The sequence below is a fragment of the Pseudomonas tructae genome (assembly GCF_004214895.1).
In the GTDB taxonomy this organism is placed as follows: Bacteria; Pseudomonadota; Gammaproteobacteria; order Pseudomonadales; family Pseudomonadaceae; genus Aquipseudomonas; species Aquipseudomonas tructae.
In genome coordinates this window covers 797,225-912,567 of sequence record NZ_CP035952.1, presented here as the reverse complement: position 1 = coordinate 912,567, position 115,343 = coordinate 797,225, and the positions used below count along the sequence as shown (strand labels likewise).

Annotated in this window: 86 protein-coding genes, 2 tRNA genes, 2 pseudogenes and 1 riboswitch (2 of these 91 running past the window's edge); of the genes and pseudogenes, 30 read left to right on the top strand and 60 right to left on the bottom strand. The window is 60.5% G+C overall.

The genetic code is table 11. From position 1 onward, the window contains the following. Positions 1–2,965: the 3' portion of a hypothetical protein gene (locus EXN22_RS04140; protein WP_130262877.1), read on the top strand. 1,568 nt of this gene lie to the left of the window's left edge; only the last 2,965 of its 4,533 coding nucleotides appear in the window; its start codon lies off the left edge, out of view; its stop codon occupies positions 2,963–2,965. Between the two features lie 110 nt (positions 2,966–3,075). After that, positions 3,076–8,136 carry a dermonecrotic toxin domain-containing protein gene (locus tag EXN22_RS04135; protein WP_130262876.1) on the top strand — a complete coding sequence of 1,687 codons (5,061 nt, stop codon included), beginning with the start codon at positions 3,076–3,078 and terminating at the stop codon, positions 8,134–8,136. Positions 8,137–8,181: 45 nt separating this feature from the next. Here EXN22_RS04135 and dnaB read toward each other — a convergent pair whose 3' ends face one another. The 7 genes from dnaB to rnr all read right to left on the bottom strand — a co-directional run bounded on the left by dnaB (position 8,182) and on the right by rnr (position 15,371). After that, positions 8,182–9,579, bottom strand: coding sequence for a replicative DNA helicase (dnaB, locus tag EXN22_RS04130; protein ID WP_130262875.1), 1,398 nt, complete (start codon positions 9,577–9,579; stop codon positions 8,182–8,184). A gap of 110 nt (positions 9,580–9,689) precedes the next feature. Beyond that, positions 9,690–10,136, bottom strand: a complete 447-nt coding sequence (gene rplI / locus EXN22_RS04125; RefSeq protein WP_045196876.1) for a 50S ribosomal protein L9 — start codon at positions 10,134–10,136, stop codon at positions 9,690–9,692. Between the two features lie 21 nt (positions 10,137–10,157). Further along, positions 10,158–11,057: a hypothetical protein gene (locus tag EXN22_RS04120; protein WP_130262874.1), complete on the bottom strand. Its 900-nt coding sequence runs from the start codon at positions 11,055–11,057 to the stop codon at positions 10,158–10,160. 36 nt (positions 11,058–11,093) lie between these two features. After that, positions 11,094–11,324: a 30S ribosomal protein S18 gene (rpsR, locus tag EXN22_RS04115; RefSeq protein WP_003171373.1), complete on the bottom strand. Its 231-nt coding sequence runs from the start codon at positions 11,322–11,324 to the stop codon at positions 11,094–11,096. Positions 11,325–11,352: 28 nt separating this feature from the next. Beyond that, positions 11,353–11,778, bottom strand: a complete 426-nt coding sequence (gene rpsF, locus EXN22_RS04110) for a 30S ribosomal protein S6 (RefSeq protein ID WP_130262873.1) — start codon at positions 11,776–11,778, stop codon at positions 11,353–11,355. A 252-nt stretch (positions 11,779–12,030) separates the two neighbouring features. Next, on the bottom strand, positions 12,031–12,783 hold the full coding sequence (gene rlmB / locus EXN22_RS04105; RefSeq protein ID WP_130262872.1) for a 23S rRNA (guanosine(2251)-2'-O)-methyltransferase RlmB: 753 nt from the start codon (positions 12,781–12,783) through the stop codon (positions 12,031–12,033). Then, positions 12,780–15,371, bottom strand: coding sequence for a ribonuclease R (rnr, locus tag EXN22_RS04100; RefSeq protein WP_130262871.1), 2,592 nt, complete (start codon positions 15,369–15,371; stop codon positions 12,780–12,782). Before rnr ends, rlmB begins: the two co-directional genes overlap by 4 nt. 266 nt (positions 15,372–15,637) lie before the next feature. On the opposite strand from rnr, the gene EXN22_RS04095 reads away from it, so the two are divergent. Next, positions 15,638–15,724 (top strand) — tRNA-Leu (locus EXN22_RS04095). Positions 15,725–15,821: 97 nt separating this feature from the next. Further along, positions 15,822–15,908: transfer RNA gene (locus EXN22_RS04090), tRNA-Leu, on the top strand. Between the two features lie 90 nt (positions 15,909–15,998). On the opposite strand, the gene EXN22_RS04085 is transcribed toward EXN22_RS04090, so the two are convergent. From EXN22_RS04085 to EXN22_RS04045, 8 genes are all read right to left on the bottom strand, one after another. Beyond that, on the bottom strand, positions 15,999–16,898 hold the full coding sequence (locus EXN22_RS04085) for a DMT family transporter (protein WP_130262870.1): 900 nt from the start codon (positions 16,896–16,898) through the stop codon (positions 15,999–16,001). 282 nt (positions 16,899–17,180) lie between these two features. Continuing rightward, positions 17,181–18,422 (bottom strand): TolC family outer membrane protein, encoded by a 1,242-nt coding sequence (locus EXN22_RS04075; RefSeq protein ID WP_233281714.1) that lies wholly within the window; start codon positions 18,420–18,422, stop codon positions 17,181–17,183. Positions 18,423–18,493: 71 nt separating this feature from the next. Next, on the bottom strand, positions 18,494–20,560 hold the full coding sequence (locus tag EXN22_RS04070; RefSeq protein ID WP_233281678.1) for a peptidase domain-containing ABC transporter: 2,067 nt from the start codon (positions 20,558–20,560) through the stop codon (positions 18,494–18,496). Positions 20,561–20,604: 44 nt separating this feature from the next. Further along, positions 20,605–21,759, bottom strand: a complete 1,155-nt coding sequence (locus EXN22_RS04065) for a JmjC domain-containing protein (protein ID WP_130262867.1) — start codon at positions 21,757–21,759, stop codon at positions 20,605–20,607. Positions 21,760–21,869: 110 nt separating this feature from the next. Further along, positions 21,870–22,106, bottom strand: coding sequence for a hypothetical protein (locus tag EXN22_RS04060; RefSeq protein WP_130262866.1), 237 nt, complete (start codon positions 22,104–22,106; stop codon positions 21,870–21,872). Further along, complete coding sequence (locus EXN22_RS04055; RefSeq protein ID WP_130262865.1) at positions 22,103–22,678, bottom strand: hypothetical protein; 576 nt, start codon at positions 22,676–22,678, stop codon at positions 22,103–22,105. The genes EXN22_RS04060 and EXN22_RS04055 overlap by 4 nt, the downstream gene beginning before the upstream one ends. Before the next feature lie 964 nt (positions 22,679–23,642). Continuing rightward, entirely contained in the window at positions 23,643–24,920 is a 1,278-nt protein-coding gene (locus tag EXN22_RS04050) for an HlyD family secretion protein (protein ID WP_130262864.1), read from the bottom strand. 162 nt (positions 24,921–25,082) lie between these two features. Next, positions 25,083–25,370, bottom strand: coding sequence for a LuxR C-terminal-related transcriptional regulator (locus tag EXN22_RS04045; RefSeq protein WP_233281677.1), 288 nt, complete (start codon positions 25,368–25,370; stop codon positions 25,083–25,085). 267 nt (positions 25,371–25,637) lie between these two features. On the opposite strand from EXN22_RS04045, the gene EXN22_RS04040 reads away from it, so the two are divergent. Both EXN22_RS04040 and EXN22_RS04035 read left to right on the top strand, forming a co-directional pair. Then, on the top strand, positions 25,638–26,651 hold the full coding sequence (locus EXN22_RS04040) for an extracellular solute-binding protein (protein WP_130262863.1): 1,014 nt from the start codon (positions 25,638–25,640) through the stop codon (positions 26,649–26,651). After that, on the top strand, positions 26,651–28,219 hold the full coding sequence (locus tag EXN22_RS04035; RefSeq protein WP_130262862.1) for an ABC transporter permease: 1,569 nt from the start codon (positions 26,651–26,653) through the stop codon (positions 28,217–28,219). Before EXN22_RS04040 ends, EXN22_RS04035 begins: the two co-directional genes overlap by 1 nt. Before the next feature lie 69 nt (positions 28,220–28,288). Here the strand turns inward: EXN22_RS04035 and EXN22_RS26595 are convergent, their stop codons facing one another. The 13 genes and pseudogenes from EXN22_RS26595 to EXN22_RS03975 form a co-directional block, all read right to left on the bottom strand. Next, complete coding sequence (locus EXN22_RS26595) at positions 28,289–28,993, bottom strand: methyl-accepting chemotaxis protein (RefSeq protein ID WP_407691959.1); 705 nt, start codon at positions 28,991–28,993, stop codon at positions 28,289–28,291. Positions 28,994–29,194: 201 nt separating this feature from the next. Continuing rightward, positions 29,195–29,407: pseudogene (locus EXN22_RS26590) on the bottom strand (methyl-accepting chemotaxis protein); the annotation flags it as partial. Between the two features lie 954 nt (positions 29,408–30,361). Continuing rightward, positions 30,362–31,651 carry an adenylosuccinate synthase gene (locus EXN22_RS04025; protein WP_130262860.1) on the bottom strand — a complete coding sequence of 430 codons (1,290 nt, stop codon included), beginning with the start codon at positions 31,649–31,651 and terminating at the stop codon, positions 30,362–30,364. Positions 31,652–31,705: 54 nt separating this feature from the next. Continuing rightward, positions 31,706–32,893, bottom strand: a complete 1,188-nt coding sequence (locus EXN22_RS04020) for an ATP phosphoribosyltransferase regulatory subunit (RefSeq protein ID WP_130262859.1) — start codon at positions 32,891–32,893, stop codon at positions 31,706–31,708. A 275-nt stretch (positions 32,894–33,168) separates the two neighbouring features. Continuing rightward, the gene (hflC, locus tag EXN22_RS04015) at positions 33,169–34,038 is read right to left on the bottom strand and encodes a protease modulator HflC (protein WP_130262858.1); all 870 of its coding nucleotides are present in this window, start codon (positions 34,036–34,038) and stop codon (positions 33,169–33,171) included. Further along, entirely contained in the window at positions 34,038–35,204 is a 1,167-nt protein-coding gene (hflK, locus tag EXN22_RS04010; RefSeq protein WP_130262857.1) for an FtsH protease activity modulator HflK, read from the bottom strand. The genes hflC and hflK overlap by 1 nt, the downstream gene beginning before the upstream one ends. A 96-nt stretch (positions 35,205–35,300) precedes the next feature. After that, entirely contained in the window at positions 35,301–36,602 is a 1,302-nt protein-coding gene (hflX, locus tag EXN22_RS04005; protein ID WP_130262856.1) for a ribosome rescue GTPase HflX, read from the bottom strand. A 12-nt stretch (positions 36,603–36,614) separates the two neighbouring features. Further along, a complete protein-coding gene (gene hfq / locus EXN22_RS04000) occupies positions 36,615–36,875 on the bottom strand; it encodes an RNA chaperone Hfq (RefSeq protein ID WP_010221594.1) in 261 nt (86 codons plus the stop codon). 95 nt (positions 36,876–36,970) lie between these two features. Then, complete coding sequence (gene miaA, locus EXN22_RS03995) at positions 36,971–37,942, bottom strand: tRNA (adenosine(37)-N6)-dimethylallyltransferase MiaA (RefSeq protein WP_130262855.1); 972 nt, start codon at positions 37,940–37,942, stop codon at positions 36,971–36,973. Between the two features lies 1 nt (position 37,943). Continuing rightward, a complete protein-coding gene (gene mutL / locus EXN22_RS03990) occupies positions 37,944–39,845 on the bottom strand; it encodes a DNA mismatch repair endonuclease MutL (protein WP_130262854.1) in 1,902 nt (633 codons plus the stop codon). Next, positions 39,842–41,266: an N-acetylmuramoyl-L-alanine amidase gene (locus tag EXN22_RS03985; RefSeq protein WP_218567659.1), complete on the bottom strand. Its 1,425-nt coding sequence runs from the start codon at positions 41,264–41,266 to the stop codon at positions 39,842–39,844. Before EXN22_RS03985 ends, mutL begins: the two co-directional genes overlap by 4 nt. A 3-nt stretch (positions 41,267–41,269) precedes the next feature. Continuing rightward, positions 41,270–41,740, bottom strand: coding sequence for a tRNA (adenosine(37)-N6)-threonylcarbamoyltransferase complex ATPase subunit type 1 TsaE (tsaE, locus tag EXN22_RS03980; RefSeq protein WP_130262852.1), 471 nt, complete (start codon positions 41,738–41,740; stop codon positions 41,270–41,272). Beyond that, a complete protein-coding gene (locus tag EXN22_RS03975; protein ID WP_130262851.1) occupies positions 41,728–42,588 on the bottom strand; it encodes an NAD(P)H-hydrate dehydratase in 861 nt (286 codons plus the stop codon). Before EXN22_RS03975 ends, tsaE begins: the two co-directional genes overlap by 13 nt. A gap of 62 nt (positions 42,589–42,650) precedes the next feature. Here EXN22_RS03975 and queG point away from each other — a divergent pair, with 62 nt between their 5' ends. Beyond that, the gene (queG, locus tag EXN22_RS03970) at positions 42,651–43,751 is read left to right on the top strand and encodes a tRNA epoxyqueuosine(34) reductase QueG (protein WP_130262850.1); all 1,101 of its coding nucleotides are present in this window, start codon (positions 42,651–42,653) and stop codon (positions 43,749–43,751) included. Positions 43,752–43,783: 32 nt separating this feature from the next. Here queG and EXN22_RS03965 read toward each other — a convergent pair whose 3' ends face one another. Together EXN22_RS03965 and orn are read right to left on the bottom strand one after the other, a co-directional pair. Further along, the gene (locus EXN22_RS03965) at positions 43,784–44,395 is read right to left on the bottom strand and encodes a trimeric intracellular cation channel family protein (protein ID WP_038997454.1); all 612 of its coding nucleotides are present in this window, start codon (positions 44,393–44,395) and stop codon (positions 43,784–43,786) included. Positions 44,396–44,495: 100 nt separating this feature from the next. Then, on the bottom strand, positions 44,496–45,038 hold the full coding sequence (gene orn, locus EXN22_RS03960; RefSeq protein ID WP_130262849.1) for an oligoribonuclease: 543 nt from the start codon (positions 45,036–45,038) through the stop codon (positions 44,496–44,498). A 91-nt stretch (positions 45,039–45,129) separates the two neighbouring features. On the opposite strand from orn, the gene rsgA reads away from it, so the two are divergent. Both rsgA and EXN22_RS03950 read left to right on the top strand, forming a co-directional pair. Next, the gene (gene rsgA, locus EXN22_RS03955) at positions 45,130–46,161 is read left to right on the top strand and encodes a small ribosomal subunit biogenesis GTPase RsgA (RefSeq protein ID WP_130262847.1); all 1,032 of its coding nucleotides are present in this window, start codon (positions 45,130–45,132) and stop codon (positions 46,159–46,161) included. 258 nt (positions 46,162–46,419) lie between these two features. Further along, entirely contained in the window at positions 46,420–46,902 is a 483-nt protein-coding gene (locus tag EXN22_RS03950) for a TIR domain-containing protein (protein WP_130262845.1), read from the top strand. A gap of 64 nt (positions 46,903–46,966) precedes the next feature. Here the strand turns inward: EXN22_RS03950 and motB are convergent, their stop codons facing one another. Next, positions 46,967–47,989, bottom strand: a complete 1,023-nt coding sequence (motB, locus tag EXN22_RS03945) for a flagellar motor protein MotB (RefSeq protein WP_130262843.1) — start codon at positions 47,987–47,989, stop codon at positions 46,967–46,969. Positions 47,990–47,992: 3 nt separating this feature from the next. After that, positions 47,993–48,844, bottom strand: coding sequence for a flagellar motor stator protein MotA (motA, locus tag EXN22_RS03940; protein ID WP_130262841.1), 852 nt, complete (start codon positions 48,842–48,844; stop codon positions 47,993–47,995). A 131-nt stretch (positions 48,845–48,975) separates the two neighbouring features. On the opposite strand from motA, the gene EXN22_RS03935 reads away from it, so the two are divergent. Genes EXN22_RS03935 through asd form a run of 3 tightly spaced genes read left to right on the top strand, consistent with a single transcriptional unit; the run spans position 48,976 to position 52,239 of the window. Continuing rightward, on the top strand, positions 48,976–50,511 hold the full coding sequence (locus EXN22_RS03935) for an HDOD domain-containing protein (protein WP_130262839.1): 1,536 nt from the start codon (positions 48,976–48,978) through the stop codon (positions 50,509–50,511). Between the two features lie 46 nt (positions 50,512–50,557). Then, positions 50,558–51,376: a rhodanese-like domain-containing protein gene (locus tag EXN22_RS03930; RefSeq protein ID WP_130262837.1), complete on the top strand. Its 819-nt coding sequence runs from the start codon at positions 50,558–50,560 to the stop codon at positions 51,374–51,376. Continuing rightward, complete coding sequence (gene asd / locus EXN22_RS03925) at positions 51,376–52,239, top strand: archaetidylserine decarboxylase (protein WP_115089122.1); 864 nt, start codon at positions 51,376–51,378, stop codon at positions 52,237–52,239. The genes EXN22_RS03930 and asd overlap by 1 nt, the downstream gene beginning before the upstream one ends. A gap of 157 nt (positions 52,240–52,396) precedes the next feature. Here the strand turns inward: asd and serB are convergent, their stop codons facing one another. Continuing rightward, positions 52,397–53,611 carry a phosphoserine phosphatase SerB gene (gene serB / locus EXN22_RS03920; protein ID WP_130262835.1) on the bottom strand — a complete coding sequence of 405 codons (1,215 nt, stop codon included), beginning with the start codon at positions 53,609–53,611 and terminating at the stop codon, positions 52,397–52,399. Between the two features lie 135 nt (positions 53,612–53,746). Here serB and EXN22_RS03915 point away from each other — a divergent pair, with 135 nt between their 5' ends. Further along, positions 53,747–55,240, top strand: a complete 1,494-nt coding sequence (locus tag EXN22_RS03915) for a HAMP domain-containing protein (RefSeq protein ID WP_130262833.1) — start codon at positions 53,747–53,749, stop codon at positions 55,238–55,240. 191 nt (positions 55,241–55,431) lie between these two features. On the opposite strand, the gene EXN22_RS03910 is transcribed toward EXN22_RS03915, so the two are convergent. The 9 genes from EXN22_RS03910 to EXN22_RS03870 form a co-directional block, all read right to left on the bottom strand. Next, positions 55,432–56,136: a PqiC family protein gene (locus EXN22_RS03910; RefSeq protein ID WP_130262831.1), complete on the bottom strand. Its 705-nt coding sequence runs from the start codon at positions 56,134–56,136 to the stop codon at positions 55,432–55,434. 176 nt (positions 56,137–56,312) lie between these two features. Then, a complete protein-coding gene (gene parC, locus EXN22_RS03905) occupies positions 56,313–58,571 on the bottom strand; it encodes a DNA topoisomerase IV subunit A (protein WP_130262829.1) in 2,259 nt (752 codons plus the stop codon). 10 nt (positions 58,572–58,581) lie between these two features. Beyond that, complete coding sequence (locus EXN22_RS03900) at positions 58,582–59,100, bottom strand: retropepsin-like aspartic protease family protein (protein ID WP_130262827.1); 519 nt, start codon at positions 59,098–59,100, stop codon at positions 58,582–58,584. Then, the gene (locus EXN22_RS03895) at positions 59,097–60,083 is read right to left on the bottom strand and encodes an esterase-like activity of phytase family protein (RefSeq protein WP_130262825.1); all 987 of its coding nucleotides are present in this window, start codon (positions 60,081–60,083) and stop codon (positions 59,097–59,099) included. The genes EXN22_RS03900 and EXN22_RS03895 overlap by 4 nt, the downstream gene beginning before the upstream one ends. Then, on the bottom strand, positions 60,080–61,984 hold the full coding sequence (gene parE, locus EXN22_RS03890; RefSeq protein ID WP_130262823.1) for a DNA topoisomerase IV subunit B: 1,905 nt from the start codon (positions 61,982–61,984) through the stop codon (positions 60,080–60,082). Before parE ends, EXN22_RS03895 begins: the two co-directional genes overlap by 4 nt. 36 nt (positions 61,985–62,020) lie before the next feature. After that, positions 62,021–62,629, bottom strand: coding sequence for a YqiA/YcfP family alpha/beta fold hydrolase (locus EXN22_RS03885; protein WP_130262821.1), 609 nt, complete (start codon positions 62,627–62,629; stop codon positions 62,021–62,023). A gap of 102 nt (positions 62,630–62,731) precedes the next feature. Then, positions 62,732–63,547, bottom strand: a complete 816-nt coding sequence (cpdA, locus tag EXN22_RS03880) for a 3',5'-cyclic-AMP phosphodiesterase (protein WP_130262819.1) — start codon at positions 63,545–63,547, stop codon at positions 62,732–62,734. Positions 63,548–63,631: 84 nt separating this feature from the next. After that, positions 63,632–64,084: a DUF1249 domain-containing protein gene (locus EXN22_RS03875; protein WP_045193762.1), complete on the bottom strand. Its 453-nt coding sequence runs from the start codon at positions 64,082–64,084 to the stop codon at positions 63,632–63,634. Beyond that, positions 64,075–64,695 carry an NUDIX domain-containing protein gene (locus EXN22_RS03870; RefSeq protein ID WP_165392181.1) on the bottom strand — a complete coding sequence of 207 codons (621 nt, stop codon included), beginning with the start codon at positions 64,693–64,695 and terminating at the stop codon, positions 64,075–64,077. The genes EXN22_RS03875 and EXN22_RS03870 overlap by 10 nt, the downstream gene beginning before the upstream one ends. A gap of 185 nt (positions 64,696–64,880) precedes the next feature. Between EXN22_RS03870 and EXN22_RS03865 the strand changes: the two genes are divergently transcribed. After that, positions 64,881–65,627, top strand: a complete 747-nt coding sequence (locus EXN22_RS03865; protein ID WP_130262815.1) for an RsiV family protein — start codon at positions 64,881–64,883, stop codon at positions 65,625–65,627. Here EXN22_RS03865 and cytX read toward each other — a convergent pair. Both cytX and thiC read right to left on the bottom strand, forming a co-directional pair. Beyond that, the gene (gene cytX / locus EXN22_RS03860; protein WP_130262813.1) at positions 65,596–66,888 is read right to left on the bottom strand and encodes a putative hydroxymethylpyrimidine transporter CytX; all 1,293 of its coding nucleotides are present in this window, start codon (positions 66,886–66,888) and stop codon (positions 65,596–65,598) included. The genes EXN22_RS03865 and cytX overlap by 32 nt on opposite strands. Before the next feature lie 98 nt (positions 66,889–66,986). Next, positions 66,987–68,873 (bottom strand): phosphomethylpyrimidine synthase ThiC, encoded by a 1,887-nt coding sequence (gene thiC, locus EXN22_RS03855; RefSeq protein WP_130262811.1) that lies wholly within the window; start codon positions 68,871–68,873, stop codon positions 66,987–66,989. 157 nt (positions 68,874–69,030) lie between these two features. Then, a riboswitch (TPP riboswitch) is annotated at positions 69,031–69,135 on the bottom strand. 141 nt (positions 69,136–69,276) lie between these two features. Here thiC and EXN22_RS03850 point away from each other — a divergent pair. Further along, positions 69,277–70,710 carry a TolC family outer membrane protein gene (locus EXN22_RS03850; protein ID WP_130262809.1) on the top strand — a complete coding sequence of 478 codons (1,434 nt, stop codon included), beginning with the start codon at positions 69,277–69,279 and terminating at the stop codon, positions 70,708–70,710. Between the two features lie 73 nt (positions 70,711–70,783). On the opposite strand, the gene waaA is transcribed toward EXN22_RS03850, so the two are convergent. Together waaA and EXN22_RS03840 are read right to left on the bottom strand one after the other, a co-directional pair. After that, positions 70,784–72,052, bottom strand: coding sequence for a lipid IV(A) 3-deoxy-D-manno-octulosonic acid transferase (gene waaA, locus EXN22_RS03845; RefSeq protein ID WP_130262807.1), 1,269 nt, complete (start codon positions 72,050–72,052; stop codon positions 70,784–70,786). Between the two features lie 14 nt (positions 72,053–72,066). Then, positions 72,067–72,957, bottom strand: a complete 891-nt coding sequence (locus EXN22_RS03840) for a LysR family transcriptional regulator (RefSeq protein ID WP_130262805.1) — start codon at positions 72,955–72,957, stop codon at positions 72,067–72,069. A gap of 86 nt (positions 72,958–73,043) precedes the next feature. On the opposite strand from EXN22_RS03840, the gene EXN22_RS03835 reads away from it, so the two are divergent. From EXN22_RS03835 to EXN22_RS03820, 4 genes are all read left to right on the top strand, one after another. After that, entirely contained in the window at positions 73,044–73,376 is a 333-nt protein-coding gene (locus tag EXN22_RS03835) for a DMT family transporter (RefSeq protein ID WP_028945643.1), read from the top strand. 68 nt (positions 73,377–73,444) lie between these two features. Next, complete coding sequence (locus EXN22_RS03830; protein WP_130262803.1) at positions 73,445–74,620, top strand: NAD(P)/FAD-dependent oxidoreductase; 1,176 nt, start codon at positions 73,445–73,447, stop codon at positions 74,618–74,620. Next, positions 74,617–75,426 carry an aldo/keto reductase gene (locus EXN22_RS03825; RefSeq protein WP_130262801.1) on the top strand — a complete coding sequence of 270 codons (810 nt, stop codon included), beginning with the start codon at positions 74,617–74,619 and terminating at the stop codon, positions 75,424–75,426. The genes EXN22_RS03830 and EXN22_RS03825 overlap by 4 nt, the downstream gene beginning before the upstream one ends. 47 nt (positions 75,427–75,473) lie before the next feature. Beyond that, entirely contained in the window at positions 75,474–76,436 is a 963-nt protein-coding gene (locus EXN22_RS03820) for a metal ABC transporter ATPase (protein ID WP_130262799.1), read from the top strand. 290 nt (positions 76,437–76,726) lie between these two features. Here EXN22_RS03820 and EXN22_RS03815 read toward each other — a convergent pair. Next, positions 76,727–76,863: pseudogene (locus EXN22_RS03815) on the bottom strand (IS5/IS1182 family transposase); the annotation flags it as partial. A gap of 249 nt (positions 76,864–77,112) precedes the next feature. Between EXN22_RS03815 and EXN22_RS03810 the strand changes: the two are divergent. Continuing rightward, complete coding sequence (locus EXN22_RS03810) at positions 77,113–81,492, top strand: dermonecrotic toxin domain-containing protein (protein WP_130262797.1); 4,380 nt, start codon at positions 77,113–77,115, stop codon at positions 81,490–81,492. 127 nt (positions 81,493–81,619) lie between these two features. On the opposite strand, the gene hldE is transcribed toward EXN22_RS03810, so the two are convergent. The 4 genes from hldE to msbA all read right to left on the bottom strand — a co-directional run bounded on the left by hldE (position 81,620) and on the right by msbA (position 87,221). Next, positions 81,620–83,041, bottom strand: coding sequence for a bifunctional D-glycero-beta-D-manno-heptose-7-phosphate kinase/D-glycero-beta-D-manno-heptose 1-phosphate adenylyltransferase HldE (hldE, locus tag EXN22_RS03805; RefSeq protein WP_130262795.1), 1,422 nt, complete (start codon positions 83,039–83,041; stop codon positions 81,620–81,622). Between the two features lie 65 nt (positions 83,042–83,106). Then, entirely contained in the window at positions 83,107–84,507 is a 1,401-nt protein-coding gene (locus tag EXN22_RS03800) for a PIG-L deacetylase family protein (RefSeq protein ID WP_130262793.1), read from the bottom strand. 3 nt (positions 84,508–84,510) lie between these two features. Beyond that, the gene (locus EXN22_RS03795) at positions 84,511–85,407 is read right to left on the bottom strand and encodes a GNAT family N-acetyltransferase (RefSeq protein ID WP_130262791.1); all 897 of its coding nucleotides are present in this window, start codon (positions 85,405–85,407) and stop codon (positions 84,511–84,513) included. Beyond that, complete coding sequence (gene msbA / locus EXN22_RS03790) at positions 85,401–87,221, bottom strand: lipid A export permease/ATP-binding protein MsbA (protein WP_130262789.1); 1,821 nt, start codon at positions 87,219–87,221, stop codon at positions 85,401–85,403. Before msbA ends, EXN22_RS03795 begins: the two co-directional genes overlap by 7 nt. A 125-nt stretch (positions 87,222–87,346) precedes the next feature. Here msbA and EXN22_RS03785 point away from each other — a divergent pair, with 125 nt between their 5' ends. Next, a complete protein-coding gene (locus EXN22_RS03785; RefSeq protein ID WP_130262787.1) occupies positions 87,347–88,009 on the top strand; it encodes a lipopolysaccharide kinase InaA family protein in 663 nt (220 codons plus the stop codon). A 1-nt stretch (position 88,010) separates the two neighbouring features. On the opposite strand, the gene EXN22_RS03780 is transcribed toward EXN22_RS03785, so the two are convergent. The 5 genes from EXN22_RS03780 to putP all read right to left on the bottom strand — a co-directional run bounded on the left by EXN22_RS03780 (position 88,011) and on the right by putP (position 94,749). Beyond that, a complete protein-coding gene (locus tag EXN22_RS03780; RefSeq protein ID WP_233281676.1) occupies positions 88,011–89,459 on the bottom strand; it encodes an ArnT family glycosyltransferase in 1,449 nt (482 codons plus the stop codon). Between the two features lie 40 nt (positions 89,460–89,499). Beyond that, complete coding sequence (locus tag EXN22_RS03775; protein WP_130262785.1) at positions 89,500–90,402, bottom strand: glycosyltransferase family 2 protein; 903 nt, start codon at positions 90,400–90,402, stop codon at positions 89,500–89,502. Next, positions 90,389–92,143: a carbamoyltransferase family protein gene (locus EXN22_RS03770; protein WP_130262783.1), complete on the bottom strand. Its 1,755-nt coding sequence runs from the start codon at positions 92,141–92,143 to the stop codon at positions 90,389–90,391. Before EXN22_RS03770 ends, EXN22_RS03775 begins: the two co-directional genes overlap by 14 nt. 158 nt (positions 92,144–92,301) lie before the next feature. Continuing rightward, positions 92,302–93,138: a 23S rRNA (adenine(2030)-N(6))-methyltransferase RlmJ gene (locus tag EXN22_RS03765; RefSeq protein WP_130262781.1), complete on the bottom strand. Its 837-nt coding sequence runs from the start codon at positions 93,136–93,138 to the stop codon at positions 92,302–92,304. 126 nt (positions 93,139–93,264) lie between these two features. Continuing rightward, positions 93,265–94,749, bottom strand: coding sequence for a sodium/proline symporter PutP (putP, locus tag EXN22_RS03760; protein ID WP_130262779.1), 1,485 nt, complete (start codon positions 94,747–94,749; stop codon positions 93,265–93,267). Between the two features lie 353 nt (positions 94,750–95,102). Here putP and putA point away from each other — a divergent pair, with 353 nt between their 5' ends. Further along, positions 95,103–99,056: a trifunctional transcriptional regulator/proline dehydrogenase/L-glutamate gamma-semialdehyde dehydrogenase gene (gene putA, locus EXN22_RS03755; protein WP_130262777.1), complete on the top strand. Its 3,954-nt coding sequence runs from the start codon at positions 95,103–95,105 to the stop codon at positions 99,054–99,056. 168 nt (positions 99,057–99,224) lie between these two features. After that, complete coding sequence (locus tag EXN22_RS03750; protein ID WP_130262775.1) at positions 99,225–101,027, top strand: acyl-CoA dehydrogenase; 1,803 nt, start codon at positions 99,225–99,227, stop codon at positions 101,025–101,027. Between the two features lies 1 nt (position 101,028). On the opposite strand, the gene EXN22_RS03745 is transcribed toward EXN22_RS03750, so the two are convergent. After that, entirely contained in the window at positions 101,029–103,707 is a 2,679-nt protein-coding gene (locus EXN22_RS03745; protein WP_130262773.1) for a dermonecrotic toxin domain-containing protein, read from the bottom strand. 242 nt (positions 103,708–103,949) lie between these two features. On the opposite strand from EXN22_RS03745, the gene EXN22_RS03740 reads away from it, so the two are divergent. The 6 genes from EXN22_RS03740 (at position 103,950) to yccS (ending at position 113,262) form a co-directional block, all read left to right on the top strand. Next, positions 103,950–105,392 (top strand): TldD/PmbA family protein, encoded by a 1,443-nt coding sequence (locus EXN22_RS03740; RefSeq protein WP_130262771.1) that lies wholly within the window; start codon positions 103,950–103,952, stop codon positions 105,390–105,392. Next, a complete protein-coding gene (locus tag EXN22_RS03735) occupies positions 105,392–106,723 on the top strand; it encodes a TldD/PmbA family protein (RefSeq protein ID WP_130262769.1) in 1,332 nt (443 codons plus the stop codon). Before EXN22_RS03740 ends, EXN22_RS03735 begins: the two co-directional genes overlap by 1 nt. A gap of 91 nt (positions 106,724–106,814) precedes the next feature. Continuing rightward, complete coding sequence (gene mdtD / locus EXN22_RS03730; RefSeq protein WP_130262767.1) at positions 106,815–108,242, top strand: multidrug transporter subunit MdtD; 1,428 nt, start codon at positions 106,815–106,817, stop codon at positions 108,240–108,242. Positions 108,243–108,347: 105 nt separating this feature from the next. Further along, positions 108,348–109,685 (top strand): ATP-dependent RNA helicase DbpA, encoded by a 1,338-nt coding sequence (gene dbpA / locus EXN22_RS03725; protein ID WP_233281713.1) that lies wholly within the window; start codon positions 108,348–108,350, stop codon positions 109,683–109,685. Between the two features lie 94 nt (positions 109,686–109,779). Beyond that, positions 109,780–110,961 (top strand): BaiN/RdsA family NAD(P)/FAD-dependent oxidoreductase, encoded by a 1,182-nt coding sequence (locus EXN22_RS03720; RefSeq protein WP_130262763.1) that lies wholly within the window; start codon positions 109,780–109,782, stop codon positions 110,959–110,961. A 117-nt stretch (positions 110,962–111,078) separates the two neighbouring features. Further along, positions 111,079–113,262: a YccS family putative transporter gene (gene yccS / locus EXN22_RS03715; RefSeq protein WP_130262761.1), complete on the top strand. Its 2,184-nt coding sequence runs from the start codon at positions 111,079–111,081 to the stop codon at positions 113,260–113,262. On the opposite strand, the gene EXN22_RS03710 is transcribed toward yccS, so the two are convergent. Continuing rightward, entirely contained in the window at positions 113,263–114,003 is a 741-nt protein-coding gene (locus EXN22_RS03710) for a substrate-binding periplasmic protein (protein WP_130262759.1), read from the bottom strand. Positions 114,004–114,235: 232 nt separating this feature from the next. Here EXN22_RS03710 and EXN22_RS03705 point away from each other — a divergent pair, with 232 nt between their 5' ends. Beyond that, positions 114,236–114,688, top strand: a complete 453-nt coding sequence (locus EXN22_RS03705; protein WP_130262757.1) for a GNAT family N-acetyltransferase — start codon at positions 114,236–114,238, stop codon at positions 114,686–114,688. A 62-nt stretch (positions 114,689–114,750) separates the two neighbouring features. On the opposite strand, the gene EXN22_RS03700 is transcribed toward EXN22_RS03705, so the two are convergent. Both EXN22_RS03700 and EXN22_RS03695 read right to left on the bottom strand, forming a co-directional pair. Beyond that, positions 114,751–115,047, bottom strand: coding sequence for a winged helix-turn-helix domain-containing protein (locus EXN22_RS03700; RefSeq protein ID WP_115089207.1), 297 nt, complete (start codon positions 115,045–115,047; stop codon positions 114,751–114,753). A gap of 17 nt (positions 115,048–115,064) precedes the next feature. Continuing rightward, positions 115,065–115,343, bottom strand: partial view of a YgjP-like metallopeptidase domain-containing protein gene (locus EXN22_RS03695; RefSeq protein WP_130262755.1) — the 3' portion only. It continues 222 nt past the right edge of the window; the window shows 279 of its 501 coding nt (coding positions 223–501); its start codon lies off the right edge, out of view; the stop codon is at positions 115,065–115,067.

Sequence of the window (115,343 nt, the reverse complement as noted above, 5' to 3'; positions counted from 1 at the left end):
GCTTGTGGCAGCCCTTGGCCCCTCGCCGGCGATTAAGGCGCAAGTGGCCCGCCGCCTGGACCCCCGCGACTGGAGCGATGCCAGATTGCTGGAACACCTGCTGCCACAGCTCCCCCCACAGGAAATTGCCTCTGCCTTGCGCCTGAGCGGTGTACCACGCGAACAACTGGATGCAGCATGGAGCACTGGGGCTGAACTACCTTGGCAATTGCGCTGCGTAATGCAATGGCAACAGCCAACCACGGGTGAAAGCAACACCGCCACTGCCGCGCTTGCCATACGCTTCCCCGGATTGTCGCCCGCGGGCGCGCACGAAGCCCTGCGGCGCCATCCTGAACTCAAGCAGGCGGCAGCGGACAGCCTGATCGATCCAGGCCCCATTGCGACCTTGCTCGAGTTTGAGGAAGAAAGCCGCAGCCTGCTGGCGCTTTGCAAGCTTGACGATGACAAAGCCGCCCCCGACCGGGATACCGAAGCGTTGTGCTGCCAATTGCTCGCCACCCATCCCGATTGGCCAGGCACTCTGGGTATTCGCATTGAGGAGAATCTTCAGAGCCCGCCGGGCGCGGGCTTCACCCCTGCCTCGCCAGTTCAGTACTTCGGTGCACTCGGCGCCACTGACTACCTGCGCCTGACCCGCACCGGCAGCCTCTATCACCACCAGGACATGCCAGCCGTTCCTCTGCTGCAGGCCTTGCGCGAGCATCCGCATAGCCCGTTAGCCCAAGGCGATAGCGTGGCCGCGCTGCGCGAACACTTGCTCGACATCGCCTTGCGCAACCGCGAGCTGCTCCCGCAACTGCTGGCAGAGCCCGCGCTGCAGGCGCTTTCACCCCAGCGCTTGAGGGTCGGCCCCCGGCCGCTGCCCAGTGACACCACCGCGCCTGATACCGGGATTCATATCCACGAGGGCACAACCTACGCCATGATCGAGGGCGCGGCTTACCCGATAGTGCCTGACGCCCAGGCATCCACCCCAGAGTGGCCGGTATGGCGACTGGCCGACAGCCCGCGCTCCGATAGCCCTGCAATCGATCTGTACCGCCAGCACTGGTATTACGCCCGGCTGCCAGGCGCCGCCGGCATGCCCCGACGCGGGAGCCGCCTGGCGCAGCTGCAGGAGCAAAACCGTGCGGCGGCGACAGCCCAGCACGCAGCGCAACTTCAGCAGCGGCAAAATACTCGTCAACAACTGAGCGAGCTCAACCAGGCCCTGCTGGCGACCGCCGCCCAGATGACACAAGTCACTGCACAGGTCAACGATGCGATTGAAGGCTCTGACGCACAGCAGCAGGCCGTCGTGACGCTGGTCGTCACTTACTGGAAAGCCATTAAGCACATCTCTGCGAAAATCCAACTGCTTGAAGCGTTTGACGACTCACAGACGCTGCCCCAACAACGAGATATGCATGAATATCGGCTTCACTGCCTGCAAAAGATCATGCTCAGCCAGGACCTCGCCTTCACCAGTGAAACCGGGGAGTTTCTAACCAACCCCCATCAGGGCGAACATTACCGATATCGCCAACAACGCCGAAGGATTCTTCAGCATCTTGAAGAGAAGCGCCCCTTCCTCGACAGGCACGCCGACTATCTGCAGACGCTCGCTCACCGCTTCCCCGACGATCGGACCGAGACGTTCATCGCACAAGCCAAGGAGGACTTCCCCGCCACCCCGCTGATGCGGGAGGCAGCAATGATTCTGTTCAAGATGGACTTGCTCGTGATCGGCGACCCCCTGGATACCCAAGCCCCGGTACTGTTCAACGCGCAGGCTGCGGAACACCTGGTGCAACTGCACGACATACTCACTACTTATACCGAACTGGACAGCCTTCCGGACAACTACCATCTCTCACTGCTAGACGATCTACAACGCCAGCTCGAAAGCCAGCAGGGCGCGCTCAAATCCATGCAGGACACGGCTGCCACGCTGGATAAAACTCATCTACGCGATATCGACCAAGCGTTAGGGAAGCTCATTCAACAGATACAGCAGCGTCTTGAGTCGATGTATCGGGACCTGAAAAGCAACGCACTCCTGACGCTTGACCCACAGGCCCTGGACACCGACTTTCTGCCCGCCCAGTCGTCCCGGCAACCGGTTGCACGACCACGCAAGCGCGTGATCAAAGTCAGGCAACAGGGCACAACCGTGCTAAAAGTCGGGGAAACGCATACCAGCGATCAGGGCCTGGCCGTGGTCGAGATCATCAGCCCCGGCATCGTTTCCGGTCCCAGGGTGCAACGCTATGCCAACCCGGTGGACGGCTACTGGCAACTTCTGCCCACTGATCGCCAACCGGCCCGCCCCCCTGCATCACTGGCTCCCCAGGTCGCCGAGGCCAACAGACTAGTAGACCAAGTCGAGCAGCAACTGGGCGCGGCGCGCCAGGATGCACAGAAGAAACAAAACCCTACCAACATCGTCGAGTCTCTTGAGCGTCACGCCGGGGCACTGGACGTATTGGCGCATGGCATCAACTCTTCAAGCCCGAATGCAGAACAGCGTACGCTGCTCGAACGCCTGCGCGCAGCCGCACAGCGCTTGCGCCGGCACGGTGAAGAATTGCGCATAATGCTCTACAAATCGCCGGAGACGCTCGATATCAGTCGTCTACTGTACCTGATGGAGCATCAGCAAGTGAGTGTGCACAAGACACTGGCGCGCGCGCCGAGGGGTAAAGGCAGGAACAAGCACTTTCTCGATGTTTACGAAATCCGTGATGCCCAAGGCCATCGCCCGGTGCTTTGGGAAGCGCATTTTCACTACAGTACAAGCACAACGGCCATGGATCAGTTCCAACTCAAAGGCGCACACTTGAAAACCCTGGCGCAAGCACGCCTGGGTTCTGCATCGCAGGCTCAGGCAGAACGTGAAGGGCAAGCGCATGTCCCGATCTGGCGCGCAGCCTTCAGCCCCCAGGCAGCACGGCTGCTGTTCAGCGCCGCGACGGTTGGCTAAGTGTGGTGATACCGTGTCCGTGCAAACGGGCATGGCATAACTATCTAGCGCACAACCCGCTCACCAACCGGCTCGAATAGGTGCTCCATTCAACAACGGAGCGCTTTTACATGCCATCCCCACGAGCCTCAACCCTTGTCGGCCGCAGTGATGACTTCATCCAGTCGGCACAGGCCAGCAACGATAGCCAGACCCTGCATTGGATTATCCAACAGACACAAAGCGCCTTGGCGACCTTGACGCCCGACCTCAAGAAAATGTACGCGGACTTGTGTCTCGAGGCACCTGACCTCAAGGAGGCGCTGGGCCAGGCCATGCGTCAGTTCATTCAGCGAGTCGACACGCATGCCATATCGCACTTGTCACTGGCGTTGGAAAACCACCTGGGCAGACCTGTGGATCTTTTCAGCAGCAAACTGCTGACGCAAATCGAGACACCGAGTGAGAACACATTCAGCGTCCACTATCAAACCGTCGAAATGCGCCTGTGGGATGCCGCCCGGAAGAACTTCGGTTTCCACCAAGGAAGCCGCTGGTCACCTGGCTCCAGTGACAGATTCCACCAGAACTCAAGCATTCTTGAACCCGATATTCCCTCAGGCGCTAAGGCGCTAACCTCCCAGGACTTTGTTGACCTGGTTCGCGAAGTGGACCTGGGTGGAAAATTCCTTACGTTCTTCGAACAACACTTCAACAACGATATCAAACCGCAATTGATCGCCTACCAGACGGCAAGCCTGAAGCTGGCATTGCTTGAGGCCTTGCGCCAGGGTGAAATCAATCTGGCCGAATACAACCACCTGAACACCAACACCACGAACCCAGACACCCCCTGGTCCACCTATTCGTTAACCTTTGGTAGCGAACGCGCCGCCCTTGACTTGTTCATCCGCCAAATCACCCATCTGCCAGATACGCCAACCTTCAGCTATTTACCCGGGCGCCCGGAAGGAGAGATCAAGCGGCACGGTTCAATTGCCAGCGCGCTGGAGTCGGCTCGTATCAGCCTGCGGACAACGTCTACGAACTCGCATATTCCCTGGTTTCTCAGGAAACTGGCGGTCCGTGATCAGCTCAAACTCCAACGCTTTCTGAAAACGCCACAGGTCGACACCACACAACTGTCTTGGCTCTCCCATCAACTTTTCCAGCTATTGGGTGATGACAGCCCCCAAGGTTCGCGGCTGGATATCCAACTGAGCACCTCGTTCGACGCGCTGAGCACTGCCATTTACAAAAATGGAGCCCTGAGGTTCTACAGCGATGCCTTGAAAGACTATCAACCGGTCTCTGATCTTGACCATGACACCTGGGTCAAAGGTGCGAGTTCGATTATCAGCGAAGTCGTTGATCTGTTGCTGATTCCTGCACCAGGCGGAGTCACCGGCCTTAGCACACTGATGATGACAGCGTCACTCGGAGCTTTGGGCTATCAGACCTTCGTCGCCAGCGTGGCCCTGTCCCAAGGCGGGCGCAGCGAGTTCGTTCAGGCCATGGCCGACATCTTTGACCTGGCCATATCCGCAGCCCTTCAAGGGCTTGGCGGGAAAGTATCGGCACTGCGTACGCGCAACCTGATCAAGGCATTGCGCAATCCACGCTTGGCAACAGATAACGCCGGGACTACCACGTTGGCTTGGACCCGTTCCGCACCAGCATCGACAACGACCAGCAATGTTGACTCACTCAGTGATACACAGTTACTGAACAAGATGCGTTCCCCAGAGCTACCCGCTATGACAGACAGCCAATTGCAGCGGCTGTTAGTGATCACCGACACCACGCGTAAAACGCTCAATGCAATCTGGGCTGGCGAACAAGATGCTCCCTGGGCCTTGCGCGAAGCAATGGACGCACAGCAGCTACGCGTTCGCCTGGACGACCTTGACACTGCGCTTGATCAACACGCCAGCCCGCTGCCCACGTTGGCCGACAAGGTGTTGCCGCCGCTGTTGGCGATCAAGGCCGACGCTAACATCAGGATCTATGACAGCGACAGGAAAACCCTACAGGCCCAGTATCAGCCGGCCAATCCTTCTGTGCCTGATATCGTACTGGTCCGCAATGGAAACAACCGATACAACCCGTTCATAGCAGACCCCCGAGACACCAGCCTGCCCCTTATCGCGGCTGTGCTGCAAGAGCATGAACGACTCCAGCCGGACGGCACGCTAGGCAAACGGGGAGAGTTCGCGCTCGACGGGCATTTCCAGCATCGCGTCGATCATTTGCGCAGCCTGTTGAGCGCCGAGTTCAAGCGCCAACGACCGGCACTCTATCAGGCCTTGCTGGAAGATCGGCCACGATCCGAACTGGACCCGCAACAGCCCGCCTATCCCTTCTCTCGCACGGCGCCGCCAAGCAACGATTCACAAGCAACGCTGAACAACCTGCTGCAACACTTCCCCGACCTGACCCACAGCGCTGCCGTCCAGGTGGTGCGTGAATATCCGCAGAATACATTCGACCCTTCGACCGTGTTCCCCTCGGAGCAGCTTGACCGAATCACCGAGATCCGTACGCAAAGCCGCACGCGGCAAGCATTGACCAGCCTGGAAGATGCCAACGATCGTGGTATGGGCCATGACACTGAATCCGTCTTCGCCCATTGGCTCAGCGCGCTGCCGAACTGGGCTGAATCCCTTGGCATAAAGGTCTTTAACGGCATTCGCAGTGACAGTGGCATCAGAAAAGGTGAAAAGGTACTGGCGCAGTATGGCGATGAGTCGGCACAACGCTTTATCGAACTGGTCAAAACGGACAATAGCTACACCGCCTACGACCTGCGTAGCGAGGCGGTGGTGCAACCCTATCCAGACCAGAACAGCCTGGTGTCGGCCATGCTCCGGGCCCTGGACAATACCCAACGCAACAAGCTCGGCTATTCGATACAGGACAGTAAAGGGCTGGCCAAGGACCTGGTTGATGTCATCAGCAGGCATCCGCGGCTATGGCCTGGACTGCTGAGCCATGACACCACCTATACCCTGAGCAGCAAACGCCTTGCCGGGTTCAACAGCGTTGTGACTATCAGGGCCAACAGCATCAACAACGATGGGGTCTATCGACAGGACGGCAAGCGCTACATCCTGCATGACGGGCAGGCTTACCAGGTGCTCAAGGATGAGGGCGCCTCGACACCTCAGCGCGCTGTCTGGCGCATAGTCCGTCCCGCTGACGCGGTGGCGCAAGATGAATCGAACCGTTATGTAGCCAGCCGCCCGGGTCGCAGCGAAGCGGTCATTCGTAATTTCGACGACCAATGGGTCGGTCTCGTCGTTGCGGGCGCCGGAGGGATGAAGCGGGCTGACGCGAAGACCCAGGCCAAAATACTCAAGGCAATGATGGAGCTTGCAAGCAACGGTCGGCAGATCGTCGTCCTGGAAGACCTGATCACTAACTTGAATGCTCAGGTCGACTCACACACCAACCCGGTTCTTGGTCCTGAAATCCACAGCGTCCTGGAGCGCTTGATTGGCCTGAACGAGAGGAAGACCAACCTCTTGGAACAGAACTTACAACTCTACAAGAAACATGCGCCACTACTGGCAAAGAACATCACGACACGCGTGGACTTCTTCAGCGACCGCGCAACCACCTTGATGCTTCATGCCTCGGCACTTTACGCACAAACGACGATAGAACAAGTCAAGCTTAACGAAAGAGTCAGCGGTCTGGGTGACTTTGATCCGCTCTCAAACCCTTTAAACATTCGGCGTTTGAGTCGGGAAAACATCAGTACAATCAAGTACAAACTGCCCTATGCCGAAAAAGCCGAACAGTCGATCGCAGCATTCAAGGAAGAGCTTGCCAATCTCAAACAATACCAGCACGACGAGGGCGCACAAGCGGCGCTCGAGAAACAGCAAGAACACCTCGACGACTATGAGACTCACAAACCGCCCGTCAGCTACTATCTACGGTATGCCGGCATCTTCTTTCGCCTCAGTCTGCTGTACGTCAGTGACACTGTTGACCCTTCCGCCCCCTACTTTTTGCAGCCCATATTTCAAAAAATCGATCCTCAAATACGCCTCGCTGTAATTGCTCTTGATGAGGCCTCTAAGGTTCCACGCGAACACCGCCTGCCCCTGCTGGAGGACACCCAGTTGGCCCTGGAGGCCCAACTTGAGCAACTACAGAACCAGAGCGAAAGTCTCTCCCTTGAAAGCGACAAGTCTCATCTGAAAGAAGTCATCGAGCAGGTGCAATATTACCTGGGCCTTGCCGATGAGCGAATAGCCACGCTGTTTGACTCCATTTCGGAAGCCGATGCACTCAATCGCGGCAATGAAGACATCGACTTCGACTTTATTCCTGCGCAAACCGGCCCTGTGCCGCCTGCACGCTCTACCAGAAAGGTCATTCGCCTCAACCGCCCACAAGGTGGAGTCCGGGTGACTGCCGAAGTGAATCCCGATGCACAGGATCAGGTCAGGGTGAAGCAGCCGGACACCGGTGAGATCGTTCAGACGTACAGCAAGCACAATAATCAATGGACTGCATCATCCAAAACGGTTCCAGCGACCTCCGACTACTCAGCTGCCCGCCAACAGGCCAGCACGCTGTTGCAGCAATCTGCCAGTGCCCTTGTCCAGGCCAAAGAAATGATCAGAAAGAAACAACTGCCTATCAATGTGTATGAGTTCCTGGAACGCAAGGCAGCCCAGTTGCAAGAGCAGACGGACATCTTGAAACAGGACAGCCAAACTGACAACGGCTCCCTGGTCACTCAACTCGAAACCAAAAGCGTCGAACTGCTGACGCAAGCCAAAGTGCTGCTGATCAGCGGCTACAAGGACACGAACGTGCTCAGCGTACCGCGCCTGCGCTACCTGATCGATAACGACGAGGTCAGGGTAAAACGCGAAGTCGAACGCAAGCGCATAGGCAAAGGGGCGAGCAAGAGTTTTCTAGATGTCTATTACATCTACGACAAGGGCACGGATCAGAAACTCTGGACAGCGCACTTTCACTACCCCAAGAGCGACAGCCGCATCCTGGACTTTGGCTTGAAAGGGGGTCACCTCAAGCGCCTCGATCAGGACACCCAGGGGCAATCTCAGCAGACGGGCCAGGAGCAAGCGGGGACAACGATAACGCCGATCTGGCGTGAAACCATCGACCGCACCAGCGCTGGCGAGCTGTTTAGACTGGCCGGTACCGCTTGATAGTACCTGCGATGACAACGACCGTCGCCATGAGGCGGTCGTTACCTACTCGTCATCGTCAAAGTTATAGCTACCCGGCGCCAGGTTTTCGAAGCGCGTGTACTTGCCGATGAAGGCCAGGCGGATAAAGCCGATCGGGCCGTTCCGCTGTTTGCCGATGATGATCTCGGCAATGCCTTTGTGTTCGGTCTCCGGGTGGTACACCTCGTCGCGGTAGACAAACATGATCACGTCGGCGTCCTGCTCGATCGCACCGGATTCGCGCAAGTCGGAGTTCACCGGGCGCTTGTTCGGTCGCTGTTCGAGGGAGCGGTTGAGCTGTGACAGGGCCACGACCGGGCAGTTGAACTCTTTGGCCAGGGCCTTGAGCGAGCGGGAGATCTCGGAAATCTCGTTGGTCCGGTTATCACCGCTGGAGCCCGGGATCTGCATCAGCTGCAGGTAGTCGATCATGATCAGGCCGACCTCGCCGTGCTCGCGCACCAGGCGCCGGGTGCGCGCACGCATCTCCGAGGGGCTGATGCCGGCAGTATCGTCGATGAACAGCTTGCGGTCGTTGAGCAGGTTGACCGCCGAGGTCAGGCGTGGCCAGTCATCGTCTTCAAGCTGACCGGAACGCACCTTGGTCTGGTCGATGCGACCAAGCGAAGAGAGCATACGCATGATCAGCGATTCGCCTGGCATCTCCAGCGAGTACACCAGCACCGCCTTGTCGCTGCGCAGTACCGCGTTCTCCACCAGGTTCATGGCGAAGGTGGTCTTACCCATCGATGGACGACCGGCGACGATGATCAGGTCGGCAGGCTGCAGGCCGCTGGTCTTCTCGTCGAGGTCGGTGTAGCCGGTGGACAGGCCGGTGATCGCGCTGTCGGTATTGAACAGCGTGTCGATGCGGTCGATGGCTTTGGTCAGCAGGTCGTTGACGCCCACCGGCCCACCGGTTTTCGGCCGCGCTTCGGCGATCTGGAAGATCTGCCGCTCGGCCTCATCAAGGATCTCCGCAGCATTGCGCCCCTGGGGGTTGAAGGCACTGTCGGCGATCTCGCTGCTGATGCTGATCAGCTGACGCAAGGTCGCCCGCTCGCGGATGATCGCAGCATAAGCTTTGATGTTGGCCACCGATGGGGTGTTCTTGGCCAACTCGCCCAGGTAGCCCAAGCCGCCGATTTGCGAGCTCACGCCTTCCTTGTCCAGTTGCTCGTGCAGGGTCACCACGTCGAACGGGGCGTTCAGGTCGGCGAGCTTGTGAATGGCGCGGAAGATCAGGCGGTGGTCATGCCGATAGAAATCGCCGTCCGAAACTTGATCGAGCACGCGCTCCCAGGCGTTGTTGTCCAGCATCAAGCCACCGAGCACGGCCTGTTCGGCCTCGATGGAATGCGGCGGCACCTTCAGGGCAGCGGTTTGCAGATCATATTGCTCGGGGGCGGATATCTCGTTCATGGCCACGCAGGAATCAGGGTGATGAAAAAAACAAAGGGCACGACCTGCAAAGCAGGATCGTGCCCGATGTTAACCGGCTGGCACTCAAGGTGCCAGCCGATAGGTACAGCTTAGGCTGCGACAACAACCACGCGAACGGTGGCTTCAACGTCGCTGTGCAGGTGCACGGCAACGTCGTATTCGCCGACGTTACGGATGGTGCCGTTCGGCAGACGAACTTCAGCCTTGGCCACTTCAACGCCGGAGGCGGTCAGGGCATCAGCGATGTCGTGGGTGCCGATCGAACCGAACAGCTTGCCTTCGTCACCGGCGGTGGCAGTGATGGTCACTTCCAGCTCAGCCAGTTGGGCAGCGCGAGTTTCAGCCGACGCTTTTTTCTCTGCAGCCAGTTTTTCCAGCTCAGCACGACGCTCTTCGAACGCAGCCAGGTTGGCAGCGGTCGCAGCGGTGGCTTTGCCGAATGGCAGCAGGAAGTTACGACCGTAACCGGCCTTAACATTTACCTTATCGCCCAGGTTGCCCAGGTTGGCGACTTTTTCCAGCAGGATCAGTTCCATTTGGTATTAACCTCTTAACTTTTAACCTTCACCGTTCGCGGAATCGTTATCGGCACCCTTTGGAGGCGCCTTGCGACCGCGAAAATCAATCAGGCTGTCGACAATGGCCAGGACCACGAGCAACGGATAAGTCAGCTGCATGAACAGCAGCAGCGTCACATACAACCCGACCAGCCAGAACTTGGCCAATCGACCTTGCGCCACCAGCCCATGCATCAGGGCAAGCCCTGCAAACATCAGCGGTACGCTGCACAGCGGCGTCAACATCGCCAGTTCAGGACCAAAATTCGGCCCCACCAGCATGAGCACCACCAGCACCAGCGCCGGCGCCAGGGGGAGCCTGACCGCTTGAAACTCGCGACCAAAACCACCCGGGTTATACAACAACGCCTGCCAGTAACGACCCAACATCAGGGCCAACACACTGACGGCTTGCAACAACGCCGCTATCAGGCCTACAAGCACGGGTGCGATAAGGCTACCCAGGCGGGCCCGCTCCTCTACCGATAACTGTTGGTAGAGACCGTCGAGCATCTGCGGCAGGGCTTTTTCAAGCGCTCCAGCCAGAGCTTCAATCGGTTCGCGGAACACCGACCCCAGTACAACCCCATACACCAGGCCCATGCCGATGCTGAACAACAGCACCCGGTTCCAGGACTGCCCGGCGCGCAACAGCGCAGCCAGACCCAGCGTACCCAGCAACACCATCAAGGTGCGCGGCTCACCGAAGAACCACCAGGCCAACGCCGGCAACAACGCCCAGGCGAGGACACCGGAGGCATCCTTGAAACCGCGCCGCAGGAACACCAGGCTCCCGGCGGCGGCACTCAACCAGAACAACAGCGGCAATGCCGCACAACCCACCACCACGAGGGTGGCTTGCACGCGACCGCGCATGATGAAATCAGCCAAGGCGCGCATGCATTCTATCCTTTGCTACTTGTCGACGACCCGGTCTCAGCGGCCGTGGCTGTCGGTGTAGGCCAGCAGGGCCAGGAAGCGGGCGCGCTTGATAGCGGTAGCCAGCTGACGCTGATAACGAGCTTTGGTACCGGTGATACGGCTTGGAACGATTTTGCCGGTTTCGGATACGTAAGCTTTCAGGGTGTTGAGATCTTTGTAATCGATCTCTTTCACTTCTTCAGCAGTGAAGCGGCAGAATTTACGACGACGGAAGAAACGTGCCATGTAATAGGCTCCTCAAAAGGTCCGTGGATTACTCGTCAGCGTTATCGCTGTTGTCGCTGTCATTGCTGTCGTCGCCATCGGCGCCTTCAGCATGCTCAGGACGGTCGCGACGCTCACGGCGCTCACTGCGGTTCTCTTCAGCCTTGAGCATCTCGGACTGGCCGGTAACGGCTTCGTCGCGACGGATGACCAGGTTACGGATCACGGCATCGTTGTAGCGGAAGTTGTCTTCCAGCTCGGCCAGGGCCTTGCCGGTGCACTCAACGTTCAGCATCACGTAGTGAGCCTTGTGAACATTGTTGATTGCGTAGGCCAGTTGACGACGGCCCCAGTCTTCCAGACGGTGGATTTTGCCGCCGTCTTCTTCGATCAGCTTGGTGTAACGCTCAACCATGCCGCCGACTTGCTCGCTCTGGTCAGGGTGGACCAGAAAGATGATTTCGTAATGACGCATGAATGCTCCTTACGGGTTGTAGTCTGCCACCAGGGTGGTCAGACAAGGAGTGAATGACACTTGTATGTCTTGCCCCGGGAAAAGGCGCGTGAACGCCTGCCAACACGGCAAGGGGCGCAATTGTAGAGAAGCGCCGAAGGACAAGCAAGGTCATTGGTGAATTATTGAACAGTTACAAATGCATCGCGGGGCAATCCCGCTCCCACAGGGATCGTGTTGACCCTGTGGGAGCGGGATTGCCCCGCGAATGCATCAAGGCTTGGCTTTGGCCTGCCGCTGACGAACGGCCTCGAACAGGCACACGCCCGTTGCCACCGACACGTTCAGGCTGCTGACACTACCGGCCATCGGCAATTTGACCAGAAAATCACAGTGCTCGCGGGTCAAGCGGCGCATGCCCTTGCCTTCGGCGCCCATGATCAGGATGGTCGGCCCGGTCAGGTCCTGCTGGTACAACTCCTGCTCGGCCTCGCCAGCAGTGCCGACCACCCACAGGCCACGTTGCTGGAGTTTCTCCAGGGTCCGCGCCAGGTTGGTCACCGCCACCAGCGGGATGACTTCGGCTGCGCCGCAGGCCACTTTACGTACCGCCGGGGTCAGGGTCGCCGATTTGTCCTTGGGCACCACCACCGCCAGGGCACCGGCCGCATCGGCGGTGCGCAGACAAGCGCCGAGGTTGTGCGGGTCGGTGACGCCGTCGAGTACCAGGATCAGCGGTGCGCCTTCGGTGCGATCAAGCAGCTCTTCGAGCATCGCCTCACCCCAGACCTGGCTCGGGCTGACTTCAGCCACCACGCCCTGGTGCACGCCTTCAACCCAGGCATCCATCTCGCGGCGCTCGGCCTGACCGACCGCCACACGGTTCTGTGCGGCCAGCTCCAGCAGTGGCTGCAGGCGCGGCTCGCTGCGTCCTTCGGACAACCAGATCTGCTTGACCCGCTTGGGGTGATGACGCAACAGGGCTTCCACGGCATGCACGCCGTAGATCTTTTCCAACTGACTCATGACTTGGCCTTGGGTTTACGTGACGCAGAGCCGGCTTTGGGCGGCCCTTTACGGTGCTTGCTCGGTTTTTCCGACTTGCCCGACTTGGCCGCAGGTTTGCCGCCTGCGTGCTTGGCATCGGACATCAAGGCCTTCTTCATCTCCCGGCTCTTGCGCACTTCGGCGTTTTTCGCCGCGGCGTGGGAGGGGAAATAGGCTTCGGCGGTTTCGTTCTTCTTGCTGCGGCGCGCAGGCTCTGCAGCCTTGGTCACTTCAGCCTTGTCGAGCACCGGTACCGGCTTGCCGTCTTGTGGACGCACGCCTTCGCCACGCTGCTTGCGGCCAATCGGCGCCTTGAGGGTGTTCTCGGCCATCTCGAAATCGATTTTGCGCTGCTCCAGATCGACGCGCATCACCCGCACTTCGACGGTGTCGCCCAGGCGGAAGCTGCGCCCGGTACGCTCACCGGCCAGGCGGTGGTGCACAGGGTCGAAGTGATAGTAATCACCCGGCAAGGCACTGACATGCACCATGCCTTCGACGTAGATGTCGGTCAGTTCGACGAACAGGCCAAAACCGGTCACCGCAGTGATCACACCCGGGAAGCTCTCGCCGACGCGGTCTTTCATGTACTCGCACTTGAGCCAGTTGACCACGTCGCGGGTGGCCTCGTCGGCACGCCGCTCGCTCATCGAGCACTGCTCGCCGAGCTGCTCCAGGGTCGCCTCGTCGTACGGATAGATGCGCGCCTTGGGGATGCTCATCGCACCGGCACGCTTGACGTGCGGGGTTTCCTGGCGCGAACGGATCACGCTGCGGATGGCCCGGTGGGTCAGCAGGTCCGGGTAGCGACGGATCGGCGAAGTGAAGTGGGTATATGCCTCGTAGTTCAGGCCGAAGTGGCCGTTGTTGTCGGCGCTGTACACCGCCTGGCTCAGGGAACGCAGCATTACGGTCTGGATCAGGTGGAAATCCGGACGGTCGGCGATACTCGCCAACAGTGCCTGGTAATCCTTCGGCGACGGACCATCCTTGCCCTTGTGCAGGGACAGGCCCAGCTCACCGAGGAAGGCGCGCAGTTTTTCCAGGCGCTCCGGCGGCGGACCGTCGTGAACACGGTACAAGGCAGGGATTTCGTGCTTCTTGAGGAACTCGGCGGTTGCCACGTTGGCCGCCAGCATGCACTCCTCGATCAGCTTGTGGGCATCGTTGCGCACAGTCGGGCGGATTTCGGCGATCTTGCGCTCGGAACCGAAGATGATCCGGGTTTCCTGGGTCTCGAAGTCGATCGCGCCGCGGGTATGACGAGCCGCCAGCAGCACCTTGTACAGCGCATAAAGCTGCTTGAGGTCCGGCACCACTTCGCTGTACTGCTCACGCAGGGCCTTGCCCTCGCGGGTACGGGCGTGTTCGAGCATGCTGCTGACCTTGTTGTAGGTCAGGCGCGCATGGGAGTGGATCACCGCTTCGTAGAACTGGTAATCGACCATCTGTCCGGACTTGTTGATGGTCATTTCACAGACCATCGCCAAACGGTCGACGTGCGGGTTCAGCGAGCACAGGCCGTTGGACAGCTCTTCGGGAAGCATCGGTACCACGCGCTCGGGGAAATACACCGAGTTGCCGCGCACCTGGGCTTCGGCATCCAGGGCAGAGCCCAGACGCACGTAGCTGGAGACATCGGCAATGGCCACGTACAGGCGCCAGCCACCGGAGAACAGGCGCAATTTGCCCAGGCTCTCGCAATACACCGCATCGTCGAAGTCACGGGCATCTTCACCGTCGATGGTGACGAACGGCAGATGGCGCAGGTCGATGCGATGCTCTTTGTCTTTCTCTTCGACTTCCGGCTTGAGCTTGCGGGCTTCCTTGATCACGGCTTCTGGCCAGACATGCGGAATATCGTAGCTGCGCAGGGCAACGTCGATTTCCATGCCCGGAGCCATGTAGTTGCCGATCACTTCGGTGACATCGCCCTGAGGCTGGAAGCGCGGGGTCGGCCAGTGGGTGATCTTGACCTCGACGAACTGACCGACCCGGGCACCGCCATTACGGCCCGGGGTGATCAGCACTTCCTGCTGGACCTTGGGGTTGTCGGGGGTGACAAAGCCGATGCCGCCTTCTTCGAAGTAGCGACCGACGATGCTTTCGTGAGCCCGGGAGATCACTTCGACCACCACGCCTTCACGGCGGCCACGACGATCCAGGCCGGAAACCCGGGCCAGGGCGCGGTCGCCATCGAACACCAGGCGCATTTGCGCCGGGCTCAGGAACAGATCGTCGCTGCCGTCATCCGGGACCAGGAAGCCGAAACCGTCGCGGTGGCCGGAAATGCGGCCGAGGATCAGGTCGAGCTTGTCTACCGGGGCATAGGTGCCGCGCCGGGTATAAATCAGCTGGCCGTCACGCTCCATCGCGCGCAGGCGGCGGCGCAGGGCTTCGATCTGGTCTTCGGTGGTCAGGCCGAACTCTTCGACCAACTGCTCGCGAGCAGCCGGCGAGCCGCGCTCGTCCAGACGCTGGAGGATCAGCTCACGGCTAGGAATAGGGTTTTCGTATTTTTCCGCTTCACGAGCGGCCTCGGGATCGAGGGACTGCCAATCGGCCATTAGGAGGGGTTCACCTTGTCTATATAAGGGTTAGTTTGGCATAGGCGTATTGAAACCGGAAATTTCAGGCTTGGACAGCCCTGTCGCAGCCCCCTGGATGCTGCCAAAACCATCATAAGGAACAACGACTTGAATTTTTTAAGATTTTTTCTGAACGGGGGTTTACAGCCCCCAGGCGCATCCGTATAGTGCGCACCACAGCGACGGACACCGTCGTTATAGTTGAGAAGCAGCAGGATGTGAAGCATCATGTTCCTCAGCGAAATGCCCAGATGGTGAAATTGGTAGACACGCCAGCTTCAGGTGCTGGTGACCTTACGGTCGTGGAAGTTCGAGTCTTCTTCTGGGCACCAATTTCAAATCTTAGAACAGCCTCTGGCTTCTGAGATTTACTGCAACACGCTACAACACGCTACACTGTTTTTGCTACAAGCTACACCGCTTCATTTTGCCCAGATGGTGAAATTGGTAGACACGCCAGCTTCAGGTGCTGGTGACCTTACGGTCGTGGAAGTTCGAGTCTTCTTCTGGGCACCAATTCAGATAAAACCCGCGAAAGCGGGTTTTTTCGTTTCTGGCGTTTGCGTTTTCCACGCCAGCCAACCCAAGCAGCGACTGATCTCGCCTTCACTCGCTCGAGGCCACTGGCGTTTTCCTGCTCAAGCAAATCAGCTCATTGGAAAAACACAATCCGACGATGATCAGTGCCGCCCCCGCGTACAGGCTTTCTTGTGGCACTTCATTGAGCACCATGAACGCCAGCAACGCGGCGAACAGCGGCTCGGTCAGCTCCAACGCCTGCACCTGAGATGGCTTGAGATACTCGATAGCCTTCGTGGTGCAAAAGAAGCCGAGGATGGTCGGCAGCGCAGCCAGCGCCAAAAGTGCAGCAATTGCCATCAACGACAGCTCACCGATCACGAAACCATCGGCCGCGGCCGGCATCAGCAAATACAGGCTTCCGAAGAACAGTAGCTGGCGGGTGAAGTGCAGTCCCCCGGACACCCTCATCCGCTTCATCGCGACTGAAAATGCCCCGTAGCCGCATCCGGCAATGGACGCGAGCGTAGCACCTTGCAGGGTGAACCCCTGCTGCAAATCTACTCCGAAGATCACCGCAATCCCGGCGATGGCCAGTGTCGCACCCACGGTTGCATTCGCGGTGATGGCATCCTTGAGGAACATTCGCCCAAGCAGGATTGACGAGATGGAAGCACTGGCCATCAGCACCACCACTACACCCGCCGCCGCATAATGCTGATAGGCCGAGGTCTCGAAATGGAACAATACGAAGATGCCGAGAAACGCGCAGATCGCCGCCTGGGTCCATTTGGCCGGCGTCGCCTGGCGCTTGAGAAACAGCAACAAGACCGAAAGCAACAGGCAACCCAGGACAGTCTTGATAACGGCAACACTACTGGCTGTAAATCCATTGCTCATGAGCACTTTACTGAGCACGCCGATTGTTGCGTTCAGCGCAGCAGCAGAGAGTGCAAAGAGGATGCCTTTCCTGAAGTTAGCTTGCATTGATAACGCCCCCTGTCGCTGCTTTGTCGTTCGATAAAATTCCAGCCCACATCGACGGTACAACAAAAAATACGCAAAACCCCGCATTCGCGACATCAACAGGATCCGATGAGCTTTCTTGAGCTTCCAATACGAAATGGCACGAAACAGATGGTGAATCAGGTGGAAGCTCTCTCCATGCATGGCCGTGAAGTCGTGGAAATTCGAGTCTTCTTCTGGACACCAATTCAGTTCCCCCCCTCCCCCGAAAGCGCTTTTTTTCGTTTCTGCCCCAATTACCTTTCAAGTTTTTTGAAACAACAGGCCGCTTACCTCGGCCAGGTCGGCCTCACTCAAGGCCCCCACGGCGGCCTTCAGACGCAGCTGCGCCAGCAATGTCCCAAAACGAGCGCTAGACAACCGCTGAAGCGTTTCGCTGTACTGACTTTGCATTTCCAACACATCCCTTCCTGTGCGCACCCCGACCTTGTAGCCGAGCTGGTTGGCCGCAAGCGCCGACTCTGCTGATATTTTCGCAGCCTCCAACGCCCTCACCTGCTCGTTTCCATCAATCACCCCGGCCCAGGCCTCACGCGCCAGTGACGCGGCCGCTCTCCTCGCATCTTCAAGCTCATACTCGGCTCTAGCCGCCAGCGCCTTGGCCTTGCGCACACCGGCGCTGGTCCCACCTCCAGCGTAGAGCGGCATACTCATACGCAGACCGATGTTAGCCGCACCACCTCGCTCGATGCCGGCATTGGGGGCTTGCTGTACATTTTTACTTGCGACCAGATCAACAGACGGCAAGTGCTCGGCTTTGCGGCTCTGAACTTCATACTTCGCCACAGCCACAAGCACTTCCTGCACCTGGACCTCAAGGCTGTTTCGCATGGCAGAGACTACCCAGACATCGGCCTCTGCAGGCAACAGCCGCACCGGTCCCAGCCGGCTCGCGCCTCCACGCAACGCCCCCACTGGAACCCCCGTGATCCGACTCAACTCATGACAAGCCAGGCCAAGCGCACTCCGGGCTGCGACAAGGCGCGCGGATACAAGATCAAAACTGGCCCGCGCCTCATGCACATCAGCAATACTGACGCCGCCCAACTCGAATTGCTTTTTTGCTCCAGCCAGTTGCTCGGCGTCCACTTCACGCTGCCGACTCAGCACCCCAAGCACCTCATTGGCACTCAGCACATCAAAATAGGCTTTCGCCACACGCACTATCAGCGCCTGAGCAGCAACCCCAAGTTGCAAACGCCCAAGGGCCTGCTGTTGTTGCCCTTGCTGATACTGCACCCAACTCTGCCAACGAAAAACTGGCTGCCGGAGCTGGACTCCATAGCTATTCGTCTGCCGACGATGCTTAAGACTAGCGTCAGCGGTCTGACTCCAGGCTTGACTCCAATTGACTTGCGCATCCAGAGAAATGCTCGGAAGCAGAGCCGAAAGCGCAAGAGCCGGCTCCTCATCCCGCGCCTGACTCAAAGCCCGAGCTGCGGAAAACTGAGCGTCGTACGCCAGCGCATTCCGGTAGTGCCTCATCAACTCGTCGGCCCGTGCTGCGCCCTGCGGAGTGATAATGGCTAGAGATACACAGAACCACTGGAGCCACCTCATGGCAGTTGATCCAGACGGACGTCCTCGGCAACTTCTCCCTTTTCCAGACAGATCAGTCGTTTTGCCAGAGCGACAGTTTCGCGGCGATGAGCGATGGCGATGCGTGTAGCCGCCATTCCATGCAAGGCCCGCACAACATGCTGCTCACTGTGAATGTCCAGGTGACTGGTGGCCTCGTCCAGTGCCAGGATCTTCGGCTGTCGATACAACGCTCGCGCCAACAGCACACGTTGTTTCTGCCCACCCGAAAGGCCAGTGCCCATTTCAGCGACCAGGGTCTGGTAACCCATAGGCATGCGCACAATAGCCTGATGAATATTGGCTTGCCGCGCGACTTCCTCTACCCGACTCTGGCTCGCTTCTGGGTCGAAGCATGCAATGTTTTCTGATAACGAACCTGCCAGCAGATGATCCTCCTGCATAACTGCCCCCACCAGGCTGCGTAATACCGGCAACCCCAATTGCCGGAGGGGTATGCCGCCAACCAGAATCTCCCCCTCAGTGGGGCTGAGTATGCCGATCATGAGCTTGAACATCGTCGTTTTGCCACACCCCGAACGCCCCACAATTGCCACGGAGTCTCCCGCCTCAATGACAATCGACAAGCTTCGTAGAATCCAGGGCTCACCTTCGGCATAGCGGAAAGATACGCCTCTGAACTCAATTCGAGGCTCGAGCCGACTCACGTCGGTTTCCACCAGACTTTGTGGCTCCGTCTGCTCAAGCGCAATATCAGCCAAACGTTCGGCATGCAGTGAAAGCATTCGAAGCTCGACGCCGAGGTCGATTAACTTACTCGCACGCGCGGTGAATTGGCTCTTGTATGCAATGAACGCCAACAACATCCCGAGCGACATCCCGCCACCCAGCACGAGCGTGCCGCCGACGTACAGCAACAACATGCCCTCCAGACCGAAGATCAAGGTATTGAAGCAGGCGAAAGTCAGTTGCATTTTCTGGGTGGTTACGTCCCGGTTCTGCACATCCACAACCAGGTTTTGCCAGGTCGCCAGGCGTAGTGAAGTGACGTTGAACAGTTTGAGCGGCAAGGCGGCGCGGATTGTCTCCAGAAAATAGGAATTTTCTCTGGCCGCCAGAACAATACGTTCCTCTGAAGCATTGCGTAGAGGCCGGTAAAAAATCATCCGCAACGAGGCATACAAGACCAGCGCGACCAGAACGATTCCCGCCAAGCTTGAGCTATAGAGCCACATCATGCCCAAGGTAATCAGTACTACCAGCCCGTCAAGTACTGCGGTGATAGCACCATTGGTCAGTACATTCCGAATCGCGCCCAGCGACTGGAAGCGCGCGGAGATATCCCCGAGTTGTCGTTTCTCGAAAAAGGGCCATGGCAATCGCAACAGATGACTGAACAGGTTTGCCGTCCATTGCAGCATCAATTGCTGGTTCAAGCGCAGCGCCATCCAACCCTGGCCCATACGCAAGATAAAGTCGGTTGCCATCAACCAGCAGCCACCCAAGACCGCCAATAGCAGCAGATCATAATCAGCAGAGACTAACGCTACGTCGACGACCCACTGCGTAACTTGAGGTACCGTCAAGGCAACCAGCTCAAGTGCCAGGGCGAGTAGAAAGATATTGCCCAATGCTCGTTTGAAACCGGTCATCCGCCCGGTCAGCTCGGTCAATCTGATACGAGCTTTGTGTCGTGTCGGACGAAACTTGGCGGTTGGGATCAACTCAAGCGCTACGCCAGTAAAGTGAGTACTGATTTCAGCCAGGGTGAGTTTTCGACAACCCACCGCCGGATCGAGGATATAGACGCATCGGTCGCGAACCCGCTCCAACACAACAAAATGATTCATATTCCAATGCAAAATACAAGGCGTCCGGAGTTTTGACATATCGTCTAATTCAAGACGCAACGGCCGACAGGAAAATTCCAGATGTTCTGCGTACTGTATTAATTGAGTCAGGCTGATACCCTTGATCGAGACCGAAAAGCGCCGGCGCATATTCATCAAATCAAGGTACAGACCGTGAAACCCGGCCACCATGACCAAACAAGCCAGGCCACACTCCGAACTTTCTGCTTGCAATGTTACTCTCATGAATCGATATACCCCGAGGCGGCAGTGCGCGGTCAATAAGGCGTTAACTCCAGCACATCCTGACGGCACAGACCGGTAATCAGCTTACGCAACGCAACGGCATCCAATTCCGGAAAATCCGCACATAAGGTTCCCAAGCTGATGCCCGGTTGATGCGCAATGTGATTGATCAAACGCCCACCTTGCTCGTCCAACTTCAGCTTGGTGCCGTTGGCAATCACATAGTTGTCTGCAAGACCGTACGGCCTACTGGCACACAGTCTGACTCTCGCGTCATCCGGTACCACAGGGCAATTCGGATCGCCCAGCATTTCCATTGCCAGGCTTGACTCCACACGCGTCGCACCAACAAACTCATCCATAAAAGTACGATAATTATCAGGCTCCGCAACAAAGCTACTGATGCAGCGAGCGACTGCAGCCAGGTTGTTTCGGTCACTCTCCCAGCCGACAAGCGATTGTCGCGCCCCCACGAACGCGGGCAGTTGCTTCAGCATCCAGCTCAAATAGTCCATCGTGAAAGCAGGAAAGGTCCCCAGTGCCAAGTGAAACGTCGGCTCCCCCACGGGCAGCGGGTTATGCCACCAACCTCGAGGTAAATAGAACACATCGCCTGCTTCAAGGATGAAGTCCATGTAAGGCTGCACAGGACATGGGTGCTGTTGTTCATAGTCCTTACTCTGCTGGGTATACAGAGGTGATATCAGCGAGGGCTCATATACCGTCCACCGTTTTCGCCCGATCAGTTGAATGGCGAATACATCACGGGTATCCCAATGGCAGCGAAAAGAATCCTCGGTTCCGAACGCGGCATACGCACTGCTAACTACCTGCCGCCCGGTAAAGTCGGAAATCTGTCGCGCATAGCGATTGATGACCGGGTGATTGCTTATCTTGTTGGCGATCAGCGTAGCGCCCTTGCGCAGATAGTCGTAGACCGCTGGCTTGATGAGTCTATGACGGAGCGTGCCGATATCCATATAGCTTTCCACATACTCATGCTTTGGCAGCACCCCGCCCAGAGCAAGCTTGAAATCACTGGACCCCACATTGCTCCACTGCATAATTTCGTTAGCATCTCTCCAAGAACAATACTCAACAGATACAGCTTTCTTCAACAACAGTGGCTTTTTCTCCTGGTAATGCTCAATAAAATCTGATGCCGAAATCTTAAAATCAATACTCATTCACTGCACCTTCAACCGTCAGGAAACTTAGTTATAGCCGGTGCCGTCACTGTCATTCCCTGAGTAATTGGTTCCAGCTTTCTCGTAGGCCTCCGAAGCGCCATAGCCTCCTAGCCCTGCGCCCACCGCGCCGCCAACAAACTGTCCAGCAGCCCTACCTGCAACAGCACCTCCAACCGTCCCAAGTGGGCCAAACACCGATCCCACAAACCCGCCCAAGTAACCACCTGCAACACCTCCGGCAGCTTTCCCTGCGGCGCCCCCAACAGCACCTCCCACACCAGCGGCTGCAGCTTGACCGGCACCGCCATCTCCACCCCCAATAAAACATAGCTCTCTAACTTCAAGAATTCTCATTACTCCCCCTCCGCAGAAGTTGCACTACACCAACACAACAAAATATAAAACCAACGCCGAACACTTGCCCACCTAATACCACTGCCGTTTTTGTAACATCCTTGTTACCTTGACAATAGCCAAGCAAAAGCAAGCCACTCAGCATCATAAATAAAGAAACCCCCACCCCAACAACCCGCCTAGATCGGCCTACTGGATAGATACGTAAACCACCAGCCTCCAACCTCTCAACGGGAATAGAAATAAAAGTAGCGAAGGCATAAACCAACAACAAAAAGAACACAGCTGTAGATAATGCCAGGGCACCATCCAACAACATAAAGGCACCAGAGGAAATACTGACTCGATGACTGAAAAGTGAAAAAAGCACTCCTAGTCCCGCCCCCCAACCGGAAATGACCATTAATTTATTATAAAACAACTGCTCAATTTTTTTTGAACACTTACCCCACGACAGAAATCCAGCACTAGACATCACCTTACCCTCTGCCATTAATTTAAATAACCCTAAAAACCCTAAACCCCCACACTCGACCATAAATATATTTAATTGTAGTTGCATCCATCTACATTGTAGTCAGTTCCTGCCGAGTCAAGCGCATTATGGATATATCCTCCTGCCATTCCAGAGTACACACCTGCCTGCCCACTTACTATTGCCGCCGCCCCAGCCTGCATCGCCGACAGACCGGCAGGCCCCGCTACAAACCCCAATGCAGCCCCGGCCACAACACTTCCAACTAAACCAGTAAAACCACCATCTCCTCTAACTGCGCTGTACCCTATATATTGAGCCCCACCCGCAACGCCTCCTAGAGCAGCCCCAACAGGCCCAACCCCACCAGAAATCAACTCGACATCACCAATAGATAACTCACGCACTTTATTCACTCCAGCCTAGAAATATAAGAAATTAGCTTACCACCCAACAATAGCTTCCCGTAGTACACGACCCAAAATCCCAGAAAGCAGTAACAACTGAAGAAACACTCCAAAATCCCTCAGGCCAAATTTCCAACCGAATACGAATCGCAGCCCAAATAAAGCACCAAACGCACACAGAAACACAAAAACAAAACATAAAAAATCAATCAAAACCACACGACAACCCGCGCAGGTAAAATTAAATCTGAAAACACTAATAGCCTCCTCACTGATTTGCACCGGCAACTCCGCATCTAAAAACATCACTTTATATCTTCAGAAACCCAAGCCTCTATTTGGCGCACATTAAAACCGTACCACAGAAAAAACGAATATATAGTCAAGCTTTTAAACAAATCTAACGCCTCTCGACAACTCCCTTGAAATACGGACAAGATTGTCAAGCCAGCGCTAGCCAACACGAGCCCTCCGAGCAGTACCTTATACACAACCATAAACCTATCAAATGTTAATATTCTCTTCACATACATAGTAGCCATTGCCCCCCATAAAAACATAAGACACACGCTGGCGAACAACACCTCATTATCAACTTAACTGTTACCATACCGCTTTGAGTGCATCGAGAGATGCGCCGCGCCCTATCCGCGGCGCTTCCCTATCACCGAATAAATCGGCTCAAGTGCAAACTCATAGAGACGCCGGGTGTCCTGTTTCACATCCCCCTCCAGCAACATACCTACTTGCAAAGGTTGATGCCGTCCGTAAACGTCTACACTCTGAGAATCCAGTTCAACCACTACCCGATAGTAGAGCGTCGTCACACCACCTCCAATTCCGACCGCACTGACAACATGGAGAGGTAACTCTGAAGCCGCGTAAGGACTTTTCGTAAGACCGATTACCTTTCCGCGCCCCATTCCAAATTTCTGGTACGGATATGCGGAATACCTCATTAATACGGCTTGACCTACCTCAATAAATCCGGCACGCCGGGACTCGACATAGAGATGAGCCGTCAACACAGTTCCGACCGGAATCAAACTGGCGAGCAAACTCCCTGATGCAACATGCTGACCTGCCTGTACATTCAACCCAGTAACAGTACCGTCAAACGGCGCAACGAATATCTGCTCTTCACGCGCATCGTTTTCAGCCTGCTCTTGCCTAACCAGCGCGATGCTTTTGTCGACATCCGATATTTCTGCCAAATGCCTTAACACGATGTCCTGGCGTTGCGCCTGCAACACTGTGCGTTCACGATCAAGGCTGTTTCGAGCACGCTGTGTACTTTGTTGCTGCCCTTCGATCATCAGGTGCTCTGCTTCGGCCTGCTGAAGCTGGGCAATCGAAATGAAACCAGCTTTTACCAGCGTTTGCTGTCGCTGCATCTGAGCGTGTGCCAGCTCCCTACGGCGCGCTAGAAGACGGATTTCTTCCTGGAACTGACGTAGCTCCTGAGCAATAACTGCGAGGCGATCCTCGGCCATGCGCCCTTGCTCTGCGAGCCGGTCGTTTGCAACAGCACGGTTACGCTCCAACAATTGCAAGCGCTCGCGGAGTTGTTTGGAAATGAGCTTCTGGGCTCCTCCTGCATTGGAGAGGCGCTCGCCGGAAACCACGAAAAGCACTTCTCCAGCCTTTACCTGTTGCCCTTCAACAACTTTTACGTTGGCCAGCAGTCCCGCACTGCTGGCCGTCAAGCGAAACATGCCTTGCTCTGGCATCAGTAGGCCGCTGACCGTCGCCTTCCGTGTGTAGGTACCGAAGTAGCCAAACGCAAGGATCAGAATAATCAAGACACCGGCCAACCCTCCTGCAACTCGATAGCCCCAAGGCTGGTGGATCAATACGACGCCCAAACGCTGAGCACTAGCAGCCTCTATTGCTTCTGGACGGAATAGAACATTCGCCGTCATCAATCACTCTGTGCATAGATTCATCCAATTGCAATTAAGAACAACAGCGGAAACAATTACACAGCGTAGTCCCAATGTTCCGACAACCAAACGGCCGTTGGACAAATACTAGTAACCCGCACGCCACACCACCACCCTACACGTGTAGGGATACCAATGAATTTACTTCGACTCACTCAGTTTGAGGCGCATGAGAGCACCGCGCCCCTCAACTCCATGTTTCCTCAATAACGACGACACATGATCCCTGACAGTGAAATCACTTATATCCAGCAGAAGTCCGATCTGCTTGTTACTTTTCCCCAGTAGCAGGAACTCCAGAACCTCAACTTCCCTTCTTGTCAGTTTTCGTTCCTGAAAATCACTCATTTGAAGCAGTTCTCCCCCGACATTGAAAGGCTGGCTCTCACGACAGACCGATGCCCCCAGCAACCCTTGAAGGGGAATCACGTGTAGCTCCTGGCTAGATTGGCCCGGCAGTAACAAGAACAGTTATCGAATGGCAGCACTATACGACCGATCCACAAGCCCTTGAAATCTTGAACGTTGAGCAATTCTTGACAGAATTTTTCGGTCTGACGGACCTCGCCTAAGACCTTATCGGAGATGACTTAAATCGATAGCCAGCTCATGAATTTTCCCGCGCAAGGCCATTTGAGAAGCGATATCGATTATCATTGTTTCCAGATATGTAGCCGCAAGCGAGGAAGTACCCGCATGACGTTCCGCAATAACCCCCTGTTGCGCGGCCTGGCCGTCTCTGTTTTTGCCATGCTGCTGGGCACCCCGGCTGCCATGGCCGCCGACTCCGTGGCACTGACCCTGTACAACGGTCAACACAAGGAAATCGGCGAAGCCATTGCTAAGGCCTACGAGGCCAAGACCGGCATCCGCATCAATATCCGTAAGGGCAGCAGCAACCAGCTGGCCAGCCAGATCATCGAAGAGGGTGATCGCTCCCCTGCCGACGTCATCTATACCGAAGAATCGCCACCGCTGAACAACCTCGGCGAGCTGGGCCTGCTGGCCAAGATCGATGATTCGACCCTGCAGGTCCTCCCCAAGGAATACGTCGCCAGCAATGGCACCTGGATGGGCGTGACGGCGCGTACCCGCGTGGTTGCCTTCAACCCAAAGGTGATCGACGAGAAAGACCTGCCGCCCTCGGTGATGGATTTCGCCGACCCCGAATGGGAAGGCAAGATCGGTTTCGTACCGACCAGCGGTGCCTTCCAGGAGCAGGCCGTGGCCATCCTCAAACTGCACGGCCGTGACGCCGCCGAAGAATGGCTAACCGGCCTCAAGGCCTTCGGCAAGACCTACTCCAACAACATGGTGGCGCTCAAAGCCGTGGAGAACGGCGAAGTGGCTGCCGTGCTGGTGAACAACTATTACTGGTATGCCCTGAAGAAAGAGCGCGGCCAGCTGGATTCGAAACTCTATTACCTGGCCGACGGCGACGCCGGCGGCCTGGTGACCATCTCCAGCGCCGCCGCGGTAAAAGCCAGCAAGCACCCCAAAGAAGCCCAGGCCCTGCTGGCCTGGATGGCCAGCGAAGAAGGCCAGCGGGTGATCACCCAGACCACTGCCGAGTATCCATTGCATAAAGGTATGGTCTCGGACCGGGGCCTGAAACCCTTCGAAGACCTGCGTCCACCGAAAATCACTCCGGCCGACCTGGGCAACGCCGAAGAAGCCCTGGAGCTTGAACGCGAAGTTGGCCTGCTGTAATGAGTGCAGCCCTGCCTGCGGCCACACTGGCCAGCCGCTACATACCCAAGCGCAAGCGCCCGTCGATCTGGGTGGTGCTGCCGGTACTGCTGCTGGTCGGACTGAGCCTGCTACCCCTGCTGTATGTGGCCCTGAAAGCCTGGGAAGCGGGCTGGCGGGAAGCCCTGCACTTGCTCTGGCGCCCTTTCGTCTGGGGGCTGCTGCGCAACACCTTGATGCTGATGGCCGGGGTGACCCTGGCCTGCATGGCCCTGGGCGTGTCCCTGGCCTGGCTGCTGGAGCGCAGTGACCTGCCAGGGCGGCGCCTGTGGGGGGTGATCCTGTGCCTGCCGTTTGCCGTACCGGCCTTTGTCAGCGGTTTTACCTGGGTATCGCTCAGCCCGCGCTTCGAAGGCCTGGGCGGCGCCATCCTGGTGATGAGCCTGTCCAAGTATCCACTGGTGTTCCTGCCGGTGGCGGCAACCCTGCGCAACCTCGACACCTCGCTGGAAGAGTCGGCGCGCACCCTGGGCCAGACACGCTGGGGCGTGTTCTTTCGCATCACCCTGCCGTTGCTGTGGCCGTCGATCATCGGCGGCAGCCTGCTGATTGCCCTGCACATGCTGGTGGAATTCGGCGCCCTGTCGATTCTTGGCCTGCAGACCTTCACCACAGCGATCTACCAGCAGTTCGAACTGGAGTTCAGCAACGCCAACGCGGCCATGCTTTCGGCGGTGCTGCTGTTCATGTGCCTGTTGATGCTCTGGCTGGAATTGCGCGTACGCGGCAAGGCCCGGCATGTGCGAATCGGTCAGGGTGTAGCACGGCGCGGTCCGCCGATACGCCTGCGCCGGTGGATGCCGATGGGCCAGTTGTATTGCCTGATCCTGGCCCTGCTGGGCAGCGGCATTCCGTTGGGAATGCTCGGCTACTGGTTGAGCGTCGGCTCGTCTGCTGCCTTCCCGGTTGCCGACATCAGCCGCGCGCTGGTCTCGTCGCTATCGCTCTCGCTGGGTGGCGCCGGCTTGAGCTTGTTGCTGGCCCTGCCGGTCAGCTTCCTGGTGGTGCGCTACAAAGGCCGCCTGGCGATCTGGGCCGAGCGCCTGCCGTACCTACTGCATGCCCTGCCCGGCCTGGTGATTGCCCTGACCCTGGTGTACTTCGCCCTGCACTACGTACCGGCCCTGTACCAGACCACCGGCTTGTTGCTGCTAGCCTATGCCCTGCTGTTTCTGCCGCTGGCCCAGGCGCCAGTGCGCACGGCACTGAACAAGGCCGCGCCGCAGCTCGAAGAAGCCGCCCGCACGCTCGGTGCGACGCAGTTCAGCGCGTTCTGCCGGGTAACCCTGCCGATCATCTTTCCGGCCCTGGCCGCAGCCTTTGCCCTGGTATTCCTGGATGCCATGAAAGAGCTGACGGCAACCCTGCTGCTCAGCCCGACGGGCATGACCACCCTGGCGACCGAGGTATGGGCGCATACCGCCAATGTCGAGTTTGCGGCGGCGGCGCCTTATGCGGCGTTGCTGATTCTGGTATCGGGATTGCCGGTGTATCTGCTGACTACGCGGATGTACTTGAACCGCGCTTGACGCTGTTAAAAGCTTCGCGGGGCAAGCCCGCTCCCACAGTGTGGGAGCGGGCTTGCCCCGCGATTTTCCTCAGGCCCTGAACTGCCCGAGGCTGGCCTTGAGCTGCCCCGCCAGGTTATCGAGCACCTTGCTGCTGGCGGTGGTTTGCATCACCACTTCGGCAGCCCGCTCAGCCTGTTCATGAATCGTCTGCACCCTGCCACGCACCGCCTGCGCCCCATGGGCCTGCTGCTCGGCTGCACGGGTGGCCAGGCCGATCGCCGCATGCACCTGCTCGACCGAGACCTGTACCGACTGCTGCAGGCGCGCATTGTCGCGTAGTACCAGCAGGCCTTCGCTGGCCTGACGCCCGGCCTGGCTGATCGCCGCCACCGCCTCCTTCGCCCCCTGCTGCAACGCACCGATATGCGCCTGGATATCCCCCGTCGAGCTCTGGGTCTTGCTCGCCAGGGCCCTGACCTCGTCAGCCACCACGGCAAAGCCACGTCCGGTTTCCCCGGCCCGCGCCGCTTCAATGGCAGCGTTGAGCGCCAGCAGGTTGGTCTGCTCGGCAATGCCGTGGATCACGGTCAGCACCACCTCGATCTGCTCGCTTTGCTGCGCCAGACGCTCGATAACCTTGGAACCGGTCTCGACCTGCCCGGCCAGGTCCTCGATAAGCTTGGCCACCTGGGTTGAGGTGCGGCTGTTCTCGTCGGTGGCCTGACGAATGTCCACCACTTGCTGCAAGGCCGACTGCATGGCCTGGCTTTCGGCCTGGGCCTCATCGGCCATGCTCGACAGGTCACGCAGGCTGGCGGCGACTTCATCGCGCTGCAGTTCGGCAGCAGCGTCGGCACCGGCATTACGCTGGGCCATGGCGCCGATCTCGATGCCGGTACGCTGGGCCACCTCGCCGGCCTCGCGGACGATCGGTTGCAGCTTGGCAACGAACTGGTTGACTGCCGCCGCCATGTCACCGATCTCGTCGCGACTGTCGATGGAGACGCGCTTGGTCAGGTCACCCTCGCCCGCCGCCAGGTCATTCAACGCCGCAATCAGCAGCCGCAGTTTGTTGACCACCCGCCGCCCCAGCACCACGGCAACCACCAGCAGCACACCCAGGCCGACCAGGGCCAGGCCGAGGCCGATGTTCCAGCGCAGGGTGGCCGCCGCATCCTGGACGCTGTGCGAGGTATTGGCCTGCATGCCCGCGGCACTGGCCTGGGCCGCCTGCAGACGTGCGCGCAGTGCTTTGTTGCTGTCTGCCGCAGCGCCTACCAGGCTGTCGCCGACCAGTTGATCGCCACTGGCAATCAGCGCCGAGAAGCGCTTGTCCAGCGCCACCAGCTCGTGGTCGACCACCGCCGTGGAAACCCCCATCAACACCTTGCCGATCTCGACACCATTGGGGTTGATCGAGGCTTCGACGAAATACACCGACGGGTCGTTGCGCGCGGCGTCCAGCACCTTGTCCAGCGCCCGTTCGCCCTGGCCCTTTTCCAGCAGTGCCTGGTTAATCGGGTTCTGCCGGTTGAGGTAACGGGTCAGGTGCTGGCCCTGGGCATCGTCATACACTACGAACAGCACGTTGGGGTTGCGCTGGGCCCGCCGAGAGAACTCCGACAGGGTCGGCACGTCGTTGTCCCACATGGCCCGCGGCGCTACCGAGGCGAGCAGCTCGGCCATGTCGTTGGCCGAATCCTTGAGATTCTTCTCCAGGGTTGCACGCAACTGCGCCTGTTCATCCTGCAAGCGCGTGGAGAGACCGGCCGTGAGGCGCTGGCGGGTACTGGCGGAGAGGCTGTCGAGCCCGGAGCTGACCTCCCTGCCTGCCTGTTCGAGTTCGGCGGAAAGTTTCTGGCTGTCGGCAGACAGACGGTTACCCAGATCGGCCTCCAGTGCAGTGACCGTGCTCCGGGTCAGCGCGACCGCGACCAGCACCTGCACCAAAAGAGCGATACCAAGCGCAACAAAGACAGGCCGCAACAGGCGGCTTCGTAACAGTGAGAGAACGGCAGACACGAAAGAACCCTCTACTTCTGGGGCCATTACAGTGATGGCACCGCTGGAGCGATTCTTACAGCAAAGGTTGTGCCGAACAGCCGACAGAAACGACAAAGGCCCCTACAGAGGGGCCTTTGTCTTTACATCAATCGCGGATCAGGCGAACGGATGGCGCAGCACGATGGTCTCGTTGCGGTCCGGGCCGGTGGAGACGATGTCGATCGGCGCGCCGATCAGCTCTTCTACACGCTTGATGTAAGCGCGAGCGTTGGCTGGCAGCTCTTCCAGGGTTTTGGCACCCACAGTCGACTCGGTCCAACCCGGCACTTCTTCATACACAGGCTGCAGACCCACGTAGCTGTCAGCGTCAGTCGGAGCAACGTCCTTGCCTTCTGCATCTTTGTAGCCGACGCAGATGTTGATGGTTTCCAGACCGTCGAGCACGTCCAGCTTGGTCAGGCAGATGCCCGAGATGCTGTTCACATCGATAGCGCGACGCAGGATAACGGCGTCGAACCAGCCACAACGACGGGCACGGCCGGTAGTCGCGCCAAACTCGTGACCTTGTTTGGCCAGGTGCGCACCTACTTCGTCGAACAGTTCAGTCGGGAATGGACCCGAACCTACGCGCGTGGTGTAAGCCTTGGTGATGCCCAGGATGTAGTCGAGGAACATAGGACCAACACCCGAGCCGGTAGCAACGCCACCAGCGGTGGTGTTGGAACTGGTCACGTACGGGTAGGTACCGTGGTCGATGTCCAGCAGCGAACCTTGGGCACCTTCGAACATGATGTCCTTGCCAGCGCGACGCAGGTCGTGCAGCTCGGCCGTCACGTCCAGCATGAGCGGCTTGAGCAGCTCAGCGTATTCCTTGCATTCGGCCAGGGTCTTGTCGAACTCGATGGCCGGCTCTTTGTAGTAACCCACCAGCATGAAGTTGTGGTAATCCACCAGTTCACGCAGTTTGTCTTCAAAGCGCGGCATGTTGAGCAGGTCGCCAACACGCAGGCCACGACGCGCGACCTTGTCTTCATAGGCCGGGCCGATGCCGCGACCGGTGGTGCCGATCTTCAGCTCGCCACGGGCCTTTTCACGGGCCTGGTCCAGCGCAACGTGGAAGGACAGGATCAGCGGGCAGGACGGGCTGATGCGCAGGCGCTCGCGCACTGGCACACCCTTCTCTTCCAGCTTGGTGATTTCACGCAGCAGGGCGTCGGGGGCAACGACCACGCCGTTGCCGATCAGGCACTGCACGCCTTCGCGCAGCACGCCCGACGGGATCAGATGCAGCACGGTCTTCTCACCGTCGATCACCAGGGTGTGGCCAGCGTTGTGACCGCCCTGGTAGCGCACTACGGCGGCAGCATGTTCGGTCAGCAGATCGACGATCTTGCCTTTGCCCTCATCACCCCACTGGGTGCCCAGGACTACGACATTCTTACCCATAACACTTGTCCTCATTCGCGCAAACTTGGCGCCGGCTCGTACCGGCGGGAAATCTCAAATGGCCAGCGGCAGAACCTGCCAAAGCCCGTTTTGCTGAATCAATTGCCGATCGCAATCCGCCTCGACGGCGGCAGTCAACGGCTGCCCAGGCAAGGCCTGAACCACCCGCTGACCTTCACTGCGCAATTGGCAGACCAACTGCCAGAGTGCCGCATCGCTGCTGTCGGGCATCCAGATCCCGCCAGACGGCAACACCACCTCGGCTCGCCCCAGTGTGACCAGGGTCTTCAAATCCGTGGAGAAACCGGTGGCCGGACGCGCCCGGCCAAAGTCTGCTCCGATGTCGTCGTAACGACCGCCCTGGGCGATCGACTGACCTACACCCGGGACGAACACGGCAAACACCACACCGGTGTGGTAGTGGTAACCGCGCAACTCGCCCAGGTCAAAATACAGCGGCAGCTCGGGGTAACGCGTGGCCAGCCGCTCGGCAATCGCCATCAGGTCATCCAGTGCTGCCAATACCGCAGCCGGTGCGCGGCCCAGGCGCACGCGCGCCTCGGCCAGCACTTCACGACCACCGCACAGCTCGGTGAGCGAGCGCAGCATGGCCGCAAGGTCCGCTGGCAGCTTGGCCGTCAGCTCGATCACTTCGTCGATGGCCTTACGCTGCAGGGCGTCGAACAACTGCTGCTCGATCGCCCCCGAAAGGCCGGCAGCACGGGCCAGGCCGCGGTAGATACCGACATGGCCAAGATCCATGTGCACATCCGGCACATCGGCCAGTTGCAGCATGGCCAGCATCAGGCTGATCACCTCGACGTCGCTGACCGGGCTGGCGTCGCCGTACAGCTCGGCACCCAGCTGGATCGGGCTGCGCGAAGTCGACAGCGCCCGCGGCAAGGCATGCAGCACGCTGCCGGCATAACACAGGCGGCTCGGCCCCTCACGGCGCAGGGTATGCGCATCGATGCGCGCAACCTGTGGAGTGATGTCGGCACGAAAGCCCATCTGCCGGCCCGATTGCGGGTCGATGACCTTGAAAGTCCGCAGGTCCAGGTCCTGGCCGGCACCGGTGAGCAGCGATTCCAGGTACTCGATATGCGGGGTCACGACGAAGTCATAACCCCAGCTCTGGAACAGATCCAACACCTGTCGACGCGCGATCTCGATGCGCGCCGCCTCAGGTGGCAGTACTTCTTCGATGCCATCTGGCAGCAGCCAGCGGTCTACCGTTGCCATTACGCCATTTCCCCTATGGTCCGGGCGGCTTGCCAGCAGGCGAGCCTTGAGTGAAGCAGGTATCGGCAAACAATGGCGCGCAGCACCGATTCCAGCGCTACCGCCGTGCCTATACCCTCGAATACCTTGGGCTGCTCTGTAGACCCGAGCCGGGTTTGAACCGTTCGATCTTGCAGACGCAAAAAAGCCGGGAATTTCCCGGCTGCCGCATCATACACCCGTTTTCTTACGGGATCACCCCGCCAAGCGTTTTAGCCGCCCGGCGGGGTAGATGCTTATGGCTTGGTCTTGCCCATGAAGCGGAAGAACTCGCTGCTTGGGTCGAGCACCAGTACGTCGCTCTTGTCGGCAAAGCTCTCGCGGTAAGCCTTGAGACTGCGGTAGAACGCGTAGAAGTCCTGGTCCTGACCGTAGGCCTTGGCGTAGATCGAGGCCGCCTGGGCATCGCCATCACCGCGGGTTTCTTCCGATTCCCGGTAGGCTTCAGCCAGCAGTACCCGGCGCTGACGATCGGCGTCGGCACGAATACCTTCAGCCAGTTCGTTACCTTTGGCACGGTGCTCGCGAGCTTCACGCTCACGCTCGGTGCTCATCCGCTCGAACACGCTGCGGTTGACTTCCTTGGGCAGGTCGATGGCCTTGACGCGAACGTCGACCACTTCGATACCCAGCTCCTTGCTGGCCATGCGGTTCAGCGAAGCGGTGATGTCAGCCATCAGCGCGTCACGTTCACCGGAAACCACTTCATGCAGGGTGCGTTTACCGAACTGGTCACGCAGGCCGCTTTCCAGACGGCGCGACAGACGTTCATCGGCAATCTGCTTGAGGCCCGAGGTCGCGGTGTAGAAACGCTCGGCGTCCTTGACCCGCCATTTGGCGTAGGCATCGACCATCACCGCTTTCTTTTCCAGGGTCAGGAAGCGCTGGGTCGGGGCGTCCAGGGTCATCAGGCGGGCGTCGAACTTGCGCACCTGGTTGACGTATGGAACCTTCACATGCAGGCCGGGCTGGACATCAGCCTGGACCACACGACCAAATTGCAGGAGTACCGCACGCTCGGTCTGGGCAACGATGTAGAAGCTGTTCCAGGCCACGATCCCCAGCACCACGGCCACGATCAGGGCGATCAGCGATTTATTGCTCATCAGCGGCTCTCCCTAGTGCGCAACTGTGTTTGCTGCTGTTGCAGCTCCGCCGCCGCGCGATTGGCCGCATCGGCATTGGCCGAAGGCGCAACGCTGGTGACCGGAGCCGCGCCGGAACGGCCGCTCTGGACCATTTTGTCGAGCGGCAGGTAGAGCAGGTTGCTCTGGCCGTCCTTGCCGGAAACCAGGACCTTGCTGGTGTTGCTGTAGACTTCCTGCATGGTGTCCAGGTACAGGCGCTGACGGGTCACTTCAGGGGCCTTGCGGTACTCGCTGACCAGCTTGGTGAAGCGGTCGGCCTCACCCTTGGCACGCGAGACGACTTCGTCGCGGTAACCGTTGGCGTCCTCGATGATCCGCTGGGCCTGACCACGGGCTTCCGGCACCACGCCATTGGCGTAGGACTCGGCCTGGTTGCGGGCACGCTGCTCGTCTTCACGGGCTCGGATCACGTCGTCGAAGGCTTCCTGCACTTCACGCGGGGCTGCCGCGCTCTGTACGTTGACCTGGGTGACGGTGATACCGGTGCGGTAGGTATCGAGGAAGCGTTGCAGGCGCTCCTTGATTTCCACAGCCATCTGCTCACGGCCTTCGGTCAGCACCTTGTCCATCGCGGTGGAACCCACCACGTGACGCAGGGCACTGTCGGTCGCGTGCTGCAGGCTGACTTCAGGCTGATCGACGTTCAGCACGAAATCCTGCAGGTTGGTGATCTTGTACTGCACGGTCAGCGGCACCTCGACGATGTTCTCGTCTTCGGTCAGCATCTGCCCCTGCTTGGTGTAGGCACGTTCGCGGGTAACGTTCTCCATGTACTTGCGATCGATCGGCGGGAAGTAGATGTTCAGGCCCGGCCCTACGGTCTCGTAGTATTTGCCGAAGCGCAGCACGACTGCCTGCTCCTGTTCGTCGACCACGTACACTGCGCTGTACAGCCAGATAGCTGCAAGCACGGCGAGACCGATGCCGAGCAGGCCGAAGCCACCGCCCTTGCCGATACCGCCATCACCACCGCGTTTCTTGCCACTGCCGAACATGCCGTTCAGGCTGTCCTGCAGCTTGCGGAAGGCCTCGTCGAGATCCGGTGGCCCTTTTTTGTCGCCACCACGGCGCCCGCCCCACGGATCTTGATTGTTCGAGTTGCCACCCGGCTCATTCCAAGCCATAGCGCTCTCCATCTGATAAAGCAAAGACGCGCCCACGGCGCGCCGTCCAATGCTACAGAATGCCTGTCACGGCTGCCCGACCGCGTCGCCGGGCATTTATTGCAAAGTATGTTGCTCGATGAACTCCAGCGGCTGCAACCCTGCCCGGCTGACCAGGCGATTCAACTCCACCCGCGGCAGTCGCACAGCCAGCAAACTGCTGCCTTCATCGTCATGCTCTTCGCTCTGCACCGCGCCCAGTTCAAAGAACTGCGCACGCAACCGGGCAAAACGCTGTTCAAGACGCAAGGTCCCGACAAACAGGTCATCCCCCAGCAATTCGGCGACCGCCTGCCCCACCAGCTCCAACCCCCGACCATCGCGGGCCGAAACCCAGACCCGTTGCGGCTTGCCATCGGCATCGCGCTGAATCTGCGGTTCGACGCCTTCAAGCAGGTCGAGTTTGTTATAGACCTCAAGGATCGGCAAGCCTTCTGCACCGATCTCACCCAGTACCGCCACGACCTGCTCGATCTGCGCCATGCGCTCAGGCTCATGGGCGTCGATCACGTGCAGCAGCAGGTCGGAGTTGCTCGACTCTTCGAGCGTAGCCCGAAATGCCTCGACCAGCTTGTGCGGCAGGTGACGAATGAAGCCCACGGTGTCGGCCAGCACGATCGGCCCGAGGTCGTCGAGCTCGAGCCGGCGCAGGGTCGGGTCGAGGGTCGCGAACAACTGGTCGGCAGCGTAGACCTCGGACTGGGTCAGGGCATTGAACAGGGTCGACTTGCCGGCGTTGGTGTAGCCGACCAGGGAAACCGAAGGAATATCCGCGCGTTTGCGGCCACGGCGAGCCTGCTCGCGCTGGCTGCGGACCTTCTCCAGGCGTGCCTTGATCTGACGCAGGCGGACCCGCAGCAGGCGGCGGTCGGTTTCCAGCTGGGTTTCACCCGGGCCGCGCAGGCCAATACCGCCCTTTTGCCGCTCAAGGTGGGTCCAGCCACGCACCAGCCGCGTGCTCATGTGCTCGAGCTGGGCCAGTTCGACCTGCAGCTTGCCTTCATGGGTACGCGCCCGCTGGGCGAAGATATCGAGAATCAGACCGGTGCGGTCAAGCACGCGACACTCGAAGACTCGTTCGAGGTTACGTTCCTGACTGGGAGTGAGGGTGTGATTGAAAATCACCAAATCTACCTGCTCGGCGTTGACCAGGTCGCGTAACTCTTCGACCTTGCCGCTGCCAATCAGGTATTTAGCGGTGGGCTGATGTCGCGCCACATTGGCGAACGCGACGATATCGGCCCCAGCCGACAGTGCCAGCTCCTGAAACTCCTGCGGATCTTCGCGCGCCTCAGGGCTCTGACCTTCCAAGTGAACGAGGACTGCCCGCTCACCACCACCGTGGCGCTCAAAGAACAAAGCAGACTCCTATCAGGCGTTACCTGGCTCAGCGTCGCCTTGCTCGGATTCGGTTGCGCTAGGCAGACGGATCGGACGCACAGGGACAACTGTCGAGATGGCGTGTTTGTAAACCATCTGGCTGACGGTGTTCTTCAGCAGAATCACGAACTGGTCGAAGGATTCGATCGTGCCTTGCAGCTTGATGCCGTTTACCAGATAAATCGAAACCCCAACTTTTTCTTTTCTCAAAGTGTTCAAGTAAGGGTCTTGTAGCGAATGCCCTTTTGACATATGCCGCACTCCTGTAAGGATCAATAGTAAAAAAACAAAGAAAATCAGATGGCTCAAGCCGCCCCACCCCAAGGATAGACGGCAATTGCAAGGACTCAGCTCAATATGGAGACCGATCCCAGGTATTTCAAGGTGCGAGGCAGATTGTCGCAGGCCAGGCTGTCCAACCAGTGCAGGTCAGCCCAACTACGCAACCAGGTGAACTGCCGCTTCGCCAATTGGCGAGTGGCAATAATGCCGCGCTCCTGCATTTCAACTGAAGTCAACTTGCCATCAAGGTGATCCCAGACCTGGCGATAACCCACCGCCCGTATAGACGGCAGGCCCGCATGCAAGTCACTTCTGGCTCGCAGCAATCGGACCTCGTCAACGAAGCCCTGTTCCAGCATTTGCCCGAATCTTAGCGCAATCCGCTCGTGCAATACGTGTCGATCGGCAGGCGCAATGGCCAGGCTGGCGACAGTATAGGGCAATTGGCTCGCTGCGGACGCGCCTGCAACGCTACTTTGCGCCGATTGACGCTGGCGATGTGACGTCATCGTCACACCGCTGACCCGGTAGACCTCTAGCGCACGGATCAACCGCTGCGGGTCATTGGGGTGAATCCGCGCCGCCGATTCCGGGTCAACCGCCGCCAGTTGCTGGTGCAGGGCGTGCAAGCCCTGGCGCTGGGCCTCGTCTTCGAGCTCGGCGCGCACCTGCGGGTCAGCCGGCGGCATATCCGCCAGACCTTCGAGCAATGCCTTGTAATAGAGCATGGTGCCGCCCACCAGCAGCGGAATCTTGCCACGCGCGGTGATGTCGGCCATGGCCTCCAGGGCATCACGGCGAAAATCGGCGGCCGAGTAGCTGTCGGCCGGGTCGAGGATGTCGATCAGCCGATGGGGATGGGCCGCGAGGATCTCTTTGGACGGTTTGGCGGTGCCAATGTCCATGCCACGGTAGACCAGCGCCGAATCGACACTGATCAGCTCGCACGGCAGCACCTTGGTCAGCTCGATGGCAAGGTCAGTCTTGCCCGCCGCCGTCGGGCCCATCAGGAATATCGCGGGGGGGTTGCCGCTCATGTCATCGACCGCGCAAAAACAGTTTGTCCAGATCGTCCAGGCCCATCTGGGTCCAGGTCGGTCGGCCATGGTTGCATTGACCGCTGCGCTCGGTGTTTTCCATGTCGCGCAGCAAGCCGTTCATTTCCGCGATGGCCAGGCGTCGGTTGGCGCGAATGGCGCCGTGACAGGCCATGGTCCCGAGGAGTTCGTTCAGGTGTGCCTGAATTCGGTCGCTGGTGCCGTACTCCATCAGGTCGGCCAGCACGTCCTGGACCAGGCGATTGGCCTCGGCCTGCTTGAGCAGCGCCGGAATCTGCCGGATTGCCAGGCTTTCCGGGCCCAGGCGCTGCAGCTCGAAGCCCAGGCGCTGGAACCACTCGGCGTGCTCTTCGGCGCAATCGGCTTCGCGCTGGCTCAAGGCCAGGGATTCGGGCACCAGCAGCGGCTGGCCGCTGAGGCCTTCACTGGCCATGGCCACCTTGAGGCGCTCGTACATGATCCGTTCGTGGGCGGCGTGCATGTCCACCAGCACCAGGCCGACGGCATTTTCAGCAAGGATATAGATGCCCTTGAGCTGAGCCAGAGCGTAACCCAGCGGCGGAATATCGCCTTGACCTTCGGGCAACGCAGCAGGCGCGGCCTCGTTCAGCGGGGCAAAAAATTCACGGTACACCCCCTGGGCTTCGGCCGCAGGCAATGCCTGGGCTGGCCGTGGCGTGTACTGATATTGATAGCCAGCGCCACTGCCATTGCTGCCCATGGAGGGGCGCAGACCCGGCTCGGCAGGTGGCTGTTCGAGCAGGTTGGCGGCCAGGCGCATCTCGCCCTGGGGGCCAAACTCACCGGCCTGCAGGCCACTGGGGCGAATGATCTCGCTGGTCGCAGCGGGCGCGGCCAACTGGTCTTCCGGGCGCACGTCGGCTAGGGCGCGGTGCAAGGTGCCATATAGAAAGTCATGCACCATGCGCCCGTCACGGAACCGCACTTCGTGCTTGGTCGGGTGCACGTTGACGTCGACCCCCGTGGGGTCGACCTCGAGAAACAGCACGAAGGTCGGGTGTCGGCCATTGAACAACACGTCCCGATAGGCCTGGCGCACAGCGTGGGCAACCAGCTTGTCGCGTACCGCACGACCGTTGACGAAAAAGTACTGCAGGTCGGCCTGGCTGCGCGAGAAGGTCGGCAAACCGACCCAGCCCCACAGGTGCAGGCCATTGCGCTCGACCTCGATCGGCAGCGCCTGCTCAAGGAAGCCCGGGCCGCAAATGGCCGCTACGCGCCGGGCGCGGGCGGTGTCGTCGTGGGCTTCGTGCAGGCTGAGGATGCTTTTGCCGTTATGGCGCAGGTGAAAGCCCACGTCAAAGCGCGCCAGCGCCAGGCGGCGGATCACTTCCTGCAGGTGATCGAATTCGGTTTTCTCGGTCTTGAGGAACTTGCGCCGTGCCGGGGTGTTGAAGAACAGGTCGCGCACTTCCACCGAGGTTCCGACCGGATGCGCCGCAGGCTGGACCCGCGGGGCCATATCGCGGCCTTCGGTTTCCACCTGCCAGGCCTGCTCGGCGTCACGGGTACGCGAGGTCAGAGTCAGGCGGGCGACCGAGCTGATCGACGCCAGGGCTTCACCACGAAAGCCCAGACTCATGACCCGTTCAAGGTCTTCAAGGTCGCGGATCTTGCTGGTGGCGTGCCGGGCCAGCGCCAGCGGCAGGTCATCGGCTGCGATGCCGCCACCGTCGTCGCGCACCCGCAGCAACTTGACGCCGCCCTGCTCGACTTCCACGTCGATACGCCTGGCACCGGAGTCCAGGCTGTTTTCCAGCAATTCCTTGATCACCGAGGCCGGGCGCTCAACCACCTCACCGGCGGCAATCTGGTTGGCCAGCCGTGGGCTGAGCAGTTCGATACGGGCACTGCTACTCATTGCTGGACCGCCAGTGCCGCAGTCGGAATATTCAGGTGCTGGCCGACTTTCAGTTCGTCTGTTTTCAGGCTGTTGGTGCTGCGCAGGCTGGCAACGCTGACCTGATAGCGCACGGCAATCATCGCCAGGGTCTCACCCGGTCGCACCGAGTGGTCGCGCGGCCCCTGGGCAATCTTGCCGCTGTCACGCAGCCAGGCCACATAGGTGCCCGGAGGTGGGTTCTGCTGGAAGAACTGGCGCACGCCGCTGTGGATCGAACGCGCCAGCGATTGCTGGTGGCTCGGGGTCGCCAGCTTGGCAGCTTCGTTGGCATTGGAGATAAAGCCGGTTTCCACCAGGATCGACGGGATGTCCGGCGACTTCAATACCATGAACCCGGCCTGCTCGACGCGCTGCTTGTGCAACGGCGTGATCCGACCCATGTTGCCCAGCACCTTCTGCCCGACATTGAGGCTGGAGGTGAGCGAGGCGGTCATCGACAGGTCGAGCAGCACACCGGCGAGCATGCGGTCCTTGTCATCGAGGCTGACGTTGCCGGCGCCACCGATCAGGTCGGAACGGTTTTCGCTGTCGGCCAACCAGCGCGCGGTTTCCGAGGTGGCACCGCGATCGGACAGGGCGAACACCGAAGCACCGAAGGCGGCCTTGGACGGCGCCGCGTCGGCGTGGATCGAGATGAACAGGTCGGCGCCCTTCTTGCGGGCGATTTCGGTACGCTTGCGCAGCGGGATGAAGTAGTCGCCGGTGCGGGTCAGTTCGGCACGGAAGCCCTTCTCGGTGTTGATCTGGCGCTGCAGCTCCTTGGCGATGGCCAGGACGATGTCTTTTTCGTGCTGGCCGCGCGAGCCGGAAGCACCGGGGTCTTCACCACCGTGACCGGCGTCGATGGCGATAACGATGTCACGCTTGCCGTTGGGCACCGGTGGCAGCTTGATCGCCGGTTGCGCCGGGGTGACCGGGACCGCTGGCGTGGTCGCCACGGGCGGGGTAGGCGGTGCCGGCGCGGCATCAGCCTCCTGGTCGAACAGATCGACCACCAGGCGGTTGCCGTACTGGGCATTGGGCGCCAGGGTGAAGCTCTTGGGCGTCACCGATTTCTTCAGGTCGACCACCACGCGCAGATCGGTTGGCGTGCGCTGGGCAGAGCGCACGCTGGTAATCGGGGTATTGGAGGTGGACACGGTCAAGGGCGCAGCCAGGGTCGCGCCATTGATGTCGATCACCAGGCGGTCCGGGGCGCTCAGGGTAAATACGCTGTGCTGCACAGGGCCTGAAAGGTCAAAGACCAGCCGCGTGTTATCCGGCGCTCGCCATAAACGCACGCTTTTGACTTGCGTGACGGCCAGCGCGTCGACGGTTACTACCGTAAGCAGCAGTCCTACGACAGAAACCAGTGCGCGAATGCGCATACCTATCCCCATTTTCTATTTGAATTCCAAGGCCAGAGCGGCACACCAGGCTTCGCCACGTGCCCCCTGCGGCGACAGGTTGAGCGAACGACCATTCGCCTGGGGGCTTATGGTAATGGTCAGGTCGGGCTTTGGCAAAATGCCCGCCCCATTCTGGGGCCATTCGAACAGGCACAGGGCATCTTGTTCGAAATAATCGCGGATGCCCATGAACTCCAGCTCCTCGGGATCGACCAGGCGGTAGAGGTCGAAGTGAAAGGCGCGAATTTTACCAATCTCGTAAGGCTCAACCACTGTAAAAGTAGGACTTTTTACCGCACCTTGATGCCCCAGGCCGCGAATAATGCCCCGCGACAGAGTGGTTTTGCCGGCCCCCAGGTCCCCTTCAAGAAAAATCACGCCGTGACCTTGGGTCACTTCGGCAATGCGATAGCCCAAGCGCACCATGGCCTCTTCATCGGCCAAAAACAGGGTTATGCCAGACACGCTGAGTGCTCCTCCAATAATTGACGAATTGCCGGGACCATATCGCTGGCCGCCAGGCCGCGGCCCTGTACGCCAAGGCGCTCGCCGGCGCAGGCATGCAGCCAGACACCCAGGCAGGCCGCCTCCCAGGCCGACATGCCCTGAGCGCGCAAGGCGCCGAGCACGCCACTGAGCACATCCCCAAGGCCGGCACCCGCCATGGCCGGGTGACCGCGCGAGCACAGTGCCAACTGCCCGAACGGGTCGGCAACCAGGGTGCCAGAGCCCTTGAGCACACATACGACCGCATATTTGCGTGCGAGTTTGCGCGCAGCGCCCGGCCGATCGGCCTGCACCGCTTCGGTCGACACGCCGAGCAGACGCGCCGCCTCCCCCGGATGCGGGGTGATGATGCTGCCCTTGGGCAACGGTAATGGTTGGCGTGCCAGCAGGTTCAGGGCATCGGCATCCCACACCTGCGGCGCCTGGCTGCTGGCCAGCGCCGACAACAGGCTGCGCCCCCAGGCCGCCTGGCCAAGGCCCGGGCCAACGACCAGCAGCGAAGCGCGTTCAATGACGGTCATCAGTTGGTTGGCAGAATGCACCCCCAGGCTCATCACCTCGGGCAGGCGCGCCATGGCCGCCGGCACATGCTCAGGCCGGGTTACCAGCGATACCAGCCCGGCGCCGCAGCGCAAGGCGGCCTCGGCACTGAGCAGCGCGGCGCCGCCGGTACCGCGATCACCTCCCACCACCAGCACATGGCCGAAGTCACCCTTATGGGCGTCAGCAGGCCGTGGCGCCAGGGGCGCAAGGGTGACGCTGGTGAGCCGCTGCGGCTCGTTTGCGGGGTGTTTGGTCTGAGGCATGGGTCAAAGGCTCTGATGTCTGGCAGAATTATACGCACCTGAGTCCGTATTGCCTTATTCCCATGTCTGCTTCTGCCCCCGATCTCCCCGCACTGGCCCAATCGATCAAGGATTGGGGCCGAGAGCTTGGTTTTGCCCACGTCGGCATCACCGGGGTGGACCTGGGCGTGCACGAAAAACACCTGGAGCGTTGGCTCGAGGCCGGCTACCACGGCGAAATGGACTACATGGGTGCTCACGGCAGCAAGCGCTCGCACCCGGATGAGCTGGTGCCCGGCACCTTGCGCGTGGTGTCGCTGCGCATGGACTACCTGCCCGGCGATACGCGCATGGCCCAGCAGCTGGCCCAACCGGAAAAAGCCTATATCTCGCGCTATGCCCTGGGCCGCGATTACCACAAACTGGTGCGCAAGCGCGTGCAGCATCTGGCCGAACGCATTCAGAAGGACATCGGCCCGTTTGGCTTTCGAGCCTTCGTCGACAGCGCCCCGGTACTGGAAAAGGCGATTGCCGAGCAGGCCGGCCTAGGCTGGATCGGCAAGAACACCCTGCTGCTCAACCGCAAGGCTGGCAGCTACTTCTTCCTTGCCGAACTGTTCGTCGACATGCCATTGCCAGTCGACCCGCCACAGGCCAGCGAGCACTGCGGACGTTGCAGCGCCTGCCTGGACATCTGCCCGACCCAGGCCTTTGTCGGCCCTTATGTACTGGACGCCCGACGCTGTATCTCGTACCTGACCATCGAGCTGAAAAGCGCCATTCCCGAGGATCTGCGACCGTTGATCGGTAATCGGGTGTTCGGCTGCGATGACTGCCAGATCGTCTGCCCGTGGAACCGTTTCGCCCGCCCCTCCGGCGAAAGCGACTTCAAGCCCCGACACAACCTCGACAGCGCCGGGCTTGCCGAGCTGTTCCTGTGGGATGAGCAGACTTTCCTCGACAGTACCGAAGGCTCACCGCTGCGCCGCGCCGGGTATGAACGCTGGTTGCGCAACCTGGCGGTGGGGCTTGGCAACGCGCCATCGACTATCCAGGTGCTGGAGGCGCTCAAGGCGCGGCAGGAATACCCGTCAGAGCTGGTGCGCGAGCATGTGCAGTGGGCGTTAGGGCAACATTCTTCGCGGGGCAAGCCCGCTCCCACAGGGATTAGCGCCGGCCTGTAGGAGCGGGCTTGCCCCGCGATACGGTTATCGACTCAATGCTCGTCGTTGTAGTGAAACTTGGGCATTTCCCAGTGAAAACGAATCGCCAACAGCCTTAGCAGGAAGCCACCAAACAAGGTCAGCAGAATCGCCTGCTCGCCCGGTACATTGAAGTACACACAACCCAGGTAGAACCAGGCCGCAGCGAACGAGACACTGGCATACAACTCGCGACGGAAGATCAGTGGAATATCGTTACAGAAGATATCCCGAAGAATGCCGCCGAAGACCCCGGTGATCACCCCGCTGATCGATGCCACCAGCATACCCTGGCCCATTTCCAGCGCGGTCATGCAACCGATCAGGGTGAAGGCCACCAGCCCCAGGGCATCGAGCACCAGGAATAGCGAGCGCAGGTGGCGCATCAGTGGCGCGATAAAAATGGTCATCAGCGCCGCAAAGCTGGTCAGCACCAGGTACTCCGGGTGCTTGACCCAGGTCAGCGGGTAATGCCCCAGCAGCACATCGCGTACCGAACCGCCGCCCAGGGCGGTAATGCAGGCGATCAGCACCACACCGAACCAGTCCATGCCGCGACGCCCGGCAGACAGCGCGCCAGTCATGGCTTCAGCGGTGATAGCAATGAGGTAGAGCATCAACAACATGGCGCAGATCCGTGCAATGGGGCGCGCAGTCTAACCAGTTGCCACAGGCACCAAAAGAGGGCGCCGCACGGATTGTCTGTACAAGCCGGCGGCGTTGCGATCAGAACTTGATGAAGTGCTGACGATAGTGGCGCAGTTCGTTGATCGACTCGCGAATATCGTCCAGCGCCAGGTGAGTGCCGCCCTTCTTGAAGCTGTCGCGCACTTCAGGCGCCCAGCGTGCTGCCAGCTCCTTGAGGGTCGAGACATCGAGGTTGCGGTAGTGGAAGTAGTTTTCCAGGTTGCGCATGTGGCGATAGAGGAAGCGGCGGTCCTGGCAGATGCTGTTGCCACAGATCGGCGACTTGCCCTTGGGCACCCACTGCTCCAGGAAGGCAATGGTCTGCGCCTCGGCTTGGGCCATATTGACAGTGCTGTCCTTGACCCGCTGGGTCAGGCCGGAGGCGCCATGGGTGCGGGTGTTCCACTCGTCCATGCGCGCCAGCACCTGGTCACTGTGGTGAATGGCGATCACCGGGCCTTCTGCCAGGGTGTTGAGGTCGCTGTCGGTAACGATGGTGGCCATTTCGATAATGACGTCTTGATCCGGGTCCAGACCGGTCATTTCCAGGTCGATCCAGATCAGGTTCTGTGGGTTCTGCATGATTCTGCTCCTCGGTAGGTGCGCAGTTTAGCCTAGTGGAGCGTGCTAAACTGCCCGCCGTTAAATATCGCTTGCCGAACACGGAACCTTCATGGCCAAACGCCAGCTCAATCGACGCCAGAACTGGCGCATCGAAAAAATCCAGGGTGAACGCGCTGCCCGCGCCGCCAAACGCGAACAACAGACCCTGAAGGAGCTCGAAGGCGGCGACCTCGGCCCGGAACAATTGGGCCTGGTCATCGCCCACTTTGGCGTGCAGGTTGAAGTCGAAGCCCAGGATGGCGAGGTCGCCGGCCAGGTGTTCCGCTGCCACCTGCGCGCCAACCTGCCAGCCCTGGTCACCGGCGACAAGGTGGTCTGGCGTGCCGGCAACCAGGGCATCGGCGTGATCGTTGCGCAAATGCCGCGCCACACCGAGCTGTGCCGTCCGGACAGCCGTGGCCAGCTCAAGCCGGTGGCCGCCAACGTCGACCTGATCGTGATCGTATTCGCCCCGGCACCCGAGCCCCATGCCAACCTGATCGACCGCTATCTGGTGGCCGCCGAGCACGCCGGCATCCGCCCGCTGCTGCTGCTGAACAAGGCCGACCTGATCGACGAGCAAAACGCCCCAGCGCTCAACGCCCTGCTGGCGGTGTACCGGCAGCTCGGCTATCCGTTGCTGGAGGTGTCTGCCCACCACGGCAATGGCATGGAGCAACTGCAGGCCCAGCTCGACGGCCACATCAGCGTGTTCGTCGGCCAGTCCGGTGTAGGTAAGTCGTCGCTGGTCAACAGCCTGTTGCCCGAGGTACAGACCCGCGTCGGTGATCTATCGGAATGGTCCGGCCAGGGCACTCACACCACGACCACGGCGCGCCTCTACCACTTTCCGGGCGGAGGCGAACTGATCGACTCCCCGGGCATCCGCGAATTCGGTCTGGGCCATGTCAGCCGCGCCGATGTCGAAGCTGGCTTCATCGAGTTCACCGACCTGCTTGGCACCTGCCGCTTCCGCGACTGCAAGCATGATCGCGAACCCGGTTGCGCCCTGCTCAAGGCCCTGGACGATGGCCGCGTGCAACAGCAACGGATGAACAGCTATCGCTCGATTATCGCCAGCCTGCCGCAAGACAGCTATTGAGTAGCCGAGGCTCGGCAACGGGCCTTTATTCATTGATAAGTAAGAATATTCCGTAGGAATTTTTACCAAAACAAGTAGGCTTCATCTTGTTTGTCGGTGGTCCCTTGCTGTCCGAAAGACTTTCACTGATTGTCACCTTTCAAGATTCGCCGCCATGAAGCGAATCACCCCATGCCCTGCGTGTGAAAGGAATCAAACAATGACAATTCAGCCCTTGCGCATCAAATCCATGCCCTCCAATCAGGGAGGGCAGCGCTGATGCCAGTCTTTATCAGTTATCGACACAGTGAACGTCTGGACGCCTTCATCATCAATGAACGGCTCAAGCTCGAAGGTATCAACACCCAGCTGGACCTGTTCGACACCGAAGCCCAGCAGACCACCGACGATATCAGCGGCATCATCCGCCGCAACGTCAGCCAGTGCACCCACCTGATCGCCGTGCTGGCACCGGAAACCGCCGACGCCTGGTGGGTGCCTTTCCAACTTGGCGCCGCGACCCTGGTCAACCGCCGCGTCGCCTTCTACCAGTGCGGCGAAGCAACGCTACCAGGGTACCTGGAGAAGTGGCCGACCATGAACAATCGCGAGCACATCGAGCTGTACGTACGCGCCTACCACGACGAGCAGACCTTCAAGCGTTCGATTGACAGCGACGCCTGCGAGGCCAATGCCACCAATCGCTCCAACGCCGACTTCTTCCATGCCGACCTCAAGGCCAAAATCCGCCGCGGCTTCTAACCCTTGACGCAAAAAAACGCCCGTGGGCAGCGCTGCGCACGGGCGTTTTTTTCAAACAACAGTATTACTGTTTGTTTTCGTCCATTTTCAACACACCATCTTCGAAGATGTTCAGCTTCTGCCGCAACTCCCGTGGCTGCATCGGCTCAGGCTCGGCGGCCGGACTCGGCGCTGGCGTAGCGCCTGGAGCAGGCGCCGCAGCACCGGGTGGTGCGGCATCAGGGGCGGAAGGCTGGGTCTGCTCACCTTCGATGGTGCGCTGGGCCTTCTTGGTCAGGACGATGATATCGATACGGCGGTTGACCGGATTGAGCGGGTTCTGCCGGTCGAACAGCGACGACGAGGCATAGCCCACCACCCGCGCAACCTGGGTATCCGGATAGCCACCAGCGACCAGCGCGCGACGGGCGGCGTTGGCACGGTTGGCCGACAGCTCCCAGTTGCCAAAGTCGCCAGTGCCCGCGTAGGGCTTGGCATCGGTATGACCGCTGATGCTGATCTTGTTCGGCACCGCCTTGATGGTGTCTGCCATGGCCAGCAGGATATCTTCGAAGTACGGCTGCAAGCGCGCGCTGCCCAGGTCGAACATCGGCCGATTCTCGGCGTCCATGATCTGAATGCGCAGGCCGTCCTGGGTAATCTCGAAGAGAATCTGGTCCTTGAACTTCTGCAGTTGCGGGTTCTCTTCGACCTTGTTCTGCAGCTCTTGCAACAGCAGTTCCAGGCGCTCGCGCTCGACCTGCTCGGCCATGTTCTCGACCGTGTTCTGGTCGATCGGGATGCTGCTTTCAGGCGTAGGCTCGGACTTTTCTTCCGGGTTGATGGTCTTTTCCGGCGCAAGCTGAGGCGAGCCGCCCAGGTCAATGATGTAGGGCGTGCCGCTTTCGGAAAATCCGATCGGGTCCTTGAAGTAACCGGCAATGGCAATCTTCTGCTCGGGCGTGGCGGTCGACAGCAGCCACAGCACGAGGAAGAACGCCATCATCGCCGTGGCGAAGTCGGCGAAGGCAATCTTCCAGGCACCACCGTGGTGGCCGTCGCCAAAGCGCTTGATGCGCTTGACGATAATGGGCTGATTGTTCTCCATGGCTTAGCGACCGCGAACTGCTTGTTCCAGCTCGGCGAAGCTTGGGCGGTGGGCCGGGAACAGCACCTTGCGCCCGAACTCCACGGCCAGCGACGGCGGCATGCCCGAGGCCGAAGCCACCAGCGAGGCCTTGATGGCCTCGTAGACGTTAAGCTCTTCCTTGGCGTCATGGCGCAAGGAGGTGGCCAGCGGGCCGAAGAAGCCGTAAGCGGCGAGAATACCGAAGAACGTACCGACCAGTGCCGCACCCACGTGCAGGCCGATGGACTTCTGGTCACCATCGCCCAACGAGGCCATGGTCACCACGATACCCAGTACCGCGGCAACGATACCGAAACCTGGCATGCCATCAGCGATGCCGCTGACGGCGTGAGACGGATGCTCGAGCTCTTCCTTCATGCTCAGCAGCTCCATGTCGAACAGGCCCTCGAGCTCGTGCGGGGCCATGTTGCCGGTGGACATGATGCGCAGGTAATCACAGATGAACGCGGTCATGCGTTCGTCACCCAGGACGGCCGGGTACTTGGCGAAAATCGGGCTGGCAGCGGCGTCTTCGATATCGGCTTCGATCGCCATCATGCCTTCACGACGGGATTTGTTGAGAATCTCGTAGACCAGGCCCAGCACCTCGACATAGAAGGTGTGGGTAAAGCGCGTGCCGAACATCTTCAGCGACTTCTTGATTACATGCATGGTCATGTAACCAGGGTTGGCCTGGAGGAACGCACCGAAAGCGGCACCACCGATAATCAGCACTTCAAAAGGCTGAATCAGGGCCGCAATCTTGCCGTGGGAGAGTACATATCCGCCGAGCACACTCGCGAATACGACGATGATGCCGATAATTTTAGCCATAGATAGAAAGCACTTACTGTCGTGGTCAGGGTCGTGAGCGGAAGTTAAAAAAACTCTTCTTCTACTTATCGGCAGAACTGCGCCAGACTATAGTCAGTCAAGGCGAAAAGCCAGTTCGGCCTACCTCCAGCATGCCTATTGAAACCATCGTGCCAAGTCAAACACCAAAAACACTCGATGCCTGGGTCAAGCTTCTCGATAGTGTGCGCCTGCCGGTGCCGCTTGCCAGTTACGAACGGGTAAAGGCGGCTATCGACGACAGCCGCCGTTCGTTGCGCGATATCGCCGAATTGATGCAGGACAGCCCGGCGCTGGTGCTCAGCGTAATGCGCGAGGCCAACCACCACAGCAACACCAGCCTGGGCGAACCTGCCGAAAGCCTGGAGATTGCCCTCAATCGCCTGGGTCTTGCGCGTACGGCGCAGTTGTTGGAGCGCCTGCCGGCCGTACCCGAAGGCGAGATTGCATTGACCCTGCGCCAATTGCAGCTGGTAAGCCAGCATGCCAGCCAGCAAGCCAATGGCCTGTTCGCCAGCCGCCTGGCGCGCCTGTGGCAAGAAATTCACTGGGGCAGCCTGCTGTTCCTGTCGCCACTGTGGCCGCTGGCCCTGACCCACCCCAAGCTGCTTGAAGAGTGGGAGCTGCGCGTGGTGCACAAGGGCGAATCGGCCCCCAGGGTGGAAAAAGAGCTGTTTGGCGTACGCGTCATGAGCCTGTGCAAAGCCCTGGCCGAACACTGGCGACTACCAGACTGGGTAACCCGCGGTTACCATTTACTCCAGGAAGAACGCCGGCTACTGGCCGAAGCGAGCCTCATCGCCCGTGACCAGGACAGCCTGCACCAGCAACAGCGCCTCGACGATCAGCCGAGCTTGCACCGCTGGTTCAACCAGCCGGCCAACACCGTGCTACTGGCCAACGGCCTGGCCCTGGCCTCACAGGTAGGATGGACCAATGGCCATGTGCAGCGCTGGCAACTGCTCACCAGCCTGTACCTGCAGACCTCTCTGGACGATGTGCAGCAACGGGTGCACCAACAAGCTGCGATCAGTGCCCGTCATCATGCCTGCCCCGGCTTGTTCCACCCGGCCGAGGCACTGCTCTGGCCCTGGCACCAGCAATGCCTGCACCAGGGTCAGATCGCCCCGTCGACGCCCTCGGCCCAGGCCCTGGGCACCTGGCGTACGCTCTGTGGTGAACTGCTGGCCGAGCCTAGCCCGTTCAGCAATTCCATCCACCTGACGAGCCTGGCCCGCGATGCCCTGGTCGCCTGCGGCATGCAACGCGTGATGCTGCTGATGACCGACAAGACCCTGACCCAGTTGCGGGTTCATCAGGTTGCCGGCCTTCCCGGTGAAGCAGCCAGCCTGGTACTGCCCATTGAACAAAGCAAACTGCTGCAACGCTTGCTGAGCAAATCGGCGCAGTTGCGCCTGACCCCGGACAACCACGCCCAGTTCTCAGCCTTGTTGCCAGCCAGCCTGCGCGCGCTGTTTCGCAGCGAACACCTGCTGCTACGCTCACTCTCGAGCAATGGCCGGACGGTGATGCTGCTGATCGCCGACCAAGGTGGCAAGCCATTGGCAGATGTCAGCGTGCAAGCATTCGGCAAAACCGCGCAATGCATCGAGCGGGCCCTGACCGCCTTCAGCAACCGCAGCGCCTGAGCCATGCGCTACAATCGCCCCCTCTGTTTCGCCCTGGAGACTCTGGATGACTGACTTTTCTGGCCTGCCCCTGGTTATCGAGCCGGCTGACCTGCAAACCCGCCTGGAAGCGCCAGAGTTGATTCTGGTCGACCTGACCAGCCCAAACCGTTATGACAGCGGGCATATTCCCGGTGCGCGCTTCGTCGACCCCAAGCGCACTCAGCTGGGCCAACCTCCCGCGCCGGGCCTGTTGCCGGCCAAGGTCGAACTGGAAAAGCTGTTCGCCGAGCTTGGCCACAACGCCAATGCGGTCTACGTGGTCTATGACGATGAGGGCGGCGGCTGGGCCGGGCGCTTCATCTGGTTGCTGGATGTGATCGGTCATTCGCGCTACCACTACCTCAACGGCGGCGCTCAGGCGTGGCCAGCGAGCAACCTCAGCAAAGAAGTACCGGCCAATGCCAACGGTACGGTCAACCTGATCCTGCACGACGAGCCAACGGCCACCCGCGAGTACCTGCAAAGCCGCCTCGGCGCCGCCGACCTGGCCATCTGGGATGCCCGCAGCCCGGCCGAATACCGAGGTGAGAAGGTCCTCGCGGCCAAGGGCGGCCACATCCCCGGCGCGGTCAATTTCGAGTGGACCGCTGGCATGGACCTGAACGATCACCAGCGAATCCGCAAGGACCTACCCGAGATCCTTGAGCAGCTGGGTATCAGCAAAGACAAGGAAGTGGTCACCCACTGCCAGACACATCACCGTTCCGGCTTTACCTACCTGGTGGCCAAACATTTGGGCTACCCTCGGGTCAAAGCCTACGCCGGATCCTGGGGCGAATGGGGCAACCACCCCGACACCCCTGTCGAAGTTAAGGAAACCTAATGAAATCCCGCTTGTTCATCATCAGCCAGTACCTGTTGCCTCATCACCTGCTCTCGCGCCTGGCCGGCTGCATCGCCGAATGCCGCGTGCGCTGGTTCAAGAACGCTTTCACCAGTTGGTTCGCCAAGCGCTACCAGGTGGACATGTCCCAGGCCCTGGTCGAAGACGTCACCGCCTACGAGCACTTCAACGCCTTCTTCACCCGCGCCCTCAAGCCCGGCGCGCGCCCCCTGGATGAAACCCCAGGGGCGATTCTCTGCCCGGCCGACGGTGCCGTCAGCCAGCTCGGCCCGATCGAGCACGGTCGCATCTTCCAGGCCAAGGGCCACAGTTTCAGCGCCCTGGAGCTGCTGGGTGGCGATCCGGCCAATGCCGCGCCGTTCATGGGTGGCGAGTTCGCCACCATCTACCTGTCGCCCAAGGATTACCACCGCGTGCACATGCCGCTGGCCGGCACCCTGCGCGAGATGATCTACGTGCCGGGCCGGCTGTTCTCGGTCAACCAGACCACCGCCGAAAACGTTCCGGAGCTGTTTGCCCGCAACGAGCGCGTGGTCTGTCTGTTCGACACCGAGCGCGGACCGATGGCCGTGGTACTGGTCGGCGCGATGATCGTTGCCTCGATCGAAACCGTCTGGGCCGGCCTGGTAACACCACCCAAGCGCGAACTGAAGACCGTGCGCTACGACGAAGCCAGCCGAGCGCCGATCCACCTGGAAAAAGGCGCCGAGCTGGGCCGCTTCAAGCTGGGTTCGACGGCGGTCGTGCTGTTCGGACCAGAGCAAGTGAAATGGGCCGAAGAACTCGGCGCAGGTTCCGCCGTGAGCATGGGCCAGCGCCTGGCATTGCCGGCACAAGCCTGAAAATGAAAAAGCCCGCAGCGATGCGGGCTTTTTTGTCTGTAGGAGCGGGCTTGCCCCGCGAAGAGGCCGCTGCGTTCAGCACATCGGTGACACCGGGATGACGACCGCTTCGCGCTCGATCGCGGGGCAAGCCCGCTCCTACCTAAAACAGCCCCCCTTAGGCATGACCGTCGCGATCACGAAAGCCCAACAGGTACAGCACACCATCGAGCCCCAGGGTTGAGATCGCCTGCTTGGCCGACTGTTTGACCAGCGGCTTGGCACGGAAGGCCACGCCCAGCCCGGCTATAGCCAGCATCGGCAAGTCGTTGGCGCCGTCGCCGACGGCAATGGTCTGCTCCATCTGCAAACCTTCCTTTCGCGCCAGCTCGCCGAGCAGATCGGCCTTGCGCTGGGCATCAACGATGGGCTCGACCGCAACGCCAGTGACCTTGCCGTCGACCACTTCCAACTCGTTGGCGAACACATAGTCGATCCCAAGCTTGGCCTGCAGCTGCTTGGCAAAGTAGGTGAATCCGCCGGAGAGGATGGCGGTCTTGTAGCCCAGGCGTTTGAGCTCGGCAAACAGTGTTTCGGCGCCCTCGGTCAGGCGCAGCGAAGCACCGATCTGGTCCAGCACGCCGACATCCAGGCCCTTGAGCAGTGCCAGGCGCTCCTTGAAGCTGGCACGAAAATCCAGTTCGCCGCGCATGGCCCGCTCGGTGATTTCCGAAACCTGCTCGCCAACCCCGGCGGCCTTGGCCAGTTCGTCGATCACTTCGGCCTCGATCAGTGTCGAGTCCATGTCGAACACCGCCAGGCGGCGATTGCGACGGAACAACGAATCCTGCTGGAAAGCGATGTCAACGTTCAATTCCTGGGCGACGCTGAGGAACTCGGCGCGCAGGGCCTGCGGATCAGCGGGCTCGCCGCGGACCGAGAACTCGATGCAACCCTTGCTCAGTTCAGCAGGCGTATCCAGCGCCACACGACCCGACAGGCGATCGATATGGTCGATGTTCAGTCCGTACTTGGCCGTGATCGAACTGACTCGCTGCAACTGCTCGGCAGTGACTCGGCGGGTCAACAAGGTGACGATATGGCGGGCCTTGCCCTGGCCTTCGACCCAATTCTGGTAGTCCGCTTCGGAGACCGGAGTGAAACGTACCTGCTGGTCGAGTTCGTTACCCGCAAACTGGATGTTCTTGAGCACCGATGAGGCCTTTTCGGTGTCCGGGATTTCCACGAGGATGCCAAAAGACAAGGTGTCGTGAATCACCGCCTGGCCGATGTCGAGGATGTTCACCCCGCCTTGGGCCAAAACCCCGGTGATGGCCGCGGTAAGACCCGGGCGGTCTTCACCGGTGATGTTAATCAGAACGATTTCGCGCACTACGGGCTCCGACTCGTTGAAAAAAAGCGCATTCTACCGATTTTCGCTGACCATCGGGCGCAGTCGATACTTTGCCCGCCCCTGAGCGCTCGCTATACTGCGCAGCAACTTCTCCGACATAAAGAGCCGCGCTCTGTGAACCGGCCCACGCCCGTTAAAACCGACAACTTCTTCCTGCTGATCTTCCACGCCCTGCGCCAACGCCGAGTACCGCTGGCGCTGCGTATCGCCTGCCACAACGTGTTCCTGGTGGCACTGGCGCTGGTGATCTACGCCTGCGTGATGGGCCTGCAATTCAAGGAAGCCATGCACGAGCAGGCCGATGCCCTTGGGCAGAGCCTGACCACCCAGACGGCTACCTCGGCCACCGAGCTGCTGGTGTCCAACGACATCCTCAGCCTCAACGTGCTGCTCGGCAACCTGGTGAAAAACCCGCTGGTGGCCCATGCGGCAATCTACAGTGTCGACAACCGGATCCTCGCCGAGGCTGGGCAGCGCCCGAAAAACGGCCTGCTGGGCGAAGCCGAAGGCCTGTACCAGACCAAAATCACCTTCCAGGACGTGACCGCCGGGCAACTGCGCATCAGCCTGGACATGAGCCAGTTCCAGCAGCCGTTGACCATCAGCCTGCAGAGCATGGGCATTCTCGCTGGCATCCTGCTGGCGTTGGCACTCGCCATGAGCCTGCGCCTGGGTCGCTATATCTCCACACCGCTGTTGCAGTTGCGGGTCTGGCTGCGCGATATCAACGAGTTCACCCCGGCCATCGAACGCCAGGATGAAATCGGCGACCTGGCGCGCCAGCTGCATACACGCCTGGCACCGCCCCCACGGGAAATCGAGCCGCAAGAAGAGTCCTTCGACGAGGATGAGCCGGAATTCGAAGTGCGTAACCTGCGCGATCCAAGCTTCGACGAACAGCCTGCGGTGGCCAAGGCTGCCAAACCGATCAAACCTGCAGCGGATGACGACAGCGATGATGCCTTCGCCGACCTGCTCGATGAAGCCGACAGCCCCGCCCCTGCACTGGCAGCCCCGGTCAACCGCGAACCACAGGCCAGCGCCGTGCTGGCGGTGCAACTGGGCTCTCAGGAGCAACTGCGGCGCCTGCCACGCACGCGCCTGACCGAGCTGCTGGAGCGCTACCGCGACTGCCTCGATCAGGCTGCCTCGCTGTACGAAAGCGAAGTCCACACCCTCAACGACGGCAGCACCCTGCTGTTGTTCCACAGCCAGGACAGCGGCGAGGACTACCTCACCAACGCCATCTGCTGTGGCGAGCTGCTGCGTGCCCTGAGCCATGCCTTGCAGATCGAGGTGGCCGACAGTGGCATCACCTTGCAACTGCAACTGGGCCTGGCCTTGGGTGAAGACCTGCACGGCCTGAGCCAGATCGACCTGCTGCTGACTGAAAAGGCCCAGGATGCCCTGGCCCTGTCGCAGCACAGCCGCAACCTGCTGCTGGTCGAGCGCAAGATCAGCGACGATGCCCTGGTGCGCCAGCGTGCCCGCATCCGCCCGATCGCCAGCCCCGAAGGCGCCTGCTGCGTCGAGCGTCTGATGGAGCCCTATCCGTCGATGCTGGAGCGGCAATTGGCGCGGATGCATGAGCGCCGGGTCAAGAACTGATCCACTGCTACACAAAAAGCCCGCAGTGATGCGGGCTTTTTGTTGCCTTTCTTGAACTACCCCCACCTTCCCTGTGGGAGCGGGCTTGCCCCGCGATAGCTGACTATCAGCCACATCGCATCGCGGGGCAAGCCCGCTCCTACAGGCACAAAAAAGCCCGCATCACTGCGGGCTTCTTCAAGGCACTCGATTCAGAAGCGGAAGACTTCCAGGTCGGTACGAATTGGCGTAGCCAATGGGATCTTGGATTTCTCCGGCTCTTTGCGAACCTGAACCGGTGCCGCCTTTTTCGGTTGTTCTTCAACCACCACAGGCTGGTTGGCCAGAGGCTTCATTGCAATACTCAACTGCTCGGCGAGCTTTTGCAGCAACTGGCCCTGAGCTTGAACCTGAGCAGACTCGCTCCCCAGGTGCTGTTGCTCCAGGTGCACGATGCGGTTGTCGCGGACCTGACCACGGCGGTCCAGCAGACGCCACTGGGCATCGAGAATCGCTGGCTGGTTAGTGCCGGAGTCCAGGCGAGTAATCGACAGCAGCACCTGTACATCGGGAGTGAAGCCGGTGCTGGCAGGAGCCAGGACCACACGCTGGCTGTCCAGGCGCCAGGCCAGTTGCCGGACCAGCAACTGGTCGATGTCTGCCGACAGGCTGCCAGCCCAGCGACCATCGGTGGCGGCGGTCAGGCTACCATCAGCCTGGCGTTGCAGCAGGGTTTCGCGTTGCAGGTAGTCGGCAACCGACACAGGGCCGAGAACCACGGCCATGCCCGCGCTTTGCTTGGGTTGGCCAGGCTCACCGCTGTCGAGCTGATACAGGGAAACCGGCTGGTGCATGCTGCAACCCGCCAGTCCGAGCACGCCGCACAGCAAAACCATCGGAAGGCGCAGAAATTTCATCATCCCATCCAGGCGGTCGCCACAAGGCAAACCGCAGTGATACTCATATAGATTCGTTTGGATACACAGCCACGCTGGTACCGCAAGGGGCCTATCATCCGCGAAATAACGGCTCGACTCCAGTGTTTCAACCGCGAACGGGCACGAAAGTACCCGTACAGGGTGTCTAACCCGGCTTATCCGGGGATTTCGACCAACAGTGCATCGACCCGCTGGAAGCCACGAGGCAATTTGTTGCCCCGGCGCCCGCGCTCACCCTTGTAATGCTCAAGATCGTCGGCCTTGAGTGACAGGGTACGCTTGCCCGCTTGCAATACAAGGGTCGCACCCTCGGCAATAACGGCAAGGTCGGTGACAAATTCTTCACGCGAGGCAACCCGGTCACCCGGGATGCCGATGATCTTGTTGCCCTTGCCCTTGCCCAGTTGCGGCAGGTCGCTGATCTTGAAGATCAGCAGCCGGCCTTCGGTGGTCACGGCGGCCAGCCAGTTGTGCTCGCGATCGGGCACCGGACGTGGGGCGATGACCTTGGCACCATTGGGCAGGCTGAGCAGGGCCTTACCGGCCTTGTTCTTGGCCTGCAGGTCTTCGCCTTTGACCACGAAGCCGTAGCCGGCATCGGAGGCAATCACATACAAGGCATCATCTTCAGGCAACAGCACGCAGTCGAAGCTTGCGCCCGGCGGCGGTGTCAGCCGGCCGGTCAGCGGCTCGCCCTGGCCCCGGGCCGATGGCAAGGTGTGGGCGGCCAGCGAGTAGCTACGGCCAGTGGAGTCAATCAATACGGCAAACTGGTTGGAACGCCCTGCGGCGGCGGCCTTGAAGCCATCGCCAGCCTTGTATGAAAGGCCGGTGGCGTCGATATCGTGGCCCTTGGCGCAACGTATCCAGCCCTTCTCCGAAAGCACCACAGTGACCGGCTCGGTCGGCATCAACTCATTTTCCGACAGGGCCTTGGCTTCGGCACGCGCGACAATTGGCGAACGGCGATCGTCGCCATAGGTTTCGGCATCCTTGATCAGCTCGGCTCGCACCAGCTTGCGCAGCTTGGTTTCGCTACCCAGCAGGGCAGTCAGCTTGGCTTGCTCCTTGGCCAGCTCGTCCTGCTCGTTGCGGATCTTCATCTCTTCCAGACGCGCCAACTGGCGCAGGCGGGTTTCGAGAATGTACTCGGCCTGGGTTTCGGTGAGGTCGAAACGGGCGATCAGCGCAGCTTTGGGGTGCTCTTCGGTGCGGATGATGTGGATCACTTCATCCAGGTTGAGGAAGGCCACCAACAGGCCTTCGAGCAGGTGCAGTCGGCGCTCGACCTTGTCCAGGCGGAACTTCAGCCGCCGGCGCACCGTCTGCACGCGAAATTCCAGCCACTCGACCAGCAACGCACGCAGGTTTTTTAGTTGCGGACGACCGTCAAGACCAATGATGTTGACGTTGACCCGGTAGCTGGACTCAAGCTCGGTGGTCGCGAACAGGTGCTGCATCAACTCGTCGAGATCAACCCGGTTGGAGCGCGCGATGATGACGATGCGGCACGGGTTCTCGTGATCGGATTCGTCGCGCAGGTCAGCGACCATCGGCAGTTTCTTGGCCTGCATCTGCGCGGCGATCTGCTCAAGCACCTTGGCCCCGGAGACCTGGTGCGGCAGCGCGGTGACGACGATATCGCCGTCCTCGATGCGATACACCGCACGCATGCGTACCGAACCACGGCCACTTTCATAGATTTTCAGCAGCTCGGCGCGCGGCGTGATGATCTCGGCTTCGGTCGGATAGTCCGGGCCCTGGATATGCTCGCAGAGCTGCTCGACCGTGGCCTTGGGCTCGTCGAGCAGGCGCACGCAAGCCGAGGCCACTTCACGCAGGTTGTGCGGCGGCACGTCGGTGGCCATGCCCACGGCGATACCGGTGGTGCCATTGAGCAGGATGTTCGGCAGCCGCGCAGGCAACACCGCTGGCTCGTCGAGGGTCCCGTCGAAGTTCGGCACCCAGTCGGCGGTGCCCTGGCCCAGCTCGCTGAGCAGTACCTCGGAGTAGCGCGACAGGCGTGCCTCGGTGTAACGCATGGCGGCGAAGGACTTCGGATCGTCCGGCGCCCCCCAGTTGCCCTGGCCATCGACCAGGGTGTAGCGGTAACTGAACGGCTGCGCCATCAGCACCATGGCTTCGTAGCAGGCCGAGTCGCCGTGGGGGTGAAACTTGCCGAGCACGTCACCGACGGTACGCGCCGACTTCTTGTGTTTGGAGTCAGCGTCCAGGCCCAGTTCGCTCATGGCATAGACGATGCGCCGTTGCACCGGCTTCAGGCCATCGCCGATATGCGGCAAGGCGCGGTCCATGATCACGTACATGGAATAGTTGAGGTAGGCCTGTTCGGTGAAGTCAGCCAGTGACCGGCGCTCTACGCCATCGAGGCTGAGATCAAGGGAGTCGCTCATGCGGGCCTCATCATTTCAGGTTCTGGCGCAGCAGCAAGGTGCCACCACGCTGGGTAAATTCGAGTTGTTTCAGGGCGCTCATGCCCAGTAATACCTGCTCGCCATCCAGCCCCGGGACCACCAGTGCGCGCACATTGCGCAGGAGGATATCGCCCAGTTGCAGCTGCTCCAGCCGCGTACGATAACCCTGGGTACGACCGTTGGCGGTGCTGAGCATCACAGGCGCACCGCGCGCAAGGCCAAGCGTGCCTGCCAGGCCTTCGGGAATCGCCACGTCGGTCGCACCGGTGTCGAGCAGAAAATGTACCGTCTGACCATTGATTCGGCCATCGGCGACGAAGTGCCCTTGACCATTACCGGCCAGCTGCACTTCGATGTAACCCTCGCCATGTTGCGAGGTGACCACGGCATTGGGGTTGGCCTGGCGCTGCTCCCATTCACCGAAAAAGCGCGTGGCCAGGAACAGGCCGGCTGCCCAGGCAAGGATCAGCAACACCCGGCCTGCCCGCTTGCCCGGCGGCTGGCTCACGATTTGGCACTCCAGCCACCGGCCGGTGCGGCAAAGCGCCAGACGATCGGTCGCGATTCACCGTCCTGGCGGGTCGCGCCATTGTTGTCGAGGCCGATCCAGGCGCCTTTTGCATCGATCACCAGCGCTTCGGCCAGGCCGAAGGGCTGTGAATAACGTCGAGGTTCGGCCAGGGCATCGGCGGCAAACGACCAGCAACGTTCGACCTTGGCCGTTTGCGCATCGCGCCGGCAGATGCGGTAGGCGTTGCGCTCCAGGGTGAACAGCTTGTCGTTGAACAGTGCAAGGTCGGCAAAGTCGCGCGACACCGGCCGCGGCTTGGCCATTTGCGCCGGCTGCATCTCGACCCCGGCTTCGCTGAGCAGCACACAGCCATTGCCACAGTTCCAGGTGGTTTGCTGGCGATTGATCAGCAGCAGGCCGCGGCGTTCGCGCTCGGCCGCCAGCCAGATACGGTCACCGGCCGGGCTCACCGCCAGGCCTTCGAACAGTGCATTGAAATGCAGCAACATGCCACTGGCCCGTGCCTGGCGGACCATGCTCGGGTCGATCTTCAGCCAGTTGGGCTGGCCCTCCACCGGCACCTGCAGCACCGCCGCATGGGCTTCGCTGACGAGGTAGTGATTGCCGGCGGCATCGCAGCTGATGCCTTCAAAATCCAGCTCGCCGCCTCGCACCTGCGAAGCGGCCCAGGTGCGCGAGCGCAAGCCCCAGGGCAGGCCGCTGTCCGGAACTGGCGGTACAGCCATGTGCACCGCTTCGGCTTGCCACACAGCGGCCGAAGTCTCCAGACGATAGAGCAGTTCGTCGTCACGGTCGGAAACCGCCCACAAATCGCCGCGGCACTCGCTCAAGCCGGACAGGTTGCCACCGCGCATACCTTCGACAGGATGCTCGGCGACCAGCTTGAGTTCCGGCCACGGCGCTGCCAATGCAGAAAGCGACAACAGCGCCAGTGCTGCGGTCAGGGCCAGACGTATCAAGCCAGGACCTCGGCCAGGTTACCCTTGGATTCCAGCCAGCTCTTGCGATCACTTGCACGCTTCTTGGCCAGTAGCATGTCCATGATTTCGCGGGTGCCCTCCAGATCTTCCAGGGTCAGCTGGACCAGGCGCCGGGTGTTCGGGTCCATGGTGGTTTCACGCAACTGCGGCGGGTTCATCTCACCCAGGCCCTTGAAGCGGGTGACCTGCGGCTTGCCGCGTTTCTTCTCGGCCACCAGGCGGTCGAGGATGCCATCGCGTTCGGCTTCGTCCAGGGCGTAGTAGATTTCCTTGCCCAGGTCTATGCGGTACAGCGGTGGCATGGCCACATACACGTGGCCGGCCTCGACCAGCGGGCGGAAGTGCTGGACGAACAGCGCACAGAGCAGCGTTGCGATGTGCAGGCCGTCGGAGTCGGCGTCGGCGAGGATGCAGATCTTGCCATAGCGCAACTGGCTCATGTCCGCAGCCCCCGGGTCGACCCCAATGGCCACGGCAATGTTGTGCACTTCCTGACTGGCCAGAACTTCGCCACCATCGACTTCCCAGGTGTTGAGGATCTTGCCGCGCAGCGGCAGGATCGCCTGGAACTCCTTGTCCCGCGCCTGTTTGGCCGAACCACCGGCGGAGTCACCCTCGACCAGGAACAGTTCAGCGCGCATCGGGTCCTGCCCGGCGCAGTCCGCCAGCTTGCCTGGCAGTGCCGGGCCCTGGGTGACGCGCTTGCGCTCGACTTTCTTGCTCGCCTTCAGGCGCCGGCCAGCGTTGTTGATGGCCAGTTCCGCCAGTTGCATGCCCAGCTCGGGATGAGCGTTGAGCCACAGGCTGAAGGCATCCTTGACCACACCGGAGACGAACGCAGCGGCCTCGCGCGAGGACAGGCGCTCTTTGGTCTGCCCGGAGAACTGCGGTTCCTGCATCTTCATCGAGAGCACAAAGCTGATGCGCTCCCAGACGTCTTCGGGCGCCAGCTTGACGCCGCGCGGCAACAGGTTGCGAAACTCGCAGAATTCGCGCATGGCATCGAGCAGGCCCTGGCGCAGGCCGTTGACGTGAGTACCACCCTGGGCGGTGGGGATCAGGTTGACGTAGCTTTCCTGAACGCTGTCGCCGCCTTCGGGCAGCCACAGCAGGGCCCAGTCGACCGCTTCCTTGTTACCGGCCAGGCTGCCGCAGAACGGCTCGTCAGGCAGACGCAGAAAGTCACTGACCGAATCGACCAGGTAGGAACGCAGGCCGTCTTCGTAGTGCCACTCGACCTTCTCGCCGGTGCCTTTGTCTTCGAAGCTGACCAGCAGCCCCGGGCACAACACCGCCTTGGCCTTGAGCACGTGCTTGAGGCGGCTGATGGAGAATTTCGGCGAGTCGAAATACTTTGGATCCGGGGCGAAGTACACACTGGTGCCAGTGTTGCGCTTGCCAACGCTGCCGACCACTTCCAGCTCGGTGGCCTTGTAGCCATCGGCGAAGGTCATTTGGTATTCGTTGCCGTCGCGCTTGACCTTGACCCGCACCTGGCTGGACAAGGCGTTGACCACCGAAATACCCACCCCGTGCAGACCACCGGAGAACTGGTAGTTCTTGTTGGAGAACTTGCCGCCAGCGTGCAGCTTGGTAAGGATCAGCTCGACCCCGGATACGCCTTCTTCAGGGTGAATGTCCACCGGCATGCCGCGACCGTCGTCGGACACTTCCAGGGAATGGTCGGCGTGCAGGATCACCTGAACCGACTTGGCGTGCCCGGCCAGGGCTTCGTCGACACTGTTGTCGATCACTTCCTGGGCCAGGTGGTTCGGCCGGCTGGTATCGGTGTACATCCCCGGGCGCTTGCGCACCGGGTCAAGGCCGGAGAGGACTTCGATGGCGTCTGCGTTATAGGCACTAGCGCTGGGAATGGCCATGGGGTCTCGTCGTCAGTCGTGGGTGAAAATAGGTTATCAAAATACAGAAAAATCGAGTGCTTGATACTGCTGCGGGGCAATACCGGCAAAGCTCAGCAGGGCTGGCAGGCGTTCGGCAAACCCCTGGTAGCTGTGATCGCCACCGGCCTGGATGCGCAGCGCACACCCGCGGTAGAACTGCTCGGCCTGGCGGTAGTCCAGGGTTTCATCGGCGGTTTGCAGCCACACTTGAAAGCGCCCGGCATCCACTGGCGCCGGGACTTCCAGCTCGGCCAGAGCCTGCACGTGGTCCAGAGTCAGTTCCCAGGTTTCGCCGGTGTAGAGGTTTTGCTGGGGCCCAAGGTAGCCGTCGAACAGCCGGTGCGGGTTGACTGCCGGGTTGACCAGCAAGGCCTTGAGCCCGTGGCGCTCGGCCAGGTGGGTGGCATAGTAGCCGCCAAGGGAGCTGCCGACCAGTAATGGCGATTCGAGCTCGGCAATGGCGGCCTCCAGCTGGGCGATGGCCTGGCGTGGGTGATGATGAAGGGCCGGTACCCGCAGGCGCTCGCCCAACCCCATCTGCGCCATCACCGCTACCAGCTGGCAGGCCTTTTTCGACGACGGCGCGCTGTTGAACCCGTGAATATAGAGAATCGAACCCGACATGCCGCCCCCGATGCACCGTGAGTGCCTGGGCTACCAGGCAGGAAAGCGCGCATTTTAGCCTGTTCGAAGGCAGATGGAGCAGTTTCAGCGATTTGGCAACACTTAATAGCCGTCGCCTTCGTAGTCGACAGTGAATTCAAAGTCAGTCACCCGCGACACGCCGGTGTCGATCGAACCGTCCGGCAGCAGGCGCAGCCAGCGGTAGCCGGGAGCCTGTTCGCCGACCTTGAAGTCTTCGCTGCCCGGCTCGAACTGAATACAGGTCGAAGGTGAGGCCAATAGCCGCACACCCTCGCGTATCTGGTCCCATTCCTGATGGATATGCCCCCAGAGCAAGGCACGCACCTGTGGATAACCTTTCAGCAAAGCAAACAGCACATCGGCGTTGCGCAAGCCAATCGGCGCCATCCAGGCACAGTTGATAGACACCGGCTGGTGATGGAAACAGATCAGGCAATGGCGCTCGGGGGCTTCGCGCAATGCGCGCTCGAGCAAGCTGAGCTGGTCGTCACCGAGCAATCCCGGCACCGAGCCGGGCACTGCCGAGTTGAGCATCAGGATGCGCCAATTGCCCATGTCCACAACGGGTTTGAGCAAGTCAGTGCCTTGCGCTGCCTGCTCCATCGGCAGCGGCTCGTCATGGTTGCCAGCAAGCCAGCGCGCCGGGGCCCCGAGATTTTCCGTCATTTCACGAAAACAGGTGTAGGACTCCAGCGATCCATCCTGGGTCAGGTCGCCGGTCGCCAGCACCAGGTCGATCCGCGGCTGCTCGTCCCGCACCCGTTCGATCACGCGCTGCAGGCTGTCGCGGGTATTCATGCCCAGCAACGTGCCTTGCGGGTCGGCAAACAGGTGACTGTCGGTCAGTTGCACCAGGTACACCGGCGCGTCGCTAAGGGGGATCGATGGTTGCGGCAAGGGCCGACTCCTTGAACGGATTCAGCGCGATTATGGCGGCTGGCGGCGCTTGAGCAAATACTCGAAAACGACGGCCATCACATTTCAGCGAACGACGGCCAACTCATGGCCACAGGCCAGGCAGTGGCTCAACCATTCACCGAGGAACAGATTGAGCTGAGCTTTTTCGTCCGGCTGGTGCATGGCCGCGTTGGGGTACGGATAGATACTGCGAAAACGCCGTGCGTGCTCGGCGCTAACCACTTCGGCCATGCGTGCGTCGTGGTAGACCTGCACCTCCAGCTGCGGCACCGGCAGCCAGGGCAGGCTGTGCTCCTGGCGTACCCGCAAGGTGGTGGTGTAGGGGCAGGCGAGCACTACATCAAGGACCAGCACGCCCAGCATCTGGTCGCCCTGGGTCATGCCGATCCGGCGCGAGCTTTGGGTACTGCGCATATCGGGCAACAGGCGCATCAAGCGCGCATAGTTGGCCTCGCAGGCAGCCTGCAACCCGACCAGATCGACCCGGTAGCGCTCGCGCAGCAGATTCACGACCATAGCCCCCTGACTTCAGCGCGGTTCAAGGCCAGCCATTGCAAGGCAATGATGGTTGCCGCGTTGGCAATTTTGCCGTCGCGCACAGCCTGCAGCGCATCCTCGAACGCCCAGACCCTCACGCGAATGTCCTCGGCCTCTTCCTCCAGACCGTGCAGGCCTCCAGCCCCTTCGCTGCTGCAACGACCCAGAAACAGATGCACAAACTCGTCGCTGCCGCCCGGTGACGGGAAATACCGGGTCATAGGCCACAGCGTACTGAACACAAGCCCAGCTTCCTCCTCGGCCTCGCGGTGTGCAACTTCTTCCGGTTGCTCGTCCTTGTCGATCAGACCGGCGACCAGTTCGATCAGCCAGGGATTCTCGACCTTGCCGACGGCACCGACTCGAAACTGCTCGATCAACACCACTTCATCGCGCACGGCGTCATAGGGCAACACACAGACCGCATCGTGGCGCACGAACAGCTCACGACTGATTTCGCGACTCATGCCACCGGCAAACAGCTCATGGCGCAGGCGCAGCTTGTCGAGGCGGTAAAAGCCCTTGTAGCAAATGACCTGATCGGCAATCTCGACCTTGGTGGGCGTTGCGTTGTTAAACGTCTCTGACATGGGAATCCTCATTACCTCATTTACCGCATCGCGCCATCCTAACCTGCGCACCGCCGTGTTTCACCTCTTTAAAGATACCGTCCAGGCTGCGAGGATAGGCAGCCCGCTGGTCTATTCAGCTTAGTGGCGAACTGACGGCCTTGCCGACGGTCCAAGTCCGATCACCTTTGCTTACAAGGATCATCATGACGCTTGTGAAACTGACATCCGTGGCCGTGCTGGCCCTGGCTCTGGGCGCTTGTCAGAGCCTGTTCCAGCCCAACATGCGCACGCCGCTGGAGGTCAAGCGCGACCGCTGGGAGCACATCAAGCCCGGTTGCAGCACTGCCGATTGCCCGCTGGTCAACATCGACACCATTCACTTCCCGGCCAACCCCAAGCTGGACGGGATCGTCGAGAAGCGCCTGCTGCAGCTGACCCAGGACAACGAGCGCAGCGCCCTGCCCGGCTCGCTCAAAGCCTATGAAGAGCAGTTCATGGCCAGCGCGCAAAGCCGCAACAGCAGCTACCTGCAAGCCAAGGTACGCGAGCAGCATGACGGTCTGGTGATCATCGAGTTGTCCAGCTACCTGGACACCGGCGGCGCTCATGGCATGCCCGGGCGCGGCTTCATCAACTATTCGCGCCAGCAGGACAAGGTGCTGACCCTGCAGGACATGCTGGTGCCGGGCCAGGAAGCGACCTTCTGGAAAACCGCCGAAGAAGCCCACAAAGGCTGGCTGATCAGCACCGGCATGGACAAGGACGCCGAGTTCGTCAAGACCTGGCCGTTCCGCCAGACCCCGCACATCGCCCTGACCTATGGCGCGGTGGTGCTGAAGTACGAGGTCTATGCCATCGCCCCGTACTCCATGGGCCACATCGAGCTGAAAATACCCTACCCGCGCCTGAACGGCGTGATCAAGCCGGCGTTGTTTCCCGGCCGCGGTTGACCGCTGGCGCGGCAGCCCAGTAGACCAAACCTGCCAGCAGCAGGGCCGGCAGGGTCGAACCGACATTGGGCGCAAAGTGCGCCAGCAGATGGTAAGCCGCGACACCCATCGCCCAAGCCAACAATGCCGGCCAGTGCAGGCTATGGATCGGGCTGGCGTCGCTGCGGCGGCGACGGACGATAAAGTGATCGACCAGTACCACACCGAACAGTGGTGCAAACACCGAGCCGATCAGCAAGAGGAAGTTCTGGTACTGCGCCAGCGGCGCGAAGCTGGCGATCAGGGTGCAGAGCAGGCCGATGACCAGGGCCAGGTGCTCGACTTTCAGGCGTACCAGCAAACCGCTGGAGACGGCCGCCGAGTGAATATCGGCAAAGGCCTTTTCCGACTCGTCGAGCAGGATCAGCAGCAGCGGAATACCCAGGCCCGCACCGGCCAGCGCCAGCAGCAGAGTATTGACCTCGCCGGCCGGGGCAAACGCCAGGGTGTAGGCCACACCCAGGCTCATCATCCACACGTTGCCCACGAAGTAGCCCAGCGCCGTGCCGGCAAATACGCGGCTGGCACGCTGGCTGAAGCGTGAATAGTCGGCAATCAGCGGCAACCACGAAAGCGGCATGGCAATCGCAATGTCGATGCCGATCGCCAGCGGCATCGAGCCATCGCCGGCCCGCGCCCACAGCGCGGCCAGATCGGCCTTGGCAAACAGATTCCAGGTCAGCCACAGGCAGGCACCGATCAGCAGCCAGATGCCCCATTTGCGCAGGACCTTGCGCACGAAGGTCAAGGGCCCGCTGACCGCCAGCAACGTGGCCAAAGCGCCGAAGCACAAGGTCCACAGCAATGGATTGGTCAGCGCACTACCCTCGCCGAAGGCGCGCGCGCCCAACAGGCTGGCGGCGTCGCGCATGACGATGATTTCAAACGAGCCCCAGCCGATCAGTTGCAGCAAGTTGAGCATGGCGGGCAGGCGCGCGCCGTTGCGGCCCAGGCTGCGGCGCAAGGCGGCCATCGAAGACAGGCCGGTGTCGCTGCCGATGACACCCACCGCTGCCAGCAGCAAAACGCCCACGCTGGTACCGACAATGATCGCCAGCACGGCATTGGCCAGGCCCAGGCCGGGGCCGAGCAAGGCGCCGGTCTGCAGCACCATCAGGCCGATGCCGAGGGAAAACCACAGGGAACAGAGGTCGCGGCCACTGAGCACGCGTTGCTCGGCGCTGACCGGGTGATCGGGGGAAAACTGGCTGGGAGTGCTCACAAAGGGATCTCGACAGGGAGGAAATTGTTGTTTTTCGGGGCCCTATCGCGGGGCAAGCCCGCTCCTACCGTAGGAGCGGGCTTGACCCGCGATGCGGCTTACACCTTTTTGTACAACTGGCTGCCTTCCTGGCGGAACCGCTCGGCCTGCTCGCGCATGCCGTCCTCAACCGCCACGTCCACCGCGTCGATGCGCTGGTTGGCGGCGTATTCACGTACTTCCTGGGTGATTTTCATCGAGCAGAACTTCGGCCCGCACATGGAGCAGAAGTGCGCGACCTTGGCCGAATCCTTGGGCAGGGTCTCGTCGTGGAAGCTGCGCGCGGTGTCCGGGTCCAGGCCAAGGTTGAACTGGTCTTCCCAGCGGAACTCGAAGCGCGCCTTGGACAGTGCATTGTCGCGGATCTGCGCGCCGGGGTGCCCTTTGGCAAGGTCCGCGGCATGGGCGGCGATCTTGTAGGTGATGATGCCGGTCTTGACGTCATCCTTGTTCGGCAGGCCCAGGTGCTCCTTGGGTGTCACGTAGCAGAGCATGGCGCAACCGAACCAGCCGATCATCGCCGCGCCAATGCCCGAGGTGATGTGGTCGTAGCCCGGGGCGATGTCGGTGGTCAGCGGGCCAAGGGTGTAGAACGGCGCCTCATCGCAGCATTCGAGCTGCTTGTCCATGTTCTCCTTGATCAGTTGCATCGGCACATGGCCCGGGCCTTCGATCATGCACTGGACATCATGTTTCCAGGCGATCTTGGTCAGCTCGCCCAGGGTTTCCAGCTCGCCGAACTGCGCTTCGTCGTTGGCGTCGGCAATCGAACCCGGACGCAGGCCGTCGCCCAGCGAGAAGCTGACGTCATAGGCCTTCATGATCTGGCAGATTTCGTCGAAGTGGGTGTAGAGGAAGTTCTCCTGATGATGCGCCAGGCACCACTTGGCCATGATCGAACCCCCGCGACTGACGATGCCGGTGACGCGCTTGGCGGTCAGCGGCACATAACGCAACAGCACACCGGCGTGGATAGTGAAGTAGTCCACGCCCTGCTCGGCCTGTTCGATCAGGGTGTCACGGAACAGTTCCCAGGTCAGGTCTTCGGCCACGCCGTTGACCTTTTCCAGGGCCTGGTAGATCGGTACGGTACCGATTGGCACCGGCGAGTTGCGGATGATCCACTCGCGGGTTTCGTGGATGTGCTTGCCGGTGGACAGGTCCATCACCGTATCCGAACCCCAGCGAATACCCCAGGTCAGCTTGGCCACTTCTTCTTCGATGGACGAGCCCAGGGCGCTGTTGCCGATGTTGCCGTTGATCTTCACCAGGAAGTTGCGGCCGATGATCATCGGCTCCAGCTCCACGTGGTTGATGTTGGCCGGGATGATCGCACGGCCGCGGGCGATCTCTTCGCGGACGAACTCGGCGGTGATTTCCTTCGGGATGCTGGCACCGAAGCTGTGCCCGGCGTGTTGCTGGTCAAGCAGGCCAGCGGCGCGGGCTTCTTGCAGCTTCATGTTTTCGCGCAGGGCGACATATTCCATCTCGGCGGTGATGATGCCCTTGCGTGCATAGTGCATCTGGCTGACGTTGGCGCCGTCTTTGGCCCGGCGCGGGTTGCGCACGTGAGCAAAACGCAGCTTGGTCAGCTCGGCATCGGCCAGGCGCTGCTGGCCGAAGTCCGACGACAGGCCGGCCAGACGCTCGGTGTCGCCGCGGGCATCGATCCAGGCCGAGCGTACATCGCCCAAGCCCTTGCGCACGTCGATGATGACGTTGGGGTCGGTGTAGGGGCCGGAGGTGTCATAGACCAGCACCGGGGCGTTGGCTTCGCCGCCGAAATCGGTCGGGGTGTCGTCGAGGCTGATTTCACGCATGGGCACGCGGATGTCCGGGCGCGAGCCTTCGACATAGATTTTGCGCGAGCGGGTGAACGGCTGTACGGACTGCTGATCGACCTGGGCCGACTCACTCAGATTGGTATATTTTTCTTGTTTACTCATCACAGGCTCTCCAGACGGCTTCCTAGCAGTGGAATGTCGGGGAGAACCTGAAAGGCACGGACGCACCATGGGTGGTGCTGTGCCAAATACGCGGTGATGCCTGCAGCGACGACGGCTGACTCGACATTCCCGGACCTGGCACAAGAGACTCGCCGGGAAAGCGAGAAATCTTGTTCCCTACGCAGGCGCTAACCTGATCAGGTTCAACGGGATCCGGATTATCCGATCTCAGCCTCAACGCAAGGCACCCCGACAAGAACGTGGGCAGTCTAGACTGGAGTGGCATGCAAAGCCAAGCATCTGGACATGGACACGATAAATGGCGCAAATAGCGGATTGTTGCGAAATGCCTGCACAACTACACTCACCAGTTCAGAAATTCTCACCGTTCAAGGATTGCCCTATGCTGCGCAAACTCTCACTGGCCCTTGCCGTGTCTTGTGCTACCAACGGAATGGCCTGGGCAGCAGATGCGCCCCTGTCGGCGAAGACCGACCTGGTCAGTGTCTATCAGGAAGCCGTGAACAATAACGCCGACCTGGCCGCCGCCCGAGCCAACTACGGCGCGCAGAAGGAAGTAGTGCCCCAGGCCCGTGCCGGGTTGCTGCCGAACCTCTCGGCCGGCGCCGAAATGATGAGTAACCGGACCAAGATCGACAGCCCTTCGGCCACCGCCAACCGCAGCGGCAATTCCTGGCAGGCGACCCTGGCGCAGCCGATCTTCCGCGCGGACCGCTGGTTCCAGCTGCAGGCGGCCGAAGCGGTCAACGAACAGGCAGCACTGGAGCTGTCGGCCACCGAACAGAACCTGATCCTGCAAAGCGCCGAGAACTACTTCGCCGTGCTGCGCGCCCAGGACACCCTGGCCTCGACCAAGGCCGAGGAAGCGGCGTTCAAACGCCAGCTCGACCAGTCCAACGAGCGCTTCGACGTTGGCCTTTCGGACAAGACCGACGTACTGCAATCCCAGGCCAGCTATGACACCGCCCGGGCCAACCGGATCGTTGCCCAGCGCCGGGTCGACGACGCCTTCGAGGCGCTGATCACCCTGACCAACCGCGACTACAATTCGGTCCAGGGCATTGTCCACACCCTGCCGGTGCAAGTGCCAGCACCTAACGATGCCAAGGCCTGGGTCGAGACGGCCGGCAAGCAGAACCTCAACCTGCTGGCCACCAACTATGCGGTCAGCGCCGCCGAGGAAACCCTGCGCCAACGCAAGGCCGGCCACGCACCGACAGTTGATGCGGTCGCGCGCTACCAGAAAGGCGACAACGACAGCCTGGGCTTCACCAACCCCAACCTCACCGGGCAGAACTACAGCGGGGATGTCGAGCAGACCAGCATCGGCCTGCAACTGAACATCCCGATCTATAGCGGCGGCCTGACCAGCTCGCAAGTGCGAGAGGCCTACCAGCGCCTGAGCCAGAGCGAACAGCAACGCGAAAGCCTGCGCCGCCAGGTGGTGGAAAACACCCGCAACCTGCACCGCGCGGTGAACACCGACGTAGAACAGGTGCAAGCGCGCAAGCAGTCGATCATCTCCAACCAGAGCGCCCTGGAAGCCACCGAAATCGGCTATCAGGTCGGTACCCGCAACATCGTCGACGTGCTCGATGCCCAGCGCCAGCTGTACACCTCGGTGCGTGACTACAACAACACCCGCTACGACTACATCCTCGACAACCTGCGCCTGAAACAGGCTGCTGGCACATTGAGCCCGCAGGACCTGAGCGACCTGAGCCGTTATCTGAAACCGGACTACAACCCCGACAAGGACTTCCTGCCGCCAGACCTGGCTGCAGCGGCCAAGGCCAACTTCGAAGCCCGGCCCTGAAACGCATCGCGGGGCAAGCTCGCTCCCACAGTTGAGGGGTTCTCTGTGGGAGCGGGCTTGACCCGCGATGACATCAGAGCAATCGCCCCAAGCCCCCGAGCAAACGCTGCAACGCCCCCTGGTTAGCCTTCATCACCGCCAGCCCCGCAGCCCCGATGCGCTGCGCATCACGAGGCAATTCGATCAAGCGTCGCACTTCTGTCGCCAGCCCCTGGCTATCATCGACTTCCAGCAAGGCTCCGGCCCCACGCAGCATCGCCGCGATCTCCAGGAAGTTGAACAGGTGCGGGCCACTGAGCACCGGCAGCGCCAGCGCCGCCGGCTCCAGCAGGTTGTGCCCGCCATTGGGCACCAGGCTGCCGCCGACAAAGGCAATGTCGGCCAGGGCATAGAGAAACAGCAGTTCGCCCATGGTGTCGCCAAGCAGCACCGCGCTGTCAGTACTCACCGGTTCGCCACTGGAGCGGCGGACGGTGGAAAACTGCTGACGACACAACTCGAACACGCTGTTGAAGCGCTCCGGGTGTCGCGGCACCAGAATCAGCAGCGCGTCGGCATGATGCTCACGCAATTGCCGGTGGGCGGCGAGGATGACCTGGTCTTCACCTTCATGGGTACTGGCCGCGATCCAGACCGGCCGCTGGCCGGCCTGCCACTGCTCACGCAAGGCGCGCGCACGGGGCAACAATTGCTCGTCGATACTCAGGTCGAACTTGATCGAGCCGGTCACCTGCACGCATTCAGGCCGTGCACCCAGTTGCCGAAAGCGCTGCGCTTCGGTCTCGGTCTGCGCCGCGATCAGGCTCATCTCGGCCAGCATCGGCCGGGTCAACCCGGCAAAGCGCGCATAGCCGCGGGCCGAGCGCTCGGACAACCGCGCATTGGCCAGGGCCACGGGAATGCCGCGTTTGGCGCATTGATGGATGTGGTTGGGCCACAGCTCGGTTTCCATGATCACCGCAAGCGTGGGCTGCACATGATCAAGAAAGCGTGCGGCCGCCCAGGGCAAATCGTAAGGCAGGTAGCAGTGCTGGATGCGCGGCTGATCGGCAAACATCGCCCGGACCCGCTCGGAGCCGGTCGGGGTCATGCACGTGATGGTGATCGGCAGCTGTGGATAAGCCTGCAGCAAGGCACGAATCATCGGTGCGGCGGCAATGCTCTCGCCTACCGACACCGCGTGTACCCAGATCCCGCCCCTGGCCATGGCCGGCAGCTTCAAGGCGAAACGCTCAGCGATGCGCTGGCCATAGGCCGGCGCCTTGCGCGAACGCAGGAACAGGCGCAGCGCAACCAGCGGCAGGCCCAGGTGAAACAGCAAGGTATAGAGGGTTCTGTTCATGGCGCCGAAGTGTACTAGCCAATTGCACGCAAGTGCACTGCGAAGCGCTCGGCCAACCACTGCGCGGCTGGCCCCAGTGGCTCGTCCCGACGCCATACCAACTCTACCACCAGCGCCGGCGGCGCCCATTCGCTGGCCAGCTCGACCATTTGCGCCTGGTACGTGGGGTACTGCACTACATGCCGGGGCAGCCAGGCCCAACCCAGGCCGCGCATCAGCAGTTCGGCCATGGCGTAGAAGCTGTCGGCGCGCCAGATTTGCGGGCTTATCGGCTCGCCCCCGGGGTAGCCGCTTTCTTGCGGGGTAATCAGCAACTGGCGGTGCCGTGCCAGGTCCTGGCGGGTCACTCGCTCCAATTGGGTCAGGGGATGATCCACGGCACACACCGTGACCATTTCAATCCGCCCCAGCGCCCGGCGCTCCAGCGACACCGGCATATGGTCGTGGTGAAACAACAGGCCCAGATCGGCGCGCCGCTCAATCAGCTTGCGCGCCACATCACCCTGGGCGCCACTGGCCATCTGCACTTCGAGCAAGGGGAACTGCCGGGCCAGTTCATCGAGGCTGTCGATCACCGGTTGATAGGGCATGGCCTCATCTTGCGCCACGCGCAACTGTGCCTCTTGCCCGCGCATCAAGGCCAGGGCCCGGCCATCCAGGCGCTCACACTGGCGCAAAAGTTCACGGGCGTCTTCGAGCAAGGTCGCGCCAGCTTCGCTCAGGCGTGGCTGGCGGCCGCTGCTGCGCTCGAACAACGTCACGCCCAGGTCGGTTTCGAGCAGGGCAATGCCATTACTCACCGCCGATTGCGCCTTGCGCTGTTCACGGGCCACCGCCGAGAACGAACGCAACTCAGCGACCCGTACGAACATGCGCAGCTGCTCCAGGTTCCACTGCTCAGCCATCAACCTATCTCCAGAAAAGATAGGTAATGACTTTACCCCATTCAGGCTTGCTCTAAAATGCCCAGCCAGAACAGAGGATCACCGACATGAATGCCTACACCTACCTGGCTATCGCCATCTGCGCCGAAGTCATCGCCACCGCCTCGATGAAAGCCGTCAAGGGCCTGAGCACGCCCCTGCCGCTGCTGCTGATGGTCTGCGGTTATGCGGTGGCGTTCTGGATGCTGACCCTGGTGGTACGCAGCATTCCGGTCGGTATCGCCTATGCAATCTGGTCAGGCCTGGGCATTGTCCTGATCAGCATCGCCGCCCTGGTGATCTACGGGCAGAAGCTGGACCTGCCCGCCATGCTCGGCATGGCCATGATCGTTGGCGGCGTGGTGGTGATCCAGGTCTTCTCGAAAACCGCCGGGCATTGATCGGCAACCGGGTGCAATGCCTCACAGGCTGTATACTGGGCGTCTGTCCACGCTTGTGAGGTTCATGCATGCCAACCGTAATTTCCACCGATGTGCTGATCGTCGGCGCCGGAGTCGCAGGCCTCTGGCTTAATGCCCGCCTGCGCCGACTCGGCTATTCGACGGTGCTGGTGGAACGCGCCAGCCTCGGTGGCGAGCAGACGCTCAAATCCCAGGGGATCATCCATGGCGGCGCCAAGTATGCGTTGCATGGTGCCCTGACCGGTGCCTCGGAAGCGATTGCCGACATGCCCCGGCGCTGGCGCGAGGCCCTGGCCGGCAATGGCGAGCTGGACCTGGCCGGCGTGCGCCTGCTTTCGGAAGCCCACTACCTGTGGTCCCCAGGCACCCTGGCCGGCAACCTCACCAGCTTCTTCGCCAGCAAAGCGGTGCGGGGCCGGGTCGATCAGGTCAAAGGTGAGCAACTGCCCCCCGCCCTGCAGGACCGCGCCTTCAAGGGCAAGGTCTATCGTCTGGCCGAACTGGTCATCGACGTGCCGAGCCTGCTGAACAAGCTCGCCGAGCTGGCCGGTGACAGCCTGCTGGCCGCAGAAACCATCGAACCGCTGAACGACAATGGCGAGCTGGCTGGCTTGCGCGTCGATGGCCGCGAAATCCGCGCTCAACGTGTCGTGCTCAGCGCTGGCGCCGGCAATGCAGCGTTGCTCGAGGCACTGGGCCTGAGCCAACCGGCCATGCAGCGGCGGCCACTGCACATGGTCATGGCCAAGGGCGCCAGCCTCAAGCCACTGTATGCCCACTGCCTGGGCGGCGGACCGAAACCACGCATCACCGTTACCAGCCACCCGGCCGCCGATGGCCAGTGGGTCTGGTACCTGGGCGGCGACCTGGCCGAAGCCGACGGCGTCGCCCGTGAGCCAGAGGCGCAGATCGCCGCCGCGAAAAAAGAAGTCGGCAACCTGCTGCCATGGATCGACCTGAGCCAGGTGCGCTGGGCCACGGTGCGCATCGATCGCGCCGAGCCTGCACAATCGGGCCTGGTACGCCCAGACAACGCCTTCCTCGCCGAGCAGCAGCGCCTGCTGGTGGGCTGGCCGACCAAGCTGGCCCTTGCTCCGGACTTCAGCGACCGGGTACTGGCCAACCTTGAGCGCGACGGTATCAAGCCCGCAGGCCTCGCCGCCCTGCCCGACCTGCCACGCCCGCCCATGGCCCTGCCGGTGTGGGAGCAACTGCTGCCATGAGCCTGCCGAGCCTGCACGACTTGCGTCGCCCCCTCGGCAGTATCGGCCTGATGGTGTCGCCACTGGGCCTGGGCACGGTCAAGCTCGGCCGCGACCAGGGCGTCAAATACCCCAGCGGCTTCACCATTCCCGACGATGGTGAAGCCCGCTTGCTGCTGGCCCAGGCCCGCGAGCTGGGCATCAACCTGATCGACACCGCGCCCGCCTATGGCCGCAGCGAAGAGCGCCTGGGCCCGCTGTTGCGTGGCCAGCGTGACCACTGGGTGATTGTCAGCAAGGTCGGTGAAGAGTTCGAAGAGGGCCAGTCGCGCTTTGACTTCAGCGCAACCCATACGCGCTTTTCCATCGAGCGCAGCCTCAAGCGCCTGGAGACCGACTGCATCGACCTGGTGCTGGTGCACTCCGACGGCAACGACCTGCACATCCTTGAGCAAGAGGAGGTCTACCAGACCCTCGCAGCCTTGAAACAGGAAGGCAAGATTCGCGGCTTCGGGCTATCTGGCAAAACCGCGGCAGGCGGCCTCAAGGCACTCGAGCACGGCGACTGCGCCATGGTCACCTACAATCTGAACGAACAGGCCGAACGGCCGGTGATCGATTATGCTGCCGAACACGGCAAGGCAATCCTGGTGAAAAAGGCCTTGGCCAGTGGTCATGTGTGCTTGAGCCCGGGGGTTGACCCGGTGCGCGCCAGCTTCGAACTGCTATTCGCCCACCCCGGCGTCAGCAGTGCTATTGTCGGCACCATCAATCCGCTGCACCTGGCCCACAACGTGGCAACCGTTGCCAAGGTGCTGCGCCGCTGAAACCTACGCCGCCGCCGCGGCCGACCCCAACGCAAGAAGGAGCCGACATGCCGCGAACGCTGATCCGCAAGAACCCGAGCAACTTCAAGACCCTGCCCCTGCATGTTGAAGCCAGCCCCGAAGGCCTGGTGTACCAGAGCATCGGCATGCCGCTGAACTTCGCCCAGACCTTGCAGCGACGCAAGCCGATCCAGCTCGACGATAGCCAGCGCTTTGCTGTGGAGCTGGCCAACCTCGGCGTCTCGGTGCGCCTGACCCTGCGCTGGCAAAACCGCGATTACTGGGTACTGGTGCGCCAGCGCCGCCAGGACCGTGGCGATGTCGTGCTGAAATTGATTTCAGGCTATGTCCCGGCCCAGGAGCTGAACCTGCCGCTGCATACGGCGATCCAGGAAGTGGCTGAAGAATGCCTGCTGGAAACCCCGGAAGGCTGGCTGGGTGGCCGCTTCAACGACACCTGGCTGCCGGCGCCCTACGCCGATGCCCTGCATTACCGCGAAGCCCTGCCCTTCGTGCTGACCCCGCAATCGGGTGCGGCGCGCCCGGTGCGCTGCGCCAACCTGCAGCTGCTGGAGCGGCCACGGGCGTATGTGCACTTGCCGACCGCTTCGCTGCAACTGATCTACGACCTGTGCCTGCAAGTACCACGTGAGGCGAAGTCACTGAGCCTGTTCCACGTCGACGAACGCCTTGAAGGCGACCAGCTGGTTGCCCGCCTCAACCGCAAACGCCCTGATCTGTACCTGATGCCACTGGAAGATGGCCAGCCCCGGGCCGAACTCTACACCCTGAGCAAGGACCGGCTGGTGGCGGCCAGCACCCGTGGCCTGTTCCTGGCCGAAAGTTTTGCCCGGCAAGAAGGCTGGCTGGTCAGGGATGAGCGGATTCGCTGGAAGGACTGGGTCAGGCAACAGGGCTTGAGCCCGGTGAAGCCGGACAGCGGCTTGAAGCGACTGACCGGCAGGGCGCGGGAACTGTTGCAGATGGCTCGCGGAGGGTTGCGCAAGTAAGCCCCCTCACGATGCAAGGCCGTGCCCGATGGATCGGCCATCAGTACCTTTAAGGATGGTCTGAAGTAGCCCTGTATTTCCGGTCGACTTCAGCCCTTGCCGATTTTAGAGGCGGTGATTTGGCCAAAGATAACCAAACCATCCGCCACTTCTGAGCTTACTTAGCCGCCGCGAGTGCCTCGCAACAGCCTTTTCCTATATTACGGACACACCTCTCCTGCATTCATCAGCAAATGCCACCGTGCCATTCATAGATTCGACAGAGCGAACAGCGTCACCCAGCGCGCCGTGTTCTGCATCAGATGCACGCGCAGCATCGCCATCGATGGGTACGCCAGACGCCCGCCTTCACCCTTGAGACATACAGATCGATCAAGGCAATCAAGCCCTTGCATGGCAGCACCCGATCCATCTTGATCAGGGACAACTTCTTGCGGGCCTGCTTGCGCTTACCGGCGTACTCGCCATTGGCGAATGGTTATTTGCCTCATCGGAAAACTCAGCGGCTGGAATCTGAGTGTTTTGCCAAAATCAAGAACTCTCTTCAGAACTTACTTAAATAACGTGATGGCTACCGCACTCTGTATAGGAATAATTTCAAGATTAAAAAAAAAGTAGAACAACGTAAACATGCCACTGCGAACACAATATATTTAACCGAGTAGCAGAGGTCGTAATGAGCCCACATTCAACCACCCTCGATGGCAACGATGAAAAAAAAATGCCCATTGCAGTTACAGAGAGTGAAGAAGCCACACAGCAGCTACTGAAGACAGACGAGGAAATCTGGCGCATGCTGCAATTGCGGCCAAATTTCCAAGCCATGGCAGAACGCTTGTACCTGGAAAAGCTTCTTAGAAAATTTCCTGGATTACCTCAGTCATTCGATCCAGACGAGCTTTATCTTACCGAGTATATTGATCATTACGACAAGCGCGATAACAACAGCCTACCCACACGCCAAATCACCTCGACTAATAAATTATCGGCAATACTTCAGACCGCTATCAATACAGGGCAAATTCCGACCTATGACTCTGGTGCCACAGGGTTCTATTACAGCCCTACCGCGACCGCTGACAGTGATCGAGTAACGGTCATATCAGAGCACGGGTTTGAAAAAGTTCTCGAGGAAGTGCTGGAAGTCAGCATGCATGACTACCGGCACGCGGTGGATAAATTCTGGTCTCAACCGCACAATTCTTTAGGGCAGAATGCTACACCGAGCCATTGGCTCGGTGCCCGTTTGTGCGCACAACGTCGACAGGAAGGGGAGTTACTCAGGATCGATGGCACGCTGATGCCCGAGGCAAAAAACTTACTGGATCGTCTGCTGGCGACTGAGACAGACGTCACCAACGTAAATCAACCCGGTAAATTCAGCCTGGCCTTGCAAGACAGTGGCCATTCATTACCGGTTCATGGCGCTATCGTCGTAACCGATAGCCCCACCCAGCAGCCGGACAAGGGAGACGCTCCCGTACTGGTCTTGTTACCTGGGCAAGGTTTGATGGTGTTTACCAACGGTGCTGATTTCTCCAATAACATGCGGGCACTGTTGTCTGACAGGCATCAACGTGAGTTGTTAAAAGATTATGTTACGGAAAAAGAAAGATCGCGTATAGAGGCGATCTCCAATGGTTTGGCTGAAGCGCTTCCCTTCAGTTACCCTCCGATTGATGGCCCAGCGTTCACCCACAGCGTTCGGGGTTTGCTGGAGCAACAAAAGCAAAACATTGTCTTTGCAACGCAAAACGCTCGCAAAGGTCACGCGCCATCATTTATGACTGTAGATCAAACTGCTGCTCATCTGGCGAGCAAACTTCACGCGGGCGCGATTATTGAAAGTCGAAATCAAAAAATATTCGACAAGCGTTTGCCAGACTGGCTGAAAAATTCATCACCAAAACAACGTGACACATGGAATGCATACAGCAAAGCGTATTACACATCACTCATCAACAATAGCTCAATTAGCCAACACGAATATATCGAGCTTAGCGCACCGGCGGCACTGCTTCGCTACTCCCGCAAAAGCCTATCGGATATTATCAGACATGTTTATGGCAGAGGTGATGATCCTGATAAAATCTTTATCACCAAGAAAACATTGAACCTAGAGGAAGACACGCACCTGGCAACCAGCCTGGGCTGGAAGCCAGAAACGAAGTCGCTAACTGAGCTCGGTCTATCCAACGTCAGCTGGTTTGACACCATAAACATATTTGTGACAGTGACCATCACCGACGAACTGGATCAGCCCATTGAGTGGCTGGACATCTGGAAAATCAGAAATATAGTCCAAATTGCCGATATTGCCGACACCTACGACAAAAAACTACAGCGGCTGGTGACAGACGAGAATAGGCAAAGCTACGTTGCGACACTTCACGCCGCTCTACGCTTGCAGCTACTTGAAGCAGAAATGCGTCAACTGATGAGCGCTAATTGCGTGGCAATTGTCCAGGCCGCCTTGGCGAGGCCAGACGCGTCAACACGAGAAAAAATCAATAACCGAGGTGTTACCGTCAACGCTGTGATGATTGGAGACGCTGCAGTACAGGATGTCATCACTTTTGAAACGTTACCGAGCGGTTCGGGGAAGCTGGTCGTCTATTTGCCCAATGTGGTCGAAGGCGAGGAGCTTCGAGAGTTTGCCAACCACAACGATCTCTGGTCGTGGATGAGCAGTAGCCAGAAAATCAAGGACTATCTGCTGGGCCGGGTACCTGCTCACTCGGTAGCCAAGGCAAGATCGATTTTAAACGGCGATCCAGGACCTAGCGGGGCTGATTGGTCGATAGAGAATGAGTTCCATTTCTATAGCGCTTCACCACCTGATTACTCTTACATATTGGCACAGCTAGAGTACACCCTTCATACACGACCCATTGCTGGCGACTTCCTCAAAAAATCATTTGACACACAGATAAGTAACGCCCGCACAAATGCCGACACCTTAACCACATCAAACACTGAGAAATTCAAAAGCGATCTTATCACCGGAGGCCTTTTGGCGCTGGATGTGATAACCACTTTCTTGCCCATCAAGGTGACGCTGGCCATTGCTCTTACACGGTGTCTTTACGCTGGCCTCAGTGCAGTTGAGGCATTCCGTCAAAGGGACTATGACGCCTCACTGAGTCACTTTGCGGACGCCATGATGACCCTGCTGTTTGACTCCGTTGGCGAGCTCGCCCTTTTTCGTTTACTCAGGCACACTCCACGCCCGAGTTCCGCCACTTCCCATTCGTTACATACTCAGCTCAGCGTGCCAAATACACGCATTGACGGTCTTACAGCCAACGCCAAAGGCGTTTATCGTGACGCCTACGCAGATTACTACGTCCGTAGCAACGACGGAACGGTATTTCAAATAAAGAGCGACTTTCAGGGAGGCGGGGAACAAGTTCAGATTATCAATCCTAACACACGCATCGAAACGGGCTTGTTCTTAGATCTGGATCAACAGGGTCTGTGGCAGAAGGTAGGGGGTGTGCGAGGAGGCGGAAAAAGAAAGGCTGAGTCTCTGACAGGACCGCCCGAAGCAACGTCGCCAACACCAGGCCCGTCACAGGCAGGATCGTCGCCACCCGCACCCGAAGCGCCAAGCGTTTGGAATGGACAACTAACGGTGGACGGCGCCGCCATTGGGCCCTTTTCCTTGAAGGACTCCAGCTATGCAGAGACGTTCAAACTAGTCAATACTTCCAGAGTTACAAGAAACGAATTTTATCCATTTGTCTGGCCAAAAGATAAGGCTCCGAGTGACTACCGTAGGCAACTGACCAACCACCCTTCGCTTTCAGTAAAAGCGCTAACGACTGCAGATAACATTGAAGAAAAAATCACCACCTTCCACCAGTGGGGCATGCAAGTAGATCTAAATTCGCTGAAATTTTTCCCCATGCCCGGCGCGGTGGCTGAAGAATTGAAAGAGCTGAATGGCGGGTTGATCGCCTCCATCCTGAACTTACAAAAAAATAACAACGCCGCTATAGAACGTCTTATAGAACCGATGGCGGGTTCAGGCCACTACTCCAATTACGCAAGAGCCCTCGGCTTCGAAGGCGAAATGATAGTAAATGACTGGAATCCACTCATTTCCTGGACGCAAAAAGAAATAGTCGCTCAACCAGACCTCGTCAAGCAACACATTGCAGCCATCAAGAAAGATATGTTTGATCTCGCTCAGCAGCGTGGAATCTCACTTGACCCGGAGTTACTCAGCCATAGATATCAAAGTACAGCTGCCGCCAAAGCTGCATCTAATGCACCTAACGTTAGCGAGTTGCGCGAGGACGTTAAAGATTATTTCAATGACTGCATTCGGACACTTGTTGAGATAAAGAATGACAAACCTTTCATTGCACAACCTACGCGCCCCAGTGTTATTTCTAAACTTAAAAACGGTCGAGTGGTCAGCGAAAGCAATGCGTTTTTGGCGGCTTTATTTTATATCGCCCAAAACAATGCAGCCGTCGGCGGCGTCGTTGAAATCAGGAAATTATTGACGGGCGTACATTCATTGCACTTCCCGATCACCCTCATGAACAGGGACTTTAATATATTAACCTTATTTAGCAACATCTCCACTGCCAGCACCAACAAAATAAACTACATAAGTCATATACATAGCCGAGCAAAAAAACCAACTGCCTTTTTAAATCACGACGGCTGGGAATTATTAAGCCGCGAGGCAACAAAACCCAGCGACTTCGTTGTCTTAAGCGGCCACTTCAGCGATGTTTATCTTCACGAAAATGACTTCATGCGCAAAATCCAGGCGCATGTGCTCCCACTCAATGAAAAAGGAGTTAAGGTTATTATCACAAATACCTATAGCCCCTACAAAGAGAACAGTTTCAAAGCGTTAGGCTTTCATACATTCAGGCAAGCGCGGCAGCCAGGGCCGACTGCGAAGCCTCGCGCAGAGTTTTTACTGGTTGTAAATGATGCTGCTCTACAGGCGGCAAAGGAGGCACAGGCGGTCGTGAATGCATCAAGAACAGTACCTACCCGACAATGGCAAGCACTTCCACCTCAAGTGGTTTAGCGTGAATACTTGGCAATCTATATAGTGCTCAACAAATGCTCCGTATCGATAATACGGAGCATTTTTCGTCGTGGTCTACTGACTGGCATTAAGGCAATGCTCGCTGCGGGCCAGCCCCGCGATGACTTCAGTTCTTGCGGATTTTCTCGACGATCGCTGTGGTCGAGCTGTTCTCCACCAGTCCCAGAACCTTCACGGTACCGCCGTAGGCCCTGACGATATCCGCACCCACTACCTGGTCGATGCCATAGTCACCGCCCTTGACCAGCACATCCGGCTTGACCTGGCTCAGCAGGTTTTCCGGCGTGCCCTCCGGAAAACTGATGACCCAGTCCACCGCACCCAGGCCGGCCAGCACAGCCATACGCCGGTCAACACTGTTGATTGGCCGTCCCGGGCCTTTCAGGCGGCTGACCGAGGCATCGTCGTTGACTGCAACGATCAAGCGATCGCCCTGGGCACGCGCCTGCTCCAGGTAGGTGACATGCCCGGCATGAAGGATGTCGAAGCAACCGTTGGTGAAGACAATCTTCTCGTTGTGCGCACGGGCATCATCGATGGCCAGCAGCAACTGATCGAGGCTCAGCACACCCCGCTCGGAGCCCTCTTCACGCTGAATCGCACGTCGCAACTCCGGCGCACTGATAGCGGCAGTACCGAGTTTGCCGACCACGATGCCAGCGGCCAGGTTGGCCAGGCCCACCGCATGGGGCAGCTCCTCGCCGGCGGCGATGGCCGCCGCCAGGGTCGAGATCACCGTATCGCCAGCACCGGTCACATCAAACACTTCACGGGCCCGGGCAGGCAGGTGCAAGGCCGGGTGATCAGGGCGCAGCAAGGTCATGCCATGCTCGCCACGGGTCACCAGCAAGGCGCCCAGCTCCAGCTCGCCCATCAGTTGACCGCCCTTGGCCACCAGCTCCGCCTCATCGGCGCAACGACCAACGATGGCTTCGAACTCGCTGAGGTTCGGGGTGATCAGGCTGGCACCGCGATAAATGGAGAAATCCTTGCCCTTGGGATCGGCCAGGACCGGAATGCCTTTGGCCCGGGCGGCCTGGATCAGGCTCTGGTGGTTTTTCAGCGCACCCTTGCCATAGTCCGACAGCACCAGGACCTTGACGCCGTCGAGCAGCGCGCCGACTTCAGCATCCAGCGACAGCGGATCGGTGGCGAAGGGTTCTTCGAAGTCGATACGCAGCAATTGCTGGTGCCGGCTCATGACCCGCAACTTGACGATGGTCGGCTGGTGGGCGATGCGCTGGAAGATCGAACGCACGCCAGCGGCCTGCAGGCTATTGGCGAGGCTGTCGGCAGCCTCGTCCTGACCGGTCACCCCGACCAGTGCCGCCGGGGCCCCCAGGGCTGCAATGTTCAAGGCGACGTTGGCAGCTCCCCCCGGACGGTCCTCGATCTGTTCGACCTTGACCACCGGTACCGGGGCTTCTGGTGAAATCCGTGAGGTACCGCCATGCCAGTAGCGGTCGAGCATGACATCGCCCACCACCAGTACCGGGGCTTGATCGAAACGCGGCATGGACAACTTCATGGGCAACCCATATACAAAATAATTAACAGGGGCAGGATATTAGCACAGGGCTGAATCACCCGGCCTCAATCGCCGATCCGCCGCACCCAAAACAACTCGTGGCGCCTGACCGCTTTACGCAAGAACTCGTCCTCGCCAGTCGCCGGCCAGCGCCTGCCGGCAAGCAGCCGCTGAATCAGACGGCGAAGCCGCCGCTTGAACGCCAAAGGCCCCTGGAGATCATGTTGCATGTTCAAGGCCATGGCCTTGTCCAGTTGCGTCGTGGCATCCAGCAAGGGGCTCCACAATCGATCAGCCGGCAATGCCTCGATGGCGGGTGGCAAGGCGATTCCCATCCCTGCCGGCCCCATTGGCCAGCGGTCGTTGTCATGCAGGTGGTTGGCATACAGCAACGCCGTGGAGGGCTTCCAGCGACTCTGGCCAATCGCGGCGAAAATCGCCTGACTGGTAGCGACATGGTCTGCATGTGGGTCCAACTCCGGATGCGGTGTGACGATCACCTGCGGCTGAAAATGCTCCAGCAGCGCCACCAGGTCGGCAACCAGGTTGTGCCAGGTCGGCGCGCCATCGCGGTCACCCGGCAGTGACAGCGGATTGTGCTGGCGAACGCTGCGCGTATCGCTCTCGCCCGACTCCCGCGACCCCCAGGCCTTGCCTGGCTCACTGGCCATGGACGGCAGTTGCAGACAGTAATAGCCCAACTGCACACAATGGTTGGCCGTAACGCCGCCCCACAAGGGTATCGCCAGGCTGTCCCAGCTACGCAGGCGGCCTTTCAACCGGGCGGCCTGGGCAGGGTCGAGCCCCAGCCGCTGGAAGGACTGCGCTTCGATCTCCCCCTGGGTCAGCGTCACAATGCTGACCTCGGCGCTGGCGCTGTAGAACCCGAAGGCCGCAAGCTCAGCGTCGTCGGCATGGGGCGCAAGAATCATCGAACGCTGCTGGGTGTAGGGCGGGTTGGCCATGACATACAAGGTGCCCGTTGCACCGAGCCGGCAATAACGCCCACGCAGGCTCAACGCCCCGCGCTCCAATGCTTCGCGTTGACCGGACAGGTTGAGAAAACGCAGGCCGGCAACACCACGCTCGAAATCCTGACGGTCATCACCGACTTCGACATAAGGGTCGAGCCAGCGCCCAAGCCATCGGCACTGGACACGCACAGCCAGGACCAGGGTTTCACCTTCGGCCAAGGCAGCGCTCAACTGCACCTTGCCCGCATTCAGCGATACCGGCTGCTGCTGAACATCTTCCGGGAACAGGTACTGATAGTCATCGCCCCCCCGGTAGAACAGGTGATCGGCGAACCAGGCCTCGTGCGCGACCCAGCCCGCCAACATGAGTATTGGCACCAGCCACCAGGCCAGTGTCACACCCAGCCCCACCAACACCACCAGCGCAACCACCAGCGCCAGGCGCTTGTTGCGTCGGTGAGCCTTCAACAGCCGTTGTTTACGCGCGCTCATGCATTAAACCTGATGAACCGGGACCGTGTGGCACCAGCGGTCCTTGTATTCACGGTCGGCGCGGCCAAAGGAGTAGCGCAGCGGCTTGCCAAGCGCCCTGGCATCGTCCCAGGCCTGCTGGGTATTGACGAAGCTGAGTACGCTGCCAGGGCTGAATTCACGACTTTGCGGATCAACGCCACCATTGATGTACTCCAACGATATCCATTGCGCAGCCTCCACCCGATAGAGCACCTGGATGGCCACGGGCACGCCCTCAAGTAGCGCCACCGAGCCCGTCATGAACTCGCGCATCAAGCTGAAGACCTCGGCCAGCCCCTTCTTGCCCGGCACCTCGAAGCCCCAGCGGCGTTCGAACAGCTCGGTGTACATGGCCGCCTGCTCAGTTGCCGAGAACGCCTGCATGGGTTGCAACGTACCACCGGCCTCCTCGAGCAGACGCAGTTCACGACGCTGGTTATAACGAAATTTCTTCGAGTAGTCTTCCGGCGCCCTGGCCATGGCCAGGCCTTCGGGCTGCGTCCTGAGGGTGGTGATCGTCCCGGCATTGAGGTCCGAGACATATCGCATGCGCTGGCGCACTGGCACTTGTACGCCGGGCGATACCGGCAGGATGATTTCGGCATTACCCATGTCCAGCAAGCTACGCTTGCCTTCGCGCTTGAGCACCTCCTTGGCCAGGGCCACATGCCGGCCCCAACACGGCATGGCTGCCACCAACCGACCATCGACGTGCCACCCCAGGTAGCGCACCGGCACCTGGACAAACTCGGACAGCCGCTCCACTACCTGCGGATGTGTCGCCACACTGCCGCCGAACTGCTGCCAGACTTCGGCATAGCGCTGTTGGTCAATCTCGTTCCAGCCACGTTCACGCCACCAGCGCAGAGCACTCAACATGCGTCGATCGCTTGTGTCGCTTGCAAATCACCACCTTCCTCGAATTCCTTGGCATGCAGACGGGCGTAATGGCTGTTCTGCGCCAGCAACTGCACATGCGTGCCTCGCTCGACGATCCGCCCCTCTTCCATCACTAGAATCAGGTCGGCCTTTTCAATGGTGGTCAGACGGTGGGCGATGACCAGGGTGGTGCGATTTTTGACCACGTGGTCCAACGCCGCCTGGATATGCCGCTCCGATTCGGTATCAAGTGCCGAGGTCGCCTCGTCAAGTATCAACAGAGGTGCGTCCTTGAGCAGCGCGCGGGCAATCGCCAGGCGCTGGCGCTGGCCACCGGACAACAGCACGCCGTTCTCCCCCACCAGCGTCTGATAGCCTTGCGGCATCTTGTTGATGAACTCATCGGCATACGCTTCGGAGGCGGCCTGCTTGATCGCCTCGATCGGGGCACCTGCCAGATCACCGTACGCGATGTTGTTCGCCACCGTATCGTTGAACAAGGTTACCTGCTGGGTCACCAGAGCAATCTGGCGGCGCAGGCTACGCAGGGTGAACGCCTGGACTTCTTCGCCATCGAGCAGGATCTGTCCCTGCTCATGCTGGTAGAAACGTGGGATCAATCCGGCCAGGGTCGACTTGCCACTGCCTGAGCGCCCGACCAAGGCGACCATCTGCCCTGGCTCAACGACGAAGCTGATGTCGTCCAATACCTTCTTTTCGTTACCAGGGTACTGGAAGCTGAGATTGCGCACTTCAAGGCGCCCCTCCAGACGATCGCGCTCAAGGGTGCCGTTGTCGACTTCCGGGGCTTCATCCAGTTGTTCAAAAATGCTTTCGGCGCCAGCTACGCCGCGCTGAATGGTGGAGCTGACTTCGGAAAGCTGGCGAATCGGCTTGGGCAGCAGGCCCGCCATGGTGATGTAGGCGACCAGATCACCGGCCGAGGCCTCTCCACGCAGCAGCAGCACCAGGAACATCACCACAGCCATGGCACTGTAGGTCACCAACTGCAGCGTCGGGGTATAGACCGCGCCCGTCTTGGTCATCGACAACTGCTTGTCGGTGTTGCTTTGGCTGGCCTGCTCAAAGCGCGATTTCTCGTAGCTTTCGCCACCAAAACTACGGACCACACGGTAACCATGGATGGTTTCGGAGGCCACATGGGTGACATCGCCCATGGACACCTGGATCTTTTTGCTCTGCTTGCGAAACTTGCGGCTGGTGCTGCTGACCATCAAGGCAATGATGGGCAGGATGGCAACCATCACCAGGGTGAGCTTCCAGTTCATCCACAACAAGGTGCAGAACAGGAACACAACGGTCATGCCCTCACGAATCACCACCTTGATCGCATCGGTTGCCGCGCCGGTCACCATGGTGACGTTGAAGGTGATTCGGGAAATCAGGTGGCCAGAGTTGTTTTTGTCAAAATACTGGTTCGGCAGGTCCAGCAGCTTGTTGAACAGGACGACTCGCAGGTCATGGACCAGGCCAAGCGAAACGCGGGCAAGAAAGAAGTTACCCAGAAACGAGCCCACACCTTGCCAGACAGCGATTGCAACAATCAGCAGGGGCACTGCCTGCAACAGTTGCAACTCGCCCAGGTAAGGATTTCCGGGGAACAGGCGAGCCTCCGGATTGGCCAGGCCATCGACGAAATACTTGAGGATGTAAGCCAGCATCGGCTGAGTCGAGGCAAAAATCAGAAAGCCCAGGATGCTCAGCAAGAACAGCCCGATATAGGGCCGCACATAAGCCAGCAGGCGGAAATAGATCGCCAACGTGGACTGGGGGCGTGGTTCAGGACTGCTCATGGGAATCCGCACATAACAATGAGGGGGGAATCATATCACAGCGCCTTTTTTCCCCAATGAAACCAACGGCAGGCGGGCCTGTGGCAAGTCAGTTAAGATAGTCGGCTTCTGAGCGGAGGTTAAGCATGCAAGCAATGGATCACACCACCTACATGTCGTTGCGCGAGGGTGCGCACGTGCTGGAGGCCGACGGCTCCGGCGACAAGGTGCTGCGATTGCGTGACGGGCGGATGCTCAAGCTGTTTCGGCGCAAGCGCCTGCTCAGCTCGGCGCTGCTGTACCCCTACGCCCGGCGCTTTGCGAACAACGCCCAGGCGCTGCAACAACTGGGGGTACCCAGCCCCGAGATCATCGGCGTGTACCGCATCCCCAGCATCCAGCGTGATGCTGTCTACTATGCGCCACTGGCAGGCGAAACCCTGCGCCAACTCCTGCACAAACAGGAAGGTGCGCAAACGTTGCGGGCCCAGCTGGGGCAATTCATTGCCCATTTACATAGCCTGGGTATCTATTTCAGGTCGTTGCATTTGGGTAACGTGGTACTGACGCCTGAGCGCGAGCTGGGACTGATCGATATAGCCGACCTGCAACGCCAGAGCCGCCCTCTCAGAGAGCGCCAACGCGTGCGTAACTTTCACCATGTGCTGCGCTATGCCGAAGACCGCCAGTGGTTGCTGGGCGATGACAATGGCGCCGCCTTCCTCGAAGGTTACCGCCAGGAACTGGAGCAGGGCCAGGAAAACCACCAGCCCCGCCTACTCAACACATTGCGCCAGTTGCTTGACTGAATTACTTGCCGATCACCAGCACCGTGGCGCCCTTGCGATTGGCGAAGCTCGACAACACCTTTAGCTGGTGCTTTTCAAGCCAAGCGGCAAGCCACGGCTCATCGGCACGCGCTTCAATGGCAAAGTAACGGTAGGTGCTGACGTGCTCATCAGACAACGCCTCCTCGCGCGGCAACACCCCGAAATAGCCTCGACCGGCGTAGTAGCTGATACGACCATCTTCGAAGTAAGTAGCAGCCTGTGGGTCGATATTGGCAGCGATCCAGTGCCCGGCGTCAACGTACTGGGTCTTGCGTGCACCTGTAGAGATCACGTTGGCCAGCATCACAAGCAGCGCGATTGCCACCAGCACCTTGCCCAGGCGCGGGAAGTTCCGGGCGAACTGCATCAGGGCAATGGCCAGTAGCGGCAACACCAGGAGGTTGAGGAAGCTCAGATACCTGGAGTTCATGAACTGCTGGACCACGAAGAACACCATCAGGATGATCAGGTACAGACCCGCAACCCAGGCAAACGGCTGATACTCGCGACCATAGGTGCGCAGCGCTTGCCAACTGCTGCGATGCAGGAACGGCAAGGAAAACGGCCCCATCAAGGTCACGAACTTGATCAGCATGGCGGCCAGCAAGCCGAAAAACACGATCCGGCCAGCTTCATCCTTCGAGAACTTGTAGGTCAGGCTGTCGGCAAACTGCTGCGACAAAATCTTGAACGCCCCAAGTACACGTTGGGGGTTGATCAGCCCCAGGTAGTTCTCGAGACGAGCCGAAGATATCCCCCCCTGGACCAGCAACACCGCCAAGGCCAACACACCGGCCAGCAACGGCAACACCAGGAACTGGCAAAAACGCTGCCAACTCTGCCGATCACGCAAGCCAATCAATTGCCACAAGCCCAGGGCGGGCAGCAACATCAACGCCTCCAGGCGAAACAGCGCAGCGGCACCAATTGCCAAGTGAATACAAGCAGCCCGCAACCAACCGCCTCGTGCCTGCCAATGCTGGACCAGCCACAACGCCAGGACACAGAAGAACCAGAAACCGAACTCTCGAATGATGTCATTGCGAAACTGATTGACCGCTGGCATCGCCAGCACCAGCAAACAAGCCCAGCCAGCAGCCTGCGGTACCCGTTGACGCACACAGTCCACCAGTAATGCGCAGGTACCGGCCATGAACAGAGCGCACCAAAGATAGGCACTCAGCTCCAGTGACAGACCGAAAAGGCTATGCGTTCCTGCAAGCAGCAGGGTAAACCAGGGCCAGTCAAAGGCGTTCCAGGCAACCTTGGGCCCCTGCTCACTCACCTGCCGCGCAATGTCCAGGTACAACGCCGCGTCGCGCCCCACCGTCGCTACGCCCAACACGGCGACCAACGAAAGCAACAAACTGCCAGCAAATGCCAGCCGAACCGGGTAGGTGCTGACCATCCTTGAAATGTACGAGATCAATCCTGTATCCATCCTGCCAACAACCGTACCCATGAAACCCCTACACCATTATCAGACGCGTGGCCTTGCGCAAATACGTCCAGCGCATGGCCTGCAACGGACTCAGGCGCAAGGCCCGAGCATAAAAACGCCTTGCGGCAGAACCGTCTCCCGACAGCAAGGCCGCACGAAACAGCGAGAGATAGCGTTGCGCCTTGTAGCGCACACTCAGCGACTGACACTCGTCAGGCAAGCTGGCGAACACCTCGCGAACCATGCCCAGAGCGTACTCTTCTTCGTTCTCACGGTTGTGCCGCAGACTGTCAGCGTGCTTGTAGATACGCGCCAGAGGCTCGTTGGTCACCGCCACCCGGGCATTGACCACCAGATAGGCAAACACCGGAATATCCTCGCCAGTACGCAAGGCTTCCGGATAAGGGCGACGCAACAACAGTTCGCGAGCGAACAGGGTGCAGCAATGCGAGACCGAAATCCGCTTTTGCAACAGGTACTGGCGCGCCAGGTCCCGCGCCGGCGCCTTCGGCACCGGTGTAGGCAGGCGCAGCCGCTCGCTACCGTCTGGATAAACGGAGATTTGCCCGCCCAGGACCATGCCGACGCCAGGATTGGCCTGCAAGGTGGCACGCAGCACGGCAATGGCTTCGGGCATCAGCTCGTCGTCCGCATCCAGCAACAACACATAGCGTCCACGCGCCTGGGCAATGCCCTTGTTGCGCGCCACAGCAGCGCCGGCATTGACCTGATCGATGACGCACACCTGCGGATAACGGCCTTGATAGTCCGCCAACACCGAACCGGTATCATCCTTGGATCCATCGTTGACCACGATCAACTCAAGATCGTCTGCCCACTGGTCCAGAACCGAATCCAGCGCCCGTGGCAGTACCCGCGCGTAGTTGTAGGTAGGAACAACAACGCTGATCAGAAACTCATGCGTCAACATATTCCTGTGCACCCTCTTTGATCACCAGAATATCTTCCATGATCAAATACTGCAGGTCCGAGCCGAAGAACATGTTCAACGCATCGGTCGGCGAACAAATCATTGGTTCGCCACGACGGTTGAGCGAGGTATTCAGCGACACGCCATTACCTGTCAGGGTTTCCAGCGCCTTCATCATGTCGTAGTAGCGAGGATTGTACTCGCGTTTAAGCACCTGGGCCCGCGAAGTGCCGTCTTCATGGACGACTTCCGGCACACGGGTCTTCCACTCTTCGGCGACTTCGAAAGTGAAGGTCATGAACGGTGCCGGATGATCGATCTTGATCATCTGCGGCGCAACGGTGTCGAGCATCGACGGACAGAAAGGCCTCCAGCGCTCGCGGAACTTGATCTGGTGGTTGATGCGGTCGGCAACGCCTTCCACACTCGGGCAACCAATGATCGAACGACCGCCGAGGGCACGTGGACCGAACTCCATGCGGCCCTGGAACCAGGCTACCGGGTTGCCATCGACCATGATCTTGGCGATCTGCTCGGGCATGTTCTCCAGCTTGCGCCATTTTGGCTGGCTCGGGTGACGGGCACAGGCGGCAATCACGTCTTCGTTGGAGTACGCAGGGCCGAGGTAGACATGCTCCATCTTCTCGACCGGCACACCACGGGCGTGGGACACGTAGGCCGCAGCACCAACCGCGGTACCGGCGTCGCCGGAAGCCGGTTGGACGAACAGCTCCTTGAGGTCAGGACGGGCAATGATCTTCTGGTTGAGCTTGACGTTCAACGCGCAACCGCCGGCAAAAGCCAGCTTGCCGGTTTCCTTGAGGATGTCGCCCAGGTAGTGGTCGATCATCTGCAGGGCCAGCTTCTCGAACAACGCCTGCATACTCGCGGCGTAGTGGATGTACGGCTCGTCGGCGATGTCGCCTTCGCGCTTGGGACCCAGCCATTCGATCAGTTTTGGCGAGAAGTAGAAGCCTTTGCCTTTCTCTTTATAACGGCGCAGGCCGATGACGTTGGCATAGTCGGTATTGATCACCAGCTCGCCGTTCTCGAACGAGGCCAGGCGCGAGAAATCATATTTGCTGGCATCGCCATAAGGCGCCATGCCCATGACCTTGAACTCGCCATCGAGCATTTCGAAACCGAGGAACTCGGTGATCGCGCCATACAGGCCGCCGAGCGAGTCAGGATCGAAGAATTCCTTGATCTTGTGGATCTTGCCGTTTTCGCCATAGCCGAAGAAGGTGGTGGCGTATTCGCCCTTGCCGTCGATACCGAGGATCGCGGTCTTCTCCTTGAAGCCGGAGCAATGGTAAGCACTGGAGGCGTGAGCCAGGTGGTGCTCGACCGGCTCGATCTTGACCTTCTTGGGGTCGAAGCCCAGTTGCTCCAGGCACCAGACGATCTTCTTGCGATAGCGCTTGTAACGACGATTGCCCATCAGGATCGCGTCGAGGGCGCGATCCGGGGCATACCAGTAGCGCTTGGCGTAGTGCCAGCGCGCCTCGCCGAACAGGCTGATCGGGGCGAAGGGGATCGCCACCACGTCTACGTCGGACGGCTTGATACCGGCCTGTTCCAGGCAGAACTTCGCCGATTCGTAGGGCATGCGGTTCTTTGCATGTTTATCGCGCACGAAGCGCTCTTCTTCAGCGGCGGCAATCAGCTTGCCGTCGATGTACAGGGCCGCGGAAGGGTCATGACTAAGGGCGCCGGACAGGCCAAGAATCGTCAATGCCAAGGGTCTAGCCTCTTCAATCTGTATATATGCGCGCAGGCCGTTAGGGCGAGCGGCAGCCAAAGGGCGGGATTATAACGTAAAGTGTGGGAGCGGGCTTGTCCCGCGATTCGGCGTAACTGACGCACCGCAATCGCGGGGCAAGCCCGCTCCTACCGTGATTACTCAGCAATCAACCAGTCCATCCGCCAACTCCCCTGGGTCTGCGCCAGCACCTGGGACAGCCACGGCAACAGTTCACGCAGCTCTTCTTCCAGGCCCCATGGCGGGTTGGCAATGGCCAGGCCTGAGCCATTCAAGCCTTGCGGGCTGTCCTGCGGGTGCACATACAGCTCGACACGCAGCAGTTTTGGCGCACCGGTACTGGTCAGGTCCTGGTAGAAGCGCACCAGCTGGCGCTGGTCCTTGATCGGGTACCAGATCGCTGCGACGGTCTGGCGCATGCGACCAATGGCCTCTTTCATCGCCTGGGTGCAACGCTTGAGTTCGTCGGCCTGCTCGAACGGCGGATCGATGAGCATGACCGCACGCTTTTCCTGCACCGGCAGCAAGGCCCGCGGCACATGCCAGCCCTCGCCCAGGTGCACGGCAACGCGCGGGTCTTTCTTCATGTTGTCCCTGAGCAGGCGACCGTCTTCGGGGTGTTTCTCGTTGAGCAACACACGATCCTGCTGGCGCGCCAGGCGCCGGGCCAGCTCGGGAGAACCCGGGTAGTAACGCAGCTCGCCGTCGGGGTTCATCTTGCGCAGGATGCGCAGGTAATCGGCAGTTACCTCGGGCAGATCGTCGCGCCCCCAGAGCCGGCCGATACCTTCAAGCCACTCGCCGGTACGTGTCGCCTGGTCACCCTGCAGGTCGTACAGCCCCAGGCCTGCGTGAGTGTCGAGATAGGCGAATGGCTGCTCCTTGCGCGACATCAACGCAATCAGGCGGGTCAGTACAAGGTGTTTGAAGACGTCGGCGTGGTTGCCGGCGTGGAAGGCGTGACGATAGTTCATGGCAACTCCTGCAAGACCCCGCAGTTTACCCTGTCCGGCAGGCGGCGTCAGGCATGGACCGCCAAAACCACAAAGGCCCGGACTCTTGCGAGGCCGGGCCTTTGTCAGGTGAAGCTCAACGGGCGATCAATGAGCGGCTTTGAACGCCTCATCGGCCGCTTCAAAGCGCGACACCATGCCTTTCGACGGGCTGCCGGCCTTGCTGACGAAGTAGATCGCCAGGGCGCCGAGGATGAAGCCCGGGATGATTTCGTACAGACCCCAGATGGAGAAGTGTTTCCACACCACCACGGTGATCGCGCCGACCAGGATACCGGCCAGTGCGCCGTCGCGGGTCATGCCTTTCCACAGGACCGAGATCAGCACGACCGGGCCGAAGGCTGCGCCGAAACCTGCCCAGGCGTAGCTGACCAGACCCAGTACGCGGTTCTCCGGATTGGAGGCGATCAGGATGGCAACAATGGCCACCAGCAGAACCATGGCACGACCGACCCAGACCAGTTCCATCTGCGAAGCACCCTTGCGCAGGAAGGTCTTGTAGAAGTCTTCGGTCAGGGCGCTCGAGCACACCAGCAGTTGGCAGCTCAGGGTACTCATGACCGCTGCCAGGATGGCCGACAGCAGAACACCGGCGATCCATGGGTTGAACAGCAGCTTGGCCAGCTCGATGAACACACGCTCGTGGTTCTCGGTAACCGGGCCGGCCACTTCAGGGTGCGCCGAGAAGTAGGCGATACCAAAGAAGCCAACGGCGCAGGTACCGACCAGGCACAGGATCATCCAGGTCATGGAGATGCGACGGGCCTTGGCGATCGATTTGACCGAGTCAGCGGCCATGAAACGCGCCAGGATATGCGGCTGGCCGAAGTAGCCCAGACCCCAGCCCATCAGCGAGATGATGCCGATGAAGGTGGTGCCCTTGAGCATGTCGAAGTTGCCGGCGTCCTTGAGCTCGATGGCGGCGAAGGTCGTGTCAAAACCACCGGTTGCGATCAGTACGATCACCGGGGTCAGGATCAGGGCGAAGATCATCAGCGTGGCCTGGACGGTATCGGTCCAGCTCACCGCCAGGAAGCCACCCACGAAGGTGTAGGCAATGGTCGCTGCTGCGCCGGCCCACAGCGCGGTCTCGTAAGACATGCCGAAGGTGCTTTCGAACAGGCGGGCACCGGCCACGATGCCCGAAGCGCAGTAGATGGTGAAGAACACCAGGATGACCACGGCGGAGATGATCCGCAGCAAGCCGCTGTTGTCTTCGAAACGGCTGGAGAAGTAGTCCGGCAGGGTCAGCGCATCGCCGTTGTGCTCGGTCTGCACCCGCAGGCGGCCGGCAACGAACAGCCAGTTCAGGTAGGCACCGACGATCAGGCCGATGGCGATCCAGCTTTCCGACAGACCCGACATATAGATGGCGCCCGGCAGGCCCATCAGCAGCCAGCCACTCATGTCCGAGGCACCGGCCGAAAGCGCGGTGACCACGCTGCCGAGGCTACGGCCGCCAAGAATGTAGTCGGAAAGGTTGTTGGTGGAGCGATAGGCCATGAAGCCGATCAGTACCATTGCCGCGATGTAGATCACGAACGTGATCAAGGTTGGATTGCTTACACTCATTGTTGCGCCCTGGCGTTTGTTTTTATGTAGCGACAGCCTCAGAGGAGGTTGCACCCAGGCCGCGAATGCTATGCAACAACGCAAAGAGGGTGCAACCTGTTTTTACAATCAAGTTGCACCTCGTCGGAAATTTTGCGTAACAGCGGATTTTTGCTCCTTTTTGGAGCAAGAACACATATTTTCAGAAGAAAAAGCATCAGAAACAGCCATTTCGGCTGTAGGGTTTTACCATCCAGACGAGTAGCACTTTTTTCCTGCATTTTTTGGGTTGCACTAGGTTGCACCCAAATTCGCGCGCAGATAATCTTGGCGCCAGCTTAAGCCACAGCCTGTGGCAATAATGAGGATAAGAAATGGCGACGACCACCCTTGGGGTCAAACTCGACGACCCTACCCGTGAGCGACTCAAAGCAGCTGCGACGTCTATCGACCGCACGCCGCATTGGTTGATCAAACAAGCGATCTTCAATTACCTGGAGAAGCTCGAGGGTGGCGCCACCCTGACCGAACTCAACGGTCAGCCCGGCACTCATACCGACGACAGTGGCGAAGTCCAGACCGACCACGCGCACCAGTGCTTCCTCGAGTTCGCCGAAAGCATTTTGCCGCAATCGGTACTGCGCTCGGCCATCACCGCCGCCTACCGCCGCCCTGAGCCGGAAGTAGTTCCGATGCTGCTGGAGCAGGCACGCCTGCCAGCCGCCATGGCCGAAGCCACCAACAAGCTGGCTGCGGGCATCGCTGAAAAGCTGCGTAACCAAAAGAGCGCTGGCGGCCGTGCCGGCATCGTTCAGGGCCTGCTGCAGGAGTTCTCCCTGTCGTCCCAGGAAGGCGTGGCGCTGATGTGCCTGGCCGAAGCACTGCTGCGCATCCCCGACAAAGGCACCCGCGACGCCCTGATCCGCGACAAGATCAGCACCGGAAACTGGCAGCCGCACCTGGGCAACAGCCCATCGCTGTTCGTCAACGCCGCCACCTGGGGCCTGCTGCTGACCGGCAAGCTGGTCTCGACCCACAACGAATCCGGCCTGACCTCCTCGCTCAGCCGCATCATCGGCAAGAGCGGCGAGCCGATGATCCGCAAGGGCGTCGACATGGCCATGCGCCTGATGGGCGAGCAGTTCGTCACCGGTGAAACCATCGCCGAAGCCCTGGCCAATGCCAGCAAGTTCGAAGCCAAAGGTTTCCGCTATTCCTATGACATGCTCGGTGAAGCGGCACTGACCGAACATGATGCCCAGAAGTACCTGGCGTCCTACGAGCAGGCCATCCATTCGATTGGCAAGGCGTCCCACGGCCGCGGCATCTATGAAGGCCCGGGCATCTCGATCAAGCTCTCGGCCCTGCACCCACGCTACAGCCGCGCCCAGTACGAGCGCGTAATGGACGAGCTGTACCCGCGCCTGCTGTCGCTGACCCTGCTGGCCAAGCAATACGACATCGGCCTGAACATCGACGCCGAAGAGGCCGACCGCCTGGAGCTGTCGCTGGACCTGCTCGAGCGCCTGTGCTTTGAGCCGCAACTGACCGGCTGGAACGGTATCGGCTTTGTCATCCAGGCCTACCAGAAACGCTGCCCGTACGTCATTGACTACGTCATCGACCTGGCCCGCCGCAGCCGCCATCGCCTGATGATCCGCCTGGTAAAAGGCGCCTACTGGGACAGCGAAATCAAGCGCGCCCAGGTCGAGGGCCTGGAAGGCTACCCGGTCTACACCCGCAAGGTGTACACCGACGTTTCCTACATTGCTTGCGCACGCAAACTGCTGTCGGTGCCGGAAGTCATCTACCCGCAGTTCGCCACCCACAACGCCCATACGCTGTCGGCCATCTACCATATTGCCGGCCAGAACTATTACCCGGGCCAGTACGAGTTCCAGTGCCTGCACGGCATGGGCGAGCCGCTGTACGAGCAGGTTGTCGGCAAAGTCGCCGATGGCAAGCTGAACCGTCCGTGCCGTGTGTATGCACCGGTCGGTACCCATGAAACCCTGCTGGCCTACCTGGTTCGCCGACTGCTGGAAAACGGTGCCAACACCTCGTTCGTCAACCGGATTGCCGACCAGTCGATCTCGATCCAGGAACTGGTCGCCGACCCGGTCGCAACCATCGAGCAGATGGCGACCCAGGAAGGCAACGCCGGCCTGCCGCACCCGCGCATTCCACTGCCGCGTGAGCTGTATGGCGCCGAGCGGGCCAACTCCGCCGGCATCGACCTGGCCAATGAACACCGCCTGGCTTCGCTGTCCTGCGCCCTGCTGGCCAGCGCTCACAACGACTGGAAAGCCGCACCGATGCTCGGTTGCGCCTCCAGCCAGGAAGCGGCCAGCGCCGTGCTGAACCCGGCAGATCTGCGTGATGTCGTAGGCCACGTCCAGGAAGCCAACGTCAGCGACGTCGACAACGCCATCCAGTGCGCCGTCAAGGCCGCGCCGATCTGGCAGGCCACCCCGCCAGCCGAACGCGCAGCGATCCTGGAACGTGCCGCCGACCTGATGGAAGCCGAGATCCAGCCGTTGATGGGCCTGCTTGCCCGTGAAGCCGGCAAGACCTTCGCCAACGCCATCGCCGAAGTCCGCGAAGCCGTCGACTTCCTGCGTTACTACGCCGTACAGGCGCGCAACGACTTCAGCAACGACGCCCACCGCCCACTGGGCCCGGTCGTGTGCATCAGCCCGTGGAACTTCCCGCTGGCTATCTTCAGTGGCCAGGTTGCCGCTGCGCTTGCCGCAGGTAACCCGGTGCTGGCCAAGCCGGCCGAGCAAACCCCGCTGGTCGCGGCCCAGGCCGTGCGCCTGCTGCTCGAAGCCGGCATCCCTGAAGGCGTGGTGCAACTGCTGCCAGGCCGCGGTGAAACCGTCGGCGCCCGCCTGGTCGGTGATGATCGGGTCAAAGGCGTGATGTTCACCGGTTCCACCGAAGTCGCCCGCCTGCTGCAACGCAACATCGCCGGCCGCCTGGATGCCCAGGGCCGTCCGATCCCGCTGATCGCCGAGACCGGCGGCCAGAACGCAATGATCGTCGACTCCTCGGCACTCACCGAGCAAGTGGTCATCGACGTCGTCTCCTCGGCTTTCGATAGCGCTGGTCAACGTTGCTCGGCCCTGCGCGTACTGTGCCTGCAGGAAGATTCCGCCGACCGCGTCATCGAAATGCTCAAGGGCGCCATGGCCGAAAGCCGCCTGGGTAACCCCGAGCGCCTGTCCGTGGACATTGGCCCGGTGATCGACGCCGAAGCCAAAGCCGGGATCGAGAAACACATCCAGGGCATGCGCGACAAAGGCCGCACCGTGTACCAGATGGCCATTGCCGATGGCGAAGAAATCAAGCGCGGCACCTTCGTGATGCCAACCCTGATCGAGCTGGAAAGCTTCGACGAACTGCAGCGCGAGATCTTCGGCCCGGTACTGCACGTGGTGCGCTACAACCGCAAGAACCTCGACCAGTTGATCGAGCAAATCAATGCCTCCGGTTACGGCCTGACCCTGGGTGTCCACACCCGCATCGATGAAACCATCGCCAAGGTCATCGACAACGTCAATGCCGGTAACGTCTACGTCAACCGCAACATCGTCGGTGCCGTGGTCGGCGTACAGCCATTCGGCGGTGAAGGCCTGTCTGGCACTGGCCCGAAAGCCGGCGGCCCGCTGTACCTGTACCGCTTGCTGTCGACCCGCCCGGCCGGCGCCATCGAGCAGTCGTTCCAGCGTACCGACGGCGAAAACGCCCCGGACACCCGCCTGCGCGACAGCCTGAGCAAGCCGCTGCAAGCTCTAAAGGCCTGGGCTGCGAGCAATCAGCTGAACGACCTGAACAGCCTGTGCGAGCAGTTCGCCCAGCAGTCGCAAAGCGGTATCAGCCGTCTGCTGGCGGGCCCGACTGGCGAGCGCAACAGCTACACCATCCTGCCGCGCGAGCACGTGCTGTGCCTGGCCGAGGTCGAAGCCGACCTGCTGACCCAACTGGCCGCGGTCCTGGCCGTGGGCAGCTCGGCGGTCTGGCCAGAAGGCGAACTGAGCAAGACCCTGCGCAATCGCCTGCCGAAGGATGTGCAAGCGCGCATCCAGCTGGTGGTCGACTGGAACAAGGATGAGGTGGTGTTCGATGCCGTCCTGCATCACGGCGACTCTGACCAACTGCGCGCGGTGTGCGAGCAGGTGGCCAAGCGCGCTGGCGCCATCGTCGGGGTTCACGGCCTGTCGTCGGGTGAAACCGCGATTGCCCTGGAGCGTCTGGTGATCGAGCGCGCGCTGAGCGTCAACACCGCTGCCGCTGGTGGTAACGCGAGCCTGATGACTATCGGCTGATAGTCAGCGGCGCCTCTATCGCGGGGCAAGCCCGCTCCTACCGGGTAGGAGCGGGCTTGCCCCGCGATATCCCTCTCCCCATTTCCCTACATCACCCTCATCTATGGTGCTAGGCACCTTCTCGTAGACCCTCCTAGACTCGGCCCATCCCCAGACAGGAATGCCGCCATGTCCGAGACTCTGCTCAGCGCCCGCAACCTGGCCTTCGAACTCTACGAAGTGCTCGACGCCGAGGCCCTGACCCAACGCCCGCGCTTTGCCGAGCACACACGCGAAACCTTCGACGCCGCCTTGAACACCGCACGGACCATCGCCGAAAGGTATTTTGCCCCGCACAACCGCAAGGGCGATGAGCATGAACCACGCTTTGAGAATGGCGAGGCGGTGTTGATCCCCGAGGTCAAACCGGCGATCGATGCCTTCCTTGAAGCCGGCTTTCTCAATGCCAACCGCGACTTCGAAGCTGGCGGTATGCAGTTGCCGACCCTGCTGTCGCAAGCCTGTTTCGCTCACTTCCAGGCCGCCAACGCCGGGACCACGGCCTACCCGTTCCTGACCATGGGCGCCGCCAACCTGATCGAGAACTTTGGCAGCGAAGAGCAGAAGCGCCTGTTCCTGCAGCCGATGATCGATGGCCGTTTCTTCGGCACCATGGCCCTGACCGAACCCCATGCCGGTTCGTCCCTGGCCGATATCCGCACTCGCGCCGAGCCTGCCGGCGACGGCAGCTACCGGCTGCGCGGCAACAAGATCTTCATTTCCGGCGGTGACCATTCGCTGTCGGAAAACATCGTGCACATGGTGCTGGCCAAGCTGCCGGATGCGCCGCCTGGGGTGAAGGGCATTTCGCTGTTTATCGTGCCCAAGTTCCTGGTCAACGCCGACGGCAGCCTGGGGCCGCGCAACGATGTGCTGCTGGCCGGGCTGTTCCACAAGATGGGCTGGCGCGGCACCACTTCGACAGCGCTGAACTTCGGCGATAACGGCCAGTGCGTCGGCTACCTGGTGGGCAAGCCACACCAGGGCCTGGCCTGCATGTTCCAGATGATGAACGAGGCGCGTATCGGCGTCGGCATGGGGGCGGTGATGCTCGGCTATGCCGGCTACCTGTACTCCCTGGAGTACGCCCGCCAGCGTCCACAGGGCCGCCTGCCAGACAACAAGGATCCGGCCACCGCTGCCGTACCGATCATCCAGCACAGCGATGTAAAACGCATGTTGCTGACCCAGAAGGCCTACGTCGAGGGCGCCTTCGACCTGGGCCTGTATGCGGCCCGGCTGTTCGATGAGACCCAGAGCGGCGAAAGCGAAACGGTTCGCCAGCAAGCCCACGAACTGCTCGACCTGCTGACTCCGATCGTCAAATCCTGGCCTTCGGAGTTTTGCCTGAAGGCCAACGAACTGGCCATCCAGATTCTTGGCGGCCACGGCTATACCCGCGAGTACCCGGTCGAACAGTACTACCGCGACAACCGCCTGAACCCTATCCACGAAGGCACCCACGGCATCCAGTCACTGGACCTGCTCGGGCGCAAGCTGGCACAGAACAACGGCGCCGGGCTCAAGCAGTTGGTACGGCGAATCGCGGCGACCTGCGGGCGGGCACAAACTCATCCCAATCTGGACCCGCTGCGGCTGCCCCTAGAACAATTGCTGTCGCGCTTGCAACAGGTGACCCTGGGGCTGCTCAGTGACCTGGCCCTGGGGCATACCACTACGGCGCTGGCCAACTCGGCGCTTTACCTCAAGGCCTTCGGCCACTGCGTGATCGGTTGGCGCTGGCTGGAGCAGGGCATTTTCGCCAGGCAGGGTCTGGCGACTGGCATCACCGCGGACGAGGATTTCTACAGCGGCAAACTACAGGCGGCTCGGTACTTTCTGACCTGGGAAGTGCCGGGCTGCCTGCATGAACTAGACTTGCTGGAGTCACGCGATAGCACCTGCCTGGACATGCAGGACAGGTGGTTCTGACTCAAAGAGGGAAGAATTTATCAACCAGATCGCGGGCATTTGCACCGAGCATTTCAAGGTACTGCTCGCGGTTGAAAAGGTTGCCTGTACGCAAATCAAACACATTCCCCGCCTGCGGCCTGGATACTTCTTCCAGGCCGACTTCCATGAAGCGGTACTGTGGCCCTGATACCTCCTTGAGACTCGAGATCTTGAAGTAGCACCCAGGAAGAAACACCGACTCCACTTCCAGGGGCGTTCTGGAAAAAGGCGCAACGGGATAAGCACTGAACGACTGCTCGGCATCAATCCTGAAAATGACCGACGTGTTATCGAACTCCGGAGCCAGGCTGTCGTTGGCTGCATCCCCCCCCTGGGAGCTGGCGAAGCGTCGAGCCACATAGGGGCTTTCACTGAACGAGGTAATGTCACTGTTGACCAGCACATTGCCCACCTGCAGGCGTCCGGAACGGAACGCCATACCGGAAGTACCACGCGAGCCGAATCCGCCTCGATACAGCGCAACTTCGTCATTGGTGCCGATCACCTCGAGCTCCTCGGCAAGGTCAAGAATCCTTTTTAGCGGGTCATCGGGTTGCTGGGTACCACGGCGCAAGAACCCGTTGAAGTCCTCATCGTAATCCGTGTAGTGCAGAATGCTCTGGGATTTATACTCGCCTTGCGCGTCGATAAAGACACGATGTTCGCGCCCATCCATGTCCAGATAGTAATCATCAATGACTTCGGCGTCAGGCGATAACCGTTGCACTTCGACAACCCTTTTCTGTCGAGCCAGAGCCTCTTGTGCATAAGCCTTCTGGCCTTCAACATCCGGGGGTATGTAGCGGTTCCAGAACTCCGACGTCGCTTGCTGCGGCTGTGGGAAAGGATGCAGGCGTCCAGGCCGTAGATAGATATCCAACGCCTCAGGACATCTGGCGTCACTACGTAGCGTCGTGGCCAGTAGCATTTTCAAGGTATCCGCCTGAGCTGATGGAAACTCATAGGCCCCCAGTACGAAGCGCCCACCTTCGCCAGGAAGTAGCTGTTCGATGATCTCCTCGGCCGTTTCGTCGCCCCCACGCAACAAGGGCCTTTGCAAAAGCACCCATCGCCCAGACTCAAGCTGACGCACAGGTCGTGCGCCAAAGAAGTCGTATGGCCTGCCCGGCGGGACAATCTCCACGACATTCAAGGCTGAGTTGTAGCGCACCTGGTAGGTCTCATTGTCGAGTTGAATGTGTGGGTTTCCATCACTTTGCAGAAAAGCTCCTCGCAAGGCGCCACTGAGAATCGGGCGCTTGCGGCTGAACATAACGTTGGCTTCGAGGCCCTTCAATTGCTCGAAGGTATCCGGGATCGGCGACCAGGTTTTGCCAGCCGGCTCAGGTGACGAGGGCAAGACCTCTACCAGGTGCCCTGCTCCACTGTTATTGCCGAGTTCGATTTCGACAGGCGCCTCGGCCACGCCCAACAACCCCGCGGCATTGAACAGGACACCAATGCTGTTCAAAGCGGCACCCACGACCCCGGCCTTTCTCTGTTCGGAGGTTGCCCCAGTGATGGCCTGATCGATATTCAATCCGACATTGGCCAGGCCAGCGCCCACGGCGATCAACGCTATCGGCCAGGACAGCAACGCCGTAGCGCTGGCCAGGGAAATGAATGCATCGAGGTAGCCGATCCACAACCGCTTGCGCAACTGCGCGTTGGACGTCAGCAGCAATTGCGAGTCCCGCTCCATTTCCGCGCGAGCCGTTTGACTCAACGCTACAAAGAGATCGCCGACTACAGCCTCCCCCGCCCCCACGTTCAATGTCTGCTCACGGCTCATGCGTTGACGGTGTTCGCGCGCAAAGTGCGCAATCAATGCTGCACGCCAATCGTCCCTGGCCAACCTCGACTGCAGCCATGACTGCAGGACACGCTCATTGGCAAACCCCTGAAAAGCGAGCCGCCCACCGGGCAGATAGAGCACTTCGCGGCCATCCTCGGCGATGATCCGCAGGCCGTCCAAGGACTGTACGCCGTCGAGCACCAATGGCTGCACAGTGACACTCGCCATGGCCGGTGCTGGTTGTGCCACTTGCGCCAATGACTCGAGTTTTTCCCGACCGATCGCGCGCAGTACGCTTCGCAGGTCGGAATAGGTCAGGGCGCCAAATCCATAAGCTTCAGCGGCGCTTGCCAGGTAGGCAGCCCGTGCCAAGGTTTGAAAATCATTGCTGTGGCTATTCCAGAACCCATCGAGCGCAGCTCGGTAGGACGCCGCGAAGTCCAGGTCCCAGAACGCCTTCATGACGACCTGAGGCAGAAGCCTGACTTCATTGCGCTCATCAAAGAAACCGGCATTGGCATCGGCCAGATAAAAGCCGCCGTAAACCTGCAACTCATCTGCATTGTCCTGATCCCGGTCCCTGAACCGCTGCATCAACAATTGAACAAAGGTAAGGGACTCTTCCGGTCGACCGACATGGGCCCAGCCGCTGTAGGTTCGGCTACTGCTCAGGGCGTCGGTAAAGCGATGCCAGTAGACCTGCTGAGGATCCAGCACCTGGCCGGTGTGTTGGTGTAACAACTCACTGCCCACTCGGACCAGTTGCTCGTGAATATCTGGATAGGCTTGAGCAAAGCGCTGGCCTACTGCCTCCAGCTCGTCCCGTTCGGTAGCCGTTGTTGTGCGAATATGTGCTTGCGTCATCGGTTTGCTTCCTGTGTTTAGGAAGCTGAAAACTAGGCAGTCACCGAGAAGATGGGTCACTATCTATCTAGTGCCATCGCGCAGCCCGGCAGTGGCCCTGGACAGGTGATCCCAGGCGTGGTTTTTTCCTGCCGGATACAGCGCCTGGCTGCCATAATGAGCGGGCATGCCGGTGATACGCTTGCCCGCTTATGCACGACGAGTGGTTCTGAGGGGGAACCACCGCACACGGAGGTTCCCGCATGTTCGAGTTGAGCGCATTGCTGCGCCAGCGCTTCGCCGCCCTGCGCAGCAGTGGCGAATTTTTCTCCCTGCGTTATGTGCAGCAGAGCCAGCAGCACCTGTCGGTGCGCAAGAATATCGCCGAGCCACCGTTCCTCAGCCGTGATGAAGGCGCGATGCTCACCGTGCGCGTCAATGGCGTGGAAACCTACGCAGCCACCGCCGACCTGTCTCAATCGGGCTTGCAACGCGCACTGGAGCAAGCCGAAGCGCTGGCCCGGCACATCGCCGGCCGCGCCCTGCTCGACCTGCGCGAACAACCGGTAGCCACGGAGCGCGCCGACTACTGCTCGCCCAACCTTGAGCACGCCTTCCCGGCCCTCGCCGACTGCTACGCCCTACTCGCCCAGGAGTCGGCCAGCGTGCCCAATGACAGCCGCCTGGTGAACTGGCAGGCCAGCCTTGGCATCAGCAACATCGAGCAAATCTACCTGAACAGTGCCGGTGCCGAGTTGCGCCAGGCCCAGCGTTTCATCTACCCGGGTTTCAGTACCACCGCCTTCGACGGCCAGGACAGCCAGACCCGCACCCTGGGCCGGGAGAATTTCGGCCAGCAAGGTGGCCTGGATGTGATCGAGCGCTGCGGCCTGGTCGGTGCCGGGGCCAAGGTCGCGGACCAGGCCCTGCAACTGTTGCTCGCGCCAAACACCCCGAGCGGTGTGCGCGACCTGCTGCTGATGCCCGACCAGATGATGCTGCAGATCCACGAGTCCATCGGCCATCCACTGGAAATGGACCGCATCCTTGGAGACGAGCGCAATTACGCCGGCACCAGCTTCGTCAAGGCCAGCGACTTTGGCAACCTGCAATACGGCTCGAACCTGCTCAATGTGACCTTCGATCCCTCGATCCGCGAGGAGCTGGCCAGCTACAGCCACGACGATGACGGCAGCCCCGCACTCAAGCAGTTCCTGATCAAGGACGGTTTGCTGATCCGCCCGCTGGGTGGCGCTCTGTCGCAGTTCCGCTCAGGCCTTGATGGCGTGGCCAACAGCCGCGCCTGCGGCTGGAATCGCGCCCCGATCGACCGCATGGCCAACCTCAACATCGAACCGGGGGACAAGACCCTGGCGCAACTGATCGGCGGCATCGAACAGGGCATCCTGATGCGCACCAACCGCTCGTGGTCGATCGACGATGCGCGCAACAAGTTCCAGTTCGGCTGCGAATGGGGCCAGTTGATCGAGAACGGCGAGCTCAAGGGCGTGGTCAAGAACCCCAATTACCGCGGCATCTCCGCGCAGTTCTGGGGCAACCTCAGCGCCGTTGGCGACGCCAGTACCTTGCAGGTGCTGGGCACGCCGAACTGCGGCAAAGGCGAACCCAACCAGGTGGTACGGGTGGGCCACGCCTCCCCCGCCTGCGTATTCAGCCAGATCGACGTATTCGGAGGAGACGCCTGATGGCTGCCACCCCACTGCAAAGCTTCCAGGACCTGGTCGCCAACCTGCGCGACACGGTGCGTGCCCCTGAGCATTTCACCCTCAGCTACGCCGGCGAACACTCGCAGTTCATCCGTTTCAATCACGCCAAGGTGCGCCAGGCCGGTGAAGTGCAGCAGGCCAGTTGCGTGCTCAAGCTGGTCGCCGACGGGCGCCAGGCCGAGTTGCAGTTCACTCTCGGTAACGACGCCGAAGTCGACCACCTGCGTTTGCAGCAGGCGCTGGAACAATTGCGCGAGACCCTGCCGCTGCTCGAGCCCGACCCTTACCTGCAACTCAACGACAGCGCCTGGCAGAGCCATAGCGTGCAAGATCATCCGCTGCCTGACAGCGCTGCGGTGCTGGCGCAGATCGAGCAAGGCGCGGGTGATCTGGACCTGGTCGGTATCTATGCCGCCGGCCCGATCTGCCGGGGCTTTGCCAGCTCATTCGGCGCTTTTGGCTGGCACCAGGCCAACAGCTTCAACTTCGACTGGAGCCTGTTCCACAGCAACGGCGAGGCCGTCAAAGCCAACTATGCTGGCCAATCCTGGGACCGCGACGCATTCGTCGAACGCCTGCAGCAGTCCCGCGAACAGCTTGATTACCTTGGCCGCCCACTGAAAAAGCTTGCCCCCGGCCAGTACCGCGCCTACCTGGCCCCGGCGGCGCTGGACGAAATCATGGGCATGCTGTGCTGGGGCGGCTTCTCGGCCCAGGCCATCGCCACCAAGAACAGCCCGTTGCAACGCCTGTACAGCGGCGATGCCAGCCTGAGCCCGTTGACCAGCATCGTCGAGCAGGTCAGTGGCTCGCTGAGCCCGTCATTCTCCGACGAGGGCTTGCTGCGCAGCGACCTGTGTCTGATCGACAAGGGCCAGTCCCTGGATCGCCTGGTCTGCGCCCGCAGCGCCGCCGAGTTCGAACTGGCCGCCAACGGTGCCGACAGTCATGAAGCGCCTTGCGCCTTGAGCATGGCGTCAGGTGAGCTTGCACACAGCGAAATCCTCGCCCGCCTGGGCACTGGCCTGTACATCAGCAACCTCTGGTACCTGAACTACTCGGACCTGCCTGCGGCACGCATGACCGGCCTGACCCGCTTTGCCACCTTCTGGGTCGAGAACGGCGAAATCCAGGCACCGGTGAGCACCATGCGTTTCGATGACAGCGTCTACAGTCTGCTGGGTTCGCAATTGGAAGCGTTGACGGCCGAGCGTGAGCTGATTCTGTCGACCAGCACCTATGGCCAGCGCCAGACCAGTTCGAGCCATTTGCCGGGAGCGCTGGTCAAGCGCCTGACGTTGACATTGTGATTAGCCTCATCGCGGGGCAAGCCCGCTCCCACCGGTTTTGTGGGAGCGGGCTTGCCCCGCGATGAGGCCCTAAAGGACTGCACAAAAGCCCATGCCCAACCGCCCCCCGCTGGACCCGACCACCGCCCGCTGGATCCCCTGGGTGGTGGCCATCGCCTTCTTCATGCAGTCGCTTGACGGCACCATCCTCAATACAGCCCTGCCCGCCATGGCCCGCGATCTGGCCGAAGACCCCCTGCGCATGCAGTCGGTGATCATCGCCTACATGCTCACCGTGGCCTTGCTGATTCCGGCCTCGGGCTGGATTGCCGACCGCTTCGGCACCAAGCGCATCTTCTTCGGCGCCATCTTGTTGTTCAGCCTTGGCTCGCTGCTCTGTGCCCTGGCCAGCAGCCTCGGCATGCTGGTGGCGGCGCGTGTGGTCCAGGGCCTGGGCGGAGCACTGATGCTGCCAGTGGGCCGCTTGGTAGTGCTGCGTGCCTACCCGCGCTCGGAGCTGGTGCGGATCATGAGCTTCATCACCATTCCCGGCCTGCTCGGCCCGTTGCTGGGCCCGACCCTGGGTGGCTGGCTGGTGGAGATTCTCAGCTGGCACTGGATCTTCCTGCTCAACCTGCCGGTTGGCGCCATCGGTTGCTATGCGGTGTGGAAGTTCATCCCCGACCTGCGCGGCTCAGAACGTACCCGCTTCGACGGTATCGGCTTCGTGCTGTTCGGCGCTGCCATGGTGCTGATCACCATTGCCATGGAAGGCCTGGGTGAACTGCATCTACCGCACCTGCGGGTAATGTTGCTGCTGTTCGCCGGCATGGCCTGTCTGGCCGCCTACTGGCTGCGCGCTGGCAGCATCGACAACCCGCTGTTCTCGCCGAAACTGTTCCGCACCCGGACCTTTTCGGTGGGCATCCTCGGTAACCTGTTCGCCCGCCTGGGCAGCGGCGCCCTGCCGTTTCTGGTACCGCTGCTGTTGCAGGTGGCGCTGGGCTACTCACCGTCCCAAGCGGGCATGAGCATGATCCCGCTGGCCGCAGCGGCGATGGTTGCCAAGTCGATTGCCCGGCCGCTGATCGAGCGCTTCGGTTACCGCACCATCCTTACCGGCAACACCCTGCTGCTGGGCCTGCTGCTGGCCAGCCTGGGCCTGGTCGACGAGCAGACGCCTTACGCCCTGCTGTTGTTCCAGCTCGCCCTGCTGGGCGCGGTCAACTCGATGCAGTTCACGGCGATGAATACCGTGACTCTGATCGATCTCGACGACAGTAGCGCCAGCAGTGGTAACAGCCTGCTGTCGGTGGTCGCGCAACTGTCGCTGAGCCTGGGCGTGGCCTGCGCCGGCGCACTGCTTGGCGGCTTTACCGCCGCAGGCAGTGCCGAGGGCGTGGAGAGCACCCTTGGGGCGTTCCAGCTGACCTTTGTAACCATCGGCCTGATGGCCATGCTGGCGGCGGCGATCTTCATGCAGCTGTCCAGGGCGGACGGAAGGCGTGCCCCTCGTCCGGAACCGGAGATCGAGCCTTAGGGCTAAAGGCCACGAGGCTGGTACACTGCGCGACATTTTGTTTTGCAGGCCCGTCTCGTGACCACCATTGCCACCGCCTTCGCCACTTTGCCGCTGTCCGCCGCCATGCTGGCCAACCTGGACGCCCTCGGCTACGCCCAGATGACCCCGATCCAGGCCCAGAGCCTGCCGGTAATCCTCAAGGGCATGGACCTGATCGCCCAGGCCAAGACCGGTAGCGGCAAGACCGCCGCCTTCGGCATCGGCCTGCTCAACCCGATCAACCCGCGTTTCTTTGGCTGCCAGGCCCTGGTCCTGTGCCCGACTCGCGAGCTGGCTGACCAAGTGGCCAAGGAGCTGCGTCGCCTGGCCCGCGCTGAAGACAACATCAAGATCCTGACCCTGTGTGGCGGCGTATCCCTCGGCCCACAGATCGCATCGCTCGAGCATGGCGCGCACATCATCGTCGGCACCCCTGGCCGTGTGCAGCAGCACTTGAGCAAGGGCACCCTGGTACTCGATGGTCTGAACAAGCTGATCCTCGACGAAGCTGACCGCATGCTCGACATGGGCTTTTACGACGCCATCGCCGACATCATCGAGCAGACCCCCAAGCGTCGTCAGACCCTGCTGTTCTCGGCCACTTACCCGGCGGGCATCAAGCAACTGGCTTCGACGTTCATGCGCGACCCGCAAACCGTCAAAGTCGATTCGCAGCACGCCGACAGCCAGATCGAACAGCGCTTCTACGAGATCAATCCCGATCAGCGCATGGATGCCGTGAGCAAATTGCTCGGCCACTTCCGTCCGCAGTCATGCGTGGCCTTCTGCTTCACCAAGCAGCAGTGCCAAGAGCTGGTCGAGCACCTGCAGGCCAAGGGCATTGCCGCCCAGGCCCTGCATGGTGACCTGGAGCAGCGGGACCGCGACCAGGTCCTGACCTTGTTCGCCAACCGCAGCCTGTCGGTACTGGTCGCCACCGACGTCGCCGCCCGCGGCCTCGACATCGATGCTCTGGACATGGTCATCAACGTCGAGCTCGCCCGCGATGCCGAGATCCACGTGCACCGTGTCGGCCGTACCGGTCGGGCTGGCGAGAAAGGCCTGGCGGTGAGCCTGGTGGCTCCGGCCGAAGGCCATCGCGCCAAGGCCATTGAAGAGATGCAGAAAGCCGACTTGCGCTGGGAGCAACTGGACAGCCTAAAGGCCCAGAATGGTGCACCGCTGCTGCCGACCATGAGCACCCTGTGCATCGCGGCCGGACGCAAGGACAAACTGCGTCCGGGCGACATTCTTGGCGCCCTGACCGGCGATGCCGGATTGCCGGGCACCCAGGTTGGCAAGATTGCCATTTTCGACTTCCAGGCGTTCGTCGCCGTTGAGCGGGCAGTGGCCAAACAGGCACTGCAGCGGCTCAACAGCGGCAAGATCAAGGGGCGGTCATTGCGGGTGCGGATCGTCTGAGTGTTTTGTTGATTTTGCTGGCCTCATCGCGGGGCAAGCCCGCTCCCACAGGGCCCCGCGATCGCATCACCACCGAATTCTCGAGGATTTTGCAGTGCGTTCCACCGAAGTGATCATCATCGGCGCTGGCGCCGCCGGCCTGATGTGCGCCTTGAGCGCCGCCAAACGCGGCCGTCAGGTGCTGTTACTCGACCATGCCAACAAGCCGGGCAAAAAGATCCTCATGTCCGGTGGTGGCCGCTGCAATTTCACCAACATGTACACCGAGCCTGGCAACTTCCTCTCGCACAACCCGCACTTCTGCAAGTCGGCCCTGGCCCGTTACACCCAATGGGACTTCATCGAGATGGTCGGCAAGCACGGCGTGCCCTATCACGAGAAAAAGCTCGGCCAGCTGTTCTGCGATAACAAATCCAGCGACATCCTCGGCATGCTCCTGGACGAATGCACCGGCGCTGGCGCCGAACTGCGCATGGACACCCGCATCGAACAGATCGAAAAACTAGACAGCGGTTACCTGCTGGAAACCAGCGCCGGCCAGTTCCGTTGCCAGTCATTGGTGATCGCCACCGGAGGCCTGTCGATCCCGACCCTGGGCGCCACCGGCTTCGGCTACCAGGTTGCTCGCCAGTTCGGCCACAGCCTGCTGCCGACCCGCGCAGGCCTGGTGCCATTCACCATCACCGAACCGCAACTCAAGGCAATCTGCACTGAACTGTCGGGAACTTCGGTGGATTGCGTGGCCAACTGCAACGGCAGCAGCTTTCGCGAGAACCTGCTGTTCACCCACCGCGGCCTGAGCGGCCCGGCGATCCTGCAGATTTCCTCGTTCTGGCAGGCCGGGGATACGGTAGAGATCAACCTGCTGCCGGAGTACGACGCCCTGAGCTGGCTGCAACAGCAGCAGGCCGAGCGCCCCAACAGCGAGCTCAAGACCCTGCTCGGGGAGATCTTCACCAAGAAGATGGCCAACCTGCTGGCCGAACACTGGTTCGTCTCCAAACCGATGAAGCAGTACACCCCGGCGGAACTGGCCCAGGTCAGCGACAAGCTCGGGGCCTGGCAGGTGGTGCCGGCCGGCACCGAAGGCTACCGCACCGCGGAAGTCACCCTGGGCGGCGTCGATACCCGCGAAGTTTCGTCGAAAACCATGGAATCGCTGAAAAGCCCGGGCCTGTACTTTATCGGCGAAGTGCTCGATGTCAGCGGCCACCTGGGTGGCTTCAACTTCCAGTGGGCCTGGGCCTCGGCGTACGCGGCCGCGCAGTTCGTCTAACCTTCGCGGTAGAATCAGCGCATCAAGGAACAAATTTTGCTGGTCAAGGGCAGTGGTAACACGACTGCCATTTGACTGGCTCAATTTCGATCATCGCCCAAGGCTTGCCCACCCGACATGTCATCCTCCTCGTTCAGCCAATCGTTGCGCCGCCTCTGGGCCCTGGACAAGTTCAGCTATGCCATCCGCGTTCTCATCGCCCTGACCGGCAGCATGCTGCTGTGCTGGTACAAGGACGAGATGGGCCTGCTGATTCCGCTGTTCCTGGGGATTATCGCCAGCGCCCTGGCCGAGACCGACGACAGCTGGCAGGGCCGCCTGAATGCCCTGGCCGTCACCTTGGTGTGTTTCACTGTCGCCGCGCTGTCGGTGGAGTTGTTGTTCCCCTACCCGATTATCTTCGGCTGCGCCCTGGCCCTGGCCAGCTTCGCCCTGACCATGCTCGGGGCCCTCGGTGAGCGCTACGGTGCAATCGCCTCGGCGACGTTGATCCTGTCGGTCTATACCATGATCGGCGTCGACCAGCGCGGCGGCGAAGTCACTGACTTCTGGCACGAACCGCTGCTGCTGGTGGCCGGCGCTGCCTGGTACGGCCTGCTTTCAGTACTGTGGCAGGCACTGTTTTCCAACCAGCCGGTACAGCAGAGCCTGGCCCGGCTGTTCCGTGAGCTGGGCCGCTATCTCAAGCTCAAGGCCACCCTGTTCGAACCGATCCGCCAGCTGGATGTCGAAGCCCGCCGCCTGGAGCTGGCGCAGCAGAATGGCCGGGTAGTGGCTGCGCTCAATGCGGCCAAGGAGATCATCCTGCACCGGGTCGGCAATGGCCGTCCGGGCTCGAAAGTCAGCCGCTACTTGAAACTGTACTTCCTTGCCCAGGACATCCATGAGCGCGCCAGCTCTTCACACTACCCATACAACGCCCTGACCGAAGCCTTCTTCCACAGCGATGTGCTGTTCCGCTGCCAGCGCCTGCTGCGCCAGCAGGGCGTGGCCTGTCAGCAGCTGTCCGAGTCGATCCAGCTACGCCAGCCGTTCATCTACGACACCGGCTTCGCCCAGGCCCTGGAAGATTTGAACGCATCGCTCGAGCACCTGCGCATTCAGAGCAATCCGGCCTGGCGCGGCTTGTTGCGTTCGCTACGGGCGCTGGCGGCCAACCTTGCGACCCTCGACCGGCTGCTCAGCGACGCCAGCAACCCCGACAACCTCGCCGATGCCAGCGACAGCAGCCTGCTCGACCGTTCGCCGCGCAACTTCAAGGACGTCTGGAGCCGTCTGCGCCAGCAACTGACCCCCACCTCGCTGTTGTTTCGCCACGCCCTGCGCCTGCCCCTGGCACTGTCGATCGGCTATGGCATGGTGCACCTGATCCACCCGACCCAGGGCTACTGGATCATCCTCACCACCCTCTTCGTCTGCCAACCCAACTACGGCGCCACGCGGCGCAAGCTGGTACAGCGGATCATCGGCACCGCCATTGGCCTGACCGTAGGCTGGGCGCTGTTCGACCTGTTCCCAAGCCCCATCATCCAGTCGCTGTTCGCCGTCGCCGCCGGAGTGGTGTTCTTCGTCAACCGCACCACCCGCTACACCCTGGCCACAGCGGCGATCACCCTGATGGTGCTGTTCTGCTTCAACCAGATCGGCGATGGCTACGGGCTGTTCCTGCCAAGGCTGTTCGATACCCTGGTGGGCAGCCTGATTGCCATCCTTGCAGTGTTCCTGTTCCTTCCGGACTGGCAGGGCCGGCGCCTGAACAAGGTGCTGGCCAACACCCTGAGCTGCAACAGCACCTACCTGCGCCAGATCATGCAGCAATATGCCCAGGGCAAGAGCGATGACCTGGCCTACCGCCTGGCTCGGCGCAACGCCCACAACGCCGATGCGGCGCTGTCGACCACCCTGGCCAACATGCTCATGGAGCCCGGACACTTTCGCAAAGAGGCAGACGTCGGCTTCCGCTTCCTGGTGTTGTCGCACACCCTGCTCAGCTATCTCTCGGGCCTGGGCGCACATCGCGACACAGCCCTTGCCGGCGAGGTTCGCGAACAACTGATCGATGGCGCCGGGGCGAGCCTGGCCAACAGCCTGGATGAGATCGCCGAAGGCCTGGCCAGCAAGCTGCCCGTGGCGATCCATAGCGATGTCGAGGAGGCCCTGGCCAATGACCTTGAGCAAATGCCCGAAGAACTCGATGAAAACCAGCGCCTGGTCCAGACTCAGCTGGCGCTGATCTGCCGGCAACTGGCGCCGTTGCGCACGCTCGCCGCACACCTGATCAAGGACAACGCCCCGGCCTGACTACAGGCCGTGCTGCTTGAGCAGCCTGGCATAGCTGCCGTCGGCTTTCATCTGGGCAATGGCGCGGTCGAAGCCGGCGACTATCTGCTGGTGCTCGGGGTTCTTCAGGCTGACCAGGATATGCAGGCTGTTCTCGCTGACGGGCTTGTCGAAGAACTCCACCGCCTCACGCACCGCTTTGGGCTCGCGTTTGAGGTAGTAACCGGCAACGAACTCGTCTTCCAGCGCCAAACGCACCCGCCCAGCAGCCAACATGCCGACGGCGACGGAAAAACTGCGCACCGGAATCTTCTGCAAGTTAGCGTCGTTGTCGAACTCGGGTGAGTAGGCATAGTCGCGCACCACGGCGACGGGGAACGGGTACAGGTCGCTCAAGGCATTGAAGCGCACCGCGTCACCTTTGCGCTTGAGCAGGCGGATACGGTTGGTCAGGTAGCCGGCGGAAAACTGGCCAATCTGGGTGCGCGAATCGTTGTACCAGGCATTGACCAGCACATCGTAGCGGCCGTCCCCCACCCCCAGCAGCGCCCGCGCCCAAGGCACCTGCTCATACTGGCTGGCATAGCCGGCACGGGTCAGGGCGGTGGTGACGATGGCCGTGGCCAGGCCACCGTTGGCCATGTTGGCATCCGTGAAGGGTGGCCAGCTGTCGGCAACCAGGCGCAGTTTGTTGGCCTGCGCCGCCGTGCTCATCAGTAGCAGTATTCCCAGCAAAGCCAAGACCCGAAGCAATGGCCGCATGCTCAAATCCTTTAGCGAACCCCTGGTTCGCACCGTTGATTTCAACTGCTTGAGAATGTTCAGTGCCTATCAGCCATCGCAGGTTACACAAAGAAGAAGTAATCGGGCAGAGGCAAATGATATCAAATGGCCTCTATTCTGGTCGACTTCGAGCCTGTGTTGACCTGTAGCAATTAGACCCTCGTCTCGCTGTCTGCCATGATCAAGGGTATTAGCCGCTTGAGGGACGCCCATGATCATCGACTGGATTTGCAAACACCACAGTGACCTTGGCAAGGAACAACTCTATGCCATTCTGCGACTGCGCACCGAAGTCTTCGTGGTCGAACAGAAATGCGCCTACCAGGACGTCGATGGCCAGGACCTGGACGGCGATACTTGCCACCTGATGGCGTGGGAGGGTGACAACCTGCTGGCTTACCTGCGCTTGCTCGATCCGCAGTCCCAGGGCGGTGACGTGGTCATTGGCCGGGTGCTGATTGCCGCTGACGCACGCGGTCGCGGGTTGGGGCATGAGCTGATGGAGCAGGGGCTCAAATATGCAGAGGAATTCTGGCCCGAGGTGCCGGTGTACCTTTCAGCTCAGGCGCATTTGCAGGATTACTATGGGCGCCATGGCTTCAAGGTGGCGGGAGAAGAGTACCTGGAAGACGATATTCCGCATATCGGGATGCGGCGGGGCTAAAAGCATCGCGGGGCAAGTCGGCCGCCGCACCGCCGCTCCCACATTGCCCCGCGATGAGGGCCTCAAGGATACCCCAACACCTCTCGCACACTGCGCAAATGCTGGATGATCCACTGCTTGTCGATCGCTCCCCAATCGCGAATCCGGTAGTGGCCAGCATGGTTGCGTGCCCCGGCCTGTTGCTCGAACTCACAGACGATGTCCAGGTCCGCCAGGGCGGCAATGGTGTCCTGGGCGGTGCGCCGCGGCATCCCGGTGGCCTCCATCAGGGCCGGGACCGTACTGGCGGTCTGGCTGTCGATCAGCCAGGCCACATACAGCCGGCGGTAGAAACTGCTCTTGGTCTTGCTCACTTCCATTGGCACATCCTCAGGGCCTACAGGCTGGCGGGCAGCTCACGGTAGGTCAGGTAAACCCGCAGGTCGAATTCCAGTTGATGGTAGCCCGGCTGCATGTATTCGCAGAGCTGGTAGAACGCCTTGTTGTGATCGGACTCTTTGAGGTGCGCCAGTTCGTGCACCACGATCATCTTCAGGAACTGCGGCGCCGCCTCCTTGAACAATGAGGCAATGCGGATTTCCTTCTTGGCCTTGAGCTTGCCGCCCTGTACCCGCGATACCGCCGTGTGCAGGCCGAGCGCGCGATGGGTGAGGTC

Bases quoted from the DNA above. Each gene is read 5' to 3' on its own strand.
- EXN22_RS03830 (WP_130262803.1), top strand. From the start codon at position 73,445: ATGCCAACCGTAATTTCCACCGATGTGCTGATCGTCGGCGCCGGAGTC.
- EXN22_RS03750 (WP_130262775.1), top strand. From the start codon at position 99,225: ATGTCCGAGACTCTGCTCAGCGCCCGCAACCTGGCCTTCGAACTCTAC.
- hldE (WP_130262795.1), bottom strand. From the start codon at position 83,041: ATGAAGTTGTCCATGCCGCGTTTCGATCAAGCCCCGGTACTGGTGGTG.
- EXN22_RS03975 (WP_130262851.1), bottom strand. From the start codon at position 42,588: ATGCCTCAGACCAAACACCCCGCAAACGAGCCGCAGCGGCTCACCAGC.
- EXN22_RS04040 (WP_130262863.1), top strand. From the start codon at position 25,638: ATGACGTTCCGCAATAACCCCCTGTTGCGCGGCCTGGCCGTCTCTGTT.
- rplI (WP_045196876.1), bottom strand. From the start codon at position 10,136: ATGGAACTGATCCTGCTGGAAAAAGTCGCCAACCTGGGCAACCTGGGC.
- EXN22_RS04075 (WP_233281714.1), bottom strand. From the start codon at position 18,422: ATGAGGCACTACCGGAATGCGCTGGCGTACGACGCTCAGTTTTCCGCA.
- EXN22_RS03820 (WP_130262799.1), top strand. From the start codon at position 75,474: ATGCCGCGAACGCTGATCCGCAAGAACCCGAGCAACTTCAAGACCCTG.
- rnr (WP_130262871.1), bottom strand. From the start codon at position 15,371: ATGGCCGATTGGCAGTCCCTCGATCCCGAGGCCGCTCGTGAAGCGGAA.
- rsgA (WP_130262847.1), top strand. From the start codon at position 45,130: ATGGCCAAACGCCAGCTCAATCGACGCCAGAACTGGCGCATCGAAAAA.
- rpsR (WP_003171373.1), bottom strand. From the start codon at position 11,324: ATGGCACGTTTCTTCCGTCGTCGTAAATTCTGCCGCTTCACTGCTGAA.
- hflK (WP_130262857.1), bottom strand. From the start codon at position 35,204: ATGGCTTGGAATGAGCCGGGTGGCAACTCGAACAATCAAGATCCGTGG.
- EXN22_RS04065 (WP_130262867.1), bottom strand. From the start codon at position 21,759: ATGAGTATTGATTTTAAGATTTCGGCATCAGATTTTATTGAGCATTAC.
- EXN22_RS03835 (WP_028945643.1), top strand. From the start codon at position 73,044: ATGAATGCCTACACCTACCTGGCTATCGCCATCTGCGCCGAAGTCATC.
- EXN22_RS03745 (WP_130262773.1), bottom strand. From the start codon at position 103,707: ATGACGCAAGCACATATTCGCACAACAACGGCTACCGAACGGGACGAG.
- msbA (WP_130262789.1), bottom strand. From the start codon at position 87,221: ATGAGCAGTCCTGAACCACGCCCCCAGTCCACGTTGGCGATCTATTTC.
- EXN22_RS04035 (WP_130262862.1), top strand. From the start codon at position 26,651: ATGAGTGCAGCCCTGCCTGCGGCCACACTGGCCAGCCGCTACATACCC.
- parE (WP_130262823.1), bottom strand. From the start codon at position 61,984: ATGGCCATTCCCAGCGCTAGTGCCTATAACGCAGACGCCATCGAAGTC.
- putP (WP_130262779.1), bottom strand. From the start codon at position 94,749: ATGAGTGTAAGCAATCCAACCTTGATCACGTTCGTGATCTACATCGCG.
- EXN22_RS03800 (WP_130262793.1), bottom strand. From the start codon at position 84,507: ATGAGCGCGCGTAAACAACGGCTGTTGAAGGCTCACCGACGCAACAAG.
- EXN22_RS26595 (WP_407691959.1), bottom strand. From the start codon at position 28,993: ATGGCCGATGAGGCCCAGGCCGAAAGCCAGGCCATGCAGTCGGCCTTG.
- EXN22_RS04020 (WP_130262859.1), bottom strand. From the start codon at position 32,893: ATGGCAACGGTAGACCGCTGGCTGCTGCCAGATGGCATCGAAGAAGTA.
- putA (WP_130262777.1), top strand. From the start codon at position 95,103: ATGGCGACGACCACCCTTGGGGTCAAACTCGACGACCCTACCCGTGAG.
- EXN22_RS03810 (WP_130262797.1), top strand. From the start codon at position 77,113: ATGAGCCCACATTCAACCACCCTCGATGGCAACGATGAAAAAAAAATG.
- EXN22_RS03965 (WP_038997454.1), bottom strand. From the start codon at position 44,395: ATGTTGTTGATGCTCTACCTCATTGCTATCACCGCTGAAGCCATGACT.
- EXN22_RS04025 (WP_130262860.1), bottom strand. From the start codon at position 31,651: ATGGGTAAGAATGTCGTAGTCCTGGGCACCCAGTGGGGTGATGAGGGC.
- EXN22_RS03930 (WP_130262837.1), top strand. From the start codon at position 50,558: ATGACTGACTTTTCTGGCCTGCCCCTGGTTATCGAGCCGGCTGACCTG.
- rpsF (WP_130262873.1), bottom strand. From the start codon at position 11,778: ATGCGTCATTACGAAATCATCTTTCTGGTCCACCCTGACCAGAGCGAG.
- EXN22_RS04135 (WP_130262876.1), top strand. From the start codon at position 3,076: ATGCCATCCCCACGAGCCTCAACCCTTGTCGGCCGCAGTGATGACTTC.
- EXN22_RS04120 (WP_130262874.1), bottom strand. From the start codon at position 11,057: ATGCGCGCCTTGGCTGATTTCATCATGCGCGGTCGCGTGCAAGCCACC.
- EXN22_RS03795 (WP_130262791.1), bottom strand. From the start codon at position 85,407: ATGTTGAGTGCTCTGCGCTGGTGGCGTGAACGTGGCTGGAACGAGATT.
- EXN22_RS03935 (WP_130262839.1), top strand. From the start codon at position 48,976: ATGCCTATTGAAACCATCGTGCCAAGTCAAACACCAAAAACACTCGAT.
- dbpA (WP_233281713.1), top strand. From the start codon at position 108,348: ATGCTGGCCAACCTGGACGCCCTCGGCTACGCCCAGATGACCCCGATC.
- EXN22_RS04085 (WP_130262870.1), bottom strand. From the start codon at position 16,898: ATGCAAGCTAACTTCAGGAAAGGCATCCTCTTTGCACTCTCTGCTGCT.
- hfq (WP_010221594.1), bottom strand. From the start codon at position 36,875: ATGTCAAAAGGGCATTCGCTACAAGACCCTTACTTGAACACTTTGAGA.
- EXN22_RS03825 (WP_130262801.1), top strand. From the start codon at position 74,617: ATGAGCCTGCCGAGCCTGCACGACTTGCGTCGCCCCCTCGGCAGTATC.
- EXN22_RS03950 (WP_130262845.1), top strand. From the start codon at position 46,420: ATGCCAGTCTTTATCAGTTATCGACACAGTGAACGTCTGGACGCCTTC.
- EXN22_RS03740 (WP_130262771.1), top strand. From the start codon at position 103,950: ATGTTCGAGTTGAGCGCATTGCTGCGCCAGCGCTTCGCCGCCCTGCGC.
- EXN22_RS03885 (WP_130262821.1), bottom strand. From the start codon at position 62,629: ATGTCGGGTTCGATTCTCTATATTCACGGGTTCAACAGCGCGCCGTCG.
- motB (WP_130262843.1), bottom strand. From the start codon at position 47,989: ATGGAGAACAATCAGCCCATTATCGTCAAGCGCATCAAGCGCTTTGGC.
- asd (WP_115089122.1), top strand. From the start codon at position 51,376: ATGAAATCCCGCTTGTTCATCATCAGCCAGTACCTGTTGCCTCATCAC.
- EXN22_RS03850 (WP_130262809.1), top strand. From the start codon at position 69,277: ATGCTGCGCAAACTCTCACTGGCCCTTGCCGTGTCTTGTGCTACCAAC.
- EXN22_RS04055 (WP_130262865.1), bottom strand. From the start codon at position 22,678: ATGCAACTACAATTAAATATATTTATGGTCGAGTGTGGGGGTTTAGGG.
- mutL (WP_130262854.1), bottom strand. From the start codon at position 39,845: ATGAGTAGCAGTGCCCGTATCGAACTGCTCAGCCCACGGCTGGCCAAC.
- EXN22_RS03840 (WP_130262805.1), bottom strand. From the start codon at position 72,957: ATGGCTGAGCAGTGGAACCTGGAGCAGCTGCGCATGTTCGTACGGGTC.
- queG (WP_130262850.1), top strand. From the start codon at position 42,651: ATGTCTGCTTCTGCCCCCGATCTCCCCGCACTGGCCCAATCGATCAAG.
- EXN22_RS03875 (WP_045193762.1), bottom strand. From the start codon at position 64,084: ATGGTCGTGAATCTGCTGCGCGAGCGCTACCGGGTCGATCTGGTCGGG.
- orn (WP_130262849.1), bottom strand. From the start codon at position 45,038: ATGCAGAACCCACAGAACCTGATCTGGATCGACCTGGAAATGACCGGT.
- EXN22_RS03765 (WP_130262781.1), bottom strand. From the start codon at position 93,138: ATGAACTATCGTCACGCCTTCCACGCCGGCAACCACGCCGACGTCTTC.
- miaA (WP_130262855.1), bottom strand. From the start codon at position 37,942: ATGAGCGGCAACCCCCCCGCGATATTCCTGATGGGCCCGACGGCGGCG.
- hflC (WP_130262858.1), bottom strand. From the start codon at position 34,038: ATGAGCAATAAATCGCTGATCGCCCTGATCGTGGCCGTGGTGCTGGGG.
- yccS (WP_130262761.1), top strand. From the start codon at position 111,079: ATGTCATCCTCCTCGTTCAGCCAATCGTTGCGCCGCCTCTGGGCCCTG.
- EXN22_RS03775 (WP_130262785.1), bottom strand. From the start codon at position 90,402: ATGTTGACGCATGAGTTTCTGATCAGCGTTGTTGTTCCTACCTACAAC.
- waaA (WP_130262807.1), bottom strand. From the start codon at position 72,052: ATGAACAGAACCCTCTATACCTTGCTGTTTCACCTGGGCCTGCCGCTG.
- mdtD (WP_130262767.1), top strand. From the start codon at position 106,815: ATGCCCAACCGCCCCCCGCTGGACCCGACCACCGCCCGCTGGATCCCC.
- rlmB (WP_130262872.1), bottom strand. From the start codon at position 12,783: ATGAGTCAGTTGGAAAAGATCTACGGCGTGCATGCCGTGGAAGCCCTG.
- EXN22_RS04050 (WP_130262864.1), bottom strand. From the start codon at position 24,920: ATGACGGCGAATGTTCTATTCCGTCCAGAAGCAATAGAGGCTGCTAGT.
- EXN22_RS03910 (WP_130262831.1), bottom strand. From the start codon at position 56,136: ATGAAATTTCTGCGCCTTCCGATGGTTTTGCTGTGCGGCGTGCTCGGA.
- EXN22_RS03710 (WP_130262759.1), bottom strand. From the start codon at position 114,003: ATGCGGCCATTGCTTCGGGTCTTGGCTTTGCTGGGAATACTGCTACTG.
- EXN22_RS03865 (WP_130262815.1), top strand. From the start codon at position 64,881: ATGACGCTTGTGAAACTGACATCCGTGGCCGTGCTGGCCCTGGCTCTG.
- dnaB (WP_130262875.1), bottom strand. From the start codon at position 9,579: ATGAACGAGATATCCGCCCCCGAGCAATATGATCTGCAAACCGCTGCC.
- EXN22_RS03735 (WP_130262769.1), top strand. From the start codon at position 105,392: ATGGCTGCCACCCCACTGCAAAGCTTCCAGGACCTGGTCGCCAACCTG.
- EXN22_RS03785 (WP_130262787.1), top strand. From the start codon at position 87,347: ATGCAAGCAATGGATCACACCACCTACATGTCGTTGCGCGAGGGTGCG.
- EXN22_RS03705 (WP_130262757.1), top strand. From the start codon at position 114,236: ATGATCATCGACTGGATTTGCAAACACCACAGTGACCTTGGCAAGGAA.
- parC (WP_130262829.1), bottom strand. From the start codon at position 58,571: ATGAGCGACTCCCTTGATCTCAGCCTCGATGGCGTAGAGCGCCGGTCA.
- EXN22_RS03985 (WP_218567659.1), bottom strand. From the start codon at position 41,266: ATGGGGATAGGTATGCGCATTCGCGCACTGGTTTCTGTCGTAGGACTG.
- motA (WP_130262841.1), bottom strand. From the start codon at position 48,844: ATGGCTAAAATTATCGGCATCATCGTCGTATTCGCGAGTGTGCTCGGC.
- EXN22_RS03870 (WP_165392181.1), bottom strand. From the start codon at position 64,695: ATGTCAGAGACGTTTAACAACGCAACGCCCACCAAGGTCGAGATTGCC.
- thiC (WP_130262811.1), bottom strand. From the start codon at position 68,873: ATGAGTAAACAAGAAAAATATACCAATCTGAGTGAGTCGGCCCAGGTC.
- EXN22_RS03700 (WP_115089207.1), bottom strand. From the start codon at position 115,047: ATGGAAGTGAGCAAGACCAAGAGCAGTTTCTACCGCCGGCTGTATGTG.